Source organism: Pseudomonas sp. N40(2020), from assembly GCF_014472415.1.
Lineage (GTDB): Bacteria > Pseudomonadota > Gammaproteobacteria > Pseudomonadales > Pseudomonadaceae > Aquipseudomonas.
In genome coordinates, this window is sequence record NZ_JACSZV010000004.1 from 173,015 (window position 1) to 254,132 (window position 81,118).

Genomic DNA, 81,118 nt, shown 5'->3' on the forward strand with positions numbered 1-81,118 from the left:
GTCTGAAGCCTTGCACGAAGCTGCTCTGGCTGTGAATGGCGGCGCCATCCACATTGCCAACCGCAAGAAGCGTTAAGACACAATAAGAAACCACGGCGGTAACGGCCCGTCGTGAGCCTTGCGAGCAAGTCTCACCGCGGAATGTCCGCTGGACGCAGTCTTGCGTAGCTCAGCTACGCAAGCAGCAGTCACAGGTGGCGCGGCACTCATAAAGAGCGCAGCGCCGAATGCGCAGTACCTAACGAAGACGGTAAAAAGCATGAATCTTCACGAGTATCAGGGTAAGCAGCTGTTCGCTGAATACGGCCTGCCAGTTTCCACTGGTTACGCAGTAGACACCCCGGAAGCAGCAGCAGAAGCTTGCGACAAGATCGGCGGCAACGAGTGGGTTGTCAAAGCCCAGGTTCACGCCGGTGGTCGCGGTAAAGCGGGCGGCGTTAAGCTGGTTCGCAGCAAAGAAGACGCCAAAGCCTTCGCACAGCAGTGGCTGGGCAAGCGTCTGGTGACTTACCAGACTGACGCCAATGGCCAGCCAGTCACCAAGATCCTGGTTGAATCGTGCACTGATATCGCTAAAGAGCTGTACCTGGGCGCTGTCGTTGACCGTTCGAGCCGTCGCATCGTGTTCATGGCTTCCACCGAAGGTGGCGTGGACATCGAGAAAATCGCTCACGACACTCCAGAAAAAATTCTGAAAGCCACTATCGATCCACTGGTTGGCGCTCAGCCATTCCAGGGTCGCGAGCTGGCATTCCAGTTGGGTCTGGAAGGCAAGCAGGTTGCTCAGTTCGCCAAGATCTTCGTAGGTCTGGCCAAGCTGTTCAAGGATCACGACCTGGCTCTGCTGGAAGTGAACCCGCTGGTGATCAAGGCTGACGGCGATCTGCACTGCCTCGACGCCAAGATCAACATCGACGCCAACGCCATGTACCGTCAGCCTAAGCTGAAGACTTTCCATGATCCGTCGCAAGACGATCCGCGCGAAGCGCACGCTGCCAAGTTCGAACTGAACTACGTAGCGCTGGAAGGCAACATCGGTTGCATGGTCAACGGTGCTGGCCTGGCCATGGGTACCATGGACATCGTCAACCTGCATGGCGGCAAGCCAGCCAACTTCCTCGACGTAGGTGGTGGTGCAACCAAAGAACGCGTTACCGAAGCGTTCAAGATCATCCTGTCCGACACTAACGTCGCTGCAGTACTGGTCAACATCTTCGGCGGCATCGTTCGCTGCGACATGATTGCCGAAGGCATCATCGGCGCTGTGAAAGAAGTCGGCGTGAAAATCCCGGTTGTTGTTCGCCTTGAAGGCAACAACGCTGAGCTGGGCGCTAAAGTACTGGCAGAAAGCGGTTTGAACATCATCGCTGCTACCAGCCTGACCGACGCTGCTCAACAAGTTGTCAAAGCTGCGGAGGGCAAATAATGAGCGTCCTGATCAATAAAGACACCAAAGTTATCTGCCAGGGTATTACCGGTTCGCAAGGTAGTTTCCACACCCAGCAAGCCATCGAATACGGCACCAAGATGGTTGGCGGCGTAACTCCAGGCAAAGGCGGCACCGAGCACCTGGGTCTGCCAGTGTTCAACACCGTTAAAGATGCTGTAGCTGCCACCGGCGCTACCGCCAGCGTGATCTACGTTCCGGCTCCTTTCTGCAAGGATTCGATCCTGGAAGCGGCTTTCGGCGGCATCAAGCTGATCGTCTGCATCACCGAAGGCATTCCTACCCTGGACATGCTGGACGCTAAAGTTAAGTGCGACGAGCTGGGCGTAGTCCTGATCGGCCCTAACTGCCCAGGCGTGATCACCCCAGGCGAATGCAAGATCGGCATCATGCCAGGTCACATTCACTTGCCAGGCAAGGTCGGTATTGTTTCCCGTTCCGGCACCCTGACCTACGAAGCTGTGAAGCAGACTACTGACGCCGGTTTCGGTCAGTCGACTTGCGTCGGCATCGGTGGTGACCCGATCCCGGGTTCGAACTTCATCGACATCCTGAAGCTGTTCCAGGAAGACCCGAAGACCGAAGCGATCGTGATGATCGGTGAGATCGGCGGTTCTGCTGAAGAAGAAGCGGCTGCCTACATCAAGGCTCACGTGACCAAGCCGGTTGTTTCCTACATCGCTGGTGTGACTGCTCCTCCGGGCAAGCGCATGGGCCATGCTGGCGCAATCATCTCTGGCGGCAAAGGCACTGCAGACGAGAAATTCGCTGCGCTGCAAGACGCAGGCGTTAAAACCGTGCGTTCGCTGGCAGACATCGGCAAGGCCCTGGCCGAGCTGACTGGTTGGCCTGTCAAGTAAGCCTCGCGCTTAACTGACGCTTTACCAAACAAAGGTCACCTTCGGGTGGCCTTTGTCGTTTCTGGCATTCGAGGATTTATAGGCTTGCCCCCAATTACATGCAAAAACGCGACACGGAAACGTCGCGTATCGGATAGTTCGCCCTCTAACAGTGCGTTTGTGAACCAAATTCGTTAGGCTAGCAGCCATTTTTGCGTCTGCCGCCCACAAGGCATGCAACGCGCTATACAGGTCAGTCCCATACGGATCGACAGCATTTCCCTAATCCCACAGGGCAATTCCCCTCTAAATTCCGATTCAGTAGTGTGGTATTTCCTTAATGAAAGTTTTGAAAGGTCAGGACATCCTGGCACTTGGTTTTATGACGTTTGCCCTGTTCGTTGGGGCCGGTAACATCATCTTCCCGCCTATCGTCGGTTTGCAGGCCGGACCTCACGTCTGGATGGCCGCGCTGGGCTTTCTGATCACGGCGGTCGGTCTGCCGGTGGTCACCGTCGTCGCGCTGGCCAAGGTTGGCGGGGCGATGGATGCGCTGAGCAGCCCGATCGGCAAGATTGCCGGCGGCATTTTGGCTGCTGCGTGCTACCTGGCGGTCGGCCCGTTGTTCGCCACCCCGCGTACCGCGACCGTGTCGTTCGAAGTGGGGCTGGCGCCGCTGACCGGCGAAAGTCCGCTGGCGCTGTTCCTCTACAGCTCGGTGTACTTCCTGCTGGTGTTCTTCATCTCGCTCTACCCGGGCCGTTTGCTCGACACCGTTGGGCGTTTCCTCGCGCCGCTGAAAATCATCGCGCTGGCGGTACTCGGCATCGCCGCGTTTGTCTTGCCTGCCGGTGATATCGGTAGCGGTACGCCGGAATACGTGGCAGCACCGTTCTCCCAAGGCTTCATCAATGGTTACCTGACCATGGATACCCTGGGCGCGCTGGTGTTTGGCATCGTCATCGTTAACGCGATCCGCTCCCGTGGCGTCGAGTCGCCAGCCCTGATCACCCGTTACGCGATCATCGCTGGCCTGATTGCCGGTGTCGGTCTGGCGCTGGTGTATGTCAGCCTGTTCCGTCTAGGTTCCGGCAGCCACGAAGTCGCGGTCGGTGCCACCAACGGCGCTGCGGTACTGCACGCTTACGTGCAACACACCTTCGGTTCGTTGGGCAGCGGTTTCCTTGCGGTGCTGATCTCGCTGGCGTGTCTGGTGACGGCGGTCGGGCTGACCTGCGCCTGTGCTGAGTACTTCAGCCGTGTGCTGCCACTGTCCTACAAGACGCTGGTGATCATTCTGGCCGGGTTCTCGCTGCTGGTGTCCAACCTTGGCCTGACCAAGTTGATTGCGTTCTCCATCCCGGTGCTGACCGCGATCTATCCGCCATGCATCGTGTTGGTGGCCCTAAGCTTCTGCAAGGATTTCTGGCATGAACACGGCCGTATTCTTGGCCCGGTGATGCTGGTGTCGTTCCTGTTCGGCACCATCGACGCGCTGAAAGGCGCCGGTCTCGCTGACTGGATGCCTTCGCAGCTGTCTCATCTGCCGCTTAGCGAGCAAGGTCTGGCGTGGCTGGTGCCGTGCGTAATGACTCTGGTGGTCGCGGTAGTCTGCGATCGCGTGCTGGGCAAGCGCAGCGAAGCCATTGCCTGACGTTTCCTGACTCGCCACAAGCGGGTCTTGAACGCTTAAACAGAAATGCCCCGTATCAATCGATACGGGGCATTTTTTATGGGCGTCAGGCAGTGTCTTTTTTCCTGAGCTAACGTCGAAGGGTTGCTTAGATTCCGCATCTACATCACAAGGAACCGCATGTCGTTCATCCAAGCCAACCTGATTCACCTGCTCGCCGCCGTCTGGTTCGTCATCTGCTGGGGCGGCTACACCCGTTATGCCACCTGGAAGGCCCGTGATACAGCGTGCCTGGCCAGCGTACTGCACCTGTATCGCGAGGACTGGATGCGCCGTATGTTGCTGCGTGACAACCGTATCGCCGACGCCAGCGTGATCGGCAACCTGGAGCGCAACGCCTCGTTCTTCGCCTCCAGCACCCTGATCATCCTCGCCGGTATTCTCACTGTGCTGGGGGCGTCTGAACGGGCGGTGTCGTTGCTGGCGGACATTCCGATGGTGCAGCAGGCTTCGCAAGGCATGTCGGAGATCAAGTTGCTGTGTCTGGCGCTGGTGTTTGTCTACGCGTTCTTCACCTTCAGCTGGTGCATGCGCCAGTACAACTTTGCGGCGATCCTGATCGGCTCGGCGCCCATGATCGGTGAGCGTCAAGTCTCGGAGCAGGAGCGCAAGGCCTTTGCTTCGCGGGCGGCGCGGGTGATTTCGATGGCGGCCAACCAGTTCAACTTCGGCCTGCGCTCCTACTACTTCGGCATGAGCATGCTGGCCTGGTTCGTCAGCCCATGGTTGTTCATGATCATGAGCGCCGGCGTGGTCGTCGTCTTGTATCGCCGCGAATTTCATTCCGACGTTCTCGATGTGATGGTCTATACCCCTACAGAGGCGCCCATCCCCGAGGCGAACAAAGAGGCCGTTTGATGAGTATTCCGTTCTGGTGTGTGTTTATCAGTGCGCTGTTGATCTATATCGCGCGCATGCCGGTGGGCAAAGCCATGAAAGAGCAGGGCGGTTACAACAACCACCTGCCGCGCCAGCAGCAGGCGCAACTGACCGGTTATGGCGCAAGGGCGCTGGCGGCTCACCAGAACAGCATCGAAGCGTTCATCCTGTTTGCCGTGGGTGTACTGATGGCGCACACCACGCAAACCCAAGGGTGGTTGATTGATGCCTTGGCGATTATTTTCGTGATCGCACGGATTATCTACTTGTGGTTTTACCTGGCGGATCTACCCAAGCTGCGCAGCCTGGTCTGGCTGGTCGGCTTAGTGTGTTCGTTGTTGCTGATGATTAGTCCGACTTTTAGAACCGTGTTGCTCTAAGTCGACAGTACCGATAAATCCCAGGCAAAAGAAAACCCGCACTTGGCGGGTTTTCTTTTGTGACACCGAAAAGCAAATTATTGCTTCTTGGCAGCTTCTTCTTGTGCAGCCTGGTTCGATTCAGCCTGAGCTTTGGCAGCTTCGGCGTTTTCTTTCGCTGCGTCGTTCACTTTATCCTGAGCTTTGTTCATGTCCTGCTGAGCCTGTTCAGCATGTTGGTTGGCATCTTGAGCTTTGTCCTCGGATTTTTTATCGCAGGCAGCGAGACCGAGGGAAGCGGTCAACATCAAGGCAATAGCTAAAGTCTTACGCATGGGGTGTTTCTCCTTATGGAAAATAACTACTGGCCTTAAGAACTCAGCGCCGAGGGTTAAGTTCCTCATTTCTTTCAGATATATAAGTTTGTTTTGCAATGGAACTTTTGCTGTTCCGGTTACTACTCAAAACAGGCACTAACGAGAGTAATTATCAAATGGCTGAAAACCCCGTTTTTGAGCGCGCGACGCGTTTGCTTTCGGCATTGCGTCACTGTCAGGTACTGGGTTTGCAGGTGCACAGCGCCTCCAGTGAAGGACTTACAGTGATCCTGCCGTACAGTCCAAAAATCGTCGGCAACCCGCAAACCGGGGTGATTCATGGCGGGGCGATCACCTCGTTGATGGACACGGCCTGCGGGATGTCGACGTTGTGTGTGCTGCCGGTATTCGAAGTCTGCCCAACCCTTGATCTGCGCATCGACTACATGCACGCCGCTGAACCCCACAAAAATGTCTACGGCTTCGCTCAGTGCTATCGCGTTACGACAGATGTGATCTTCGCCCGCGGTTTTGCCTATCAGGATGATCCCGAACAGCCAATCGCTCATGTTGTTGGCACGTTCATGCGCATGGGCAAAAACATTAAAGGCGCCAAGGGTTTCGGCGGCGCCATCAAGAGTGAAGGCCAATGAGCAGCGACTTCAAGGATCAGTTGCAACTGGCCCACGCGCAGGGCGACTACGCGCCGTTGCTTAAGTTGATCCCCTATGCCGGTCTGATCGGCATCGAGTGCTCGCGGGTCGGTGATGAACTGCTGTTCAAGCTGCCGGCGAACAAGGACAACATTGGTAACCCTTTGTTGCCGGCGATCCATGGCGGGGTGATTGCAGGGTTTATGGAGCTGGCTGCAGCGCTGCATCTACTGATTTTTACCGGGGCGCCGGGCGTGCCGAAGATCATCGACTTCTCTCTCGACTACCTGCGTGCCGGGCAGTTTCGTGATACGTGGGCCAAGTGTCAGGTCTGTCGTCAGGGGCGGCGAGTGGCCAACGTCGCCGTCACCGCGTGGCAAAGCACAGAGAGCGAACCGATTGCCACCGCCCGTGCGCACTTCAAAATCGATGAGCCCTTGAAATCCTGAACACTGCCCCAAACTCAGATGACAACCCGCCGCAGACCATTCGGGTCGCGGCCAATGCCATCTGATTGGAGTTTGATGACCATGAGTGTGGAAACTCAAAAGGAAACCCTGGGCTTCCAGACCGAGGTAAAGCAGCTGCTGCACCTCATGATCCATTCGCTGTATTCCAACAAGGAAATCTTCCTTCGCGAATTGATCTCGAACGCCTCTGACGCTGTAGACAAGCTGCGCTTCGAAGCCCTGGCCAAGCCGGATTTGCTCGAAGGTGGCGCTGATCTGAAAATCCGTGTGAGCTTCGATAAAGACGCCAAGACCGTCACCCTCGAAGACAACGGTATCGGCATGAACCGTGACGATGTGATCACCCACCTGGGGACCATCGCCAAATCGGGCACCGCCGATTTCATGAAAAACCTGTCCGGCGATCAGAAGAAGGATTCGCACCTGATCGGCCAGTTCGGCGTAGGTTTCTACTCGGCCTTCATCGTTGCCGACCAGGTTGACGTTTACAGCCGTCGCGCCGGCACTCCTGCCAGCGAAGGTGTGCACTGGTCGTCGAAAGGCGAGGGTGAATTCGAAGTCGCTACCATCGAAAAACCTGAGCGCGGCACTCGCATCGTTCTGCACCTGAAAGCGGCAGAAGACGAGTTCGCTGATGGCTGGCGTCTGCGTAACATCATCAAGAAGTACTCCGACCACATCGCGCTGCCGATCGAGCTGCCGAAAGAAGTCACCGCAGCCGAAGGCGAAGAAACACCAGCTGTTGAATGGGAAACCGTCAACCGCGCCAGCGCCCTGTGGACCCGTCCTCGCACTGACGTGAAGGACGAGGAGTACCAGGAATTCTACAAGCACATCGCTCATGACTTCGAGAACCCGCTGGCCTGGAGTCACAACAAGGTTGAAGGCAAACTCGAATACAGCTCGCTGCTGTACGTGCCGGCCCGTGCACCGTTCGACCTGTACCAGCGTGAAGCGCCGAAAGGCCTGAAGCTGTACGTGCAGCGCGTGTTCGTCATGGATCAGGCCGAGTCGTTCCTGCCGCTGTACCTGCGCTTCATCAAAGGTGTGGTCGATTCCAACGACCTGTCGCTGAACGTGTCGCGGGAAATCCTGCAGAAAGACCCGATCATCGATTCGATGAAGTCGGCGCTGACCAAGCGCGTACTCGATATGCTGGAAAAACTGGCGAAGAACGAGCCTGAGCAATACAAAGGCTTCTGGAAAAACTTCGGTCAGGTCATGAAAGAAGGCCCGGCAGAAGACTTCGCCAACAAAGAGAAAATTGCCGGTCTGCTGCGTTTTGCATCGACCAACGGTGACGACGGCGAGCAGATCGTCGGTCTGGCCGATTACCTGGCACGCGCCAAGGAAGGTCAGGACAAGATCTACTACCTCACCGGCGAAACTTACGCGCAGGTCAAGAACAGCCCGCACCTGGAAGTCTTCCGCAAGAAAGGCATCGAAGTGCTGCTGCTGACCGACCGTATCGACGAGTGGCTGATGAGCTACCTGAGCGAATTCGACGGCAAGAGCTTTGTCGACGTGGCACGCGGTGACCTCGATCTGGGCAACCTGGACTCGGAAGAGGACAAGAAAGCCGCAGAAGAGGTTGCCAAGTCCAAAGAAGGTCTGGTCGAGCGTCTGAAAACTGCGTTGGGTGATTCCGTGGCTGAAGTGCGGGTTTCCCATCGTCTGACCGACTCGCCAGCAATTCTGGCCATCGGCGAGCAGGATCTGGGTCTGCAAATGCGTCAGATCCTCGAAGCCAGCGGCCAGAAGGTGCCGGATTCGAAGCCGATTTTCGAGTTCAACCCGGCTCACCCGCTGATCGAGAAACTCGACGGCGAGCAGAGCGAAGAGCGTTTCGGCGACCTGTCGCACATCCTCTTCGATCAGGCAGCCCTGGCTGCCGGCGACAGCTTGAAGGATCCGGCCGCGTACGTGCGCCGTTTGAACAAGCTGCTGGTTGAACTGTCGGTTTGATCACGTTGTAGAAAAACCCGCTTCGGCGGGTTTTTTCATTCTGGTGTTTAACCAATCAGGAGTCAGAAATGAGCCAAGTCACTGTACGTTCCGTGGTCTATCAGATTGACGGTCAGCCTTATGAAGGTCGTTTGGCGTTTAATGCCGAGCACAAGGACGCGCGCCCGGGTTTGCTGATGGCACCGAACTGGATGGGCGTCAGCGCTGGCGCCGAGGAAATCGCTAAATCAGTGGCGGCCAAGGGCTACGTAGTATTGATCGCCGACGTCTACGGCCAGGCCGTACGTCCGCAAAACGCTGATCAGGCCGGTGCGGCGATGATGCCGCTGAAGGATGATCGTGCACTGTTGCGCAAGCGCATGCAGGCAGCGTTCGAGCAGTTGCAGAAGCAGGGTGAAGCGGCGGTCGATCTCTCGAAACTGGCGGTGTTCGGCTTCTGCTTCGGCGGTTGCTGTGCACTGGATCTGGCCCGTACCGGCGCGCCGGTGAAGGCGGCGGTTTCGTTCCACGGTACGTTGGACTCGCCGAATCCGGCGGATGCCAAAAACATCAAAGGCTCGGTGCTGGTGCTGCATGGCGCTTCCGATCCATTGGTGCCGAAGGAGCAGTTGCCGGCTTTCGAAGACGAGATGAACGCGGCGAACGTGGATTGGCAACTGCTGAGCTACGGCGGTGCCGTGCACTCGTTTACCGATCCGCACGCCAATGTGCCGGGCAAGATGATGTACGACGCGAAGACCGCTGCACGGGCATTCAAGTCGATGCATGACTTGCTGGATGAAGTGTTCAAGGGCTGATTGCCCTCAGATCAAAAGATCGCAGCCTGCGGCAGCGCCTACATTGATCCCGTGTAGGCGCTGCTGCAGGCTGCGATTTTTTGTTTCTAATGTTTTAACGCGGCAATTCGATCCGCTCACTTTCCCCTGGCACCGTCGGCCAATCCCCGGCCGCCCACTTGCGCCGTGCCTCATCAATCGCCGCCGGATCGCTTGCGACAAAATTCCAGTTGATCCGCCGAGGCCCGTCCAGTGGGGCGCCGCCGAATACCACGGCGTGAACGTCACTCTCTGCAAACAGGCTCATCTCTTCCCCGGCCGGCAACACCACCAACGCATGCGGCTCGACTGCTTCGCCGTTCAACTGCGCATCGCCGCTTAATACATACAACGCACGTTCCTCATGCTCGGTGGGAATCAGCAGTGTGGTCGCCGTTTGCATCTTCACTTCGGCATACAGCGTAGGAGAAAGCACCGGCACTGGTGATTTCAGGCAAAAGCCTGACCCGGCAATCATCCGAATCTGCACGCCGAGGTTATCGCTGACCGGCAAGGTCGCCGCCGGGTGATGACTGTAATGCCCGGGGCCTTGTTCGTGATCCTTGGGCGAAGCCAACCAGATCTGCAAGCCGTGCATCGTGAAGCTCTGATCCCACAGCGGTTCGGGCGTGCGTTCAACATGAGCAATCGCGCTGCCGGCGGTCATCCAGCTGACATCACCGGCGCTGACCACTTGATCGGAGCCGAGGCTGTCCTTGTGCAGGAGTTGGCCTTCGAACAAATAGGTGAGGGTCGACAGACCGATGTGTGGATGCTGTCGGATGTTCATGCCTTTGCCCGTCGGATAAACCGTCTCAAGCATGTGATCAACAAACACGAAAGGCCCGACGCTGCGGCATTTGGCTGACGGCAGCGGTCGCAGAATCGGCTGGCCTTCGACGTCTTCGGCGCGCGGGCGGATGATCAGAGGTTGCGTGTCCATGGTGCATTCCAGGCTGAGCGGGTGATGCCAGAAGCATAACCCGCCGCTGGCATCAGCATGGTTATTGGCTATCGAAGCCTTGTGGGGCGTGGGTTTCGATGCTGACTTCGCTGGTGGTCATCAGCTTGTGGATCGGGCAACGATCGGCCACGCGCAGCAATTCTTCGCGCTGGGCATCAGTGAGCACGCCTTTGAGGGTGAGCGTGACGTGCAGGGCGTATTTGCCTTTCTGCTCCTGGCTGTTGTCGCGTTTCACTTCGACACCCACGCCGGTCAGCGGGATGTCTTTTTTCTTCGCGTACATCTTCAGGGTCAAGGCCTTGCACGCACCGAGGGCGGCGTCGAAGTAGTCGTGCGGCTCTGGCGCCGAGCCTTCGCCACCGGCAGCAACCGGCACGTCGGCAAACAATTCGTGGTCATCGATTTGTACGGTGTGACGAAAACCTTCAGCGGAGACGGTATTGACGGTAACAGTCATGGGAACCTCACTGGCAGTAGGAAAAGTCGTTCGATCAAAAAAGACCTTGCAGTTATAGAGCATTCCCACCGGCGCGCGTTCCACTTTCCTGCGGGATGAACCCTTGTTGTCAGGGCGGGGTCTAGGCTATGCCTACTTGTCGGAGATTACTTGTGTCCCTGTATCGTTTGAGTCTCGCCTTTCTTCTGCTGTTTGCCGACACCGCCAGTGCCCGCGAATATACCTACAGCGATGCGCACCTGCATTACGTGGATTTTTTCCAGGAAACCGCCGGCATGCCGAAACTGCTGACGGCGATGAAAGAAAACTCCATCGAGCACGTGATGATTTCCGGCATCCCCGTGGCGAAAAAGTGGCACGAAGACGAACCCAAGCGTCCGCGCTATTACGCCGGCGATGATGCCGATGCCTATTGGTACAGCGCCACCGATGTGATCGTCGCCGATGCGATGCAAAAACTGACGCCTGAGCAGCGTCCGTACTTTCATCCGTTTCTCTCTGGCTTCAACCCCAACGACAAGAACTCCGCCGCGCATATCCAGCGCATGCTCGATCTGTATCCGGGGCTGTGGCAGGGCATTGGCGAAGTGTTTACCCGCCATGACGACCTCACGGCGCTGACCTCTGGTGATACGCCGCGCGCCAACAACGAGGCGATGACGAAGATCTATCATCTGGCGGCGGAAAATGATCTGCCGGTGATGCTGCATTCCAACATCACTTCCAAACGTGAGAAAAATCCGTTGTACCTGAAGGAAATCGAAGAGCCGCTGCGTAATCACCCGCACACACGCTTCATCTGGGCTCACGCTGGCACCAGCGCGGAAATCCATCGGCATCAAACACAGCTGGATTTTCTCCTGCCGACCCTCACGCGCATGCTTGAGGCGTATCCGAATCTGTTCATCGACTTGTCGTGGAGCATGCTCTCGCCGTATCTGCTGGACGAACAGGGCCAGCCGCGTCCGGAATGGTTGGCGCTGGTCAAACGTCACCCTGAGCGCTTCATGATCGGTTCCGATGTTGTAGGGCGGTTCAACAAGCTCGGTAAGGAAATGCACAGCTTCAAACCGTTTCTGGACGCTTTACCCGAAGACGTAGCGCGCAAAGTCGCAAAAGATAACTTTCTGGCGATCTTGCCGCGAACGGAGCTTAAGTCCGGCAAAACCACGCTGAATCGTTAATGCCGAGTGTTCGAAGTATTAAGGCCTTTTGATATCACCTTTTGGTCTTACGCAAATTTCAGCCGGGCCGATACCTTCTAAAGCAACCAGCTGCAGGGTTGATGCAGCGCTTTTGGAAGGAACCAGCGCAATGAGTATCCGTAGTCTCAATATTGCCCCGCGTGCGGGCGTCGGTTTTGGCTTGTTGGCCCTGATGGTGTTTGCCCTTGGGGCTTTCGCCCTGCTGCAAATGTCGAAAATGCGTGCCCAGTCCGACGAGGTCGACAACAACTGGCTGCCCAGCGTGATGGCGGTCGGCGAAATGAGTCAGGACATGCTGCGCCTGCGTGCACTGACCATGCGCCTGTTGCTCAACCGCGATGCGCAGGCACTGCAGCAGAATGTCGCCAAGCTCAATGAACTTCGGGGTGCGCTCAGTCAGGCTCAGCAGCGTTACGACGTGTTGATCGTGCTGCCCGAGGAGCGCCGACTGTTTGATCGCTTCAAGGTCGCCGAGCACAAATATCTTGAGCTTCAGGCGCAGGTCATGCAGTTGTCTGCTCAGAACCGGGTGGAGGAGGCGGCGGCCATCCTCAATGGCGAGATGAGCCCCTTGGCCGACGAGATTGCGGTCACCCTGCGTGAATTGGTCGAGCTGAATAAACATAATGCCAATCTCGCCACCGAGGCTGCGCGGCTGGTCTTCACCAATTCGCGTGTGTGGGTCGGGGTCATGATCGGCATAACGGCGATTGTCACCATCGGCCTGGCGCTGTTGCTGACCCGCAGTATCGTACTGCCGTTGGCGCAATCATTGGGCGTGGCGCAAGTGGTGGCGGGCGGTGACTTGACCGGCGACATCAGCATTTCCGGCAAGGATGAGCCGGCGCGGCTGCTGCAGGCGCTCAAGAGCATGCAGCACAATTTGCGCGACACCATTCGGAAGATCTCGGAGTCGTCGAGTCAATTGGCTTCGGCCTCGGAAGAACTGAGCTGCGTCACGGAAGACGCCACGCGAGGGTTGCATCAGCAGAGTCTGGAGATCGAGCAGGCAGCCACGGCGGTCAATCAAATGACCGCAGCGGTGGAGGAGGTGGCGAGCAACGCTGTGGCGACATCCGAGGCTTCGCGCGAGTCCGACCGCATTGCTCAGCATGGTCGTGAGCAGGTGCGGCAGACCGTGACTTCAATCGAATCCCTCGCCGACGACGTTACGGCCAATGCAACGCAAGTCGAAGATCTTGCACAGAAGGTTCATGGCATCAGTAAAGTTTTGGACGTGATTCGTTCGATTGCCGAGCAAACCAACCTGCTGGCGCTGAACGCGGCGATTGAAGCGGCCCGGGCCGGTGATGCCGGGCGTGGGTTTGCAGTGGTGGCGGATGAGGTGCGGGCATTGGCGCATCGTACTCAGCAGTCGACGCAAGAAATCGAGCAAATGATTGGCGGCATTCAGCAGGGCACCGATTCGGCGGTCAGTTCGATGCAGCGAAGCAATGTACGGGCGCGTTCGACGCTCGAGTTGGCAAAGGCAGCCGGGACTGCGCTGGAGGAAATCGCCTCGGCGTTCACCTTGATCAATGAGCGCAATCTGGTGATTGCCAGCGCCTCGGAAGAGCAGGCAGCCGTGGCGCGGGAGGTGGATCGCAATTTGATGAATATTCGTGATTTGGCGATGCAGACGTCGGCGGGCGCCAATCAGACCAGTGCGGCGAGCCAGGAGTTGTCGCGGTTGGCGGTGGATCTGAACAGTATGGTGGCGAAGTTTTCGGTTTGAGTGTGTGCTGATCCTGAGGTTGCCCTCACCCTAACCCTCTCCCGGAGGGAGAGGGGACTGACCGTGGGAGATTGGCAAGTTACGTCGACCTGAACATTCTTTGGTGAATCCACAATCGACTCGATCTTTCAGGTCGATGCATAGCGCCAGACATCTCGGTTGGCTCCCTCTCCCTCTCCCTCTCCCTCGGGAGAGGGCTGGGGTGAGGGGCGAGCCAGGCACAAATCTCCAGTCCAGCAGACGAAAAAAAGCCCCGCATTTTGCGGGGCTCTTTGCTATAGCGGTGAATCAGCTGCCTTTGACAGCCTTGCCGTTGACCGTGCCGTCCTGGAGCATGATGTTGTACTCCTTGCCGTCGGTTTCAACCTGTTGCAGGCGAACCAGCAGGTAATCCCAATCCTTGGCGAACCACAGGACGGTGATGCGCTTGCTTTGTGTCGGGTCGCGTACGCGCTCGACCTTGATGGCATCGATCTTGCCGGCCTTGGTCTCGACTTTTTCCGAGCCCAGTACGCGGAAGTCGTAGGTATCGACTTCGCCGTCATCGACCACTTGGTAGCTCATGGTCTTCTTGCCAGCGGCGACGTCATGTTGCAGTGCCAGCTGATAAGTGGATTTGTCGACCATGCCACGGTTCAGCGGGATCTTCACCGCGTCGCCACGGTCGGTGCCGGTGACCATTTTGCTGTTCCAGTCGAAATCCAGATCAGCCTTCTTGGCCTTGCCCAGACCGCCACGTTCAAAGTGGTAGGACTGTGGCAGCAAGGTGTCCTTGTCCAAAGTCAGGGTGCTTTCTTCACTCAGGCTGGCAATCATCATCGAGGCCTTGAAGCTGAGTTTCCAGACACCGTTGGCTTCCTTGGTCAGGCTGCGTTCGGCGGTGCCGCTCATGGGCAGCTGCTTCCAGTCGGCGGTGTAGCTGGCGGAGAACGGTTGAAGGTCTGCCGCCTGTGCGAAAGGCAGGGCGAGCAGTGCGCAAGCGAAGAGCAGGGCGCGACGCATAATATCTCCTAGTTTCGAATCAAGTGGCCGCTGGCCGCGAGTAACTGGCCGTCCAGTGAAGCACCTTGCTCACCGAGTGCCAGTCGCCCTTCGGCAAACCAGCATACGGCCAGCGGGTAGATCAGGTGTTCCTGAACATGCACTCGCTGCGCAAGAGTCTGCGGCGTGTCGTGCAACTCTACCGGTAATACTGCCTGTACGACCAGTGGCCCGCCATCGAGTTCCTCGGTGACGAAGTGTACAGAGCAGCCGTGCTCCTTGTCGCCGGCCTCCAGCGCGCGCTGATGAGTGTGTAACCCTTTGTATTTGGGTAGCAGCGACGGATGGATGTTGAGCAGGCGACCCTGATAGTGACGAACGAAGTCAGCGCTGAGAATGCGCATGAATCCGGCCAGCACCACGAGCTTGGGATTGAATTCGTCGATCAGTTCGATCAGGGCTGCATCGAAGGCCTCGCGACCTTCAAATGCCTTGTGATCCAGTGAGCGGGTGGCGATACCCGCGTCACTGGCGCGTTGCAGGCCGTAGGCGTCGGCGCGGTTGGAAATCACCGCAGCGATACGGACCGGGCTGTCGCCGGTCCGCGTGCTGTCGATCAGAGCCTGCAAGTTACTGCCGGTGCCGGACAACAGCACCACGACATCACAGGTTGCGGACATTAATGAGCCTTAAGGTTCTGCAGTTCAACCTGAGCAGCGCCTTCGGCAGCGACAGCGATCTGACCGATGACCCAAGGCTGTTCGCCGGCTTCACGCAGGGTGTTCAGAGTCACTTCAACGTGCTCCTGAGCGACGCAGATGACCATGCCGACGCCGCAGTTCAGCACGCGGTGCATTTCGGTCTCGTCAACGTTGCCTTTCTCTTGCAGCCAGTCGAAGACGGCAGGTCGAGTCCAGCTGGCCACATCAACAACGGCCTGGGCGCCTTTTGGCAGAACGCGCGGGATGTTGTCGAGCAGGCCGCCACCGGTGATGTGGGCCATGGCTTTGACGGCGCCGGTGTCTTTGATCAGCTTGAGCAGCGGCTTCACGTAGATGCGGGTTGGGGCCATCAGCAGGTCGCTCAGCGGTTTGCCGTCGAGCTGGGTGTTTTCGATGTCGGCGCCGGAGACTTCGATGATCTTGCGGATCAGCGAGTAGCCGTTCGAGTGCGGGCCGGACGACGGCAGGGCGATCAGGGCGTCACCGGTGGCGACTTTCGAGCCGTCGATGATTTCCGATTTTTCCACGACGCCGACGCAAAAACCGGCCAGGTCGTAGTCTTCGCCTTCGTACATGCCTGGCATTTCAGCGGTTTCGCCGCCGACCAGCGAGCAACCGGACAGTTCGCAGCCAGCGCCGATGCCGGTTACAACCTGGGCAGCGGTGTCGACGTTGAGCTTGCCGGTGGCGTAGTAGTCGAGGAAGAACAGTGGCTCGGCGCCGCACACTACGAGGTCGTTGACGCACATGGCGACCAGGTCGATGCCGATGCTGTCGTGCTTGTTCAGGTTCAGGGCCAGGCGCAGCTTGGTGCCGACGCCGTCAGTACCGGAAACCAGCACAGGTTGCTTGTAGCCGGCCGGGATTTCGCAGAGGGCGCCGAAACCGCCCAGGCCGCCCATGACTTCCGGACGCGCAGTGCGCTTGGCGACGCTCTTGATGCGTTCGACCAATGCTTCACCGGCGTCGATGTCTACACCGGCGTCCTTGTAGCTCAGGGAGGGTTGCTTGCTCATGATCCAGGCCTTTAGGGGGGATTCAGGGGTAACGACCGAGTCCAGCGGGGCGCCGAAGTCGATGGGGCGATTGCCTCACGCGAGTTTCGAGGTGCCCGGCTGTTGCCGGTCTGCGAAGGCGCGCGATTTTATCAGGCTTGAGGGGCAGCGGCCATCCTCACGCCGACGGGCAGGGGCATATCAGCGGAAATTTTTTGCAATTGAGGCATGTGGGTGCCTGTATAAGGTGTCGCAATTAACCGTCTATCGTTATGACTGTGCAAAAACTTACCGCCGCCGTGTGAATGTTTTGCAACGGCCGATGGTCACAGCCTTGCTCAACCGGTTCACGCGGCCTGTTCCAGCCGCTCCTGTCGACGGGAATTCTCCATGCGTTTTTGTAAATTGTTGTTTGTGGGTTGTTTGTCTGTGGTCAGCCTGGCGAGTCATGCCGAAAACCTCAAAGGCCTTTATCAAGTGCGTCAGCCGGTCAGCAGCCAAGCCCCGGAAGAGCGCGATCGCGCCACTCAGGCCGCGCTGGATACTTTGGTGCTGCGCCTGACCGGCGATCCCAAGGCGCCGCAAAATCCGGGGCTGGCGGCAGTTCGCAAGGACCCTCAGCAGATCATCAGTCAGTTCGGTTTTGATGCCGGGCCGCCAGAGGTGCTGAAAGTCGACTTCGACCCGAGCAGCACCGAACAGGCATTGCGCCGCGCCGGGTTGTCTTTGTGGGGCGCCAGTCGGCCGTCGATTCTGAGTTGGTGGCTGAACGATTCCACCGAAGGTTCCAGTCTGGTCGGTGATGGTCAGGCCGCCGCCGCGCCATTGCGTACTGCCGCTCAACATCGCGGACTGCCGCTGCGTTTGCCGCTGGCGGATCTGAGTGAACAGCTTGTTGCCACAGCACCTGCGCTGGAAGGTGTTGATCCGGCGCCGTTGCGCGGTGCGTCCGAGCGCTATAACGCTGACGCCTTGCTGGCCGTGCATGCCCGCGAAGAGGGCGGGCAGTGGCAGGCTAAATGGCGCTTGTGGCTGGGTGATCAAAAAGAGGCGGGCAGTGTGCAAGGGGCCGATCAGGCTGCCGTGGCTGACGCCGTGATGCTGGCGGTGGCCGAGCGCCTGGCGCCACGTTTTGTTGCCAAGCCGGGTGCTTCGGGTCAGCAGGCCCTGGAAGTGCAGGGCATGAATCTTGAGCATTACGCCGCACTGTTGCGGTTACTCGAACCGTTTGGCGTGCGTCTGCAGAGTGTCGATGGCGATCGCATCGTGTATCGGGTCAATGGCAGCGCCGATCAGATGCGCGCGCAGTTGTCGCTGGCGAAGTTGCAGGAGTTGCCCGCTGAAGCGCCGGTCCCGGTGGCCGCGCCGCAGCCTGCGGTGGCGGGTGCAGCGCCTGTAGCGGCTCCGGCCCCGACACCTGCTGCACCGTCGTTGCGGTTTCGCTGGTAAGTCTTTCTTTATATAGAAGCAGTAGGAGTGATACATGGCCGATACGCGGCGTTGGTTCTGGCTCGGTGGGGTTGTCCTGCTTTGCGCGTTTGTGTGGTTGCTGCATCCGATCCTCACGCCGTTTCTGGTGGCGCTGCTGTTGGCGTATCTGTTCGATCCGCTGGTGGATCGGTTGGAGAAGCTCGGTTTGTCGCGCACTTGGGGCGTGATCGCGGTGTTTGCCTTATTCACCCTGATCGTCACGGCGCTGATGCTGGTGCTGGTACCGATGCTCGCCAAGCAGTTGCTGCGTTTGTACGAACTGGCTCCGCAAATGCTCGACTGGTTGCAACACACCGCTGTTCCGTGGGCGCAGTCGAAACTGGGCTTGTCTGACGGGTTCTGGAAGTTCGACAAGGTCAAAGCGGCGATCAGCGAACACATGGGCCAGACCACCGATATCGTCGGTGTGGTGCTGAGCCAGGCAACCGCGTCGAGTCTGGCGCTGATCGGCTGGCTGGCCAATCTGGTGCTGATCCCGGTGGTGAGTTTCTACCTGCTGCGTGACTGGGACGTGATGATGGCCAAGATCCGCAGCCTACTGCCGCGTGATCGTGAAGAGCGAGTGGTAGCACTGGCTGGCGAATGCCATGAAGTGCTTGGGGCGTTTGTGCGCGGGCAGTTGCTGGTGATGTTGGCACTGGGCGTGATTTACGCGGCGGGGCTGATGATTGTCGGCCTGGAGCTGGGCTTGTTGATCGGCCTGATCGCGGGTCTGGCGGCGATTGTGCCGTACATGGGCTTTGTGATCGGCATCGGCGCGGCGCTGATCGCCGGGTTGTTCCAGTTCGGTGGCGATCTGTACCCGATGATCGGGATCGTCGCCGTGTTCATGGTCGGTCAGGCGTTGGAAGGCATGGTGCTGACGCCGTTGTTGGTGGGTGACCGGATCGGCCTGCATCCAGTGGCGGTGATCTTTGCGATTCTGGCTGGCGGTGAGCTGTTCGGTTTCACGGGTGTACTGCTGGCGCTGCCGGTGGCGGCGGTGATTATGGTGCTGGTGCGCCACGTGCACGATTTGTACAAGGATTCCGACATCTATAGTGGTGTCGACGAACCGGAGTTGTAAATTCATCATGGACGGCCCGGCATTGCGCCGGGTTGGCCCGTGTTTTGCGGGCACCACTGGCACGGCAGCGTCAGAGAATCTGCCATAAAACCAGTGTGTTAACGCAAACCTTTGATTTTGCTTGGACTCTGTCGCATTGTGCGCTCAGCTTCACGGGTATAAACTTCGCAAACTTTACACAGAGGCCACTAACGGTTCCTTGAGAACTGTTCAGTCAGCATGAAACCGATTCAGCTGCCCCTAGGTGTGCGTCTGCGTGACGACGCCACCTTCATCAACTACTACCCAGGCGCCAATGCCGCTGCACTCGGCTATGTCGAGCGCCTATGCGAAGCCGACGCCGGCTGGACAGAAAGCCTGATCTATCTGTGGGGCAAACAGGGCGTAGGGCGTACGCATCTGTTGCAGGCAGCGTGTCTGCGTTTCGAGCAGATGGGTGAGCCGGCTGTTTACCTGCCCCTGGCGGAGTTGATGGATCGCGGCGTCGAGATTCTCGACAACCTCGAGCAGTACGAGCTGGTTTGCCTGGATGACTTGCAGGTGATTGCCGGCAAGGCTGACTGGGAAGAGGCGATGTTTCATCTGTTCAACCGCCTGCGTGATAGCGGTCGGCGTCTGCTGATCGCGGCATCCACTTCGCCGCGTGAACTGCCGGTCAAACTGGCTGACTTGAAATCACGCCTGACCCTGGCGCTGATATTCCAGATGCGCCCACTCTCCGATGAAGACAAACTGCGTGCCCTGCAATTGCGTGCATCGCGTCGCGGTCTGCACCTGACCGATGAAGTCGGGCATTTTATTTTGACCCGTGGCACTCGCAGCATGAGTGCATTGTTCGACTTGCTTGAACAGCTCGATCAGGCCTCTTTGCAGGCTCAGCGCAAGCTGACAATTCCCTTCCTCAAAGAAACGCTAGGCTGGTAAATCCAAGGCCTTCAGCGGGTTTCGGCGTATTTCAGGCGCCAGAAAATCCGCTTTCCTGCACGTTGTGCAGGCCGCGTTTCGATTCAAATGGGCTTAAGCGCTTAGATGTAAACGAGAAACCGAGAAGTCACAAAAAGATCGATTGAATTTGCAAATGAGGTTGATAGCGGGCATAGTCTCGGCTTCTTTACAACTATCAGCCACGGTCGTGCCCATGCTAAAGCGCTTCGCACCCCTCGTGCCTCTCGCACTCGTCACCCTGTTGTACGGTTGTGCTGCTCATTCTCCAGTCCAAGAGCAGCCTCAACAGGTTAAAAATTCTGCCACTGCCCAGTCTTCCGTTATTTACCAGGAAGAGTTGGACACCGAAAAAGAACTGTCGGACTTCAACAAGAAGCCGTACGAGCTTCCGGTTCTGGCTGACAGCATCCTCGAACGCGGCATGTCCCTGATCGGTACCCGTTACCGTTTCGGCGGTACCTCCGAAGCCGGTTTCGATTGCAGCGGTTTCATCGGCTATCTGTTCCGCGAAGAAGCCGGCATGAACCTGCCGCGCTCCACCCGCGAAATGATCAACGTGGATGCTCCGCTGGTATCGCGTAGCAATCTCGAGCCTGGCGATCTGCTGTTCTTCGCCACCAACGGTCGTCGCGGTCGTGTCAGTCACGCCGGGATCTACCTGGGTGACAATCAGTTCATTCACTCCAGCAGTCGTCGCAGCGGCGGTGTTCGCATAGACAGCCTGGGTGACAGTTACTGGAGCAAGACCTTCATCGAAGCCAAACGTGCTTTGGCGAACGCTCCTACTGTAGTGACTGCTCGCAAGTAATCTTTCCGTTGTCGCCGCATTCGCGGCGACAAAAACGGCTTCCGGTAACGGAGTAGACCTATACTTTACAAGGTGAAGTTAAAGTCTTACTTGAAGTTTGCCGCGTAGCCGCTAGAATCCTGAATCTATATTGATGGCAAACCGCATGCGTGCCACGCAGGCGGTTTTGTTTTCTGTCCATTCGGCAGAGAAAGCCGCAGCCAGATCAGGATGTTCTGCTTATGACCATGTCGGCCCGCCTCACATTGATGTTCTTCGCAGCGCTACTCAGCGCCTGCGCCAGCCGTACGCCGCCGCCTGCGCCAGTGGTTCGCGCGCCGGTGGTGTTCGGTCCTTCCCAAGCCTTTTCTCCTGCTGCTGAAGACGTGCTGTTCCGTGCCCTCGGCCTGGTCGGCACGCCTTATCGCTGGGGCGGCAATACACCGGACTCGGGATTTGATTGCAGTGGGCTGATCGGCTTCGTCTACCGTGATGCTGCCGGTATTTCTCTGCCGCGCTCCACGCGCGAGCTGATCGTCATGCAGGCGCCGAATGTCGGTAAGGAAGGATTGCAGACCGGTGATCTGATTTTCTTCGCCACCAATGGCGGTTCGCAGGTCAGTCATGCGGGGATTTACGTCGGGGAAGGGCGCTTCGTGCATGCGCCGGCAACTGGCGGCACGGTGAAGCTCGATAGCCTGTCGAAGGCCTATTGGCAGAAGGCGTATTTGAGTGCCAAGCGGGTATTGCAGCCTGAGCATCTGGCGCGTAATCCGTAATTCAAGCAGCACATCACCCAATGTAGGAGTGAGCCTGCTCGCGAAAGCGTCGCGTCAGTCGACATCATCGTTGACTGAAACACCGCTATCGCGAGCAGGCTCACTCCTACAGTTGTTTTGGGGCAGGTCAAATTATTTGGTAGAAGAAACGCGCCAAACCTTGTTCCCCACATCATCCGCCACCAGCAAGCCACCTTGCTGGTCGATCACCACGCCTACCGGGCGACCCAGTGCGTTCTCGTCCTTGTCGAGGAAACCGGTCAGCACATCCACCGGTTGGCCCGTTGGCTTGCCTGCCGCAAACGGCACGAAAATCACTTTATAGCCGCTGTGCGGTTTACGGTTCCACGAACCATGCTGGCCGATGAACGCGCCTTCCTTGAACTGCGCCGGCAGGGTGTTGCCCTCGGCGAACGTCAGACCCAACGAAGCGGTGTGCGGGCCGACGGCGTAGTCCGGAGCGATGGCTTTGGCGACCAGGTCAGGATTCTGCGGCTCCACCCGCACATCGACGTGCTGGCCGTAATAGCTGAATGGCCAACCATAGAAGCCGCCATCCTTGACCGAGGTAATGTAGTCCGGCACCAGATCGCTGCCGATCTCGTCACGTTCGTTGACGGCTGTCCATAGCGCGCCACTGGTAGGCTCCCACGCCAGGCCGTTAGGGTTGCGGATGCCCGAGGCAAAGATCCGGTGATTGCCGGTCGCCCGGTCCACTTCCCAGATCGCCGCGCGACCTTCTTCCTGATCCATACCGTTTTCGCCGACGTTGCTGTTCGAGCCGACGGTGACGTACAGCTTGCTGCCGTCCTTGCTGGCGATAACGTTTTTCGTCCAGTGGTGATTCAGCGTGCCACCGGGCAGATCCGTGACCTTGATCGGCTGCGTCTTGATTTCGGTCGCGCCGGGTTCGTAATTGAAGCGCAGCAGGCGATCGGTGTCGGCGACATACAGGTCATTGCCAACCAAGGTCATGCCGAACGGCGAGTTGAGGTTTTGCAGAAACACCGTGCGGGTTTCAGCCACGCCGTCGTGGTCGGCGTCACGCAGCAACGTAATGCGATTCGGGCTTGGTACGCCGGCTCCGGCCTTGCCCATGACTTGCTTCATCACCCAGCCTCGAACGCCTTTGCTGTCGTCAGGTTTCGGCGGGGCGTTGGTTTCTGCCACCAACACGTCGCCATTGGGCAGCACGTAGAGCCAGCGCGGATGATCGAGGCCTTCGGCAAACGCAGCCACTTGTGTGCCTGACGCGGCAGTCGGTTTTGCGCCCTCGGGCCAGCCGATCGCCGGGGCGATATTCACCGTCGGGATCAGGGTTTTATTCGGTTCAGGCAGTTTCGGTGACGGGCCGGTGCCGTCGGTGACTTGCAGGCTGGAGGATTCACCACAGGCGGCGAGCCCTCCGGCGAGAGCGATGACGAGAGCGAGCTGGGACTTGTGCATTACTGATCTTCCCTATGAATGCATTGACCTAATCATAGAGAAGCGCGCAAGCCCGATGGTTCAACTGCTCAACCGCGGGCCTCTTTGAACAACACGGCGATGCCCGGGTGATAGTTGCCGGCTTCACTGCGCAACTTGCGATAGGCATAGGGGAAATACCAGGCGACGGCGCAGGTGTGTTCCTTCTGTAGGTCGTCGACCATGTCCTGCAGTTCTTCGGGGCTGGCGCTGTGCTGGGCTTTTTGCGGCGCGACAAACAGGCAGCCGAGCTTGAGGTCGCTGGCGAAGCTGATGCGTTTGGCGTCGCTGGTGATTTCCAGCAGGGCTTGGGTCAGGTTGAGGTTGTTGACCCGCGGCCAGCGTTGCGTGGCCTGAATGTAAGCGCGGTCTTCGCTGCCAGCGAGGAGCAGATCGGCGCGGGCATTGCGTTCGCCTTCTTCGTTCTGCTTGCGCGTGGCGGTCTGTTGCAGTGTCACCAGTTCGGCCATCCAGGCTGCCGCCGAGAGCAGCCCTAAATTGGCTTTTTCGTCATGCCAGTAGGGCGTGTCGCTGTCGCCGCGCACGGCGTTGTAACGGTCGATACAGTCAAACCAGCGTTCCAGCACCGGACGCAGAAATTCCAGGCGCGGGTTGCTGATGATCATGCCTTGCATGTGGCTCACCTTATTCTTGTGTGATGTGAGATTGTGGCTCTTTGATATCACTCTTGAGACTGTGGCACAAGATTGGCGTCAGATAATTGATCGGCGGCAGTTATTCGCCCGTTGGCCCCCTCTTTAATTGACGCTCCACCCCCAACCCTCTAACCTTCGCGGCTTGTTTCAGGTGCTCTGTGGCTTGCGTCGACAGAGTGAAACAGGGAAGCCGGTGAGGGTTGTCTTCAGAGCAAGTACGACCACGATCCCGGCGCTGCCCCCGCAACGGTAAATGAGTGAAAACTGCGTCTTGTGCCACTGCTCAACAGCGGGAAGGCGCGCAGTCCGGCGAACGCCGCTCATGAGCCCGGAGACCGGCCTGATCCATCCAGCGGCATCACGGTGGGCGATGCCAGGCTTTTTGCCGTCTATTCTTGTGCCTGCCCGCCGTTATCCAGCCTCAACGGAGAGCTCCCCCATGACTGATTCCCCCGAGCGTGACGAACGCCATCTGGCGCGTATGCAGCGCAAAAAAGCCGTGATCGATGAACGCATCGCCAACTCGCCTGACGAGTGCGGCCTGGTGCTGGTCCTGACCGGCAACGGCAAAGGCAAAAGCAGTTCGGCGTTCGGCATGCTCGCCCGCGCCATGGGCCACGGCATGCAGTGCGGTGTGGTGCAGTTCATCAAGGGTCGCCACAGCACGGGCGAAGAGTTGTTCTTTCGCCGCTTCCCCGAGCAAGTGCGTTTCCACGTCATGGGCGAGGGCTTCACTTGGGAAACCCAGGATCGTCAGCGCGACATCGCCGCCGCCGAAGCCGCGTGGGAAGTGTCCCGTGAACTGCTGCGCGATCCGTCGATCGGTCTGGTGGTGCTGGATGAATTGAACATTGCCCTCAAGCACGGCTACCTCGATCTTGATCAGGTGCTCAGCGACTTGCAGGCGCGTCCGCCGATGCAGCATGTGATCGTCACCGGTCGCGGCGCCAAGCCGGAAATGATCGAGATGGGCGACACCGTCACCGAAATGGGCATGCTCAAACACGCTTTTCAGGCTGGCATCAAAGCGCAAAAAGGCGTCGAACTTTGAATCAACCACGTCACTGCCCGGCGGTACTGATCGCCGCGCCGGCCTCCGGTCAGGGCAAGACCACCGTCACCGCCGCGCTGGCCCGTTTGCATCGCAATCAGGGGCGCAAGGTGCGCGTGTTCAAGTGCGGGCCGGACTTTCTCGATCCGATGATTCTCGAGCGCGCCAGCGGTGCGCCGGTGTATCAACTGGACATGTGGATGGTTGGCGAGCAGGAGAGCCGTCGCCTGTTGTGGGAAGCCGCCGCTGAAGCTGATCTGATTCTGATTGAAGGCGTGATGGGCCTGTTCGACGGCACGCCGTCGAGCGCCGATCTGGCGCGGCATTTCGGCGTGCCGGTGCTCGGCGTGATTGACGGCACGGCCATGGCCCAGACCTTTGGTGCGTTGGCGCTGGGCTTGGCGAAGTATCAGCCGGATCTGCCATTCGCTGGCGTGCTGGCCAACCGGGTCGGCACTTTGCGTCACGCACAATTGCTCGAAGGCAGCCTCACCGAAGGTTTGCGCTGGTATGGCGCGCTGTCCCGCGAGACCGGCATCGAACTGCCGAGCCGTCACCTCGGCCTGGTTCAGGCTAGTGAACTCAATGACCTCGATATGCGCCTGGACGCTGCTGCCGAAGCGCTTGCCAGCAGTTGCGAGGTAGCGCTGCCACCGGCCGTGGAGTTTGCCGCGCCTGAGGTCATCACTGCAGAGCCGTTATTGAAAGGTGTACGAATTGCCATCGCCCGCGATGAAGCCTTTGCCTTCACCTATGGTGCGAGCCTCGATCTGCTGCGAGCGATGGGCGCTGAGTTGAGTTTCTTCTCGCCGATTCGCGACACGCAATTACCTGAGGCGGACAGCCTTTACCTGCCCGGCGGTTACCCGGAATTGCATCATGTGGCGCTGGCGCAGAACACCGCGATGCTCGACGCGATCCGTGCACACCATGCGGCGGGCAAACCGTTGCTCGCCGAGTGTGGCGGCATGCTGTATCTGCTCGATTCGTTGACCGACGTTGAAGGCACTCGTGCTGAACTGGTGGGGCTTCTGGCGGGTGATGCGGTGATGCAAAAGCGTCTCGCCGCTCTGGCGCTGCAAGCGGTGGATCTGCCAGAAGGTTCGCTGCGCGGCCACACTTATCACCATTCCCTGACGACCACTGAATTGACGCCGATAGCCCGGGGCCTGAGCCCGAATGGCGGGCGCGGGGCAGAGGCGGTTTATCGGGAAGGGCGGATGACGGCTTCGTATGTGCATTTCTATTTTCCGTCGAATCCTGTGGCTATCGCTGCTTTGTTCGCGCCCGAACCCGGCACCGCTATCGCTGGCAAGCCAGCTCCCACAGGAGATTGCGTTTCTTCAGGTATTACATCGCCTACTGTGGGAGCTGGCTTGCCAGCGATGGGGCCATGACAGACAACGCATTTTCCGAAGCCGAACGCGCAGCGGTCTACAAAGCCATCGCCGAACGCCGCGACATGCGCCACTTCACCGGTGGCACCGTCGCGCCCGAACTGCTGAGCCGCTTGCTCGAAGCCGCGCACCAGGCGCCAAGCGTCGGCCTGATGCAGCCTTGGCGATTCATCCGCATCAGCGACCGTACCCTGCGCGGGCAGATCCAGAATCTGGTGGAAGAAGAGCGCATCCGCACCGCCGAAGCCCTCGGCGAGCGCAGCGATGAGTTCATGACACTCAAGGTCGAAGGCATCAATGATTGCGCGGAAGTGCTGGTCGCCGCGCTGATGGACGATCGAGAAAAACACATCTTCGGTCGCCGCACGCTGCCGGAAATGGACATGGCGTCGCTGTCCTGTGCGATCCAGAATCTTTGGCTGGCATCGCGCGCCGAAGGACTGGGCATGGGCTGGGTCTCGCTGTTCGAGCCGCAAGCGCTGGCTGATCTGTTGAAGCTACCGGCGGGGGCCAAGCCGTTGGCCGTTCTTTGTCTTGGCCCGGTCAAGGAATTCTATCCGGCGCCGATGCTGGTACTCGAAGGGTGGGCGCAGGCGCGTCCGCTCAATGAGTTGCTGTATGAAAATTTTTGGGGAGTGAGTCAATGAGTGTGGCGTTGTTGAGTGTCGCCGCAGTGGCGCTGGATGCGCTGCTGGGTGAACCGAAACGCTGGCATCCGCTGGTGGCGTTCGGCAATTTTGCCGGGCGCATCGAGCAACGTTTCAACGCCGGTGGCCGTGGCTGGCGCAGTCATGGCGTCACCGCGTGGGTGATCGCGGTGCTGCCGCTGACGTTGCTCGCCACCGCGTTTTCCTGGGCGCCGTACGTGGGCTGGATCGTCGAGATTCTCGCGCTGTATTGCGCCCTCGGCATGCGCAGTCTCGGCGAGCACGTCGAGCCAGTGGCCAAGGCGTTGCGCGCTGATGATCTGGACGAGGCGCGTAAGCGTGTCGGCTATCTGGTCAGTCGCCAGACCAGCGAACTCGACAGCACCGCCGTCGCTCGTGCCGCTACCGAGTCGGTGCTGGAAAACGGCAGCGACGCGGTGTTCGCTGCGTTGTTCTGGTTTGCCGTGGCGGGTGCGCCAGGCGTCGTCCTCTACCGTTTGAGCAACACCCTCGACGCGATGTGGGGCTATCGCAACGAACGCTTCGAGCGTTTCGGCTGGTGCGCGGCAAAGATCGACGACGTCCTCAACTATATTCCCGCACGCCTTGTGGCTTTGACCTACGCAGTGCTGGGCAAAACCCGACTGGCCTTGAAGTGCTGGCGCACGCAGGCGCCGAAATGGGACAGCCCCAATGCCGGCCCGGTGATGGCGGCCGGTGCCGGTGCGCTCGGTGTGGAACTGGGTGGCCCGGCGATTTACCACGGCGAATTGCATGAGCGTCCGCAACTGGGTGAAGGCGTTCAGGCCGATGCCGACTCTATTGATCGTGGCTGGCAATTGGTTCAGCGCGGCGTATGGTTGTGGCTGCTGATTCTCTGCGTGGGGGCTGAATTCTATGCTTGAGCACGGTGGCCGGCTGCGCAAGGCTGCACTCGATTACGGTATCGCCGAGGCCGACTGGCTCGATCTGTCCAGCGGTCTGGCGCCGTGGCCGTTTGCGATCCCGGAAATCCCGCTGCGCGCCTGGGCACGCTTGCCGGAAACCGATGACGGTCTGGAGCAGGCGGCGTGCGATTACTACGGCGCATCGCAAGTGCTGCCGGTGGCCGGTTCGCAGATGGCGATCCAGTTGCTGCCGCGTTTGCGTCGGGCCGGCAAGGTCGGTGTGCTGTCGCCGTGTTATGCCGAGCACGCCGAAGCCTGGCGCCGCAGCGGCTACATCGTGCGCGAAGTGCTGGAGCAGGAAGTCGAGTTCTTTCTCGATAGCCTCGACGTGCTGGTGGTGGTCAATCCGAACAACCCGACCGGCCTGAGCCTGACCCCGGCGCGCCTGCTCGACTGGCATGCACGACTGGCCCAGCGCGGCGGTTGGCTGGTGGTTGATGAAGCGTTCATGGACAACACTCCGCAGCTGAGTCTGGCTGCGCACACCCATCAGATCGGTCTGATCGTGTTGCGCTCGTTCGGCAAGTTCTTCGGTCTGGCCGGGGTGCGACTGGGTTTTGTACTGGCCGAGCGCAAGTTGCTCAAGCTGCTCGCCGAACAGGTCGGGCCGTGGGCCGTCAGCGGGCCGACGCGGGTGCTGGGCCAAGCCTGTCTGCAGGACACCGAAGGCCACACACGCCAGCGGATTCGCAGCGATGAGGCCAGCGAACGGCTGGCGCTTTTGCTGGAACGCTACGGTTTCAAACCGCAGGGCGGTTGCGCGCTGTTTCAGTGGCTGATCACCGAGCACGCGCAAGCGCTGCACGAATTCATGGCCCGACGGGGGATTCTCCTGCGCATCTTCCCCCACAACAGCAGTGTGCGTTTCGGCCTGCCCGCCAACGCCGCTGAAGAATCCCGTCTCGAACAAGCGCTGCAAGCGTTCGCCAAGGAAATCCAATGACAACGCTGATGGTGCAAGGCACCACGTCCGACGCCGGTAAAAGCACACTGGTGACGGCGCTGTGCCGCTGGGCGACCCGGCAGGGCGTGGCGGTGGTGCCATTCAAGCCGCAGAACATGGCGCTCAACAGCGCTGTGACCGCCGACGGTGGCGAGATCGGCCGCGCGCAAGCGGTGCAGGCGCAAGCCGCGAACCTTGAGCCGCACACCGACATGAACCCGGTGCTGCTAAAACCCAATAGCGATACCGGCGCGCAAGTGATCATCCATGGCCGCGCCGTCACCAGCATGAACGCCGTTGCCTATCACGACTACAAAGCCATCGCGATGAAAGCGGTGCTGGCCTCCCACGAGCGACTCAGCGCCGCGTATCCGCTGGTGATGGTCGAGGGCGCCGGCTCGCCGGCGGAGATCAATCTGCGTGCCGGCGATATCGCCAACATGGGCTTTGCCGAAGCAGTCGATTGCCCGGTGCTGCTGATCGCCGACATCAATCGCGGCGGCGTTTTCGCTCATCTGGTGGGCACACTGGAACTGCTCTCGTCGAGCGAACAGGCGCGGGTCAAAGGCTTCATCATCAACCGTTTTCGCGGCGACATTGCCTTGCTGCAACCGGGTCTCGACTGGCTGGAACAGCGTACCGGCAAGCCGGTGGTCGGCGTGCTCCCTTATGTGATGGATCTGCATCTTGAGGCCGAGGACGGCATCGATCAGCGCCAGACCGACAAGGCCGAGCAGGTGTTGAAAGTGGTGGTGCCGGTGCTGCCGCGCATCAGCAACCACACCGATTTCGATCCGCTGCGTCTGCACCCACAAGTGGATCTGCAATTTGTCGGCCCGGGGCAAGCGATTCCGCCGGCTGACCTGATCATCCTGCCGGGCTCGAAAAGCGTGCGCAGTGATCTGGCCTATCTGCGCGCCAATGGCTGGGAAACAGCGATCAGTCGCCATTTGCGTTACGGCGGCAAAGTGCTGGGGATTTGCGGCGGTCTGCAAATGCTCGGTGAGCAGGTGCACGATCCGCTGGGTCTGGAAGGCGCGCCGGGTTCCAGCGCCGGGCTCGGTTTGCTCGCGTTCGAAACTACGCTGGAAGCCGAGAAGCAACTGCGCAATGTGCGCGGGCGTCTGACACTGGAAGATGCCGAGGTCAGTGGCTATGAGATTCATGCCGGTGTAACCACCGGGCCGGCGCTGGAGAATGCAGCGGTGCAGCTCGATGATGGTCGTTGCGACGGTGCGCAGAGTGTTGACGGGCAAGTGTTCGGCACCTATCTGCATGGCCTGTTCGAGTCGCCGGCGGCCAGTGCGGCGTTGCTGCGCTGGGCCGGGTTGAGCGATGTGCAGGAGGTGGATTACCACGGGTTGCGCGAGCGTGATATCGAGCGCCTGGCGGATCTGGTGGAGAAGCATCTCGATACTGATCTGTTGCGTCAGCTCTGTGGGATTTGAGTTGCCTGTGCTGGCCTCATCGCGAGCAGGCTCACTCCCACAGGGTTTTGGGCCTTACACAAAATGCAAGGCTGCTCGAGATCCTTTGTAGGAGTGAGCCTGCTCGCGATAGCGCCAGTTGCCTCACCACATAACTTTCAGGATGTCCCCATGCTCCAACTGATCCTCGGCGGCGCCCGCTCCGGCAAAAGTCGTCTGGCCGAAAAACTCGCCACTGACAGTGCGCTGGCCGTGACCTACATCGCCACCAGCCAACCGCTGGACGGCGAGATGAACGACCGCGTCGCCCATCACCGGGCCCGTCGTCCTGCCGAATGGGTACTCATCGAAGAACCGCTCGAACTGGCCCGTGTCCTGCGCGAAAACGCCAGCGTCACGCAATGCTTGCTGGTCGATTGCCTGACCCTGTGGCTGACCAATCTGCTGATGCTTGATGACGCCGAGCGTCTCGCCGCCGAACGCGATGCCTTGCTCGACTGCCTGGCATCACTGCCGGGCGAAATCATTTTTGTCAGCAACGAGACCGGAATGGGTGTCGTGCCGCTGGGCGAATTGACTCGCCGCTACGTCGATGAAGCCGGTTGGCTGCATCAAGCTTTGGCTGAGCGCTGTCAGCGTGTTGTCCTGACCGTCGCAGGCCTGCCCCTGACTCTGAAAGGATCTGCGTTATGACCCAAACCTGGTGGCTGAACCCTTGCAAACCGGTGCATGCCGATATCGTCGAGCAAGCGGCAGCGCGGCAACAGCAACTGACCAAGCCGGCCGGTTCGCTGGGGCGGCTTGAGTCGGTGGCGGTGCAACTGGCCGGTCTGCAAGGGCAGGTGAAGCCGACGCTTGAGCAGGTCTGGATTGCGATTTTTGCCGGTGATCATGGCGTGGTCGCCGAAGGCGTATCGGCGTATCCGCAGGAAGTCACCGGGCAGATGCTGCTCAACTTCGTCAGCGGCGGCGCGGCGATCAGCGTGTTGGCGCGACAGCTCAATGCACAACTGGAAGTGGTGGATCTGGGCACGGTGACGCCGTCGCTGAACCTGCCGGGCGTGCGCCACCTGAACATCGGCCCGGGCACTGCGAACTTTTCGCAGGGTTCGGCAATGACGCAGGCCCAAGGTGAACTTGCATTGCAGGCCGGTCGCGACAGCGTGTTGCGAGCCAAAGCCGCAGGCGCGCAGTTGTTCATCGGCGGCGAAATGGGCATCGGCAATACCACTGCGGCCAGTGCGCTGGCCTGTGCCTTGCTCGATTGCCCTGTCGCGTACCTGACCGGCCCCGGCACCGGATTGAATGCCGAGGGCGTCAGCCATAAGGCGCAAGTGATCGAGCGCGCATTAGCCTTGCACACAGCTCAGCGTGGCGATGCCTTGCAGACTTTGTTCAACCTCGGCGGTTTCGAGGTTGCGGCGTTGGTCGGCGCGTACCTGGCGTGTGCGCAGGAAGGTATTGCGGTGCTGGTCGACGGCTTTATCTGCACCGTCGCCGCGTTGGTGGCGGTGCGCTTGAATCCGGCTTGCCGCGAGTGGCTGCTGTTCGGCCATCGCGGTGCCGAGCCGGGCCACCGTCATGTGCTGGAGGCGCTGAACGCCGAACCGTTGCTGGAACTCGGCCTGCGCCTGGGCGAGGGCAGCGGTGCGGCATTGGCGGTGCCGTTGTTGCGTCTTGCCTGTGATCTGCACGGGCAGATGGCAACGTTCGCCGAAGCCGCTGTGGCGGATCGTCCGGCATGACTTTGCATCTGGATCTCCTACGCCACGGCGAGACTGAACTGGGCGGCGGTTTGCGCGGCAGTCTCGACGATGCGCTCACTGAAAAGGGCTGGGCGCAGATGCGCGAAGCCGTGATCGCGGGCGGGCCTTGGGATCGACTGGTCAGTTCGCCGTTGCAGCGTTGCGCGCGGTTCGCCGCTGAGCTTGGCGAGCAACTGAATCTGCCGGTGCAACTGGACAAAGATCTGCAAGAGCTGCACTTCGGCGCTTGGGAAGGGCAGAGCGCCGCCGCGTTGATGGACACTGATGCCGAGGCGTTGGGGCTGTTCTGGGCTGATCCGTATTCGTTCACGCCACCGCAGGGTGAGCCGGTCAGCGACTTTTCTGCGCGAGTGTTGGCAGCGGTTGCGCGGCTAAACGCGGCGTATGCGGGTGAACGGGTGCTGTTGATCAGTCATGGCGGTGTGATGCGCCTGTTGCTGGCGCAGGCTCGGGGTTTGCCGCGTGAGCAATTGCTCAATGTCGAGGTGGGTCACGGCGCGTTGTTTTCACTCACGGTCGCCGTTGATGGTTCGCTCAAGGAAGGTCACTGACATGTTGCCGCTGTGGATCGCCCTGCAATTTCTCAGCAGTTTGCCGATTCGTTTGCCGGGGATGCCGGAGCCGGAACAGCTTGGGCGATCACTGCTGTTCTATCCGTTGGTGGGGCTGCTGTTCGGCGTGATTCTGTGGGCGCTGAACTTGGTGTTGGCCGGTGCGCCGTTGCTGCTACATGCAGCGTTGCTGTTGACGGTGTGGGTGTTGCTCAGCGGCGCGTTGCACCTTGATGGGCTGGCCGACAGCGCCGATGCCTGGCTCGGCGGGTTTGGTGATCGTGAGCGCACGCTGACGATCATGAAAGATCCGCGCAGTGGGCCGATTGCGGTAGTGACGCTGGTGTTGGTGTTGTTGCTCAAGTTCGCCGCATTGTTGGCGTTGATTGACCAGCAGCAGGCGGTGGCGCTGATCATCTTGCCGTTGCTCGGGCGGGCGGCGCTGCTGGGGTTGTTTCTGACCACGCCGTATGTGCGTGCGGGTGGGTTGGGGCAGGCATTGGCCGATCATCTGCCGCGCAGGGCGGGGTGGTGGGTGCTGGGAATCAGTGCCTTGGCTTGTGTGATCATCGCCGGGCTCAAGGCAATTGTTGCGCTGCTGGTCGCTGTTGGTGTGTTTGTCTGGTTGCGGCACTTGATGGTGCGGCGGTTGGGCGGGACGACCGGGGATACGGCGGGGGCTTTGCTGGAATTGCTGGAGATGGCGGTGTTGGTGGGGGTGGCGTTGTTTTAAAAGCAAAAGATCGAAGCCTTCGGCAGCTCGTAGATGGGATTGCGTACCCTGTAGGAGCTGCCGAAGGCTGCGATCTTTTTATCTGTAACTTGATTTAACACAGTCGCGGGTATATACACGCACCATGCTTCCTTCTCAGTGTTTATGCACCAACCTGCGTCGCGCCGCTCGTGGCGTCAGCAGGCATTACGACGGCGCTCTCGATGGCTTCGGGATCAACGTTGCCCAGTATTCTTTGCTGTGCAATCTGCAACGTCTGGATCAACCGAGCATTTCTGAACTGGCCGAAGCCATGGGCCTGGATCGCAGCACCCTCGGGCGCAATCTGCGCGTGCTCGAAGGCGAAGGGCTGGTGGCGCTGGCTGAGGGCGAAGACATGCGCAACCGCATCGTCAAGCTCACCGATACCGGTGTGCAGCGCCTGGCGGCAGCTTTGCCGGCGTGGGAAGCGGCGCAGCAGCGGTTGATCGACCGCTTGGGTGCCGAGAAGCGTGAGACCTTGCTCAGACTGCTGGACGAACTGGCATAGCGCCGGTTTTTTCGGATTCAAGCGGGTATATACCCGCGACTGGAGAATAACAATGACATCGATGTGGCGTACGTGCGGTTGGGTGTTGCTGGGGAGTGCGCTGATCCTGGCGTTGTCATTGGGCGTGCGGCACGGTTTCGGTCTGTTTCTGTCGCCGATGAGCGCGCAGTTCGGCTGGGGGCGTGAAGTGTTCGCCTTCGCTATCGCCTTGCAGAACCTGATCTGGGGCCTGGCCCAGCCGTTCACTGGTGCGCTGGCCGACCGTTTCGGTGCGGCGAAAGTGGTATTGGTCGGCGGTGTGCTCTACGCCTTGGGCTTGGTGTGTATGGGCTTGTCCGACTCGGCGGTGACTCTCTCGCTGAGCGCCGGTTTGCTGATCGGTATCGGTTTGTCCGGCACCTCGTTCTCGGTGATCCTCGGCGTGGTCGGTCGCGCCGTGCCACCGGAGAAACGCAGCATGGGCATGGGTATTGCCAGCGCTGCGGGTTCTTTCGGCCAGTTCGCCATGTTGCCGGGTACGTTGGGGCTGATTGGCTGGCTCGGATGGTCCGCCGCGTTGCTGGTGTTGGGCCTGTTGGTGGCGATGATCGTGCCGCTGGTGAGCATGCTCAAGGACAAACCGCTGCCGGTGCTCGGCCATGAGCAAACATTATCCGAGGTCCTGCGCGAAGCCTGTTCGCATTCCGGGTTCTGGCTGTTGGCGTTGGGCTTTTTTGTCTGTGGATTTCAGGTCGTTTTTATCGGTGTGCATCTGCCGGCGTATCTGGTCGATCAACACCTGCCGGCCACAGTCGGCACCACGGTGCTGGCGCTGATCGGCCTGTTCAACATCTTCGGCACCTACACGGCCGGATGGCTGGGTGGGCGCATGTCCAAGCCGCGCTTGCTGACGGCACTGTATTTGTTGCGGGCAGTGGTGATCGTGTTGTTCTTGTGGTTGCCGGTGACGACGACAACGGCCTATCTGTTCGGCATGGCCATGGGGTTCTTGTGGCTGTCGACGGTGCCGTTGACCAACGGTACGGTGGCGACCTTGTTTGGCGTGCGAAACCTGTCCATGCTCGGTGGCATCGTGTTCCTGTTCCATCAGCTCGGTTCGTTCCTCGGCGGCTGGCTGGGCGGAGTGGTGTATGACCGTACCGGGAGTTATGACTTGATCTGGCAAGTGGCGGTGCTTCTGAGCCTGCTGGCGGCTGCGTTGAATTGGCTGGTGCGCGAGCGTCCGGTCGAGCGCCTGCAAGCGAGCGCCGTATGAGCCGACTCTGGCCACGCATTGCCTCTATTGCACTCGGCACCGCCCTGCTGGCGCTGGTGTGGTGGGGCTGGCATCAGGGTGGTCTGGCCTTGATGCAGTTGGGCATGAGTATTTGCTAGAAAGAAGCCCGGCGAGTAACTTCATGGTTTGAAGACTTCTCAAGGATGCCCGACATGCTGATGCGCTGGTGTGCTGTTCCCGCGTTGCTGATGGCGTTGACTGGCCTGGCTCAGGCCGCTGACTGTCCGGAATTGTTGCAAGGCTCGCTGCCCAAATTGCGCGCCAAGGAATCCATCGATCTGTGTCAGCGCTATGCCGATAAACCGCTGGTGGTGATCAATACCGCCAGCTTCTGTGGTTTTGCGCCACAGTTCGAAGGCCTTGAGGCGCTCAATCAGCGCTACAAGGCGCAGGGGCTGGAAATGCTCGGCGTACCGTCAAACGACTTCAAACAAGAGTCCAAGGACAGCGCCGAGACCGCCAAGGTCTGCTACGCCAACTATGGCGTGACGTTCGCCATGACCGAGCCGCAAAAAGTACGCGGTGATGACGCCACGCATCTGTTCCAGGTGCTCGCTGCGCAGAGCAGTGCGCCGAAGTGGAATTTCTATAAGTACGTGGTCGATCGTCAGGGTAAAGTGATCGCCAATTTCTCCAGCCTGACCAAGCCCGATGATCCGGAATTTATTGCGGCGATCGAGAAGGCTATTGCTTCAAAACCACTGAAACCCTGATCGGCACCCATGAAAAAGCCCCGCCTCTGCAAAGAGAGCGGGGCTTTTTTGTGGGCGAGGGATCAGCCTCGCCCAACAGCATCAGAAGCGGTAAGTAGCGCCGACACCGAAACCGTTTGCCGAGTTTTCATACTTGGAGTTGTAAGTCTGGCCACGATCGTTTTCGTTGCGAATGTTGACCGACTCTTCCTTCAGGTACGAATAAGCGACGTCGATGGTCAGGTCTTCGGTCGGGCTCCAGCCAGCGCCGATGCTGAAGATGGTCCGGTCGCCGGTAGGGATGCGCGGCGAACGGTCGACGTTGTTGGTTGGCGACTGGTCGAAGGTCAGACCGGTACGCAGTACCCATTCCTTGTTCAACTGATACGAAGTACCGATTGCATAGGCCCAGCTGTCATGCCAGTTCTGGTCTTCGTTGATCTCGCCGAACTGGCCGGCCAGCGCCGGCTGTACGCCGGAGTTCTTGACGGTGATCTTCTCCAGCTGGCTCCAGCGGGTGAAGGTAGTACCGGCATAAACGTTCCAGCGGTCGTTGATCGCCTGGGTGACCGAGAGGTCGACGGACTCAGGTGTGGTGATCTTCAACGAAGCATCGTACTTCTGGCTCGGGTTCAGACCGGCCAAAGCCAGTACACCGTAGTTGACCTTGGTGTTGCCTTCGAGCTTGTAGTCGACTTTCGAGTGGTACGTCAGACCCACGCGGGTAGAGTCGGTGGCTTGTACCAGCAAACCAACGTTGTAGCCCAGTGCGGTGTCGTCACCCTTGATCTTGACCTTGCCGTCTGGCGCTGCCTGAGTGATCGACAGGTTGGATTCCAACGAACCGTCGATGCGGTTGATGGTCGGGCCGAAACCGATCGACACCTTGTCGTTGAAGGCGTAGCTGACGGTTGGCTGGAAGGTGATGACTTGTACTTCGGACTTGCTGCCAAAGTAACGGCCGGCAAAGCCGTTTTCATAATCAGTGATCAGGCCGAACGGCACATAAACGCCGAGGCCGAATGCCCAGTGATCATCAATCGGTTTGACGTAGAAGCCCATAGGTACAGCGGTGAAGGGCACCATGTCGCCTTTGTTGCTGCCGCCGTTGGGGCTGGAGCTGGCATTGCTGATATCGGTATGAGCATCGACAACTGCTACACCACCGGTAACTTGTTCGCGCTTGATGCGCGACATGCCGGCGGGGTTGCCATAAACAGTACTTGCGTCGTCTGCAGAAGAAGATCGCCCGGCAAAACCAGTCCCCATCCCACTGATGCTTTGTTCGTTGAGGGCAAAGCCGGCCGCGAAAATTTGAGTGGAGGCAAGGGTAACGGCAAGGCTAAGGGTGGTTTTGAGCATGACTTTTTTCATTATTAGAACTCCTGATGATCACCGGGGCGAAAATTACCAACATTTTCGCCTCAGCGCTATAGTCTGTATGCCTTGAGTTAGAGCGGTTTTGTAGGACAATCAGACCAAAATCACGGCCTGTTGAGCGATCTTGTGAAACTGCTCGGTCAGCAAGCGACCTGATTCAGCGGTGAAACACAAGTTTGCCAGGCGTATGTGAAGTCACGCAGACGACCCTGAGGCTGGAAGGTCTGACGCCAGATGCGCGCCATGCCGAGCAGATCGTTCGGTTCGGGGAGGGTGGGGTTTTGTTCTTCTACCAATAGCCAGGCGATGGCTGTGGCGTAACGCAGATTGACGGTCAGTTCCAGGTGCGGGCCGGTTAGAAAGGCATGTTGACTGGCGAGCCCGCGAACCAGGCTGGCACGCTCCGGATCGAGCGCGAGGTAATCATCCCAGAGTGCCTGATGACGATGCTCGGCGATGCGGTAGAGGCCGTGGCCATGGCGGTCATGCAGGGCGGATCCGAGGGCGGACTGGCTGGCGGCAATGCCCAGCAAAAGGGATTCGGCGGTTGCACAGTGACGTCCCAGATAAATCAGCGTAGGACGGATCACATAGCGACACAGTTCGCTGGCAGCGATACCCATAAATCCCTCGGATCTTGTTATTGGGCGGCGAAACCTGAAGGGGGCCTTGGCAGCGGTGGATCGACTCAGGCTCGCCGGAAGCGGATCACGCCGCTTGAGTTGAAGTGTAGTGTCATATTCGCGACGTAAAGGCCTGTTTTTAAAATATTTCCGGCTGCGAGTTATAACCCTTATATCCGATGGTGCTTATGCGCCAAGAGTAAAAAGTGAAACATCAGGCAATAAAAAGCCCCGCGTTTTAAGCGAGGCTTTTGCTTTTGCAGCCTTTGCGGCTCTCAGGCAATCAATGCCTGACGGGTACGGTCGATCACGGCCTGCAGCGGTTCGGCGCTGGAGTATTGATCGGGGTACAGACGCTCGCTGTGGCGGGCGATCCCGTGTTCATTGACTACGGTGAAGCTGAAGCAGCCTTTGCGAGCGGCCATGATCAGGCAGTTCATTGGAGCAAAAGCATTGGTTAGGGTGCGAATGGCATCCTGAGTATGGATTTGAGTAGACATAGTTATTAGGTGTTCCTACAAATGACACGGATAAGAACCGTGCAACGTTAAAACGTTCCAGTAATGTCGACCACCATTGGTCGAACAAAGAACCCGACTGGAACAAAGCAGCCAGTTTGAAGCGCTGATAATTTGGCGCGCTTGGGCTGGCAGGTAGGTACTTAGGAGGGCAGGCAACACATCAAGGGCAAAGGTTCTGGGCCCGGGGTGAAGATCCTGATCAATTTGCAGGTTGGTTCGGTCAGAGTAAGTAGCCTTCGCAACACCCTTTGCATTCATTCAAAGGCGGTGTCGTCGCAAGATTTACCTGGAAACCATCGAGGGGTCGTTCCCGCTTTTTTCGGTGAAGGCTTCTGTGAAGAAGATTGACCGTGGGGATGTGTTCGACCGGAATTGACTTTCAGCTTGGTACTAACGCCGCGGATACTAACGGATCGAAATGGGTAAAGCAAACTCTGCGGTGAAAAATATTGCAGGCGGGGGCCAGATCTGCCTTGCGAGACGCTGGACTGCCCCGAACTGGCTCACATCTTGACCGTTGGTCGGTGAAGGATTTTTTATAAAACCACGCGACAGAGCGGCTTATCCCCAGGGTTACTGCCAAAACGACTCGAAAAAGCGCATCGATATAACCGGGTAACAGGTACTTGTGCACATTAGTTGCGCGCGCTGTAACGGCGCTGTCACATCAATCCTGACTCCGATGGCTGCCTGTAACGAAAGTTTAAGTCAATGAAAAACATCGCTTTTTTTTGTTGGTGAAAAAATCGTCAGTTTGACTGCGAGCCCCATTCCACAAGGCTTTGCGACGGTTGGAGGGCGGTTGTCCACTGAGTTATCCACAGCTTCTGTGGATTGTCCCGAGCGCTTGCTCTAGGACGGGCGTGCCGGGTTATTTTTCGACTTTACCTGTAAGAAAAAGAGAGTAGAGTGGCGCGCCTTCCGATCTGTCCCACAGTGCTTTATGAAGTTTCGCTCAGTATCAGACTCTGTTACCTCAGAACCTCCCCGTGTTACCTCTCCTAAGCGATTTTCCGTGCGCGTTGCCGAGTGGCTGCTCGACAGCCCGCGCCTGAGCGACAGCCATAACGCCAAACACCTGGCCGGCCGCTTGCTCAAGCAACCGGCGCGCGAAGGCGTGGTCGCTGCGCAAAGCCGTCTCGGCCTGTTGATGTGCCGCGAGTGTGGCAATGCCCGGGATCGCCGCATCGGTCAGGATCTGTTACGCCAGGCCGCCCGCGCCGGCGATCACCGTGCGCAACAGGAACTTGGCCTCATCGAAGACTGAGCTGTCCAAGTTCTGACACCTTGGTTAACCTTCAGACTTTATCGGATCGGCAGGAGTGGCTATGGCTATGGACTTGACCAGCGTGCTGCTCGGTCTCGCAGGGGCGGGGCTGCCGCTGCTGGCGTTGGCCTGGCAACTGCAACGCCGGGCGAGCGACCGACAAGCCGAGGTGGCGTTGCTTGAAGAGCGGCTGGCCATGGCGCAACTGGCGCAGGACGGGCTCAACGCTCAACTCGATGCCAGCCGTGACGAAGTTGCCGATCTCGGCCAGGCCAACGCGGCCAAGCAAGCTGATCTGGCGGCCCTGCGCCGCGAAGTCGAGTTGCTGCAAATCGAGCGCGACGACGCCCGTGATGCCTCTCACGCCTGGAACCTCGAACGCGCCAACAAAGAGGCGGAACTGCGTCGCCTCGACGCTCAGGCGGCTTCGCTGAACGCCGAGCTGCGTGAACAACAGGAAAGCCATCAACAACGCCTCGACGACCTGCAAGGTTCGCGCGATGAGCTGCGTGCGCAGTTCGCCGAGCTGGCAGGCAAGATCTTCGACGAGCGCGAACAGCGTTTCGCCGAGACCAGTCAGCAGCGCCTCGGCCAGTTGCTCGATCCGTTGAAAGAACGCATTCAGTCTTTCGAAAAGCGCGTGGAGGAAAGCTATCAGGCCGAAGCCCGAGAGCGCTTCTCGCTGGCCAAGGAACTGGAGCGCTTGCAGGCGCTCAACCTGCGCCTGAGTGACGAAGCGACCAACCTGACCCGTGCACTGAAAGGCCAGAAAACCCAGGGCAACTGGGGCGAGCTGATCCTTGAGCGCGTGCTGGAACACGCAGGTCTCGAGAAGGGCCGCGAGTACCAGACCCAGGTCAACCTCAAAGGCCCGGATGGCGAGCGCTTCCAGCCGGATGTGATCATTTATCTGCCGGGCGACAAACAAGTGGTGGTCGACTCCAAGGTCAGCCTCACGGCGTATCAACAGTACGTTGCCGCCGACGACGACACGCTTGGGCAGATCGCGATCAAACAGCACGTGCTGTCCCTGCGAAATCACGTCAAAGGCCTCGCCGGCAAGGATTACAAGCGCCTGGAAGGCCTGCACAGTCTCGATTTCGTCTTGCTGTTCGTACCGATCGAAGCGGCGTTTTCGGCGGCATTGCAGGCCGAGCCTTCGTTGTTTCAGGAGGCGTTCGATCGCAACATCGTCATTGTCAGCCCGACCACGTTGCTGGCGACACTGCGCGTCATCGACAGCCTGTGGAAGCAGGAGCGCCAGAGTCAGAACGCCCGGGAAATCGCCGAGCGCGCCGGTTGGCTCTACGACAAGTTCGTGCTGTTCATTCAGGATCTGGACGAGGTCGGCAATCGCCTGCAACAACTGGACAAAGCCTACAGCTCAGCACGCAACAAACTGACAGAAGGGCGCGGCAACCTGGTCAGCCGCAGTGAGCAGCTCAAACTGCTGGGCGCACGGGCTAGTAAGAGCTTGCCGGCGGATCTGCTGGAGCGGGCGATGACGGATGTCGATGGGCTGGTTGAGTTGCCGGAATAAAGATCTTGTGCTTTTAAAGCGGCAAATACCGCCTCAACAGCGCCCGCAACGCCGCCGGTTTCACCGGTTTGGCCAGATAATCCAGCCCCGCCGCATGCACCTGCGCGACCATCTCTGGTCGCCCATCGGCACTGATCACCACACCCGGCACCGGCTCACCCAGACGCGTACGCAACCACGCCATCAGTTCGGTGCCGGTATCGCCGTGATCCAGGTGATAGTCGACCAACGCCAGTTGCGGCCGCACCCCGTCACTGAGCAGCGCCTCACATTCCTCGCGATTGCGCGCTGTCCAGACCTGACAGCCCCAGCGACTCAACAGGCTGTTCATGCCGATCAGAATGCTGTCTTCGTTATCGATGCACAGCACCCGGGCGCCGCTTGGCAACTTGCCGTTCAGCTCGACAGCAGCGCTCGCCGGCAGAGTCTGCGTGCGAGCCAGCGGCACACTGACACTGAACACGCTGCCGCGCCCTGGCCATGAACGTACACGCAGGGTATGGCCGAGTACGCGACACAAACCATCAGCGATCGCCAAGCCCAGTCCCAGGCCTTTTTCGGCGCGGGTCTGATGGCTGTCGAGGCGTTTGAACTCTTCGAAAATCACCTGCTGCTTGTCTTCCGGAATACCCGGCCCGCGATCCCATACCTCCAGACACAACTCCCCACCACGTCGCCGCACACCCAGCAGCACCGGGCCTTTGGCGTAGCGGAAAGCGTTGGTCAGGAAGTTTTGCAGAATCCGCCGCAGCAACTTGATGTCGCTGTCGATGCGCAAATGGCTGCCACGCACACGGAAGCTCAAACCTTGTTCCTGCGCCAGCGCCTTGAACTCGGCACCTAGGGTGTCGAACAGCTCATTGACCGCAAACGCCTTGCGATCCGGGTTGATCTTGCCGTTTTCCAGGCGGGAAATGTCCAGCAGATCACTGATCAGGTCTTCAGCCGAACGCAGCGAGCTGTCGAGGTGGTGAACCAGTTTCTGCGCCTCGCTGCTCAAACCGTCGTCCTGATGGGAGAGGGCGGCAGAGAACAGCCGCGCGGCGTTCAACGGTTGCATCAAGTCATGGCTGACTGCCGCGAGAAAGCGGGTTTTCGACTGGTTGGCGGCCTCGGCGGTGCCCTTGGCTTCGGTCAAGGCGACGTTGAGTTGCGAGAGCTCTTGAGTCCGCTCACTGACCCGTTGCTCCAGCCCCTCGTTGGCCTCGGTCAGCGCCTGCTCGGCTTCACGGAACGCGGTGATGTCAGTAAAACTCATGACGAAACCGCCGCCGGGCATCGGGTTGCCGATCAGCTCGATCACCCGGCCGTTGGGGAACAGTCGTTCAGACGTATGCGCGCGGCCCTGACGCATCCAGTGCAGGCGTCGGGCGACGTGGACTTCCGCTTCGCCGGGGCCGCACAAACCGCGTTCGGCGTTGTAGCGAATGATGTCGGCGATTGGCCGGCCGACGCTGATCAGGCCGTCCGGGTAGTTGAACAGCTCCAGATAGCGCCGATTCCACGCCACCAGTTTCAGCGACTGGTCGACCACGCTGATGCCCTGGGTGATGTTCTCGATGGCGCCTTGCAGCAGGGCGCGGTTGAACTGCAACACTTCCGAGGCTTCGTCAGCAATTCGGACGACATCCTCCAACTGCATTTCCCGACCTTCGATGGCGGCTTTTACTACCGCTCTTGTCGAAGAGGCGCCGAGGACACCCGCCAGCAATCGCTCGGTGTGGGCGATCCATTCACCGTCGGCGTTCTGATTCGGGTTGAAGCCTTTGCCTTGGCGGTAAGCGAAACGGATAAAGCTTTGCCGCGCGCGTTCTTCACCGACAAAGCGTGCTGCCAGTTGCAGCAAATCATCAATCTGCACCGCCAGCATCGAGCGCGCACTCGGCCGCGCGCTGATTTCCTGGCCGATGAAACGCCCGGCCTGCCAGTGCTCCGACACTCGTGTGCGAGACAGCACCGAAACCCAGGCGAACAACGTGAAGTTGCCCGCCAGCGACAGCACCACGCCTTGGGTCAACGGCGTGATTGGCAGATTCAACGGGTTGCTGTGCAGCCACGCCAGACCGGGGAACGTGTCCAGCGGCCAGCCGAGGCTGCGCGCGGCAATCGGCAGGATCAATGTGTAAAACCACAAGAAGGTGCCCGTAGCGAGACCGGCAAACACGCCGCGACGGTTGGCTTGTTTCCAGTACAGTGCGCCGAGCATGGCCGGGGCCAGTTGCGTCACCGCGGCGAAGGCGATCTGGCCGATGGTCGCCAGGCTGGCGGTGGAGCCGAGCAAGCGATAGGCGACGTAAGCCAGCAGCAGAATCACTACGATGCTGACTCGGCGCACCGACAGCATCCACTGGCGGAACACTTCAAACGGGCGCTCGGCGTTGTTGCGCCGCAATAGCCACGGCAACAGCATGTCGTTGGAGACCATGGTCGACAGCGCCACGCTGGCGACGATGACCATGCCGGTCGCCGCCGAAGCGCCGCCGATAAACGCCAGCATCGCCAGCGCCGGATGGGCCTGGGCCAGTGGGAGGCTGATCACGAACGAGTCCGGCAGCACATCGCTCGGCAGCAGCATCTGACCGGCGAGGGCGATAGGGACTACAAACAGCGCGGCCAAGGCGAGGTAAGCCGGAAACACCCATTTGGCCAGGCGCAGATCCTGCGGGTCGATGTTCTCGACCACCGTGACGTGAAACTGTCGTGGCAAACAAATGATCGCCATCATCGCCACGCCGGTCTGTACCACCATCGACGGCCAATTAATCGTTTCCTTCCAGTATTCCTCAAGGCGCGGGGCGAGCATCGCCTGATTGAACAAATCGTCGAAGCCGTCATACAGGCCATAAGTGACGAAGGCGCCGACGGCGAGAAACGCGAACAGCTTGACCAAAGACTCAAAGGCAATCGCCAGCACCATGCCACGGTGGTGTTCCGTGGCGTCGAGGTTGCGTGTGCCGAAGACGATGGTGAACAGCGCCAGCACCAGCGACACGATCAGCGCGGTGTCCTGGGCGCGGGTGCCCATCGCGTCGGCACCGGCGCCGATCAACAGGTTTACACCGAGGACGATGCCTTTGAGTTGCAGGGCGATATAGGGGAGGACGCCGACCAGGCAGATCAGCGCCACGACCACCGCCAGCGATTGCGATTTGCCGTAGCGTGCGGCGATGAAGTCGGCGATGGAGGTGATGTTCTCCTGTTTACTGATCATCACCATTTTTTGCAGAACCCACGGCGCGCCGACTAACAGCAAAATCGGCCCGAGGTAAATCGGCAGGAATGACCACAACTGTTCGGCGGCCTGGCCAACCGCGCCGAAGAATGTCCAACTGGTGCAATAAACCGCCAGCGACAGGCTGTACACCCAGGCACGCACTCGCGGCGGCAGCGGCGCACTGCGACGGTCGCCGTAGAAGGCGATGGCGAACATGATGGCCATATAGGCCAGGGCGACGACGGCGATCAGCCCGGTGGACAACGGCATGCAACACTCCCGACAGAAGACTCCCCGGCACTCCTGCCCGGGCGGACAGTCTCGCATGAGTGCGGCGGTTAGTCAGTGTCGACCAAGGTCGTGGCGTGGCGTGGCGTCGCAGGCGGGGAATCGGGTGGTTTTTATGGTGGCCGGGCGGGCCTTTTCGCGAGCAAGCTCACTCCCACAGAGTTCAGCATCGTTCACAAAATCTCTGTAGGAGCTGTCGAGTGAAACGAGGCTGCGATCTTTTGATCTTAAAAATCAAGATCAACAGATCGCAGCGTGCCGCAGCTCCTACATGGCTATTGAGTCAGGCCTGCTGTAATGCGATATCAATCAACCGATGCAGCTCTTCCACCTCCAGCGCCGACGCTGAAAACAGAATCCGGAACACCACCGGCGCCACCACCAGATTGATCAGCCGATCAACACTCGGCGCCGTTTCATCGGGGTGCCGTTCGATGATGGTCTGCAACTGCGCCCCGATAATCGTCACGCAATACCCCGGCGTCGCGCTCGCCTGCACGTCGCGCATCATGTTGCGGCCCGGCTCGGAACTCATCTCGTCGAGGTATTGCTCGGCCCACGCGCGGACATCGCTACGCAGGCTACCGGTTTGCGCCGGCTCGCTGTCGGGACGCATGCGAGCGAGGGCGACGTCGGCCAGCAACGCCGCCAGATCGCCCCAGCGCCGATAAATCGTCGATGGCGTCACCCCGGCGCGCGCCGCGATTTGCGGCACGGTCACAGTTGAACGCTCCTGTTCTTGCAGAAGCGCGCGGACTGCCGAGTGAATCGACTCTTGCACCCGGGCACTGCGACCGCCCGGGCGTAAACCTTCTTTAATAGCCATGCGGCAGACCTTAACACAAAGAATTTGCTTTAAGCGTTGGGCGGTAGCACACTCCGCAAAAGCAAAAAATTAGCTTTTGCGGAGTGTGCACATGAATAGTCCCGTTTCCCATCGCTTGAACCTGTGGTTTCTGGCGATCACCTTACTCAGTTTTCTCGCCGCTTCCACCGCGCCGACGCCGTTGTATCACCTGTATCAGGATCAACTGCACTTCTCGGCAGCGGTGCTGACCCTGATTTTCGGTGTCTACGCGTTGAGCCTGCTGGCGGCTCTACTGACCGTCGGTTCGCTCTCGGATCATTTGGGACGCAAACCGGTGATCTTCACCGCGGTGCTGCTCAATGCGCTGGCGATGTTGCTGTTTATCTATGCCGACAGCGTCAGTTGGTTGATCGGAGCGCGGGTGCTGCAAGGTTTTGCCACCGGCATGGCCACTGCGGTGTTAAGTGCGACGCTGCTCGATACTGACCGCCAGCACGGGCCATTGATTAATAGCGTTGCCCCGTTGCTCGGGATGGCATTGGGGGCAATGGGCTGTGGTTTGCTGGCCGAATTTGCCCCGGCGCCGTTGCAACTGACTTACTGGCTGCTGCTCGCGCTGTTTGTGGGGCAGGCGTTGTACGTCTGGCGCCTGCCGGAAAGCATTACGCCGCAAGTCGGGGCGTGGGCCTCGTTGCGGCCGACTTTGCATGTACCGGTTCAGGCCCGTGCCACGTTGTGGCGAGTGCTGCCGCTGAACACCGCGACCTGGGCGCTCGGCGGTTTTTACGCATCGCTGGCGCCATCGCTGGTGCGCACCGCCACCGGTTCCACCTCCAACCTGATCGGTGGCGCGACCGTGGCGGCGTTGACAGTGACTGGTGCGCTGATGATTTTCACCTTGCGTAATGGTGCCGCCACTCGGGCTTTGCAGATAGGTGCAAGCTTGCTGCCGAGCGGTCTGGTGCTGATTCTGCTGGGTGTGCACAGCGCCAGTCTGTCGCTGTTTTTCCTCGGTACGCTGGTCGCCGGTTGTGGTTTTGGTTCAGGCTTCCTCGGCGCGGTACGCAGCCTGGTGCCGCTGGCATTGCCCCATGAACGGGCCGGGTTGATGTCGGCGTATTACGTGTTGAGCTATCTGGCGTTTTGCTTACCGGCTCTGCTGGCAGGACATTTCACCCATAGCCTCGGACTGCTTGCCATGACCGATGTGTATGGCGGGGTACTCATCGTACTGGCCGTCGGTGCTTTGTTGCTCAGTCTGCGTCCGCAATCGGCCAAGGTGTGCGGCGCTCCATAACCGCAGCGCTTTCGGTTAGCCTTGCCCAGTCATTCTGTTCTCGGATCCACTCATGAAGATTATTCGCAGCAAGGCCTTCACCGCCGACCGAGCCTGGGGCGCACTCGATATCGCCAACATGAACGGCATCACCACACGTCTGCACTGGACCGATCAACCGTATAAATGGCACATCAATGACGGCGAAGAAGTGTTCGTGGTGCTCGATGGGCAAGTACAGATGCGCTATCGCGAAAACGGTGAGGAAAAGCAGACGTTGCTCGAAGTCGGGGACATCTTCCACGCCTCGGTCGGCACCGAACACGTCGCCCATCCGCAGGGCGCGGCGCGGATTCTGGTGATCGAGAGCGAAGGCAGCGTCTGACTGCTTATCTATAAAACAGATAACAGTTAGAGAAATTACCCGTTATATAGATATTCGATTCAGATCTACCATGGGCTCAACCTCAACAGAGGACAGGAGTTCATGATGACTTGCCCTAACAGCGTTAAACCCGGCATCAAGCCGTTCAGCCAACTTCAGCATCCGCGCGAAGTGATCCGCCAATTCACCCCGAACTGGTTTGCCGCCACCATGGGCACCGGCGTGCTGGCTCTGGCGTTGGCGAATTTACCGGTCGCGATTCCGGGTTTACACGCCGTGGCCGAAGGGCTATGGCTGTTCAACATTCTGTTGTTCACGTTGTTTACCGCTGCCTATGCCGCCCGCTGGATTCTGTTCTTCGATGAAGCGCGGCGGATTTTTGGCCACTCCACTGTGTCGATGTTCTTCGGCACCATTCCCATGGGCCTGGCGACAATCATTAACGGCTTTCTGCTGTTCGGCCTGCCGCGCTGGGGCAATGGCGTCATCCATCTCGCCGAAGTGCTGTGGTGGATTGACGTGGCGATGTCGCTGGCCTGTGGCGTGTTGATCCCCTACATGATGTTTACCCGTCAGGAACACAGCATCGACCAGATGACGGCCGTTTGGCTGTTGCCCGTGGTAGCCGCAGAAGTAGCTGCGGCCAGCGGTGGATTGCTCGCACCGCACCTGAGCGATGCCCACTCGCAACTGGTGGTGCTGACCACAAGCTACGTGCTCTGGGCATTTTCCCTACCGGTCGCGTTCAGCATTCTGACGATCCTGTTGCTGCGCATGGCCCTGCACAAACTGCCCCACGAAAACATGGCCGCATCGAGCTGGCTGGCCCTGGGCCCAATCGGCACCGGTGCGCTGGGCATGCTCCTGCTGGGCGCTGATGCGCCGGCCATCTTCGCCGCCAACGGTTTGCCGGGTATTGGTGAAATCGCTGCGGGCCTTGGTTTGGTGGCCGGGATCACGCTGTGGGGCTTCGGTCTGTGGTGGATGCTGATGGCGCTGCTGATTACCGTGCGCTATCTGCGAGACGGCATTCCTTTCAACCTGGGTTGGTGGGGCTTTACCTTCCCGTTGGGCGTTTATTCGCTGGCAACGCTGAAACTTGCCAGCACCTTGAACCTCGGCTTTTTCAGTGTGGTCGGCTGCGTGCTGGTGGCGTTGCTGGCGGTAATGTGGCTGATTGTGGGCAAACGGACGGTGCAAGGTGCGTGGCGTGGCGAGCTGTTTGTCTCACCCTGCATTGCAGGTTTGAAGAAATAACCTGAAAAGTTTAGGTAAGGTGTGGCCTGGATCGCGGTTCGAGATTCCAATACAAGAACCCAGGCCTCACTACCCAACATCAGGGAAACACGGAAGATGAGTCACCCCTCACAGTTCAACCTGCTGCGCACCCGGCGTTTCTTGCCGTTTTTCATCACGCAGTCGCTCGGTGCGTTCAACGACAACGTGTTTAAGCAGTCGCTGATCCTTGCCATTCTCTATCGGCTGACCATCGAGGGTGACCGCTCCATCTGGGTCAACTTGTGTGCGCTGCTGTTTATCCTGCCGTTCTTCCTGTTCTCGGCGCTGGCCGGGCAGTTCGGCGAGAAGTTCGCCAAGGACGCGCTGATCCGTCTGATCAAACTCGCGGAAATCGCGATCATGGCGGTAGGATCGGTCGGCTTCCTGTTCGATCATCTGTCGCTGATGCTGGTGGCGCTATTCGCCATGGGCACCCACTCGGCGCTGTTCGGGCCGGTGAAGTATTCGATCTTGCCGCAGGCGTTGCGTGAGGAAGAGTTGGTCGGCGGCAATGGGCTGGTGGAAATGGGCACATTTCTGGCGATTCTCGCCGGGACCATCGGCGCCGGGATCATCATGTCCTCGACCCACTACGCGCCGCTGGTGTCGATCGCCATCGTCGGCATTGCCGTGCTGGGTTATCTCGCCAGCCGCAGCATTCCCCGCGCAGCGGCGTCATCGCCAGAAATGCGCCTGAACTGGAATATTTTCAGTCAGTCCTGGGCCACATTGAAACTAGGTTTGGGCCAGACGCCTGCGGTGTCGCGTTCGATTGTCGGCAACTCGTGGTTCTGGTTTGTCGGGGCGATTTATCTGACGCAGATCCCGGCCTACGCCAAGGAGTGGATGCACGGCGACGAAACCGTGGTCACCCTGATTCTAACGGTGTTCTCGGTGGGGATCGCGCTGGGCTCGATGCTTTGCGAGAAGCTCTCCGGGCGAAAAGTCGAGATCGGTCTGGTGCCATTCGGCTCGTTCGGTCTGACTGTGTTCGGTTTGCTGCTGTGGTGGCATTCCGGTGGAATTCCCGACAGCGTCACCGGCCATAGCTGGACCGAAGTGCTTGGCTTTGGCCACACCTGGGCGGTACTGGTCGACATCCTCGGCCTCGGTATTTTCGGCGGTTTCTACATTGTGCCGCTGTATGCATTGATCCAGTCGCGCACCGCCGAGAACGAGCGGGCGCGGGTGATCGCGGCCAACAACATTCTCAACGCGCTGTTTATGGTGGTGTCCGCCATCGTTTCAATCGTGCTGTTAAGCCTGGCCAAGCTGTCGATCCCGCAACTGTTCCTCGTGGTGTCGCTGCTGAACATCGGCGTCAACGCCTACATCTTCAAGATCGTCCCCGAGTTCAGCATGCGTTTCATGATCTGGCTGCTCAGCCATTCCATGTACCGCGTCGAGCATCGCAACCTTGAAGCGATCCCGGATGAAGGCGCGGCGTTGCTGGTGTGTAACCACGTGTCGTTTGTTGATGCGCTGTTGATTGGCGGCGCGGTGCGTCGGCCGATTCGCTTTGTCATGTACTACAAGATCTACAACTTGCCGGTACTGAACTTTATCTTCCGCACGGCGGGGACTATTCCGATTGCCGGACGCAACGAAGACATCCAGATCTACGAAAAGGCCTTTACCCGGATCGCCCAATATCTGAAGGACGGTGAACTGGTGTGCATTTTTCCGGAGGGCAAGTTGACGGCCGATGGCGAGATCAACGAGTTCAAGGGGGGGGTGACGCGGATTCTCGAGGAAACGCCGGTGCCGGTGATTCCGCTGGCATTGCAGGGGTTGTGGGGGAGTTTCTTCAGTCGCGATCCGAACAAGGGCGTGTTCCGCCGGTTGTGGTCGCGGGTGACGTTGGTGGCGGGGGCGCCGGTGACGGTAGAGGCGGCAGAGCCGTTGAAGTTGCAGGGGTTGGTGGGGGAGTTGCGGGGCACTGTTAGATAGTTGTCGCCTGATCTGGCCTCTTCGCGAGCAAGCTCGCTACCACAGTTGGAATGCGTTCCCCTGTAGGAGTGAGCCTGCTCGCGATAGCGGTAGAGGCTTAAGCGCTGACCTTGAGCCCGATCAACCCGGTGATGATCAACGCCACACTGGCCAGCCGAATCAACGCCATTGACTCACCAAACAGAATGATCCCGGCAATCACCGTGCCCACGGCACCCACGCCGGTCCAGATCGCGTAGGCGGTGCCCAGCGGCAATTCCTTCATCGCAAGGCCGAGCAGGCCAAGGCTGATGGCCATGGCCGCAACGGTCAGTGCAGTGGGAAGTGGACGGCTGAAGCCATCGGTGTATTTCAGGCCGACGGCCCAGCCAACTTCGAACAGGCCGGCGAAAAACAGAATGATCCAGGACATGAGAGACCTCCATCGATTGACGGGGTCGTCCCCAGATTAAAAAACTCGATCGAGCCGCGAGGTCGTCCCCGCGTTGCGCGATAGAGTGCCGCGCATTAACCCGGGGATCAAGTTTCCCGATCAGTCCGTAGCTCGTTGAGCCAGCGCCTGTTCATCTTCTTTCTCGCTCATCCGCCGGAAATAAGTGGAGAGCAACGCTCCGGAAATGTTGTGCCAGACGCTGAACAACGCGCTTGGCACCGCAGCCAGTGGCGAGAAGTGTGCGCTGGCCAGTGCGGCACCCAACCCCGAATTCTGCATGCCGACTTCCAGCGCCAGCGATTTGCGCTGAGCCAGCGGCAATTTGAATAGACGTCCGGTGAAGTAACCCAGCAAGTAGCCGAAGCTGTTGTGCAGCATCACCACGGCCATGATCAGCAAACCGGATTCGGCGATTTTTGCCTGACTGGCGGCGACCACCGCAGTGACGATGATCACGATGCTGACCACCGACACCAGCGGCAATACATCCACCGCGTGACGCACCTTGTCACCGAGCAACCGTTGCGCCACCACGCCAAGGATGATCGGCAGCAGCACCACTTGCAGGATCGACCAGAACAGCTCCATGAACGATACCGGCAGCCACGCCGAAGCCAGCAGCCAGATCAGCGCCGGGGTCAGCAGCGGGGCGAGGAGGGTGGTGACGGCGGCGATGGCCACCGACAGTGCCAGATCACCGCGAGCCAGCCACGTCATCACGTTGGAAGAGGTGCCGCTTGGGCAGCAACCGACCAGAATCACGCCGACGGCGATTTCCGGGGGCAGGTGAAACACCTGGCAAAGCAACCACGCCACGCCGGGCATGATCACGAAGTGCGCAACCACGCCCAGCGCCACACGCCATGGATGGCGGGCGACAGCGGCGAAGTCGTCGAGTTTGAGCGTCAGACCCATGCCGAACATCACCAGCCCGAGCAGCGGCACGATCGCGCTTTTCAAGCCGAGGAACCACGAAGGTTGCAGGAAGGCCACGACGGCGAAAATCAGAACCCAGTAAGCGAAGGTATTGCCGACAAAGCGGCTGAGTGCAGCCAGTGCGCGCATGGCTTGTTCCTTGTTATGTGAAAGCGTTAGGAAGCTAAGCATACGGAGCTTGCAAAAAGATCGCAGCCTTCGGCAGCGCCTACAGGAAAATGCATTCCAAATGCAGGCGCTGCCGAAGGCTGCGATCTTTTTTCAGGCACCCTCTATAGAAGAAGGTGCTTGCGAGAGGCTTTAGATCCCTTGCGGAGTCTCTTCACCACCCAACGCTTCAACCAGCGCCGGCAGGAAGTCGCCGAACGTCAGCATCATCAGGGTGAAGCTGGCATCCAGTTGGCCGAGGGCTTCGTCGCCGCCATCCTGTTCCGCTTGATCCTGCAACAGATCTTCGAACTTCAGCCGTTTGACAGTCATCTTGTCGTCGAGCATGAACGACAATTTGTCCTGCCAGGCCAGCGACAGTTGAGTGACCACTTTGCCGGTACTCAGGTGCAGTTGGATTTCTTCGCTGGTCAGGTCCTGACGCTTGCAACGCACGATGCCGCCGTCTTCGTGGGTGTCGCGCAGTTCGCACTCGTCCAGCACGTAGAAGTCGTCAGCGGCTTTCTGCGTGGTGACCCAATCCGTCATCACCGCCGTTGGCGCCATCTTCACAGTCAGTGGGCGAACGGGCAGGGTGCCGATCACTTCACGCAAGGTCGACAGCAGGTCTTCGGCGCGTTTCGGGCTGGCCGAGTTGACCAGAATCAGCCCTTGCTTCGGCGCGATGGCGGCGAAGGTCGACGAGCGGCGGATAAAGGCGCGCGGCAGGAACGCCTGGATGATTTCATCCTTGATCTGGTCGCGTTCTTTCTTATAGACCTTGCGCATCTGCTCGGCTTCGATTTCTTCGACCTTTTCCTTGACCGCGTCGCGCACGACGCTGCCCGGCAGAATGCGTTCTTCTTTACGCGCAGAAATCAGCAGGAAATCACCGCTGATGTGCACCAGTGGAGCATCTTCGCCTTTGCCGAACGGCGCGACGAAACCGTAGGTGGTCAACTCCTGGCTTGCACATGGACGCGCCAGTTTGGTGGCCAGTGCAGTTTCCAGCGCCTCGGCATCGACAGGCAGGTCTTGGGTCAGGCGATAGATAAGCAGGTTTTTGAACCACATGGGGTGAGTCTCTCCTTTACACAAAGGGGGGCATTATTGTCTTCGCCGTGGCATAGGCCAACCCTTCTCTAAGCCTTTGGAAGGCCTGAGAAAATTATTTAAAAAAGTGCTTGCCAGAGGTTGGGTCGCTCCGTAGAATGCGCGCCACACCGAAGCGAAGGGTGATTAGCTCAGCTGGGAGAGCGTCTGCCTTACAAGCAGAATGTCGGCGGTTCGATCCCGTCATCACCCACCATTCGTTTCATGTGTTACGCGCAGCGGTAGTTCAGTCGGTTAGAATACCGGCCTGTCACGCCGGGGGTCGCGGGTTCGAGTCCCGTCCGCTGCGCCATATTCGGTAACCTGGAACGCTGAACGCCAGGTCACCACGGAAAAACCCGCGGAGGCGGGTTTTTTTCTGTCTCAAGTTTGTACGTTGTACCCGCGGGATGTGTCGTTTCATCGGTTTTCAGATTTTTTTGAAAAAACTTCAATTAAATCAACACTTTATGAAAGCTTGTGGCATAATGCGCCCCGTAACGAAGCGAAGGGTGATTAGCTCAGCTGGGAGAGCGTCTGCCTTACAAGCAGAATGTCGGCGGTTCGATCCCGTCATCACCCACCATTCGTTTCAAGCGTTTCGCGCAGCGGTAGTTCAGTCGGTTAGAATACCGGCCTGTCACGCCGGGGGTCGCGGGTTCGAGTCCCGTCCGCTGCGCCATATTCGGTAATCTGGAACACTGAACGCCAGATCACCACAGAAAGCCCGCCCAGTGCGGGCTTTTTGCTGTCTGGCGTTTGGGTTATTTTCGCTGCATATATCAATGTAATGCCTGCCAGACGTGCCACTTTCGGACAATGGGCAATGTTCTTCGCTTGCTCAAGGCCTTGAGCAAAAAATCAGCGCCGGCGCTGTGAGTCCGCAAATGTTTGTCGACAAAGCCGCCAACGCCGGAATCCTCAGCGTTCTTCTTCCGAGCAAAACCTGGCCGCGTGTCGGGAAGGTTGCGGCATCATCCGCTGTGAAGAACGTACCGGCCAGGCATTGATCATTCACCGTTGCGCTGGTGGCGATAGTCGCTGACCGCTTCGTACACCGCTTTACGCAGTCGGTTGATTCCGCCGATCGGGCGATGTGCTTCGATGCCAAACCATGGGTTGAACGAAAGGTTGTCGCATAGAAGATTTTGCTGTGGTGTATCGAAATCCTGAGGTGGCAGGGTGATGCGGGCCACGGATTCGAACGGTGCATCTTGCTCGCGCCACTCGATGCTGGTGTCCTCGATCGGCATGTATTTATTGGCATCCTGGCGCTGGATCTGCAGCACGTAACAAGCAGGCACGCGATCCGTTGATAACTGCTGATTCAGGGCGCCGCGCAGGAAGTTCGGCAAGTCGTGGTTCTGCTTGGGCAAGGTGTAGGTTGGGCAATTGTCCGGATCGAGCGTTACCCGAAATTTCACATTGGCCTCACCCAACTTGTAGGGCGATACCGAGAAGTAAGTCGTCCCGGTCGGACTGTCCGGCGGCGGCGACAGTGTTGCCAGCGCAATAAACAGATGGCGGATCTGCCAAGTGCGTGGATCCCATCCCGGAAAAAACGCCATGACCTTTTTACCGTCAGCCTGCGCCGCCACATTCTGACGATACTCGGCGACATCGCTGACAAAGAAGTTCGGGTGACTGAACATCACGAAGTCTTGTTCGCGCTGTTGCTGGCGGTTACCGAGCAGTTGCATGCCCGGCACGTCGAGCAACTTGATCGCCATGCCACGGGCGTCGCGCATGCTGTCGAACTGCGGATAGGCATTGCCATTGGACAGTCGAATCATCGCCTGCCAGGTTTTACCCGGCTCACTGAAGACACCCTGTCGCAATGACTGTGCCAGTTGCGGCAGAACCTGCACCTGCGCTTTCACACAACCATGGGCCTTGGCGTGAGCGTCGCGTAAATATCGAGTGCCTTCGCGGTGTTGATCGACGATGCGCACGGCCGTCTGGATCACATCCTGAGTCATGGCCGACTCGCCTGGCGGAATCTGCTCCAGTGCTGAAACCGGGCCACGGTGCTGCCAGGCAAACCACGCCGTGGCGACGGCCCAGCCGAGCAGTCCGATGGCGAACACGATCAACAACGTTTTGCCCAGCAATCGTCCCAGCCACAACCAGACTCTGGCCAACACAGGCAATTCTTTCTTGAAGGTCGAGATCATGGCAATTGCGCCTCGAGCGGGCCGCCCAGAACTTTCAGGTATTCCAGCAATGCCCAGCGTTCTTCGGGCTGCAACAGCCGGCCGATAACGCCATTGCCGCGCTCGCCGGCGCGGAATTCATGGCCGCTGTTGTGGTTGCCGGTAACCCGCGTGTCGAACACAAAACCATTGGTGAAGGCTTCAGTGCGGTAGCCCAGATGTCGCGGGTCGTATTCGAAGGTGCCTTTATAGAAGGTGGTGGCGCGCTCATCCTGCGGCGACAGCAATTGATAAATGCTTGGCACCGAACCGTTGTGCAGAAACGGCGCGGTAGCCCAGATGCCGGCCAGTGGGCGCGCCTTGTAGGCGACTTTTTCGCGAACGCCGATCGGCAGACCAAAACCGTCGAGCCCGGGTTTCTCCTCAGGCGTCACCTTCGCCTCGCGATAAGCGCGGTTTTCGACGAATGCGGTGACGTAAGCCAAGCCTTTAGCCACTGACAACTGGCTCAGATCGAGCGGTTGCGTCGGTGTTGGATGCAGCTTTACGTCCATCTTTTCCAGCTCTTTCAGATCCCATTGCAGCGCCGTCAGGTCGAAGCGGTGGGTGGCGATGTTATTGGCGGCGTTCGGGTCGGTGCCGATGATATCCACGGGCACCATGCGCAAATGCTGCACCCAGCGTTCGCCTTCCTGGGTTTTGCGTGGGACGTGGCAAGCGGCGCAGTTCTCTGTAAACAGCGCGCGTCCCTTGGCTGCCTGCGATCTGTCGACGGTACCAAACAGAGCTTCCGGCCAAGCGGGTGGTTGTAGGCGTTGCAGGGTTTCTTCGATCTTGTGCAGGTCGCGTACACGGACGCTGGAGGCGTAACGGTCATCGCCTTGCAACGGCTGACCGTTGGCGTTGAAGAACTGCAGCGTGGCACCCACCCCCAATGCCTCGCCGATGTTGCGCGCCATCGGTTGTTGCGCCGAACCGTTCCACTGCACCCAGTCGAACGTCCACATATCCCATAGCTGCGGGTAGTCCACCGGCGCGTTGGCCACGCGATAGTTGGCGGGGGAGATGGCATCGCCGAACGTCGCGTTGGCAATCCGCCCGAAGGCATCGGCGCGGCCCGGGCCTTCCTCGGTGGGGTAGAGGCCGCGATGCGTGTCGTTCCACGCGACTTTCAGAAAGGTGTACAGCGAGCTTTTGAAATCCTTGCGCAATTGCTCGTGGCGGGCGTCGTAGTCATCGCCCAGCACCTGTTGGGCAAAGCGTTCGAATTTCCATGGGTTGAGGTAAGTCGAGGTCAGACTGGCGACCAATGCCTGTCCGAAACTGCCACCGCGCAGCGTAGGAACACTCGACGGCAGTACGTGCAGTGCCGAACCACCGTCAATGCGCAGGGCCTGGCCGTTGAAGCGCAGTTCACCGGTGTGGCAAGCGGCACAAGTTATGTCCAGATATTGCTCGGTGCTCCCGGGATTCTGGTGTCGCGCAAAGCCGACGGGCAGGTTGCCGGGATTGCCCGGCGTGGCTTTCTGTTGCGGATCGATGAGAAAACCGAAGCGCGCGAGGTATTCGGGGGCGGCGAAACGTTGCTGCGAAAAGGGCAACTCCAGCGCCTGAAACCACTCATAGCGCAGCCCTTTGACTTGCGTGCCCTGGGGCGTGAAGTAATAGGTCTGTCGTTCTACTTCCGCCCACTGATTCAGGTAATGCACCTGCTGCGCGGGGGTGTAGAAGGGCATTTTCGGATTGGCCACGTAGTACAAAACCACCGCAAGGACGAGTCCCAGCAGCACGACGACCAGAGCCAGCACGCGGAATAAAAGGCGCAAGATAAACATCCTTGTCGAATTGTTGCGCTGTTATGCCTGAGCATGACCCTGCGTGGCAAGTGGCCATTACGCCAGATGTTGGGGGAATGTAAGTCGGTCGTTGTCGCGACCAGATGACATAAGCTTCATCATGGCTTTGCCCAAATGCGTTTTAATCCCTGAACTTATCGCAGGTTTACTGCTCTCATGCCGGTAGCCATTGGTCGTGGCGGCCTGATAAGCTCGCGGCTTTACTCGATTGCCCTTTCGGCGCATGAACAAGGAAATAGCATGAAACAGCATCGGTTGGCGGCGGCGGTAGCCCTGGTTAGCCTGGTCCTCGCGGGTTGTGATTCGCAGACCAGCGTAGAGCTGAAAACCCCGGCGCAAAAAGCTTCCTACGGTATCGGCCTGAACATGGGCAAGAGCCTTGCTCAGGAAGGCATGGATGATCTGGACTCCAAAGCGGTAGCCCAGGGCATCGAAGATGCCGTCGGCAAGAAAGAACAGAAGCTGAAAGATGAAGAGCTGGTCGAAGCCTTCGCCGCGCTGCAAAAGCGTGCTGAAGAGCGTATGGCCAAGATGAGCGAAGAGTCGGCATCCGCTGGCAAGAAATTCCTCGAAGAAAATGGCAAGAAGGCTGGTGTGACCACTACCGCTTCGGGTCTGCAGTACGAAGTCGTCAAAAAGGCCGACGGCCCACAGCCTAAGCCGACTGACGTAGTGACCGTTCACTACACCGGCAAGCTGACCAACGGCACCGTATTCGATAGCTCCGTCGAGCGCGGCAGCCCGATCGATCTGCCAGTAAGCGGCGTGATCCCGGGTTGGGTTGAAGGTCTGCAATTGATGCACGTTGGTGAGAAGTACAAACTGTACATCCCTAGCGATCTGGCTTACGGCGCTCAATCGCCAAGCCCGGCAATCCCGGCCAACTCGGTTCTGGTTTTCGACCTGGAACTGATGGCCATCAAGGATCCAGCCAAAGAAGGCGCCGCGGCCAAGTAATTAGCCAAGGCTTCGACAAGAACGCCTCGCTTATGCGGGGCGTTGTTGCATCTGGACCTTGGCAAGGGTAAACAGAGCGAACCGATGGCGGTCGGGGGAGTCATAGCCTTTGAGGTTGCTCGCTAGACGCCCTCAGCCGCCAAGTCAATGAAATATTGGGTTTTTTTATGTGAGTAAAAAACGCCCGATCTGAGCGTAGCCCTTATGAAACGGGGCTTTCAGCGCTGAAATGCAGCTCTGTTCACAAGGTTATCCACAATTTGTGTGGATAACATTTCAACGGGAGGAATAGATGAAAGCTCCGTGGAATTTCGCTCGATTCCTGCCTCTGGCCGGCCGTCTGCTGGCTCGCGGTCGCCTGCCGACGCTGCTGTTTGCCGTGGCCAGCAAAGGCGCCGCGCAAGGCAATAGACTCGGCAAACTCAAAGATGATCTTCGTATGCTTCAGGCCTTGTGCCTGGCCTACTGGCGCGGTGAGTACCGGGCGATCAGCCCGAAAGCCTTGGTTTCGGTGGTGGCGGGGTTGATGTATTTCCTCAGCCCGGTGGATGCTATCCCGGATTTTATCCCGGTATTCGGCATGCTAGACGACATCGCCGTCCTCGCCTGGCTGATGAAAACCCTCGACGATGAACTCAACGCCTTCCGACTTTGGCGCAACCGCTTGCAACCGGAAAAACTGGCAGTCGTCGAACGTCTGCCCGATACCCCCGAGCAACTGCAACTCCAGGGCCCGAAAAAGCCCTGATTGTCGAAGTCCGCTTACAGATAGATACCCCCCGCGACCTTGGCCGCTGTTAGGATTACACTTCTAAGGAAAAGTGCCGACTCGCTAAGTGTTGTTGTCCTACGGGGTAGTCATGGATATTCAGATAATTGCACGCGATGGCGAACCCGAATATGCGGTTTTGCCATGGGCTCAGTATCAGTCTCTACTGAAAGCAGCAGGCATCAACGAAACACCGTCGCGGCAGGCGCCAGCGCCGCTCGCGGCAACACCAGACCCGATTCTTCCAGGTCTGGATCAACTACGCAGTTTGCGCGAAGGGAAGGGCATCGCCATCGAGGCGCTGGCCCGCACGGTAGGCATCAGCCCGTCTTATCTGGCCATGATCGAAAGTGGCGAGCGTCTGCCCGACGCCGCGATTCGCCGCAGTCTGGCCTGGGAGCTGACGGTGCCAGGGTGGAGGGAAGAATCGTGAGCGTACGCATCAGTCGTCAACATTGGGACGGATTGCTGGGGGAGCTGGATCAGGCGCGCAGGCAGCGCCATCTGTTGACCTATCGGGCCTTGCTCGAACGTTTGCAATTGCCGACACCGGCGATGCAAACCTTGACGGCCGCGTTGGAGCATCTGGCCGCGCTGGATGCCAAGGCCGAACAACCATTACGCAGTTCGCTGGTGATAAGTCAGGGCGCCAGTCGCCTGCCGCGTACCGGTTTTTTTGAATGCGTCGAGCGCCTGGGGCGTTTTTCCGGGCCGTCCGATGGCGTCGCCGCAGCGTCATGGCATGCTTCGGAGGTCGTCAGAGTCTTCGAATACGAATACCCGGAATCGGCGGAGGCCTGAGTGTTTTTACGACTCAAGGCGCGAGCCGGTTACTGGCTGGCTCGCCGGCTGTTTCACTGGTCGTGGTTTGTTCGCCAGCCCCGAGGCTGGCGCTGGCTTGAAGGCCAGTTTGCGCGTATGGCTACCCTCGGCGATGTCGGCGCGCAAAGCTTCTACGGCCACATCCTGACCTTTCGCGGTGTAGGGTTGGGAGCGCGTGAAGAGGGCGTGCGACTGTTGCGGCTGGCGGCACTGGCCGGCGATGGCAAAGCGGCTTATCAGGTCGGGGTGATCAGCCTGACGGGTACACCGAGCAAAGCGCCGGACCCTGCTGAGGCTGCACGCTGGTGGAGCATGGCCGCCAAGGCCGGGCATCCGTTGGCCGAGCATAAGTTGAAAGAGCTGAGTGCGCGGGATTCAACGCAGTAAGTCTATCTGTGTCCGCTCAATAAACGTGGCGTGAGGGAAACCTCACGCCACGTTTGCGTTTTCGCCTGCCTGTTTGTTTTTTTTGGATAGATTGAGGATTAGTCCTACATCTATTGCCTACTCGCCTGACTTCTTTCCTGATTGATCCCCCGCACAGTTCCCGCGCCTAATTTTTGCGCGAGGGAACGTTCATGCTCGACCCGGTCATTCAGTCCACCCCGCACACAAGCGTGCGTTGATGGAAGCCATCACCCGTATCGAGCAAGCACTCGACAGCTTCCCTGACACCCTCAGTCTCTACCGCGAGCAGCTCAAACACTGGGCCAGCCGTGCCGTCGACACAGTCAGCCATGCCGCCGATCTGCCGTCACTGATGGGCATGGAGCGGATCATCCGTTTCGGCGAAAGAAGTACCGCCGTCAGCAGCAGCGACGACCAGTTTTTCTCCAGCGTCGTGCAGTGCCCGAAGGGCGGGCTGATGCTGATCGAGAGCAAGTTCGAGTCGGTGTATGACATCCCGCTCGGCAACATCGTGGTCGATGTGGTGGCAGTGGATAGCGGCGAAACGACGCCCATCACTCTGGATGCTCAAGGCAAGGGGGAGTTCAAGGGCACAGAGGGCAAGTTCTACCGGGTGCAAGTGCACGGTGCTGTCAGCCCGGAACAGGTTGAAGATCTTTTTGAGTCCTACGATGGCCTGACCCTGGAACTGGATGATTGGCTGCGTAGCGAATGGCAGGGGTTCAAGCCGCAGTGGTCGCAGTCGGTGGCGACGGCGGCGGGCAACGGCATGCTGGCCGGGAGCTGGGCGGCGATCGAGGGGGTGTGGGACAGCATTGGATTGTTGTCGGAGATTCTCCAGGATCCGGGCAAGTTTGCCCAACGGTTGGGAAGTGGCGCAACTGATCTGATCAATCTGGCAGCTACCGCGCCTGAGGTGATGGAGCAGCTTCAACTGCTGGTCAGTGACGAGGCGGCCCTGTGTTTGCTGCTACGCACGGCGAGTCTCTGGCTGGAGATGTTGCCGCCCAGTGAGATCGCCGGCAAAACTGCTGAAGCGGCGTCGATGATGATCGTGCAATTGCTGATCGATGTGCTGATCAGCGTTGTGCTGACTTTCGCCAGCGGCGGCGCAGGGATCGCGTATCTGACGCTGCGTCTGGCAGATCGCGCGGCTCAATTGCTGTCAGCGGTGACGCGGTTGGTGAAGGCGCTGTTTGCCATCGTCAACGGCTTCATCAAGTACGTTGATCAATACAAAACCGTTGCCGCGCGCGGCATAGCGGCCGGCGTGAAAAAAGGCCGGATGCAACTGCGCTGGAATGCCAAGCGCAACGCCTCGCTGAAGAAAGACGAACCTCACGACGATAAGCCCGATCAGGCTAAAAACCCCAACGGCGACAGCGCCGATTGTGTGCCGAGTACCTGCACCAACGGCTGCCCGGTGTCGATGGTTACCGGCGAGGAACTGCTGACCCTGACTGATGGCACGCTCAATGGATTGCTGTCGTTTGAGTTCACCCGGTTGTATCGCACCAGTGCCGCCGAAATCGATGTCGGGCTGGGGTTTGGCTGGAGCCATTCGCTGGCGCATCGGCTGGAGTTTGAGGGCGATTTTGTTGTTTGGGTGGATCACGAAAATCGGCGCACGCGGTTTCCGTTACCGAGTGTCGAGCGGCCGGCGATTCACAACAGTCTGTCGCGGGCGGCGATTTTTCTCGGGGATGAGCCGGAGGAACTGATTCTTGCGCTGGCGGGGGACACGGCGCGGTTTTATCACTTTCGGGCCGGGCGGCTGACGGCGGTCAGTGATGGGTATGGCAATCGTCTGCGCATCTCTCGGGATCGTCAGGATCGTATTGAGCGGCTGGATAACGGGGCGGGTCGATCGTTATTACTGCGCTACGACCGCCAGCATTTGGTGGCCGTCGATTACCAAACGTTTTGTGATGGTGGCTGGCACACAGAACAAACCCTCGTCAGTTATCGCTACGACGCTTATCAACACCTGATCGAAGCGTGTAACGCTGTTGGCGACAGCGAGCGTTACGACTACGACGATCAGCACGTCATCCTCCAGCGTCAGTTGACCGGTGGCGCGAGTTTCTTCTGGGAGTGGGAACGCTCAGGCAAGGCTGCCCGATGCGTGCGGCACTGGGCGTCGTTCTCGCAGATGGACACCCGCTACGTCTGGAATGACAACGGCAGCGTCGCGGTGCATTACGTCGATGGCACCGAAGAAACCTACGTCCACGACGACCGTGCGCGGCTGGTGCGCAAGGTCGAGGCCGACGGTGGCGAGCACCTCAAGGCCTACGACGACGCGGGGCGGTTGATCGCCGAGCAGGATCCCCTCGGCGCCGTCACCGAATACCGCTACGACGACGTCGGACGCCTGATTGCGCTGCTTCCACCGGACGACGAGCCGACGTCCTACGAATACCGCAACGGTTTCCTGCACAGCCGCTCTCGCGGCGAGGCGGTGTGGACGTACCGGCGCAATGCCCAGGGTGATGTTACCGAAGCGGTTGATCCCGACGGTCAGGTCACGCATTACCACTACGATGCGCGTGGGCAGTTGCTGTCGATCCGCTATCCGGACACCAGTCGGCATGTGCTGGTCTGGAACGCTCTCGGCCAGTTGGTCGAAGAAACCCTGCCCGATGGCGGTGTGCGGCGCTTTTCCTACGATGCGCTGGGGCGACGGAGCACGACTCAGGACGAACACGGTGCGCTCACGCGTCAGCACTGGGACGCCGTGGGCCGTCTGGTGCAGACGACGTTTCCTACAGGCGCGACGCGCGCCTACAGCTACGGCGCCTACGGTCAGGTCACCGCCGAACGCGACGAACTCGGCCGCATCACTCGCTTCGAATATGACGACGATCTGCATCTGGTCTCGCGCCGGATCAACCCCGACGGTACGCGGGTGCAGTATCGCTACGACCATGCGCAGCTGCGGCTGACGGAAATCGAAAACGAGTCCGGCGAAAAGTACCGACTGGACTACACGCCGACCGGACTGATCCGACAGGAAACCGGCTTCGACGGCCGGCGCACGAGCTACGCCTATGACCTCAATGGTCATCTGCTGGAAAAGACCGAATTCGGCGATGACGGCTCGACGTTGGTCACCGGATACGAGCGCGATGCCGCCGGCCGCCTGCTGGTCAAAACCCTGCCCGACGGGATCAAGGTCGAATACCGCTATGACCGCCTCGGCCGACTGACCGGCGTCGACGACGGTCAGAAGCATCCCCTGGCCTTCGAATACGATTTGCAGGACCGGCTGATCACCGAGCACCAGGGCTGGGGCACTTTGCGTTACGCCTACGACGCCTGCGGCCAGCTCAAACGCATGCGCCTGCCGGACAACAGCAAACTCGATTACCACCACGCCAAGGGCGGTGCGCTCAGAGCCATCGACCTCAACGGCGCGTCACTGACCCGCCACGTCTATCAGTCAGGACGCGAGCAACAACGCCAGCAAGGCCTGCTGCTCAGCGAATACACCTACGACGATCAGGGTCGCTTGCTCGCCCATGCCGTAGGCCATCAGCACGATTCGCTGTATCGCCGCGACTATGCCTACAGCGCCAACGGTAATCTCGAGCACATCGCCGACACACGCCACGGCCAACGCACCTACGGCTATGACGCTCTCGACCGTTTGATCCGCGTGCGCCACTCGCGCGACGAACTGCCGGAATCCTTCGCCCACGACCCGGCCGGCAACCTGCTGATGCAGGACCGGCCCGGCCCGACGCAGATCAAAGGCAACCGCCTGCTGATGCAGGGCGACCGCCACTACGACTACGACGCCTTCGGGAACCTGATCCGCGAACGCCGCGGCACCGCGCAGAAACTCGTCACCGAATACCGCTACGACTGCCAACACCGCCTCATCGGCCTGACCCGCCCCGACGGCAAAACCGCCAGTTACCGCTACGACGCCTTCAACCGGCGCATCAGCAAAACCGTCGACGGCGCCACCACCGAGTTCTTCTGGCAAGGCGATCACCTCGTCGCCGAAAGCAGCCAAACCCACCACCGCAGCTACGTCTACGAACCCGGCACCTTCCGCCCGCTGGCGCTGCTCGACGGCAAAGGCCCGAAGCGCGCCTGCCCGTTCTACTACCAACTCGACCACCTCGGCACCCCACAGGAACTTACCGACTACAGCGGCGAAATCGTCTGGTCGGCGCAATACGACGCCTACGGCAAAGTCGCCGCGCTGACCCTCGCCGCCGAGGAATACCTCGACCAGCCACTGCGGTTTCAGGGGCAGTATTTCGATGGGGAGAGCGGGCTGCATTACAACCGGCACCGGTATTACGACCCACGGCTGGGCCGGTATCTGACGCCGGACCCGATCAAGTTGGCGGGTGGGTTGAATCAGTACCAGTACGTGCCGAATCCGACGGGGTGGGTGGATCCGCTGGGGTTGAGTTCGAACTGTCCGCCGCCGAAGAAGCCGGGTTGTACGGTGCCCGATGGGGTGGGTGGTTCGGTTGTTGATGAAGGCGAGCCGCAGCTGCCGCGAATGACAGCGCAGGAACGGCGGGCGAAGATTGATGAGTTGGCAGAGGCGAATGCGAAGAGGCGAGTGAATGAATACGAGTCTTTGTACCAAATGCATACTGTCGCTAAACATAATCCGGAAATTCCGGATCACGCGCTCAAGCAAAGAGCCATTGATGGCAGTCATCCCACAATAAGTGGAGTACGGGAGAGGGTAAATTCGAGCTCTCAGTTCAAGAGTTGGCGGCTACAGCTCCATGCTATCAATGATGCTGTTTCCAGAATGAGCCGAACCCCTCCTGCTCCTACAGGATTTACACCACAGGGGGACCCGGTGGTGAGGAAAGAGATGCCCAATGGTGGCAGAGGATATAAGCCAAATAGAAGAGATCAACAAAATCCACGATATGTAGATGAGTTGAATTATTCTGAAGTGCGGTTTCGCAGACAAAATATTAATAGCCCTTACACAGCTTTCCCGGATTAGGAGTGTTTTATGTTGATGTCGCCTGGAGTGAATCTTCCGTTTACTCCCCAGCTTTCTTATTGGCTTGGTGGGATAGGAACCTATGATCTGGAGGAAACATTGGGGGCGGCCCTATCTATTTACGACCCCAATGACGCATTCGATAGAGAGGTTGTTATAAGGAAGTTTATTTTAGATGGCTTTTTTGGATATACGTATAGACATAAATTTTTGATGGTTAAAATTCTTGAAGAAGCTTTGAGTTCGCCATGTTTTGATTTTTCAAAATTATTTGAAGATGACTATGACTCGAATACATGTGTTGCGTGGGATGAAACGATGGTAGACGATCCGCGTGGCTTTTTTGAAGATATATATAGATTGGCAGTTGAGCAATGGCATGAGGAACTAAAAAAAGCACGTGCGGAGAATCAGTCGTCTTGGTAGGTCGAGGGCAAGCATGCTCCCACAGGGTTTTTGTTGTTTGAGGAGTCAGCGCTGGCCGATGGCCTGCGGCGAATGGACGTCTGTGGGAATAAGGCTATCCAGCAAATGCACGCTATACCCCGGAACATTCTTCGCATGATGCTTCGCCTGCGATGCCATTTCCGCAAGTTGGCCGGCGTCGAGTTGCGCGCAAGCTTCGGGATGCAAATGCACTACGCCGATGGACAGTGACAACAATGGGAATTCCTGGCGAATGCCTTGGCGGTTGGGGGCGATGAAGCAGCCGGCTTCGAGGTGTTCGGGGCGGTAGAAGCGACGGCATTGGCTTTGGAAGTCGTCGAGCAACTGGTTGAGGCGTTTGCGCCAGTCTTCGGGGCCGAGGACGAGGAGGAAGTCGTCGCCGCCGATGTGGCCGACGAAGTCGCGGGAGGGGTCGACGCGTTCGTTGAGGCACTGCGCCAGACACAGCAGGACTTCGTCGCCGCGGCCGTAGCCGTAGATGTCGTTGAAGGGTTTGAAGCTGTCGATGTCGACGTAGCAGATGATTGATTCGCGGGCCTGTTGCAGCAGGCGCGTCAGGCATTGCTGGATCGGCACGTTGCCGGGTAGTAGGGTCAGCGGGTTGGCGTAGCGGGCTTGCTGGATTTTCAGTTCGGTGATCAGTTTGAGCACGTCGATCACCCGACCGAGGCCGAGATAGCTGCCGTTGAGGGTGATGATGAAGTCTTCTTCGATCCGCTGACGGGCGCGGCTGGTGATCAGGCGACTGACCTGTTGCAGCGACTGGCTCATTTCCACAGCGAGGAAGTCGTCGTTCATCAGGCGGCTGATGGGTTTGCGCGCGAACAGGTCGGTGGCGAACGGTTTTAGCAGGGCATCCGAGAGAGAGTGGCGGTGGACGATGCCGCAAGGTTGGCCTTGTTCATCGAGTACTGCCAGTGAGTTGAGGTTGGCCTGGCGGCGGAAGGCTTCCAGCACGGTGGCGGTCGGCGTATCGCGTGGCACGGCGGGTTGGTCATTGAGAAGGGCGCTGAGGTCGCTGCCTTCGTCGTTCAGGGCCACGGTGCTGCTGTCGTGTTTAGGCATCAGGGCGCGTGCGTCACGGGGTGGCTGTTCCTGGGGGCGACCCAGCAAGTAACCCTGCACCAAGTCAACGCCCATTTCGGTGAGCACCGCCAGTTCTTCCGGCAGTTCGATGCCTTCGGCAATGACTTGCGCCCGGGAGGCTTTGGCAATCTGCAGGATCGAGCCGACGAATTCTCGCTTCAATGCATCCTGATGAATGCCATCAATGAAATGCCGGTCGATCTTCACGTAGTCCGGACGCAGCTCTGACCAAAGGCGCAGGCTCGAATACCCGGCGCCGAGGTCATCCAGGGCAATCGAAAAACCCATCGCTCGATAATGATGTAGAGCCGTTTGCAGCAACTGGAAGTCGTCGATTGGCGTCTGTTCAGTGAGTTCGATCACTACCTGACTCGGCGGGATGCCGAAGTCTTGCAGCAATTGCAGTGTCCGCCCTGGCTGATGCGCCGCTTCGAGCAAGGACTCCGGCGAGACGTTGAGAAACAGTTTGCCCGGCAGTTGCTGTTCGTTAAATCGACGGCAAGCGCTCTGGCGGCAGGCGATTTCCAGTTCGCTCAAGCGTCCGGCCTGACGCGCCACCGCGAACAGCGCGATGGGCGAGTGCAGAGGGCTATTGGACGGGCCGCGAGTCAGAGCTTCGTAACCGAGAATACGTCGCTCAGAGAGGCAGATGATCGGCTGGAACAGGCTGTGTAAACCGCTTTGAGTCAGTATCGAGCTCAAGGCACTCAGCTGTTCGGTCGTGGTCATGGCAATCTCTGGCGATAAAAAAAGGACTGGGAGCGCTCTCGATGAAGAGAGTGGCTCCCAGTCCTTTATTGCACGACAGAATGATGACTGTTTGATGACGATCCGGGGATCGTCAGCATTAAATTGCCATCACCTTACTTCTTGGCCACCTGATTGCTCAGTTTCAGGTAATCCAGCAGAACGCGCCCGGTTTCGCTCAGGTAGGCATCGTCTTCCGGTTTTACCTTGTCCTGCTCGGCTGCCGCGAGGGCGTCTTCGTCTTCTTTCTTCAGCTCTTTGAGCGGTTCTTCGCCCTTGGCCTTGCGACGGAGGTTCTCCATCACCAGTTGCTTGGCGTCGATGCTGGCGTGCTGGGCACGACGATCCGCTTCATTGAGGCTGACGGTTTTTTCTTCCATCAGCTTCTGCGCCAGTGCCAGCTTGTCGCGGATGAACACGAACTCGGCATCCTTGGCGGTGCGAGTGTCATGCTCGGACTTGAGCTGTGCCAGGAACGGCTTGAACGGATCGGCCGCAGGTTTGATTGCGGCCTTGATGGTGTCCCACGGCATGGCTTCCGGCAAAGCACTCTCACCGATTTCCTTGGTGTCGATCAGCGACGGGTAGTCGATGTCCGGCAACACGCCCTGATGCTGGGTGCTCTGACCGGAAACCCGGTAGAACTTGGCCAGGGTCAGTTTCAGTTCGCCATGGTTCAGCGGCTGAATGGTCTGCACGGTGCCTTTGCCGAAGGTCTGGCCACCGATGATCAGCGCGCGGTGATAGTCCTGCATGGCGCCGGCGAAGATCTCCGACGCCGAGGCGGACAGGCGGTTGACCAGCAGCGCCATCGGGCCTTTGTAGAACGCACCCGGGTTTTCATCTTCCAGCACGTCGACGCGGCCATCGGCGTTACGCACGAGTACGGTCGGGCCTTTGTCGATGAACAGGCTGGTCAGCTCGGTGGCTTCCTGCAGAGAACCGCCGCCGTTATTGCGCAGGTCGATGACCACGCCGTCGACTTTGTCTTTCTGCAACTCGGTCAGCAGTTTCTTGACGTCGCGAGTGGTGCTCTTGTAGTCCGGATCACCGGCACGGAACGCCTTGAAGTCGAGGTAGAAGGCCGGGATCTCGATGACGCCGAGTTTGTAGTCCTTACCGTCCTGCTTCAGGTTCAGTACGGATTTTTTCACGGCCTGATCTTCAAGCTTCACCGCTTCGCGGGTGATCGGCACAATCTTGGTGGTCTGGTCGTTCGGCGCATTGCTGGCCGGAATCACTTCCAGGCGCACCACGGTGCCTTTCGGGCCGCGGATCAGCTTGACCACTTCGTCCAGACGCCAGCCGACCACGTCGACCATCTCTTTGTTGCCTTGGGCAACACCGATGATCTTGTCGGCAGGGGCGACCTGTTTGGTCTTGTCGGCAGGGCCGGCAGGCACCAGACGCACGACTTTCACCTGATCGTTGTCGCTCTGCAACACAGCGCCGATGCCCTCGAGGGACAGGCTCATGTTGATGTCGAAGTTTTCCGCGTTATCCGGTGACAGATAGTTGGTGTGCGGATCGTAGGACATGGCGAAGGTGTTGATGTACGCCTGGAAGATATCTTCCGGACGGGTCTGATCCAGGCGCGACAATTGGTTCTTGTAGCGCTTGGTCAGGGTTTCCTGGATCTGCTTCGGCTCTTTGCCGGCGATCTTCATCCGCAGCACTTCGTCCTTGACGCGTTTGCGCCACAGGTCGTCAAGATCGGCGGTGGATTTGAGCCAAGGGGCGTCCTTGCGATCGATCAGCAAGGTTTCCTTGGTGGTGAAGTCCATCTTGTCGACGCCTTTGTTCAGCTCGGCAAGGGCGAAGTCCAGACGCGCCTTGACGCGATCCAGATAGCGCTTGTAGATGGTGAACCCGGCGTTGAGGTCGCCGCTTTTGAGGAAGTCGTCGAACTGGGTCTTCCACTTGTCGAATTCGGCGATGTCGCTGGCCATGAAATAGCTGCGCGACGGATCCAGCAGCTTGAGGTAGCTGTCGTAGATGATCACCGAGCGCGCATCGTCGAGCGGCGGCTTGCTGTAGTGGTGACGCTTGAGCAACTCGACGACGTTCAGGCTGGCGATGACTTCATCGCGATCAGGCTGCAATTTGTCCCAGCTGTTGGCTGCGAATGTATTGCCCGACACCGGCAACAGGCCGATGCCGATGAAAAGAGCGAGGGCGGTGCTGGGGAGCAAATGCTTCATGCTGATTCGACGCGGGGACAATTGATAACGCATATTAGGCCGTCTTTGAAGTCGCCGGTTCTACGAGAGCCGGTCGCATAATGCAAAAAGCCCGGCGCTACAGCTTCGGGCTCAGTCCAGACTCACTATGGAGGCACTGTGAAGGCATTGCAAGGCGTGGAAGGTCAAGTGGCATGGGTTGAAGAGCCGAGTCCTACGTGTGATGTAGGACAAGTCCGCATCCGAGTGGCGGCAGCCGGCCTCAATCGCGCCGATTTATTACAGAAAGCAGGGCTTTATCCGCCGCCCCCGGGTGCCAGCCAAGTCCTCGGTCTTGAGTGCTCCGGGGTGATCAGCGAGGTCGGTGCGGGCAGTTCGTGGCACGTCGGCGACCGGGTCTGCGCCTTGCTGGCCGGGGGTGGCATGGCCGAAGAGGTGGTCGTCGACGGGCGGCACGTGCTGCCGGTTCCCGAAGGCGTGTCGCTGATCGAGGCGGCGGCATTACCCGAGGTTTATGCAACGGTCTGGCTGAATGTGTTTCAGCTTGCGGCGCTCAAACCGGGTGAGAAAGTTCTCTTGCACGCCGGGGCAAGTGGAATTGGTTCAGCCGCTATTCAGCTGTGCAAGGCGTTCGGCAACCCGTGCTGGGTCAGCGTCGGCTCGACCGAGCGTTTGGCTTACTGTGAAGCATTGGGAGCCCAGGGCGGCGTAGTGCGTACGGATGATCTGGAAAGCCTGCGCGACTTCGGCCCGTTCGATGTGATTCTCGATCCGGTCGGCGGCAACTACTCGGCGCTCAATCTCAAGCTCATGGCGCTGGATGGGCGTTGGGTATTGATCGGTTTGATGGGGGGGCGTGAGGCGAAGCTGGATCTGGCCCAGGTGTTGGCCAAGCGCGTGCAATTGCTGGGTTCTACGCTGCGCAGTCGTGACGATCAGTTCAAGGCCGATCTGTTCAGTGACCTGAGTCAGCATGTGTGGCCGTTGTTTGCCGAAGGACGCTTGAGTCCGCAGTTGGCCAAGGCTTTCCCGGTGAAAGACGCCGAGGCGGCATTTGCCGAGCTGGCGAGCAATACCGTTTCCGGAAAACTGGTGTTGGTGATTGACGACAGCCTGAGCTGAAAGAAAGGCCAGATCAAAAGATCGCAGCCTTCGGCAGCTCCTACAGTGGAATGTGTACACCCTGTGGGAGCTGCCGGAGGCTGCGATCTTTTGCTTTTATTTCCAGAGATGGATCGGCCAGCCGGCCTTTTCGGCATGTTCAAGCAGCACCGGATCCGGATTGACCACGTGCGGGAAATCCACCTTCAGCAACAACGGCAGGTCATTGCGTGAGTCGGAATAGAAACTCGCGCCCTCCAGGTTTTCCTCTTCAGCATCCAGCCACTCAAGCAAGCGGGTGATCTTGCCTTCGCGGTAAGTCAGGGTGCCGACGGTATGGCCGCTGTACACGCCATGCGCGACTTCCAGTTCGATGCCGAGGACTTCGTCGATGCCCAACCGATCGGCAATCGGCTTGACCAGATGCGTGCCCGATGCCGAGATCACCAGAATCCGGTCCCCGGCCTTGCGGTGGGCGGCGATGGTTTTGGTCGCGTCGCTGAAGATGATCGGTTCGATGAAGTCTTCAACCCACGGGCCGACCAAGTGCTCGACTTCTTCTGGGGTACGGCCGATCAGTGGTTCGAGGCTGAAGTCCATGTAGTCTTCCATGCGCAATTTGCCATGGCTGTAGGCATCCATCAGCTCGTTGTTTTTGCGCATGTACGATTCGGGGTCGACCCAGCCCAAACGGCCCATCTGCTCGCTCCAGAGGGTGGCGCAGTCGCCGTGGATGAGGGTTTCGTCCAGATCAAAAATTGCCAGGGCCATCAGTGCAGTTCTCTCTTCAACGTCAGCAAAGTCATCAGGCTACCTCACACAGGGCCGTCGGATCGATGGAAAGTGCCAGACGCTGACCGTCGGGGTGCAGATCGGCGGCCGAACGGTTGAGCACATCCACCACCAACTCTACGCCGCGCGCTTCGACGCGATAGCGGATGACGTTGCCGAGCAGGCTGTGGCTGCGGATCTGTGCGTCGAGTTCGCCGTTCAGGCTCAGTTCGATGGCTTCCGGGCGAATGGCAATGCGGTGGTTGATCGGGCGCTGCAACAGCTTCGACGCGTCGTCTGCATCGAGCAGGTTGTAGTTGCCGATGAAGCCGGCGGCGAACACATCGACAGGCGCGGTGTACAGGGTTTCGGCGTCGCCGCTCTGTACGATTTTCCCCTGATTCATCAGGAAAATCCGGTCAGACATGGTCAGCGCTTCTTCCTGATCGTGGGTGACGAAGATCGTGGTCAGGCCGAGTTCCCGCTGGATCTGACGGATCTGTTCGCGCAGGTGCTTGCGAATCCGTGCATCGAGGGCCGACAGCGGCTCATCCAGCAGCAATAGGCGCGGACGAGTCACCAGCGAACGGGCGAGGGCAACGCGCTGGCATTGGCCGCCGGAAAGCTGATGGGGATAGCGACTGGCGAAGTCGTTCAGTTCAACCAGTTTCAACACTTCGGCAACGCGTTTATGGCTGTCGTCGGCATTGACCTTTTGCATGCGCAGACCGAAGGCGACGTTCTGTTCGACGGTCATGTTGGGAAACAGCGCGTAGCTTTGGAACACCATGCCGATGCCACGTTTCTGCGGGCTCAGCGGCACGATGTCGACGCCATCGAGCAGGATCTTGCCGCCATCGACCGGCGTCAGCCCGGCGATGCAACGTAGCAGGGTGGATTTGCCGCAACCGGACGGGCCGAGCAGGGTGACGAATTCGCCCTTGTTTATTTCGCAGTCGATGTCGCTGAACACCGTGGTGCCAGCGTAGTTTTTTTGAAGATGTTGGACGCTGACATAGCTCATTCGCTTTTGTCCTTGTTCAGAATGTTGGCGATCCAGGTCAGGACCAGCACGAATAAGAAGTAGGAGATGACCAGCGCACTGGTGAAGTGGCCGCTGCTGTTGCGCATGTTGTTCAGATAAACCTGCAGGGTTTCGTAGCGGGTGCCGACGAGGATGTTGGCGAAGACGAACTCACCGAACAGGAACGAGAACGACAGCAGCAACGCCACCATCAGGCCTTTGCGCAGGTTCGGCAGCACCAACAGAATTGCTGCCTGAAAGGTGCTCGCGCCGAGCAGTTGGGCGGCGTCCATCAGGTCGCGCAGATTGATCGCTTGAAGGTTGTTGGTGATCGCCCGGTACATGAACGGCAGCGCCACGGTGAAGTAGCAACCGATCAGAATCCACGGCGTACCAACCATCGCCATTGGCCCGGAACCGTAGAGCTGCAACAGGCCGACCGACGACACCACTGGCGGCACCGCGAAGGGCAGCAGGATCAGGATGTTCATCAGCGCATCGAGTTTGGGGAAGTGGTAATGCACCACAAACAGCAGCGGCAGGATCAGCACCACCGACAGCACCAACGCGCCGACGCACACCAGCAATGACTGGCCGAAGGCGTGCAGGAAGCGTGGATCGCTCCACAACTGGATGTACCACTTGAAGGTAAAGCCGCTGGGCAGAATGGTCGCCGACCAACTGCTGGCGATTGAGTAAATCAGTGTGCCCACAAGCGGTGCCAAGAGGATGGCGAACAGCAGGTAGACCACGACGCGGTGGTAGAGGCCGGCCGGGCCGGATTCAACGCGAGACATGGTAGCTCCTCTTCAACAGCAGTTGATGCACGACGGTCACGATGGTCATCAGCGCCACCAGCACCACGGCCAGCGCACTGGCCAGATTCGGATCCAGGGAGATATCGCCGGAGACCATCGCCGCGATGCGGATCGGCAGCACGTTGAAGTTGCCGGTGGTCAGTGCATACACCGTGGCGTAGGCGCCGAGGGCGTTGGCCAGCAGGATCACGAACGTGCCGAGCAGCGCGGGGGTCAAGACCGGCAGACCGATGTGCCGCCAGAACTGCCAGCCGTTGGCTCCGAGCAATTCGGCGGACTCGCGCCAGTCTTCGCGCAAGGCATCGAAGGCCGGGTAGAGCAACAACACGCCGAGGGGGATCTGGAAGTAGGTGTAAAGGATGATCAACCCGGTTTTCGAGTACAGGTTGAAGTCCTCGATGATCCCGGCCTGCTTCAACATGATGGTGATGCTGCCGTTGAAACCGAGCAGGATGATGAACGCGAAGGCCAGAGGCACGCCGGCAAAGTTGCTGGTCATGTTGGCGAAGGCATTCACGAAGTTGCGCAGTTTCGAGTCGACCCGGCGCAGGGAGTACGCACCGAGCACGGCGATGATGATGCCGAATACACTCGACCAGAAACTGATTTCCAGGCTGTACTGGATCGCCTGTCGGTAGAACTTCGAACTGAAGATCTTGCTGAAGTTTTCCAGGCCCCAACCAGACTCTTCCGATTGCAGGCTGTTGATCATCACCCAGATCAGCGGGGCGATTTCAAACACGATAAAGAACAGTGCGAAGGGCACCAGGCACAGTGCCGCCAGCCATTTGCCGCGAGTCATGGCATTCACTTGAGCAGCTCCCGGCACACAGGTTTGTCATGGGGCACGCCGAGCAGTTCGCAGACCGTGCCGCAGATTTCGGTCTGCTTCGGTGCAGCGTCTGCGTTGAGGCTGAAGGCGTCGCCGAGAACAAACAGCGGCACCTGGCGTTCTTCCGGCAGCAGGCCGTTGTGCGAGCGGTCGTTGTTCATGCCGTGATCGGCGGTCACCAGTACCTGATAACCGGCGTCGAGCCAGGCCTGTAAGTAGTCAGCGAGGATGATGTCGGCGAAACGCGCGCTGTTGCGGTATTGCGGGGTGTCGAGGCCGTGCTTGTGGCCGGCGTCGTCGATGTTCATCGGGTGAATCAGCAGGAAGTCAGGCGTGTGCCGCAGGCGCAGGTTTTCGGCGTCGGCGAACAGGTGTGAATCCGGGTAGTGATCGTTCCAGTAGAAGTGGCCGTGCTGGATCGGCAGTGATGGATCGTCAGTGTGGCGGTCGCGGGCGGCCACAAACGGCGAGCGGTTATACAACTCGCTGACCCAGTGATAGGCCGCCGCGGCAGTTTTCAGGCCGGCGTCACGCGCGTAGTGATAGATGCTGCGCTGGTTGGACAGGCGCGAGACGTCGTTGTGAACGATTCCGCTGTCGATCGGCGGCACGCCGGTGAGGATGCATTCGTAAAGTGGTCGGGACAGGGCGGGCAACTCGCACTCCAGTTTGTAGAGTGCGGCGCGTCCTGCGCCAACGTAAGCCTGCAGATGCCCCATGGCGTGACGCGCGACTTCGTAGTTGAGGCCGTCGAGCACGACAAGGATGACGTTGTGCTTCATAGGGGCGGTGACTCCGAAAACAAGGCTAGGACCGAACGTTGTAGGAGCTGGCGAAGCCTGCGATCTTTTGACTTTGCCTTTCAAGAGCAAGATCAAAAGATCGCAGCCTGCGGCAGCTCCTACAGATGAAGGATTACTTCATCTCTACGATGACTTCTTCGTTCCACTTCTGTGGCAGGCCTTTGGAGGTTTTCTCCCACGCATCGGCGTCCTTGATCGGCGTGACCTTTTTGTACTGCTCGTTCGGCAGCAGTTTGGCTTTCACGTCTTCCGGCAGTTGCAGGTGTTCGGCGCGGATCGGGCGGGCGTTACCGCGAGCGAGGTTGGTCTGGCCGGCGTCGCTGAAGATGTATTCGCGGGTCAGCTTGGCGGCGTTCGGGTTCTTCGCGTATTTGTTGATGATGGTGGTGTAGCCGGAAATCACCGAACCGTCAGACGGGATCAGCACCACGTAGTCATCCGGGTTGGCCATCTTGGCCTTGTAGCTCAGGCCGTTGAAGTCCCAGACCACGCCGACTTCGATCTCGCCTTTTTCCATGGTGGCGATGGTCGGGTTGGCCATCGACAGGCGACCTTGCTTGGCGATGTCTGCGAACAGCAGCAGGGCAGGCTGGATATTCTTCTCGTCGCCACCGTTGGCCAGCGCTGCGGCCAGAACGCCGTTGGCAGCTTGCGCAGCGGTGCTCACGTCACCGATGGAAACCTTGTATTTGCCGCCCTTGAGGTCAGCCCATTTGGTCGGTACTTCGGAACCGTGCAGCAGCTTCTTGTTGACGATGAAGGCGATGGTGCCGGTGTAGGCCAGTGCCCAGTTGCCGTCCTTGTCTTTAGCCCAGTCCGGGATCTGGTCCCAGGTGCTTGGCTTGTACGGTTGCACCACGCCTTGCTTGACCGCGATCGGGCCGAAGGCGGCACCGACGTCGCCGATATCGGCGCTGGCATTATCTTTTTCCGCAGCGAATTTGGCGATTTCCTGGGCCGAGCTCATGTCGGTGTCGATGTGTTTCAGACCGTATTTTTTCGCGAGGTCTTCCCAGGTGCCTTTCCAGTTGGCCCAGTCATCGGGCATGCCGACGCTGTTGACGGCGCCTTCCGCTTTCGCAGCGGCTTCGAGGGTTTTCAGATCAGTGTCGGCCGCCATAGCGGCGGTGCACATTGCAATGGTCGAGCCTAACAGTGTTGCCAGGAAAAGCTGTTTCATTCCGAAGCTCCTTGGTCGTGTTCAACGCTGCGATTGCGGTTTGTGTTGGTCTAGGTCAGCAATACCTGAGCCAATTTAAGGGGGCTGGATGACACTTTCATGTCGGTGGCCTTGCTTCAGGCCTTTTATTTGCCCGGTATCGGCGGCTGCCAGATAAGCGTAGACCATGCTCAAAGCCCCGTCGGGCAAGGGACTTGGCCGATGTATTGCAAGTCGTTAAGGCGACCGTTGAGCAGGTTTGTCATCTGTTGGTCATCTGCACTGCCTAGGCTTGCAACACTCGTTAACGGCTTGCAGGTCGTTCGGTTTTTGCCCTGAAACAGTGCTGGTCTAGTCCAGGTAGGTAACGTTGATGCGCGATGAGGCAACAAAAGCGGTGACAGCGATTGGCCAGGTGTTGCAGGAGCAACTTGACCACGGGCTATTGGCGCCCGGCAGCAAGTTGCCGGCCGAGCGCAAGCTCAGTGAGTTGTTTGGCACGACGCGGATTACTGTGCGTGAGGCGTTGTTGCAGTTGGAGGCGCAGGGGCAGATTTATCGTGAGGAGCGGCGGGGCTGGTTCGTTTCGCCACCGCGTCTGGCCTACAACCTGATGCAGCGCAGTCACTTTCACGCGATGGTCAGTGCGCAGGGGCGGGTGCCTTCGACCGAGGTGATTTCGGCTCGACTGCAACCGGCTTCGGCGGCGGTGTGTGCATGGTTGCAGTTGCCGGCGTTGTCGAGTGTGATTCAGATTTGTCGGTCGCGGCGGATTGATGGGCGGTTGGTGCTTTATGTAGAGCACTATTTGAATCCGCAGTATTTCCCGGGGATTTTAGAGTTTGATTTGAATCAGTCGATTACTGAGTTGTATGCGCGGCATTACGATTTGCACTATGGGCGGGTGCGGTTTGAGATTGTGCCTACGTCGTTGTCGGTGGATGCGGCGGCGGCTTTACGGGTGTCGGTGGGGAGTCCGGGGTTGCGGATTGCTCGGGTCAATTATGATCAGCATGAGCGGTTGATTGATTGTGATCTGGAGTTTTGGCGGCATGATGCGATTCATGTCGGGGTCGATGTCGTTTGATCGGTTGGGTGAATATCCGTTGCTGCGGTGATGGCTTCTTATGGTTTCGCCCTGACGGTCGACTCCCTTTGGCAAACGCCCCAAAGGAAGCAAAGGTCTTTACCCTGACGTTCGGCCCTCGCCGTGGCTCGGGTACCTTCGCTCCGGGATTGATCCGGGCGCATCGCTTCCGGTTTGCTTCGCTGCACCTCCTTTCGATGTGTTCGACTTCGTCGAACGGTCGCTGCGCTCCCACCCCCGGATCAATCCCTCCACTCAGCCTGCCGACGGGCCTTCAGATCAAAAGCTGCAGCCGAGCTAACGCTCATTCTGTTGAGTGGTGAAGAGCGGATGCGCTCGGCTTTGCTTTTCTGTGGGAGCGAGCTTGCTCGCGAAGGCGCCCCCACAGTCACTCCATCTCTATTTTGCTGCCCCAGCATTGGCATACAAATAATCCGTCGCCAACGATGCCAGTGTCCTCACGCCAACCACCAACGCCGACTCATCCACAAAGAACCCCGGATTGTGATTCGGCGCGGCCTTGCTTATGTCTTGGTCTCGCGGAGTCACGCCGAGAAACACAAACAGCCCCGGCACTTCCTTGGCAAAGAACGAGAAGTCCTCTGCGCCACCCACCAGCGGTGCATTCACCACGTCATCCTTGGCCGCCCACTTCAATGTCGGCAGCATTTTTTCGGTCAGTGCCGGGTTGTTGATGGTCGGGTCGTATTTTTCGATGATGGTGACGTCGGCTTTCGCACCACCGCTTTCGGCGATTTTCTCGACGGTCTGGCGTACGTCCGCATGCAGTTTCTGGCGGATGCCGTAGTCGTAGGAGCGGATGGTGCCGGTCATGTCGACGGATTCGGGAATGATGTTGTAACGGGTGCCGCCGTTGATGGTGCCGATGCTGACGACAGACGGGAAAGATGAAATGTCGGTACGGCGGCTGACCACGGTTTGCAGGCCGACGATGGTTTGGGCGCCGACGGTGATCGGGTCGATGCCGTCCCAGGGGCGGCCGGCGTGGGTTTGTTTGCCGAGGATTTTGATGCGCAGGTCGTCAGAGCTGGCGAGGGTGGCGCCTGGGCGGTAGGCGATCTGGCCGGCCGGGACGCCGGCCCAGACGTGCAGGCCGAAAACGGCGTCGGGTTTGGGGGATTTCATCACGCCTTCTTCGACCATCATTTTCGCGCCCCAGGTGTTCTTTCCATCGGGGATGAAGTCGCTCGGGCCTTCTTCGGCAGGCTGGAAATAAAACACCACGGTGCCGGGCAGAGTGTCGCGCATGCCTGTGAGAATTTTCGCCGTGCTCAGCAGGATCGCGGTGTGGGCGTCGTGGCCGCAGGCGTGCATCACGTCGACTTCTTTGTCGAGGTAGGTGCCTTTGGCTTTCGAGGCGAATGGCAGGTCGGCGACTTCCTTGACCGGCAGCGCGTCCATGTCGGCGCGCAGGGCCACGGTCGGACCGGGCAGGGCGCCTTTGAGGACTGCAACGACGCCGGTGCGGGCGACGCCGGTTTTCACCTCAAGACCCATGGCTTTCAGTTGTTTGGCGACCAATTCGGACGTGCGTTTTTCCGTGTTGCCCAGTTCCGGGTGGGCGTGGATGTCGCGACGGGTTTCCAGCAGTTCGGGCTCAAGTGCCTTGGCCTGCGTGGCGATTTGTTCGCGGGTGCTGTCCATCGTGGCAGCCCCGGCGTGGCCGGCGAACAAGGTGAACAGAACGGCTTGGGCAATACGTGTGAGCTGCATCGGGTTTCTCCTTGTTTATTGTTCTTGGCTTCCTGCCTGTGATCCGAACGTCGTGCCTAAGTGCTATTCCTTCGGCTGGCCACCACCGGCGGTGATCACTTGCACGCTCATGCGTGGCGTCGCCAGATCGAGCCCGGCTTCGTCCAGGTGACGTTTGAGCGACAGGTTGAAGGCTCGGGAAACTTCCCACTGCTTGATCGGTGCGGTCTTGAAGCGCGCGCGCAGAATCGCGCTGCCGGATTCGAAACTCTCTACACCCTGAATCTCCAGCGGCGACCAGATGTTGCGGCGTTGCAACGGATCAGTGCGCATTTTCTGGCCGACGTCGCGCATCAGTTTGATCGCGTCATCGATTTCCATGTTGTACGGCACCGCCACGCGGAAGATCGCGTAGCCGAATTCCCGCGAGTAGTTCTTGATGCTTTTGATTTCGCTGAACGGGATGGTGTGGACGATGCCGTCGATGTCGCGCAGGCGCACGGTTCGGATGGTCAGGCCTTCGACGGTGCCGAGGTGGCCGCCGACGTCGACGTAATCGTCGATGGCCAGCGAGTCCTCAATGATGATGAACAGGCCTGTGATCAAGTCCGCCACCAGCGACTGTGCACCGAAACCGATAGCCAGACCGATCACACCGGCACCGGCCAGCAGTGGCGTGACGTTCATGCCCATGTTCGCCAGGGCGACGATCAGCGCGATGATGAAAATCGCCACGAACAGCACGTTGCGGATCAGCGGCATCATGGTTTGCGCCCGCGCATTGGCCAGGCCTTTGCGCGAGCGGGTGAGTGCGTGGTGCACGGCGGTGTCGGCGAGGATCCAGATCAGCCAGGAGAAAACCAGTGTGCCGATCAGGCTGAACAGTTTGACGCTGACGTCATGCCCTTCGCCTTCGGCAAAACCGATCAGCGACTGGCCCCACACGCGCAGGCCGAGTTCGATGAACACCAGCCACACCAGCAAATGCGCGAGGGTATAGAAGAAGTTTTTCAGGCGCTCGGAATAGAGCGCGTGGCGTTTTGACCCGCGTTGCGGTTTCAGCGAGTGCCTGCGCACGAGGCCGTTGATAACCATGCACAACACCAACAATACGGTGCAGATCAGCGACTGGCGTAGCGCGGTGCTGGTGTCGCCGGCGGAGACGAAGGTGGCGAACAGCGAGATGCCGACCAGCACCAGCGCTGGTACGTACCAGAAGGTGCCGAGGATTTCGATGGTGTCGCTGAGGGCTCGGCGGGTCAGGCGTCGGGACAACGGCTGGTTGCGGATCAGGTGGGCGATCGGCCGGCGGAATCGCAGGATGAACAGCCCGGTCGACAGCGCAGCGAGAACATTGGCGATGGTCGCGGCGGTGTGCGCCAGATGCACGCCGAGGCTCTCGATCAGGCGCGGGTCGTTCAGCGCCTCCCCGAAGGCGGCGAAGCTGCCGATCAGCCACAACGGCCGAAACGCCTGATGGCGCAGGATGTACAACGCGCGATGGCGGTGGGGGCCGTCGAGCAGGGAAAAAGCGATCACGCAGATCGCCGAGAAGCAGGTGCCGACCACCAGCGCGTAGGCCAGCACCATCGCCAGGCTTTTGCCCAGAGACGACGGCAACGCATAACTCATGTAGACGGTGATCACCAACGCGATCAACCACGGCCCGAGCTTGCGCAATGCGAAGCGCAGCATGTCGACGGCCCTGGGGTGTTGCGGCAGTTCTTCAGTGAGTCCGAAGCGCATGCGCACCCGGTGACTGACCCAGATCAGCGCGGCGGCAAGCAGGCTCCAGACCATGAGAATCATGGCGAAGCCGAAAATGATCGGCAGCCATTCACTGGTCGGGAGCATCAGCGCTTTCAGTTCATCTTTGGCCAGATCGAATTCGTTGGACCAGCGAGTGACCGGGCTGCCAGCTCCGGAAAACTGCTTCTCGAAATTGGCCAGGGTGCCGCCAATCAACCCGAGCACGCCTTCTTCGGGAGAGGCCTGGGCTTTTTTCGTGGCATCGCGCAGTTTCTTCAGATCGGTCAGCAACTGTGCACGTTGCTTGTCGTTTTCCAGCGACTTGATGACTTCATCGAGGGACTGGCCCAACGGTTCCTGGGCTTCTGGCTGCGTCTTGGTGGTGTTGAGCAGGCCCGGCAGACCGACCGCGTGGGCGGGCGCCATGGGCAGCAGCGTCATCAGGCAGATGAGGAACAGGCAGGGTAGAGCAAAAAGACGAGCAAACACTAGGCGGTCAACCTCGCAAGGGGCGGATTCGCTGGAGTGTACGAGGCCGCATTAATCAATGCGAGCCGGGCGCGGATTTATTCGTTGAGTTTGGCGAGGATCTTGTAGACCACGGTGGCGAGTATCGTCAGCATGCCGATCCACATGGCGAACACCCCGGCGTTCTTGTTGCGGAAGTTGAAGCCGACGGCCAGCAGGACCATTCCGCTCAGGATGGGAATGAGCATGGCGTGGAAGGAGGACATCGAGATCATGGTGACTGCCTTGTCGGAAGGGATGATTTGAGTCTAGGTCGGTTTCCACCTGTAGGAGCTGCCGCAGGCTGCGATCTTTTGATCCTGTTTTTGATTTATAAAACACAAGATCAAAAGATCGCAGC

The 81,118-nt window shown here is 59.2% G+C and carries 75 protein-coding genes, 4 tRNA genes and 1 riboswitch (1 of these 80 only partly in view); of the genes, 50 read left to right on the forward strand and 29 right to left on the reverse strand.

The window, feature by feature from the left end:
- From lpdA to IAI51_RS04820, 6 genes are all read left to right on the forward strand, one after another.
- A protein-coding gene (gene lpdA, locus IAI51_RS04795; RefSeq protein ID WP_187677435.1) for a dihydrolipoyl dehydrogenase crosses the window boundary here: on the forward strand, nucleotides 1-76 show its 3' end. Its footprint begins 1,361 nt before the window's first position; only the last 76 of its 1,437 coding nucleotides appear in the window; the start codon falls outside the window, past its left edge; its stop codon occupies nucleotides 74-76.
- A gap of 183 nt (nucleotides 77-259) precedes the next feature.
- On the forward strand, nucleotides 260-1,426 hold the full coding sequence (sucC, locus tag IAI51_RS04800; protein ID WP_085732277.1) for an ADP-forming succinate--CoA ligase subunit beta: 1,167 nt from the start codon (nucleotides 260-262) through the stop codon (nucleotides 1,424-1,426).
- Nucleotides 1,426-2,307 (forward strand): succinate--CoA ligase subunit alpha, encoded by an 882-nt coding sequence (gene sucD / locus IAI51_RS04805; protein ID WP_187677436.1) that lies wholly within the window; start codon nucleotides 1,426-1,428, stop codon nucleotides 2,305-2,307. The genes sucC and sucD overlap by 1 nt, the downstream gene beginning before the upstream one ends.
- 319 nt (nucleotides 2,308-2,626) lie before the next feature.
- Nucleotides 2,627-3,940: a branched-chain amino acid transport system II carrier protein gene (gene brnQ, locus IAI51_RS04810; protein ID WP_187677437.1), complete on the forward strand. Its 1,314-nt coding sequence runs from the start codon at nucleotides 2,627-2,629 to the stop codon at nucleotides 3,938-3,940.
- Between the two features lie 159 nt (nucleotides 3,941-4,099).
- Complete coding sequence (locus IAI51_RS04815; RefSeq protein WP_187677438.1) at nucleotides 4,100-4,837, forward strand: DUF599 domain-containing protein; 738 nt, start codon at nucleotides 4,100-4,102, stop codon at nucleotides 4,835-4,837.
- Entirely contained in the window at nucleotides 4,837-5,238 is a 402-nt protein-coding gene (locus tag IAI51_RS04820) for an MAPEG family protein (protein ID WP_187677439.1), read from the forward strand. Before IAI51_RS04815 ends, IAI51_RS04820 begins: the two co-directional genes overlap by 1 nt.
- A gap of 77 nt (nucleotides 5,239-5,315) precedes the next feature.
- On the opposite strand, the gene IAI51_RS04825 is transcribed toward IAI51_RS04820, so the two are convergent.
- Nucleotides 5,316-5,552: a hypothetical protein gene (locus IAI51_RS04825; protein ID WP_007962865.1), complete on the reverse strand. Its 237-nt coding sequence runs from the start codon at nucleotides 5,550-5,552 to the stop codon at nucleotides 5,316-5,318.
- Nucleotides 5,553-5,710: 158 nt separating this feature from the next.
- Here IAI51_RS04825 and IAI51_RS04830 point away from each other — a divergent pair, with 158 nt between their 5' ends.
- The 4 genes from IAI51_RS04830 (at nucleotide 5,711) to IAI51_RS04845 (ending at nucleotide 9,419) form a co-directional block, all read left to right on the forward strand.
- Nucleotides 5,711-6,187: a PaaI family thioesterase gene (locus IAI51_RS04830; RefSeq protein WP_187677440.1), complete on the forward strand. Its 477-nt coding sequence runs from the start codon at nucleotides 5,711-5,713 to the stop codon at nucleotides 6,185-6,187.
- Nucleotides 6,184-6,636, forward strand: coding sequence for a PaaI family thioesterase (locus IAI51_RS04835; protein WP_187677441.1), 453 nt, complete (start codon nucleotides 6,184-6,186; stop codon nucleotides 6,634-6,636). Before IAI51_RS04830 ends, IAI51_RS04835 begins: the two co-directional genes overlap by 4 nt.
- Before the next feature lie 81 nt (nucleotides 6,637-6,717).
- Entirely contained in the window at nucleotides 6,718-8,622 is a 1,905-nt protein-coding gene (gene htpG / locus IAI51_RS04840) for a molecular chaperone HtpG (RefSeq protein ID WP_187677442.1), read from the forward strand.
- Between the two features lie 68 nt (nucleotides 8,623-8,690).
- Nucleotides 8,691-9,419, forward strand: a complete 729-nt coding sequence (locus IAI51_RS04845) for a dienelactone hydrolase family protein (protein WP_187677443.1) — start codon at nucleotides 8,691-8,693, stop codon at nucleotides 9,417-9,419.
- A 94-nt stretch (nucleotides 9,420-9,513) separates the two neighbouring features.
- On the opposite strand, the gene IAI51_RS04850 is transcribed toward IAI51_RS04845, so the two are convergent.
- Both IAI51_RS04850 and IAI51_RS04855 read right to left on the reverse strand, forming a co-directional pair.
- The gene (locus IAI51_RS04850; RefSeq protein ID WP_187677444.1) at nucleotides 9,514-10,380 is read right to left on the reverse strand and encodes a pirin family protein; all 867 of its coding nucleotides are present in this window, start codon (nucleotides 10,378-10,380) and stop codon (nucleotides 9,514-9,516) included.
- Nucleotides 10,381-10,441: 61 nt separating this feature from the next.
- On the reverse strand, nucleotides 10,442-10,858 hold the full coding sequence (locus IAI51_RS04855; RefSeq protein ID WP_187677445.1) for an OsmC family protein: 417 nt from the start codon (nucleotides 10,856-10,858) through the stop codon (nucleotides 10,442-10,444).
- Nucleotides 10,859-10,986: 128 nt separating this feature from the next.
- On the opposite strand from IAI51_RS04855, the gene IAI51_RS04860 reads away from it, so the two are divergent.
- Together IAI51_RS04860 and IAI51_RS04865 are read left to right on the forward strand one after the other, a co-directional pair.
- A complete protein-coding gene (locus IAI51_RS04860; RefSeq protein ID WP_222944030.1) occupies nucleotides 10,987-12,042 on the forward strand; it encodes an amidohydrolase family protein in 1,056 nt (351 codons plus the stop codon).
- Between the two features lie 130 nt (nucleotides 12,043-12,172).
- Complete coding sequence (locus IAI51_RS04865; RefSeq protein ID WP_187677447.1) at nucleotides 12,173-13,798, forward strand: methyl-accepting chemotaxis protein; 1,626 nt, start codon at nucleotides 12,173-12,175, stop codon at nucleotides 13,796-13,798.
- A 288-nt stretch (nucleotides 13,799-14,086) separates the two neighbouring features.
- Here IAI51_RS04865 and IAI51_RS04870 read toward each other — a convergent pair whose 3' ends face one another.
- Genes IAI51_RS04870 through purM form a run of 3 tightly spaced genes read right to left on the reverse strand, consistent with a single transcriptional unit; the run spans nucleotide 14,087 to nucleotide 16,517 of the window.
- Entirely contained in the window at nucleotides 14,087-14,800 is a 714-nt protein-coding gene (locus tag IAI51_RS04870; protein WP_166220242.1) for a DUF3108 domain-containing protein, read from the reverse strand.
- Nucleotides 14,801-14,808: 8 nt separating this feature from the next.
- Complete coding sequence (gene purN, locus IAI51_RS04875; RefSeq protein WP_187677448.1) at nucleotides 14,809-15,459, reverse strand: phosphoribosylglycinamide formyltransferase; 651 nt, start codon at nucleotides 15,457-15,459, stop codon at nucleotides 14,809-14,811.
- A complete protein-coding gene (purM, locus tag IAI51_RS04880; RefSeq protein ID WP_187677449.1) occupies nucleotides 15,459-16,517 on the reverse strand; it encodes a phosphoribosylformylglycinamidine cyclo-ligase in 1,059 nt (352 codons plus the stop codon). The genes purN and purM overlap by 1 nt, the downstream gene beginning before the upstream one ends.
- 369 nt (nucleotides 16,518-16,886) lie before the next feature.
- On the opposite strand from purM, the gene IAI51_RS04885 reads away from it, so the two are divergent.
- The 5 genes from IAI51_RS04885 to IAI51_RS04905 all read left to right on the forward strand — a co-directional run bounded on the left by IAI51_RS04885 (nucleotide 16,887) and on the right by IAI51_RS04905 (nucleotide 21,564).
- Complete coding sequence (locus IAI51_RS04885) at nucleotides 16,887-17,945, forward strand: DUF2066 domain-containing protein (RefSeq protein WP_187677450.1); 1,059 nt, start codon at nucleotides 16,887-16,889, stop codon at nucleotides 17,943-17,945.
- A 34-nt stretch (nucleotides 17,946-17,979) separates the two neighbouring features.
- Entirely contained in the window at nucleotides 17,980-19,053 is a 1,074-nt protein-coding gene (locus IAI51_RS04890) for an AI-2E family transporter (protein ID WP_187677451.1), read from the forward strand.
- Nucleotides 19,054-19,272: 219 nt separating this feature from the next.
- A complete protein-coding gene (gene hda, locus IAI51_RS04895; protein WP_187677452.1) occupies nucleotides 19,273-19,977 on the forward strand; it encodes a DnaA regulatory inactivator Hda in 705 nt (234 codons plus the stop codon).
- A 214-nt stretch (nucleotides 19,978-20,191) separates the two neighbouring features.
- The gene (locus IAI51_RS04900; protein WP_187677453.1) at nucleotides 20,192-20,806 is read left to right on the forward strand and encodes a C40 family peptidase; all 615 of its coding nucleotides are present in this window, start codon (nucleotides 20,192-20,194) and stop codon (nucleotides 20,804-20,806) included.
- 221 nt (nucleotides 20,807-21,027) lie between these two features.
- On the forward strand, nucleotides 21,028-21,564 hold the full coding sequence (locus IAI51_RS04905) for a C40 family peptidase (protein WP_187677454.1): 537 nt from the start codon (nucleotides 21,028-21,030) through the stop codon (nucleotides 21,562-21,564).
- A 132-nt stretch (nucleotides 21,565-21,696) separates the two neighbouring features.
- Here IAI51_RS04905 and IAI51_RS04910 read toward each other — a convergent pair whose 3' ends face one another.
- Both IAI51_RS04910 and IAI51_RS04915 read right to left on the reverse strand, forming a co-directional pair.
- The gene (locus IAI51_RS04910) at nucleotides 21,697-23,010 is read right to left on the reverse strand and encodes a PQQ-dependent sugar dehydrogenase (RefSeq protein WP_187677455.1); all 1,314 of its coding nucleotides are present in this window, start codon (nucleotides 23,008-23,010) and stop codon (nucleotides 21,697-21,699) included.
- Nucleotides 23,011-23,078: 68 nt separating this feature from the next.
- Nucleotides 23,079-23,663 carry a hypothetical protein gene (locus IAI51_RS04915; protein WP_187677456.1) on the reverse strand — a complete coding sequence of 195 codons (585 nt, stop codon included), beginning with the start codon at nucleotides 23,661-23,663 and terminating at the stop codon, nucleotides 23,079-23,081.
- Between the two features lie 153 nt (nucleotides 23,664-23,816).
- Nucleotides 23,817-24,043: riboswitch (cobalamin riboswitch) on the forward strand.
- An 80-nt stretch (nucleotides 24,044-24,123) separates the two neighbouring features.
- Between IAI51_RS04915 and cobO the strand changes: the two genes are divergently transcribed.
- The 14 genes from cobO to IAI51_RS04980 all read left to right on the forward strand — a co-directional run bounded on the left by cobO (nucleotide 24,124) and on the right by IAI51_RS04980 (nucleotide 35,664).
- Nucleotides 24,124-24,735 (forward strand): cob(I)yrinic acid a,c-diamide adenosyltransferase, encoded by a 612-nt coding sequence (gene cobO, locus IAI51_RS04920; protein WP_187677457.1) that lies wholly within the window; start codon nucleotides 24,124-24,126, stop codon nucleotides 24,733-24,735.
- A complete protein-coding gene (locus tag IAI51_RS04925) occupies nucleotides 24,732-26,132 on the forward strand; it encodes a cobyrinate a,c-diamide synthase (RefSeq protein ID WP_187677458.1) in 1,401 nt (466 codons plus the stop codon). Before cobO ends, IAI51_RS04925 begins: the two co-directional genes overlap by 4 nt.
- Nucleotides 26,129-26,779 (forward strand): 5,6-dimethylbenzimidazole synthase, encoded by a 651-nt coding sequence (bluB, locus tag IAI51_RS04930; protein ID WP_187677459.1) that lies wholly within the window; start codon nucleotides 26,129-26,131, stop codon nucleotides 26,777-26,779. The genes IAI51_RS04925 and bluB overlap by 4 nt, the downstream gene beginning before the upstream one ends.
- A complete protein-coding gene (gene cbiB, locus IAI51_RS04935) occupies nucleotides 26,776-27,684 on the forward strand; it encodes an adenosylcobinamide-phosphate synthase CbiB (protein ID WP_187677460.1) in 909 nt (302 codons plus the stop codon). Before bluB ends, cbiB begins: the two co-directional genes overlap by 4 nt.
- Nucleotides 27,677-28,669 (forward strand): threonine-phosphate decarboxylase CobD, encoded by a 993-nt coding sequence (gene cobD / locus IAI51_RS04940; protein ID WP_187677461.1) that lies wholly within the window; start codon nucleotides 27,677-27,679, stop codon nucleotides 28,667-28,669. The genes cbiB and cobD overlap by 8 nt, the downstream gene beginning before the upstream one ends.
- Complete coding sequence (locus IAI51_RS04945; RefSeq protein ID WP_187677462.1) at nucleotides 28,666-30,117, forward strand: cobyric acid synthase; 1,452 nt, start codon at nucleotides 28,666-28,668, stop codon at nucleotides 30,115-30,117. The genes cobD and IAI51_RS04945 overlap by 4 nt, the downstream gene beginning before the upstream one ends.
- A 150-nt stretch (nucleotides 30,118-30,267) precedes the next feature.
- A complete protein-coding gene (gene cobU, locus IAI51_RS04950; protein ID WP_187677463.1) occupies nucleotides 30,268-30,789 on the forward strand; it encodes a bifunctional adenosylcobinamide kinase/adenosylcobinamide-phosphate guanylyltransferase in 522 nt (173 codons plus the stop codon).
- Complete coding sequence (gene cobT, locus IAI51_RS04955) at nucleotides 30,786-31,841, forward strand: nicotinate-nucleotide--dimethylbenzimidazole phosphoribosyltransferase (protein ID WP_187677464.1); 1,056 nt, start codon at nucleotides 30,786-30,788, stop codon at nucleotides 31,839-31,841. The genes cobU and cobT overlap by 4 nt, the downstream gene beginning before the upstream one ends.
- On the forward strand, nucleotides 31,838-32,413 hold the full coding sequence (gene cobC, locus IAI51_RS04960; RefSeq protein ID WP_187677465.1) for an alpha-ribazole phosphatase family protein: 576 nt from the start codon (nucleotides 31,838-31,840) through the stop codon (nucleotides 32,411-32,413). The genes cobT and cobC overlap by 4 nt, the downstream gene beginning before the upstream one ends.
- Nucleotide 32,414: 1 nt before the next feature.
- Nucleotides 32,415-33,146 (forward strand): adenosylcobinamide-GDP ribazoletransferase, encoded by a 732-nt coding sequence (locus IAI51_RS04965; RefSeq protein WP_187677466.1) that lies wholly within the window; start codon nucleotides 32,415-32,417, stop codon nucleotides 33,144-33,146.
- A 124-nt stretch (nucleotides 33,147-33,270) separates the two neighbouring features.
- Nucleotides 33,271-33,675 (forward strand): MarR family winged helix-turn-helix transcriptional regulator, encoded by a 405-nt coding sequence (locus tag IAI51_RS04970; protein ID WP_187677467.1) that lies wholly within the window; start codon nucleotides 33,271-33,273, stop codon nucleotides 33,673-33,675.
- Between the two features lie 52 nt (nucleotides 33,676-33,727).
- On the forward strand, nucleotides 33,728-34,930 hold the full coding sequence (locus IAI51_RS04975; RefSeq protein WP_187677468.1) for an MFS transporter: 1,203 nt from the start codon (nucleotides 33,728-33,730) through the stop codon (nucleotides 34,928-34,930).
- The gene (locus IAI51_RS27880) at nucleotides 34,927-35,049 is read left to right on the forward strand and encodes a hypothetical protein (protein ID WP_262410291.1); all 123 of its coding nucleotides are present in this window, start codon (nucleotides 34,927-34,929) and stop codon (nucleotides 35,047-35,049) included. Before IAI51_RS04975 ends, IAI51_RS27880 begins: the two co-directional genes overlap by 4 nt.
- Before the next feature lie 54 nt (nucleotides 35,050-35,103).
- Nucleotides 35,104-35,664 carry a glutathione peroxidase gene (locus tag IAI51_RS04980; protein ID WP_187677469.1) on the forward strand — a complete coding sequence of 187 codons (561 nt, stop codon included), beginning with the start codon at nucleotides 35,104-35,106 and terminating at the stop codon, nucleotides 35,662-35,664.
- Between the two features lie 81 nt (nucleotides 35,665-35,745).
- On the opposite strand, the gene IAI51_RS04985 is transcribed toward IAI51_RS04980, so the two are convergent.
- The 3 genes from IAI51_RS04985 to IAI51_RS04995 form a co-directional block, all read right to left on the reverse strand.
- On the reverse strand, nucleotides 35,746-37,017 hold the full coding sequence (locus tag IAI51_RS04985) for an OmpP1/FadL family transporter (RefSeq protein ID WP_187677470.1): 1,272 nt from the start codon (nucleotides 37,015-37,017) through the stop codon (nucleotides 35,746-35,748).
- A 146-nt stretch (nucleotides 37,018-37,163) separates the two neighbouring features.
- Nucleotides 37,164-37,646, reverse strand: a complete 483-nt coding sequence (locus tag IAI51_RS04990) for a hypothetical protein (RefSeq protein WP_187677471.1) — start codon at nucleotides 37,644-37,646, stop codon at nucleotides 37,164-37,166.
- A gap of 275 nt (nucleotides 37,647-37,921) precedes the next feature.
- Nucleotides 37,922-38,146, reverse strand: a complete 225-nt coding sequence (locus IAI51_RS04995; protein WP_003223079.1) for a hypothetical protein — start codon at nucleotides 38,144-38,146, stop codon at nucleotides 37,922-37,924.
- Between the two features lie 964 nt (nucleotides 38,147-39,110).
- On the opposite strand from IAI51_RS04995, the gene IAI51_RS05000 reads away from it, so the two are divergent.
- Nucleotides 39,111-39,434 carry a sel1 repeat family protein gene (locus IAI51_RS05000; RefSeq protein WP_187677472.1) on the forward strand — a complete coding sequence of 108 codons (324 nt, stop codon included), beginning with the start codon at nucleotides 39,111-39,113 and terminating at the stop codon, nucleotides 39,432-39,434.
- Between the two features lie 175 nt (nucleotides 39,435-39,609).
- Nucleotides 39,610-40,974, forward strand: coding sequence for a DNA recombination protein RmuC (gene rmuC, locus IAI51_RS05005; protein ID WP_187677502.1), 1,365 nt, complete (start codon nucleotides 39,610-39,612; stop codon nucleotides 40,972-40,974).
- Between the two features lie 13 nt (nucleotides 40,975-40,987).
- Here rmuC and IAI51_RS05010 read toward each other — a convergent pair whose 3' ends face one another.
- Entirely contained in the window at nucleotides 40,988-44,458 is a 3,471-nt protein-coding gene (locus IAI51_RS05010; RefSeq protein WP_187677473.1) for a PAS domain-containing hybrid sensor histidine kinase/response regulator, read from the reverse strand.
- A gap of 301 nt (nucleotides 44,459-44,759) precedes the next feature.
- Complete coding sequence (locus IAI51_RS05015) at nucleotides 44,760-45,302, reverse strand: TetR/AcrR family transcriptional regulator (protein ID WP_187677474.1); 543 nt, start codon at nucleotides 45,300-45,302, stop codon at nucleotides 44,760-44,762.
- A gap of 91 nt (nucleotides 45,303-45,393) precedes the next feature.
- On the opposite strand from IAI51_RS05015, the gene IAI51_RS05020 reads away from it, so the two are divergent.
- From IAI51_RS05020 to IAI51_RS05035, 4 genes are all read left to right on the forward strand, one after another.
- Nucleotides 45,394-46,581 (forward strand): MFS transporter, encoded by a 1,188-nt coding sequence (locus IAI51_RS05020; RefSeq protein WP_187677475.1) that lies wholly within the window; start codon nucleotides 45,394-45,396, stop codon nucleotides 46,579-46,581.
- A 52-nt stretch (nucleotides 46,582-46,633) separates the two neighbouring features.
- Nucleotides 46,634-46,945 carry a cupin domain-containing protein gene (locus IAI51_RS05025; protein ID WP_187677476.1) on the forward strand — a complete coding sequence of 104 codons (312 nt, stop codon included), beginning with the start codon at nucleotides 46,634-46,636 and terminating at the stop codon, nucleotides 46,943-46,945.
- 105 nt (nucleotides 46,946-47,050) lie between these two features.
- A complete protein-coding gene (locus IAI51_RS05030) occupies nucleotides 47,051-48,202 on the forward strand; it encodes a TDT family transporter (protein WP_187677477.1) in 1,152 nt (383 codons plus the stop codon).
- Nucleotides 48,203-48,298: 96 nt separating this feature from the next.
- Nucleotides 48,299-50,173, forward strand: a complete 1,875-nt coding sequence (locus IAI51_RS05035) for an MFS transporter (RefSeq protein WP_187677478.1) — start codon at nucleotides 48,299-48,301, stop codon at nucleotides 50,171-50,173.
- Nucleotides 50,174-50,270: 97 nt separating this feature from the next.
- Here the strand turns inward: IAI51_RS05035 and sugE are convergent, their stop codons facing one another.
- From sugE to rdgC, 3 genes are all read right to left on the reverse strand, one after another.
- Nucleotides 50,271-50,585: a quaternary ammonium compound efflux SMR transporter SugE gene (sugE, locus tag IAI51_RS05040; protein ID WP_008077894.1), complete on the reverse strand. Its 315-nt coding sequence runs from the start codon at nucleotides 50,583-50,585 to the stop codon at nucleotides 50,271-50,273.
- Nucleotides 50,586-50,705: 120 nt separating this feature from the next.
- Nucleotides 50,706-51,671: a bile acid:sodium symporter family protein gene (locus tag IAI51_RS05045; protein ID WP_187677479.1), complete on the reverse strand. Its 966-nt coding sequence runs from the start codon at nucleotides 51,669-51,671 to the stop codon at nucleotides 50,706-50,708.
- A gap of 171 nt (nucleotides 51,672-51,842) precedes the next feature.
- Nucleotides 51,843-52,763 carry a recombination-associated protein RdgC gene (rdgC, locus tag IAI51_RS05050; protein ID WP_122593573.1) on the reverse strand — a complete coding sequence of 307 codons (921 nt, stop codon included), beginning with the start codon at nucleotides 52,761-52,763 and terminating at the stop codon, nucleotides 51,843-51,845.
- A gap of 159 nt (nucleotides 52,764-52,922) precedes the next feature.
- Here rdgC and IAI51_RS05055 point away from each other — a divergent pair.
- The 4 genes from IAI51_RS05055 to IAI51_RS05070 all read left to right on the forward strand — a co-directional run bounded on the left by IAI51_RS05055 (nucleotide 52,923) and on the right by IAI51_RS05070 (nucleotide 53,463).
- Nucleotides 52,923-52,998 (forward strand) — tRNA-Val (locus IAI51_RS05055).
- 19 nt (nucleotides 52,999-53,017) lie between these two features.
- Nucleotides 53,018-53,094: transfer RNA gene (locus IAI51_RS05060), tRNA-Asp, on the forward strand.
- A 197-nt stretch (nucleotides 53,095-53,291) separates the two neighbouring features.
- A tRNA-Val gene (locus IAI51_RS05065) sits at nucleotides 53,292-53,367 on the forward strand.
- Between the two features lie 19 nt (nucleotides 53,368-53,386).
- A tRNA-Asp gene (locus IAI51_RS05070) sits at nucleotides 53,387-53,463 on the forward strand.
- Between the two features lie 328 nt (nucleotides 53,464-53,791).
- On the opposite strand, the gene IAI51_RS05075 is transcribed toward IAI51_RS05070, so the two are convergent.
- On the reverse strand, nucleotides 53,792-54,925 hold the full coding sequence (locus tag IAI51_RS05075) for a catalase family protein (protein ID WP_187677503.1): 1,134 nt from the start codon (nucleotides 54,923-54,925) through the stop codon (nucleotides 53,792-53,794).
- 26 nt (nucleotides 54,926-54,951) lie between these two features.
- Nucleotides 54,952-56,760 carry a di-heme-cytochrome C peroxidase gene (locus IAI51_RS05080; RefSeq protein WP_187677480.1) on the reverse strand — a complete coding sequence of 603 codons (1,809 nt, stop codon included), beginning with the start codon at nucleotides 56,758-56,760 and terminating at the stop codon, nucleotides 54,952-54,954.
- 270 nt (nucleotides 56,761-57,030) lie between these two features.
- On the opposite strand from IAI51_RS05080, the gene IAI51_RS05085 reads away from it, so the two are divergent.
- The 7 genes from IAI51_RS05085 to IAI51_RS05115 all read left to right on the forward strand — a co-directional run bounded on the left by IAI51_RS05085 (nucleotide 57,031) and on the right by IAI51_RS05115 (nucleotide 65,159).
- Entirely contained in the window at nucleotides 57,031-57,747 is a 717-nt protein-coding gene (locus IAI51_RS05085; protein WP_187677481.1) for an FKBP-type peptidyl-prolyl cis-trans isomerase, read from the forward strand.
- 292 nt (nucleotides 57,748-58,039) lie between these two features.
- On the forward strand, nucleotides 58,040-58,495 hold the full coding sequence (locus IAI51_RS05090; RefSeq protein WP_187677482.1) for a YkvA family protein: 456 nt from the start codon (nucleotides 58,040-58,042) through the stop codon (nucleotides 58,493-58,495).
- Nucleotides 58,496-58,607: 112 nt separating this feature from the next.
- Nucleotides 58,608-58,949 carry a helix-turn-helix transcriptional regulator gene (locus tag IAI51_RS05095; protein ID WP_187677483.1) on the forward strand — a complete coding sequence of 114 codons (342 nt, stop codon included), beginning with the start codon at nucleotides 58,608-58,610 and terminating at the stop codon, nucleotides 58,947-58,949.
- The gene (locus IAI51_RS05100; protein WP_003223109.1) at nucleotides 58,946-59,317 is read left to right on the forward strand and encodes a hypothetical protein; all 372 of its coding nucleotides are present in this window, start codon (nucleotides 58,946-58,948) and stop codon (nucleotides 59,315-59,317) included. Before IAI51_RS05095 ends, IAI51_RS05100 begins: the two co-directional genes overlap by 4 nt.
- Nucleotides 59,318-59,725 (forward strand): sel1 repeat family protein, encoded by a 408-nt coding sequence (locus IAI51_RS05105; RefSeq protein WP_187677484.1) that lies wholly within the window; start codon nucleotides 59,318-59,320, stop codon nucleotides 59,723-59,725.
- A 238-nt stretch (nucleotides 59,726-59,963) separates the two neighbouring features.
- Nucleotides 59,964-64,733, forward strand: a complete 4,770-nt coding sequence (locus tag IAI51_RS05110; RefSeq protein ID WP_187677485.1) for an RHS repeat-associated core domain-containing protein — start codon at nucleotides 59,964-59,966, stop codon at nucleotides 64,731-64,733.
- A gap of 9 nt (nucleotides 64,734-64,742) precedes the next feature.
- Entirely contained in the window at nucleotides 64,743-65,159 is a 417-nt protein-coding gene (locus IAI51_RS05115; RefSeq protein WP_187677486.1) for a hypothetical protein, read from the forward strand.
- Between the two features lie 45 nt (nucleotides 65,160-65,204).
- Here the strand turns inward: IAI51_RS05115 and IAI51_RS05120 are convergent, their stop codons facing one another.
- Nucleotides 65,205-66,995: a bifunctional diguanylate cyclase/phosphodiesterase gene (locus tag IAI51_RS05120; protein WP_187677487.1), complete on the reverse strand. Its 1,791-nt coding sequence runs from the start codon at nucleotides 66,993-66,995 to the stop codon at nucleotides 65,205-65,207.
- Nucleotides 66,996-67,129: 134 nt separating this feature from the next.
- Entirely contained in the window at nucleotides 67,130-69,214 is a 2,085-nt protein-coding gene (locus IAI51_RS05125) for a carboxy terminal-processing peptidase (RefSeq protein WP_187677488.1), read from the reverse strand.
- Nucleotides 69,215-69,352: 138 nt separating this feature from the next.
- Between IAI51_RS05125 and IAI51_RS05130 the strand changes: the two genes are divergently transcribed.
- Complete coding sequence (locus tag IAI51_RS05130; protein ID WP_187677489.1) at nucleotides 69,353-70,315, forward strand: zinc-binding dehydrogenase; 963 nt, start codon at nucleotides 69,353-69,355, stop codon at nucleotides 70,313-70,315.
- A gap of 96 nt (nucleotides 70,316-70,411) precedes the next feature.
- Here the strand turns inward: IAI51_RS05130 and IAI51_RS05135 are convergent, their stop codons facing one another.
- From IAI51_RS05135 to IAI51_RS05160, 6 genes are all read right to left on the reverse strand, one after another.
- Entirely contained in the window at nucleotides 70,412-71,065 is a 654-nt protein-coding gene (locus tag IAI51_RS05135) for an HAD family hydrolase (RefSeq protein WP_187677490.1), read from the reverse strand.
- Between the two features lie 34 nt (nucleotides 71,066-71,099).
- Nucleotides 71,100-72,089 (reverse strand): ABC transporter ATP-binding protein, encoded by a 990-nt coding sequence (locus tag IAI51_RS05140; RefSeq protein ID WP_187677491.1) that lies wholly within the window; start codon nucleotides 72,087-72,089, stop codon nucleotides 71,100-71,102.
- Nucleotides 72,086-72,886, reverse strand: a complete 801-nt coding sequence (locus IAI51_RS05145; protein ID WP_187677492.1) for an ABC transporter permease — start codon at nucleotides 72,884-72,886, stop codon at nucleotides 72,086-72,088. Before IAI51_RS05145 ends, IAI51_RS05140 begins: the two co-directional genes overlap by 4 nt.
- The gene (locus tag IAI51_RS05150) at nucleotides 72,873-73,709 is read right to left on the reverse strand and encodes an ABC transporter permease (RefSeq protein ID WP_187677504.1); all 837 of its coding nucleotides are present in this window, start codon (nucleotides 73,707-73,709) and stop codon (nucleotides 72,873-72,875) included. Before IAI51_RS05150 ends, IAI51_RS05145 begins: the two co-directional genes overlap by 14 nt.
- Before the next feature lie 5 nt (nucleotides 73,710-73,714).
- The gene (locus tag IAI51_RS05155) at nucleotides 73,715-74,521 is read right to left on the reverse strand and encodes an alkaline phosphatase family protein (protein WP_187677493.1); all 807 of its coding nucleotides are present in this window, start codon (nucleotides 74,519-74,521) and stop codon (nucleotides 73,715-73,717) included.
- A 133-nt stretch (nucleotides 74,522-74,654) separates the two neighbouring features.
- The gene (locus IAI51_RS05160; RefSeq protein WP_187677494.1) at nucleotides 74,655-75,722 is read right to left on the reverse strand and encodes an ABC transporter substrate-binding protein; all 1,068 of its coding nucleotides are present in this window, start codon (nucleotides 75,720-75,722) and stop codon (nucleotides 74,655-74,657) included.
- Between the two features lie 352 nt (nucleotides 75,723-76,074).
- Between IAI51_RS05160 and IAI51_RS05165 the strand changes: the two genes are divergently transcribed.
- A complete protein-coding gene (locus IAI51_RS05165; RefSeq protein WP_187677495.1) occupies nucleotides 76,075-76,788 on the forward strand; it encodes a UTRA domain-containing protein in 714 nt (237 codons plus the stop codon).
- 399 nt (nucleotides 76,789-77,187) lie between these two features.
- Here the strand turns inward: IAI51_RS05165 and IAI51_RS05170 are convergent, their stop codons facing one another.
- The 3 genes from IAI51_RS05170 to IAI51_RS05180 form a co-directional block, all read right to left on the reverse strand.
- The gene (locus IAI51_RS05170) at nucleotides 77,188-78,522 is read right to left on the reverse strand and encodes an amidohydrolase (RefSeq protein ID WP_187677496.1); all 1,335 of its coding nucleotides are present in this window, start codon (nucleotides 78,520-78,522) and stop codon (nucleotides 77,188-77,190) included.
- 63 nt (nucleotides 78,523-78,585) lie between these two features.
- The gene (locus tag IAI51_RS05175; RefSeq protein WP_187677497.1) at nucleotides 78,586-80,739 is read right to left on the reverse strand and encodes a mechanosensitive ion channel domain-containing protein; all 2,154 of its coding nucleotides are present in this window, start codon (nucleotides 80,737-80,739) and stop codon (nucleotides 78,586-78,588) included.
- 77 nt (nucleotides 80,740-80,816) lie between these two features.
- Nucleotides 80,817-80,993 (reverse strand): hypothetical protein, encoded by a 177-nt coding sequence (locus tag IAI51_RS05180; protein WP_187677498.1) that lies wholly within the window; start codon nucleotides 80,991-80,993, stop codon nucleotides 80,817-80,819.
- Nucleotides 80,994-81,118 lie beyond the last annotated feature (125 nt).

Excerpts from the sequence above, each read along its gene's own strand:
- IAI51_RS04865 (WP_187677447.1), top strand. The coding sequence starts at position 12,173 with ATGAGTATCCGTAGTCTCAATATTGCCCCGCGTGCGGGCGTCGGTTTT.
- purM (WP_187677449.1), bottom strand. The coding sequence starts at position 16,517 with ATGAGCAAGCAACCCTCCCTGAGCTACAAGGACGCCGGTGTAGACATC.
- IAI51_RS05120 (WP_187677487.1), bottom strand. The coding sequence starts at position 66,995 with ATGACCACGACCGAACAGCTGAGTGCCTTGAGCTCGATACTGACTCAA.
- IAI51_RS05035 (WP_187677478.1), top strand. The coding sequence starts at position 48,299 with ATGAGTCACCCCTCACAGTTCAACCTGCTGCGCACCCGGCGTTTCTTG.
- IAI51_RS05140 (WP_187677491.1), bottom strand. The coding sequence starts at position 72,089 with ATGAGCTATGTCAGCGTCCAACATCTTCAAAAAAACTACGCTGGCACC.
- IAI51_RS05125 (WP_187677488.1), bottom strand. The coding sequence starts at position 69,214 with ATGAAGCATTTGCTCCCCAGCACCGCCCTCGCTCTTTTCATCGGCATC.
- IAI51_RS04870 (WP_166220242.1), bottom strand. The coding sequence starts at position 14,800 with ATGCGTCGCGCCCTGCTCTTCGCTTGCGCACTGCTCGCCCTGCCTTTC.
- htpG (WP_187677442.1), top strand. The coding sequence starts at position 6,718 with ATGAGTGTGGAAACTCAAAAGGAAACCCTGGGCTTCCAGACCGAGGTA.
- IAI51_RS05135 (WP_187677490.1), bottom strand. The coding sequence starts at position 71,065 with ATGGCCCTGGCAATTTTTGATCTGGACGAAACCCTCATCCACGGCGAC.
- IAI51_RS04975 (WP_187677468.1), top strand. The coding sequence starts at position 33,728 with ATGACATCGATGTGGCGTACGTGCGGTTGGGTGTTGCTGGGGAGTGCG.
- cobD (WP_187677461.1), top strand. The coding sequence starts at position 27,677 with ATGCTTGAGCACGGTGGCCGGCTGCGCAAGGCTGCACTCGATTACGGT.
- IAI51_RS04995 (WP_003223079.1), bottom strand. The coding sequence starts at position 38,146 with ATGTCTACTCAAATCCATACTCAGGATGCCATTCGCACCCTAACCAAT.
- purN (WP_187677448.1), bottom strand. The coding sequence starts at position 15,459 with ATGTCCGCAACCTGTGATGTCGTGGTGCTGTTGTCCGGCACCGGCAGT.
- IAI51_RS05090 (WP_187677482.1), top strand. The coding sequence starts at position 58,040 with ATGAAAGCTCCGTGGAATTTCGCTCGATTCCTGCCTCTGGCCGGCCGT.
- IAI51_RS05010 (WP_187677473.1), bottom strand. The coding sequence starts at position 44,458 with ATGCCGTTGTCCACCGGGCTGATCGCCGTCGTCGCCCTGGCCTATATG.
- cobC (WP_187677465.1), top strand. The coding sequence starts at position 31,838 with ATGACTTTGCATCTGGATCTCCTACGCCACGGCGAGACTGAACTGGGC.
- IAI51_RS04820 (WP_187677439.1), top strand. The coding sequence starts at position 4,837 with ATGAGTATTCCGTTCTGGTGTGTGTTTATCAGTGCGCTGTTGATCTAT.
- IAI51_RS04885 (WP_187677450.1), top strand. The coding sequence starts at position 16,887 with ATGCGTTTTTGTAAATTGTTGTTTGTGGGTTGTTTGTCTGTGGTCAGC.
- cbiB (WP_187677460.1), top strand. The coding sequence starts at position 26,776 with ATGAGTGTGGCGTTGTTGAGTGTCGCCGCAGTGGCGCTGGATGCGCTG.
- IAI51_RS04830 (WP_187677440.1), top strand. The coding sequence starts at position 5,711 with ATGGCTGAAAACCCCGTTTTTGAGCGCGCGACGCGTTTGCTTTCGGCA.
- IAI51_RS04990 (WP_187677471.1), bottom strand. The coding sequence starts at position 37,646 with ATGGGTATCGCTGCCAGCGAACTGTGTCGCTATGTGATCCGTCCTACG.
- bluB (WP_187677459.1), top strand. The coding sequence starts at position 26,129 with ATGACAGACAACGCATTTTCCGAAGCCGAACGCGCAGCGGTCTACAAA.
- brnQ (WP_187677437.1), top strand. The coding sequence starts at position 2,627 with ATGAAAGTTTTGAAAGGTCAGGACATCCTGGCACTTGGTTTTATGACG.
- IAI51_RS05045 (WP_187677479.1), bottom strand. The coding sequence starts at position 51,671 with ATGCGCGCACTGGCTGCACTCAGCCGCTTTGTCGGCAATACCTTCGCT.
- IAI51_RS05015 (WP_187677474.1), bottom strand. The coding sequence starts at position 45,302 with ATGGCTATTAAAGAAGGTTTACGCCCGGGCGGTCGCAGTGCCCGGGTG.
- IAI51_RS05030 (WP_187677477.1), top strand. The coding sequence starts at position 47,051 with ATGACTTGCCCTAACAGCGTTAAACCCGGCATCAAGCCGTTCAGCCAA.
- IAI51_RS05085 (WP_187677481.1), top strand. The coding sequence starts at position 57,031 with ATGAAACAGCATCGGTTGGCGGCGGCGGTAGCCCTGGTTAGCCTGGTC.
- sucD (WP_187677436.1), top strand. The coding sequence starts at position 1,426 with ATGAGCGTCCTGATCAATAAAGACACCAAAGTTATCTGCCAGGGTATT.
- IAI51_RS04965 (WP_187677466.1), top strand. The coding sequence starts at position 32,415 with ATGTTGCCGCTGTGGATCGCCCTGCAATTTCTCAGCAGTTTGCCGATT.
- IAI51_RS04985 (WP_187677470.1), bottom strand. The coding sequence starts at position 37,017 with ATGAAAAAAGTCATGCTCAAAACCACCCTTAGCCTTGCCGTTACCCTT.
- cobU (WP_187677463.1), top strand. The coding sequence starts at position 30,268 with ATGCTCCAACTGATCCTCGGCGGCGCCCGCTCCGGCAAAAGTCGTCTG.
- IAI51_RS05025 (WP_187677476.1), top strand. The coding sequence starts at position 46,634 with ATGAAGATTATTCGCAGCAAGGCCTTCACCGCCGACCGAGCCTGGGGC.
- sugE (WP_008077894.1), bottom strand. The coding sequence starts at position 50,585 with ATGTCCTGGATCATTCTGTTTTTCGCCGGCCTGTTCGAAGTTGGCTGG.
- IAI51_RS05170 (WP_187677496.1), bottom strand. The coding sequence starts at position 78,522 with ATGCAGCTCACACGTATTGCCCAAGCCGTTCTGTTCACCTTGTTCGCC.
- rdgC (WP_122593573.1), bottom strand. The coding sequence starts at position 52,763 with ATGTGGTTCAAAAACCTGCTTATCTATCGCCTGACCCAAGACCTGCCT.
- IAI51_RS04815 (WP_187677438.1), top strand. The coding sequence starts at position 4,100 with ATGTCGTTCATCCAAGCCAACCTGATTCACCTGCTCGCCGCCGTCTGG.
- sucC (WP_085732277.1), top strand. The coding sequence starts at position 260 with ATGAATCTTCACGAGTATCAGGGTAAGCAGCTGTTCGCTGAATACGGC.
- IAI51_RS05095 (WP_187677483.1), top strand. The coding sequence starts at position 58,608 with ATGGATATTCAGATAATTGCACGCGATGGCGAACCCGAATATGCGGTT.
- IAI51_RS05145 (WP_187677492.1), bottom strand. The coding sequence starts at position 72,886 with ATGTCTCGCGTTGAATCCGGCCCGGCCGGCCTCTACCACCGCGTCGTG.
- IAI51_RS04860 (WP_222944030.1), top strand. The coding sequence starts at position 10,987 with ATGCCTACTTGTCGGAGATTACTTGTGTCCCTGTATCGTTTGAGTCTC.
- IAI51_RS04845 (WP_187677443.1), top strand. The coding sequence starts at position 8,691 with ATGAGCCAAGTCACTGTACGTTCCGTGGTCTATCAGATTGACGGTCAG.
- IAI51_RS27880 (WP_262410291.1), top strand. The coding sequence starts at position 34,927 with ATGAGCCGACTCTGGCCACGCATTGCCTCTATTGCACTCGGCACCGCC.
- IAI51_RS05000 (WP_187677472.1), top strand. The coding sequence starts at position 39,111 with ATGAAGTTTCGCTCAGTATCAGACTCTGTTACCTCAGAACCTCCCCGT.
- IAI51_RS04855 (WP_187677445.1), bottom strand. The coding sequence starts at position 10,858 with ATGACTGTTACCGTCAATACCGTCTCCGCTGAAGGTTTTCGTCACACC.
- IAI51_RS04900 (WP_187677453.1), top strand. The coding sequence starts at position 20,192 with ATGCTAAAGCGCTTCGCACCCCTCGTGCCTCTCGCACTCGTCACCCTG.
- IAI51_RS04825 (WP_007962865.1), bottom strand. The coding sequence starts at position 5,552 with ATGCGTAAGACTTTAGCTATTGCCTTGATGTTGACCGCTTCCCTCGGT.
- IAI51_RS05180 (WP_187677498.1), bottom strand. The coding sequence starts at position 80,993 with ATGATCTCGATGTCCTCCTTCCACGCCATGCTCATTCCCATCCTGAGC.
- IAI51_RS04910 (WP_187677455.1), bottom strand. The coding sequence starts at position 23,010 with ATGCACAAGTCCCAGCTCGCTCTCGTCATCGCTCTCGCCGGAGGGCTC.
- IAI51_RS05020 (WP_187677475.1), top strand. The coding sequence starts at position 45,394 with ATGAATAGTCCCGTTTCCCATCGCTTGAACCTGTGGTTTCTGGCGATC.
- IAI51_RS04850 (WP_187677444.1), bottom strand. The coding sequence starts at position 10,380 with ATGGACACGCAACCTCTGATCATCCGCCCGCGCGCCGAAGACGTCGAA.
- IAI51_RS05165 (WP_187677495.1), top strand. The coding sequence starts at position 76,075 with ATGCGCGATGAGGCAACAAAAGCGGTGACAGCGATTGGCCAGGTGTTG.
- cobO (WP_187677457.1), top strand. The coding sequence starts at position 24,124 with ATGACTGATTCCCCCGAGCGTGACGAACGCCATCTGGCGCGTATGCAG.
- IAI51_RS05115 (WP_187677486.1), top strand. The coding sequence starts at position 64,743 with ATGTTGATGTCGCCTGGAGTGAATCTTCCGTTTACTCCCCAGCTTTCT.
- IAI51_RS05150 (WP_187677504.1), bottom strand. The coding sequence starts at position 73,709 with ATGACTCGCGGCAAATGGCTGGCGGCACTGTGCCTGGTGCCCTTCGCA.
- IAI51_RS04890 (WP_187677451.1), top strand. The coding sequence starts at position 17,980 with ATGGCCGATACGCGGCGTTGGTTCTGGCTCGGTGGGGTTGTCCTGCTT.
- IAI51_RS04970 (WP_187677467.1), top strand. The coding sequence starts at position 33,271 with ATGCTTCCTTCTCAGTGTTTATGCACCAACCTGCGTCGCGCCGCTCGT.
- IAI51_RS05160 (WP_187677494.1), bottom strand. The coding sequence starts at position 75,722 with ATGAAACAGCTTTTCCTGGCAACACTGTTAGGCTCGACCATTGCAATG.
- IAI51_RS04905 (WP_187677454.1), top strand. The coding sequence starts at position 21,028 with ATGACCATGTCGGCCCGCCTCACATTGATGTTCTTCGCAGCGCTACTC.
- IAI51_RS05155 (WP_187677493.1), bottom strand. The coding sequence starts at position 74,521 with ATGAAGCACAACGTCATCCTTGTCGTGCTCGACGGCCTCAACTACGAA.
- hda (WP_187677452.1), top strand. The coding sequence starts at position 19,273 with ATGAAACCGATTCAGCTGCCCCTAGGTGTGCGTCTGCGTGACGACGCC.
- IAI51_RS05110 (WP_187677485.1), top strand. The coding sequence starts at position 59,964 with ATGGAAGCCATCACCCGTATCGAGCAAGCACTCGACAGCTTCCCTGAC.
- IAI51_RS04945 (WP_187677462.1), top strand. The coding sequence starts at position 28,666 with ATGACAACGCTGATGGTGCAAGGCACCACGTCCGACGCCGGTAAAAGC.
- IAI51_RS04835 (WP_187677441.1), top strand. The coding sequence starts at position 6,184 with ATGAGCAGCGACTTCAAGGATCAGTTGCAACTGGCCCACGCGCAGGGC.
- cobT (WP_187677464.1), top strand. The coding sequence starts at position 30,786 with ATGACCCAAACCTGGTGGCTGAACCCTTGCAAACCGGTGCATGCCGAT.
- IAI51_RS04980 (WP_187677469.1), top strand. The coding sequence starts at position 35,104 with ATGCTGATGCGCTGGTGTGCTGTTCCCGCGTTGCTGATGGCGTTGACT.
- IAI51_RS04915 (WP_187677456.1), bottom strand. The coding sequence starts at position 23,663 with ATGCAAGGCATGATCATCAGCAACCCGCGCCTGGAATTTCTGCGTCCG.